This window comes from Mycobacterium sp. NGS68 (assembly GCF_059812195.1).
On the sequence record NZ_JCALCE010000001.1, the window covers coordinates 512247 to 627589 of the forward strand.

Here is a 115343-nt window from a genome sequence, read left to right on the forward strand (position 1 = left end):
GCACCAGGAACCCGTCGTACACCTGCGCCACCGGGTCGACGGCGTTGACGTAACTCGTCATGAACAGTGCCGATTGGGACTCGCCCATGGCCAGGACGTGCTCGACGCGCAGCCCGCGCAGCAGATCGTCGCTGCGGATCAGCCGACCGACCTGAGAGAAGATGTCGTACGAGAAGGCGTCGCCGGGGTGGGTCAGGGGCGCATAGCGCTCCGGATTCTGGCTCTTGAGCGACATGTCGATGCCCATCAGGCTGGTCCCGCCCTGGATGCCGACCTGCTGGGCCGAGACCCCGACGTACGCGTAACCGGCGCGCACGATTTCGCGATGCGCCATGAACCAGACCGCCGGTGCGTCGATGCCACCGCTCACGTTGAGCCACTCGACGAGCACGGTGCCGTTGAACCGGGCGGGGTCCGTCGGCGTGACCGCGACCAGCCGGGTGGTGAAATCGGCGGTGCCCGAAGGCGTTACCGGCCACCGACCGTCCGGGCCGAGCTCTGCCGTCGGCGCATAACGCGAGGCGGTTCCGGCGACGAAGAACTCCTCGGCGCCGTAGCCGAGCGCGCCGACGTCGAAGGCACCCAGCAGCAGGGCCGGCTTTCCGGGTACGGGCGTGACAACCGGGTGGTCCATTACAGCGTCCTGTCGATATGTAAAGGAGAGACTGTTACTTCGTACACCACCGCTCACGGCGTCGGAACGGTGCGTCGGAATCGGACGCCGTTCAAGCTATCCTGGGCCGATGGCCGAGGGGCCGACACGGACAGGCCGGTGGGCCGCGTGTCGCAATGCGTTGTCCAACGCGAATATCGCGCGTGCAGAAGCATCGATCGCGGCAGGCGTCATCTCGCAGGTGGCCTGGCTCTCGACGATGTTGGTCGTCACGTTCGATCGACTGGGCCCGGTAGGTCCGGGCTGGTTCATCGTCATTCGGCAAATTGCCGGTGCAGCGAGCGCTCCCGTCTACGCCGCGATGGCGGGCCGATTCCGGCGCGAGCGCGTCCTGGCCTGCACCATCGTCGTTCGTGGAGTCGCAGTGGCGCTTGTCATTCCGCTGCTGGAACTTCGATCGGCCAACGCGCTGCTGTTCCTGCTGATTGCCGTCGAAGGGTTGACGCAGTCGGCCCCCAAGGCCCTGCACGACGCGCTGCTCCCGTGGCTGGCCGACTCGCCGGCGCAGTTGGTGGCGGCGAATGCGATCACCTCTCTGCTGGAGACGGCCGGGGTGTTGGTGGGTGCGGGTGTGGCCGCGGTGGCCCTCGGATTCTCCGGGCCGTCCGCCGCGCTGACCACCATCGCGATACTTTGCGCATTCGGAGCTTGGCCGCTCTTCGCTATCCGCGGGATAGATACCCGCATCGCCGACGGCGGTTCCCGGGTCGTCCGCGAACTGGCTGGCGGATTCGGTGTGCTGCGGAAGTTGCCGGGCGCTCGGGTGGTGGTCGTCGTCATGGCGGTCTCGGCTGCCCTGGTCGGCGTCGAGGAAGGCATGGTTACCAGCATCGCAAGCGATCTCCTGCACATGGGTGCGGCGGGAACACCGGTGCTGATCGGCGCCGTCGGGGTGGGCGGGCTGGTCGGGGGCCTCGCCAGCCTGTCGCTCGGTCGGGGCTCGATATCGCGGCCGTTCATCGTCGGTCTGCTCGGTTGCGCGCTGGCGTTGTTCGCGCTGGCGGCGACCTCGGCGCGTGCCGTTGCCCTGCCCCTGCTGAGCGTGTCCGGCATCGGCATCACCTACCAGTTGGTGTGCGGCCGGACGCTGTTGCAGAGGAGCGCCTCAGCGCGATCGCTCGATCTGCTGGTGGGGATCAACGCCGTGATCGCGGTGACCGTCACGGGGGTGTCCGGTCTGTGCGCCGCACAGCTCAACGCTGCGATCGGCGTCCGCGGGACGCTGCGGGCAGCCGCAGGCTTGGCGGTGCTGGGTGCGCTGTTCGCCCTGTGGCGGCTGACGCGCGTCGATCGCCAATCGGCCGTGGATCGCGAAGAATTCAACGCCATCAAGAACGTGGAAGCGTTCAGAGCGCTGTCGGTGGCGGCCGCCAATCAGCTTGCCGCAGCTCTCGCCGTTCAGCAGGTCTCCGACGGTGATGTCGTCATCCGGCAAGGTGAGTCGGGAGAGGACATGTTCCTCATCGACTCGGGTGTCTTCGACGCCACTGTCGACGGCCGGCGGGTGCGAACGATGCAGCAGGGCGACTACTTCGGCGAGATCTCCCTGCTGTTCGACTCGCCGCGCACGGCGACCGTTCGGTGCGTGCGCGCAGGCATGCTCTGGCGCCTGCGCCGCCAGGATTTCCTGAGGGCCGTCACGGGAAACTCGACCACCAAGCAAGCGATCAGTGCCATCGCCGAGCAGCGTCTCTCCGACAACGCCGAGATCGACTTCCCGGTTTGAGCGGCCCTACGCCGTCGGCAGGCGCAGGCCGGTCGGCGCGCCGTGCGGCGGCGGCAGCGCGAGCGGCGCGTTGCCTGGACAGATGCGTCCCAGCACGTACGGCCCGGTGAGCAGCGGCACCTGATGCCAGGTCAGGAAGCCGATCAACGCCATCAGGTAGGCCTCCTTGGCCTGCGCGGGCAGGCCGTGCTCGTCGCTGATGGTGAGCGGGAGGCGCCGCCGCAGCGCCGTGAGCAGCGCTGGGTTGCGAACGCCGCCCCCGGACGCGACGACCTCGACGGGAGCGTACGGCGCGAGCGCCTGCGCGACGGTGATCGCGGTCAGCTCCGTCAGCGTTGCGAGCAGGTCTTCGGTGGCGACATCCGGCAGATCGCCGAGCCGAAAGTGTTCGCGGCCGGTCGATTTCGGCGGCTCTAGCGCGTAATAGGGGTCATCGAGCAGGCGTTGCAGTAGCGCCGCGTCCGGCGTACCGCGGCCGGCGAGCCCGCCGTCCTGGTCGCTGGATCGGCCGGTCAAGCGGCGCGCGGCCTCGTCGAGCAGGCAGTTCGCCGGGCCGGTGTCGAAGGCGAGCGGCGGCCGGCCGGCGCGGACGATCGTCACGTTCGCGATCCCGCCGAGGTTGAGCGCCGCGCGCGTGTGCCCGCCCCGCAGCCAGAGGTCGTCGAGGATCCCGGCGAGCGGGGCGCCGTGGCCGCCGGCCGCGACGTCGCGCGCGCGGACGTCGGAGACGACGGGCAGGCCGGTCGCTTCGACGATCCACGCGGGCTGTCCGAGTTGCAGCGTGCCCTTCGCCTCGCCACCCTGCACCCAGTGGTAGACCGTCTGGCCGTGGCTGACGACGAGGTCAGCGGGCAGCAGCTCGGCGGCGAGCGCGGCCGACGCCTGCCCGATCAGCTGATCGAGCCGGCACAGCTCGCCCGCCGTCGTCGGGCCGAGTGCGCCATGCAGCCGCCCGCGGACCTCCTCCGGCCACGGCCGCTCGATATGGCTGAGCGGCGCCATCGCGACCACGTCGCCGTCCCACTCGAACTCCGCCACCGCCGCGTCCAGGCCATCCATCGACGTCCCCGACATCAAGCCGACTACCCTCATGTCCGGGTGCGCATCAGACGTAGCCGATTCCGATATCTACCGAGATCTGGGTTGCGGTAACGAATTTGGATTGGTCCGACGCCAGCCACGCGACGGCGTCCGCGATGTCTTCCGGTTGGGCGATGCCTTCGGGCAGTAGCGGCTTGTTCAGGTCGGCCAGGTGTGGATAGCTGTCGGCGGCCGACTGCATCGCTTCGCGCATCCGGCCGGTGCCCATCGGGGTGGAGACGGCGCCGGGGTTGAGGCTGTTGACCCGGATGTTGTGCCGACCCAGTTCGGCGGCGAACGCGCGGGCCATCCCGACGACGGCGTGTTTGCTTGCGGTGTAGTGGATCATGAACGACTGCATCTTGATGCCGGCCGCCGAGCCGATCAGAATGATCGACCCGCCGCGCCCGCCGTCGATGATGTGACGAGCGCCGGCCATGACGGTGTTCCAGGTGCCGACGACGTTCGTGTCGATCGTGTCGCGGAACGCTTCGGGGGTGATCTGGTCCCACGGGGCGGGACTGCAGATTCCGGCGTTGGCGACGATGACGTCGAGCCGGCCCAGCTCACGCACCGCGTCGTCGACGGCCGCGTTGAGCGCGTCGAAGTCTCGGACGTCGACCGCCGCGGTGCTGACCCGTCTTCCGTTGGCACACACCAGGCGCGCCGTCTCCGCGAGGTCGTCCGGAGTCGGCGAATCGTAGGGAACGCTGGCCGGAAGTGGCCCGGCAAGATCGAGCGCAATCACGTCGGCGCCGTCGGCGCTCAGCCGCACCGCATGGGCCCGGCCCTGCCCCCGCGCGGCGCCGGTGATCAGCGCGACCCTGCCGGCGAGTGGTTGATTCATGATTTTTCGGGTTCCCTTCTGGCGACAGGCGAAGCGTAGCGTCGGGTTGACGCCGCCGGACGAGAGGAGAGTCATGACTGTCAACGTTGTCGACGCGGGGCCCCGCCGGGTGTCTCGATCGGTCGAGGTGGCTGCGCCGGCCGCCGAGCTGTTTGCAGTGGCCGCCGACCCCCGGCGGCACAGCGAACTGGACGGCTCGGGGACGGTACGCGACAACATCGAGGCACCGGCGAAACTTGAAGAGGGGTCCAAGTTTTCAACGAAAATGAAGATGTTCGGCCTGCCGTACCGGATCACCAGCACCGTCACCGCGCTGGAGCCGGACAAGCTAGTGGAATGGCGCCACCCGTTGGGTCATCGCTGGCGCTGGGAGTTCGAGTCGCTCGGACCCACGTCGACCCGGGTGACCGAAACGTTCGACTATCACGACGCCGGTGCGCTGAAGAACACACTGAAGTATTACGAGCTGCTGGGTTTCGCAAAGGCCAACGCGTCGGGTATCGAGGCGACGCTGGCGAAGCTGCGCGACCGCTACCCCGCGTAGCTCAGGACGGGTCGACGGCGTCCCACGGGACGACCCCGCCCACCCAGTGGCTGAGCTCTTGCACCTGGTCGTTGCGGTGCAGGTGGCGCGGCGGCGTGGCGAACGTGGAGTACGGGCGACACCGGAGCACGATCCGGTTCTCCCGCTCGCACATCGCTTCCACGGCGGGCCGCGCGTCGGCGTCGAGCGGTTGCCCAGACATCCGGCCGGCGACGGCCATCATCACGTCGACGGCCAGGGAACGGTCCGCATCGATGGTCGCGTCGGCGTAGACCTGCAGATAGGTGAACGGCCAGCGTTCGTCGAGCACACACAGGCCGACCTTCCCGTCGCGTTCGACGATGCGGGCCTTGCCGCGGCCGGCCATGGTGGACACCAGCAGTTCGTCGTCGTCGGTGGGGATGTAGTAGACGATCGACATGGCTGGGCCGTCCTTGCGGCGGCGGTAGCCGTACACGGCGGTGCGATGGGTGCGCACGAATTGGCGCCGCTCCGACGGCAGCATGTCGCGGTCGGTGGGTGCCGTGAACGGTTCGGGAGCGAGGGGTAGCAGCATGGCGGAATGTCCTTGATATCACGGGGATTGACTCGGTTGGATATTTATGGATACAGTGTGTCCATAAATAGTGAGGATGTCAAGTGAGCGTCGACCCGCCGTCCAGCCGTTCCCGCGGGCGCCCGGCCCTGCCGGTGGACCGGATCGTCGCCGCGGCCCTCGAACTCGTCGACGAGCAAGGCGGCGACGCGCTGTCGATGCGGGCGCTGGCCCAGCGGCTGGGATCGGGCACCGCCACGCTGTACCGCCACTTCGCCGGGCGCTCGGAGCTCGTGGCGATGGTGGTGGACCGCATGATCGGTGAGGCGCACGTGGGCGCGGTCGCGGGACTACCGTGGCAGCAGGCGTGTACATCGTTCGCGCAGAGCATGTTCGACGCACTATCCCGCCACGCCAACGTCGCGTCCCTGTTGATCGGACATGTCCCGATGGGGCCGAATGCCCTGGCGCAGCGCGAGGCCATTCTTTCGGTGTTGCTCGACAACGGCTTTGCGCCGGCGGTCGCCGCCCAGGCCTACGCGACCCTGTCTCGGTATGTGCTGGGCTTCGCCATCCAGGCGTCCGGGTCGCTGGGCGACGGTCCGGCGGATGCCGAACTGTCTTTGCGGTTTCATTCGCTTGACGTGCAGCGCTATCCGGCCACGGTCGCCGTCGCCGACCACCTGCCGGTTCCGTTGCGGGACGAGTTCGCCTTCGGGCTGCGGCTCGTGGTCGCCGGGCTGGCGGGAGTGGACGCCGGTGGCGGGTGATGAAGGAAAAATGCACGGACTGGTCGGAATCTCGCCACACGCGTCACAGCGGTACCTCGCCGGGGGGTGCGGGATGTTCTGGAATGCGCTGGCACTGGCGCTATCACACCGCCCGCACGCCGCAGCCCAACCGGAACATGGCCAGGGTCCTCGCACCGTGCTATCGCGGGCGCTAGCGCAATTCAAAAGAACTCATGCCCTGCGCCGAGGTGCGAAAGTTACACCTGGGACTCGCTCCCGCTGCATCAACGACACCACATAGAGCACCGGACGCGCGGCCGCCGCCGCCGTCAGACGTGTGGCAGCACCTGCTCGGTCAGCAACCGCAAGCTGGCCCAGCCGTCGTCGATCGGCAGGCCACCCATCAGGGGGTTCATCACGACTTCCTTTCTGCCGCAACGGATCTGGCCGATCAATTGCTCCGGAGTGAGGATCTCGACGTTGTCGAGTCGCCGCAACTCCTCGATCGTGGCGGCGGCGGTTTCGTTGGGCCGAGGCACACCGGCGCGTTTCCAGCCGCTGTATTCGGCCGCCTCGTTCATGATGAATTCGCCGTGCCGTGCCCAGGCTTCGTCGGGGTCGGGGTGCAGCAGGGTGACCTTGCTACCGCTTTCAGGGCTGTAGACGAAGCCCGTCGTACCGTGCCTGGCCAATTCCTGTTCGTAGAGGGCGGCCAGTTCAGGCATGGCCATCGGTGGCGAGAACGGCAGGCCGAAGCGGGCCGCCCGTCGGGCCGCCGCGGGCGTCATACCGCCCACGAAGAGGATGGGGTGCGGCCGCGTGAACGGTTTGGGCGTGACGTTGATGATCGCGCCGTCGTACTCGAAGGGCTGGTCGCCCCATGCCTTGAGCAACATCGCGAGGCACTGATCCAGCAGCGCGCCGCGCCGCGACCAGTCCTTGCCCGCGGCGTGGTATTCCTGCGGGCGGTAGCCCATCCCGGCCACAAAGCTGAACCGCCCCTGGGCGAGGTTGTCCAGCACGGCGATGTCCTCGGCGAGCCGAATCGGATCGTAGAGAGGGACGATGAGGGCGTTGACGCTCAGCCGCGCCCGTCGGGTCCGTCCGGCGAGGGCGGCGGCCAGGATCAGCGGTGACGGCAGCCAACCCGTCGCTGCCAGATGATGTTCCTCGCCGCTGATCGCGGTGAAGCCGTGGGCATCGGCGTATTCGGCCATGTCCAGCGCGGCCCGGTAGCGGTCGCCGTGACGTGCCGTCGGATCGGCGATGTTGGTCATGTTCAGCCGCAGCGCGGTGAGCAGACTCATGCCGGGTTAGACCGCGTGAACAGCGTTCCCCTGATCATTCGCTTGGCCGAGTCCAGTGTGGCGTCGTAGGCCTGGGGCGACAGACTCGCCGCCCGCTCCGACAGTCCGCGCGTCAGCACGCAGATGGCTTCCACCGCGGCGTTCACGGTCGTGTCGGCGCAGAGCACTCCCCGCGCCCGGGCGGATTCGACGATCTCGGTGACGACATCCCGCAGCGCCCTGGACCCCGGGTAGTTCAGGCCGCCGCGGCGAATCTCGGCCGCGCGCTCGGCCCGCACGGCCCGCAGGAACGCGGCGAGGTAGGGAAAGTCGCGGATCAGCAGCTTCGACTCGTCGAGCACCGCGTCGAGTTGGTCGACGACGTGGTCGAACTGCGCCGCGGCGGCGCGCAACCGCGGGAGGACGATTTCCTCGATCTCCTCGGCGGTCGCCTTGAGCAGTTCGGACTTGTTCGGAAAGTAGTGGTAGAGGCTGCCGCTGGTCATGTCGGCCGCCTTGGCGATCTCCCGGATCGACGCTTGTGCCGACCCCACCTCTGCCACGCAACGCATGGCGGCGAGGATGATCCGGCGGCGGGTTCGCTCACCGCTGGCGCCAACCGGCCGGCCGAGATGCGAGGATGCGACGGTCACGCCGTACACCTCCGCGGACGACGAAAGTAAATGATCAGTCGAATATATTCGACCATGTCGCCTCCCGTGTCCAACGGGTGGACACACGGACCAGTGAGGACACGATCACGATGACCCGGACGCAGCTGGGCCGACCCGTCGGCGCCAGCGGCGAGGAGACCCGCCAGCGGATCATCCTCGCCACCATGCGGTGTGTGGCCAAGGTGGGCTACGCGCGCGCAACGATCCGCGAGATCGCGCGCATGGCTGATGTGACCAGCGCCAGCCTCTACAACTACTTTCCGAACAAATCCGAACTGATCAAGGCCACGATCGCGGCTCGGGCCGACGCCGCGATGCCACGGCTGCGCAGGGTGGCGCAAGGCCCCGGCGACGCCGCCGACCGGATCGGCGCGGTCCTTGACGAGTGCGGCCGGCTGATCGGGGAGTATCCGGACCTGGCCGCTTTCGAGTGGGCGATCCGGGCGGAGCGCGACATCGCCGCCGAAGCGGAGCCGGGCCACTCGCGGCGCGGCGCCGGATTCGACACGTTCCGCGAGATCATCGAGAACGTCGTCGCGGATGCGGAGCAGCGCGGACAGCTCGGTGACGAGCCTGATCCGCGGGGCGCCGTCGAGGCCCTCTATGCCCTGATCTTCGGCCTGACCGAGCTGGCGGCGACGTTGCCGCCGGACGATTTCCAGGCCGCGATCGGTTCGGCCAAGGAACTGGTGAGGGGCACGCTGTTCGCCTAGGGCGGGCCGCGGCTCTTGATATGATCAAGCGATTATTTATAGAGTCTACGGCGTGACGTTCGACGTCGATGCGTTGCGCCAGAAGTACGCCGAGGAGCGGGCGCGACGACTGCGCCCCGACGGCATCGGCCAGTACGTCGAGATCGCCGGCGACTTCGGCAGGTTCGCCGAGGATCCCTGGGCCGACGACGATTTCACCCGCGAGCCGCTGGCCGACGAAGTCGACGTGGCGATCATCGGGGCGGGCTTCGGTGGGCTGCTGACCGGCGTGCGGCTGCGTCAGCTCGGCGTCGACAGCGTGCGGCTGATCGATCGCGCCGCCGACGTGGGCGGCACCTGGTACTGGAACCGCTACCCCGGGATTGCCTGCGACGTCGAGTCGTACGTGTACATACCGCTGCTGGAAGAACTCGGCTACATGCCGACAGAAAAGTACGCCAAGGGCGCCGAGATCCTTGCCCATTGCCGTCGCATCGCCGAACACTACGACCTGTACCGTGATGCGTGCCTGCACACCGATGTGCATGAGATCCGCTGGGACGCGGCGGCTTCCCGCTGGATCATCCGAACCAACCGCGGCGACGAGATGCGGGCCAAGTTCGTATCCATGGCCAACGGTTACCAGGCCAAGCCGAAGCTGCCCGGCATCCCGGGTATCAACGACTTTCACGGCCACACGTTCCACACCAGCCGCTGGGACTACCGGTACACCGGCGCCGAACTGCAGAACCTCGCGGACAAGCGCGTCGGCATCATCGGCACGGGAGCGACCGCCGTCCAGTGCGTACCCCACCTGGGCGCCGCGGCCCGGCAGCTCTACGTCTTCCAGCGCACGCCGTCTTCGGTCGACGTGCGCGCCAACGGGCCCACGGATACCCAGTGGGCCAACACGTTACGGCCCGGCTGGCAGAGCGAACGGATCCAGAACTTCCAGATCCTCACTGCCGGCGGACAGGCGGAGCAGGACCTGGTCGCCGACGCCTGGACCAGCATCACCCGCAAGCTGCCCGTCATGCGCCACGACACCGACGGCTCGGTGGACCCCGCGCAGCGCGGTCGCGACATCGAGCTGGCGGACTTCGCCAAGATGGAGGAGATCCGCGCCCGCGTCGACGGGATAGTCAGCGACCGCGCGACGGCCGAGGCGCTCAAGCCCTGGTACGGCTACTTCTGTAAACGGCCGTGTTTCCACGACGACTACTTGCAGACCTTCAACCGCGCCAACGTGACGCTGGTCGACACCCGCGGCCGCGGGGTGGAGCGCATCACCGAGTCCGGTGTCGTCGTCGACGGAGTGGGCTACGACCTCGACTGTCTCATTTTTGCAACGGGTTTCGAGGTCGGCACCGACTACTGCCGGCGCACGGGCTTCGAGCTGATCGGCCGCGACGGTGTGACTCTGACCGAACAGTGGCGCGACGGCGTCCGCACCTTTCAGGGGCTGTGTGCGCACGGGTTTCCCAACTGCTTCATCGAAAGCATCGCGCAGGCGGGCCTGACGGTGAACTTCCCCTATCTGCTCGACGTGCAGGCGACGCACGCCGCGTGGATCATCGCGTGGGCCCTGCAACGCGGCGTCACCGAGGTCGAAGCGTCGCGGAATGCCGAATCTGGTTGGGTGGAAACGGTTCTCGCCCGATCCTCGATGACTGCCGAACGTGCCAAGACGTGCACGCCCGGTTACTACAACCGGGAGGGCAAGGCGGACAACAAGACCCGGCAGGGGAGCTTCTTCTTCGGTGGTCCCACCGAATACGCCGACATCCTGGAGAAGTGGCGCGCGGCCGGTGAACTGCAGGGCTTCGACGTCCGCGGCGGGGATGTCGTTCGGTGAAGGCGCGCTACCTGATCGGTCGGCTCAGGGCGGCAACCCGCCGCCGTCGTCCACCGACGGTGGCGATCATCGGCGCCGGCTTCGGCGGGCTCGGCACGGCGGTCGCGCTGCGCAGCGCCGGCATCGACGACCTGACGATCATCGACGGCGCGGACGGCGTCGGAGGAACCTGGCGGCGCAACACCTACCCCGGCGCGGCCTGCGACATCCAAAGCCACCTGTACTCGTTTTCGTTCGCGCCCAACAGGTCCTGGACCCGCACGTATGCTCGGCAGCCCGAGATCCTGACCTACCTCGAGTCGGTGGCCGACGAATTCGACCTGCGCCGCCACCTCATGCTGGGCACCCGGGTGCACACCGTCGCGTGGAACGCGGACACCCGCCGCTGGGACCTGCGGACCGACCGCGCCTGGCTGAGCGCGGACGTGGTCGTCTGTGCGACCGGGTTGTTCGGGTCGCTGAAATTCCCTGACATCGCGGGCCTGAGCGACTTCGGCGGCACGCTGATGCACACCGCGCAGTGGGATCACGGCGTCGACCTGACCGGCAAGAAGGTGGCGGTGATCGGCACCGGGGCCAGCGGGGTACAGGTGGTGCCCGAACTCGCGAAGATCGTCGGGGACTTGACGGTGTTTCAGCGCACCCCGCCGTGGATGGTCCCCAAGGATGACCGCCCCTATACCGCAACCGAATTGGCGAGGTTTCGCCGCGACCCGCTGGCCGCGCGACGTACCCGCTGGCAGATCTGGAAGTTACAGCACGACAACACCGCGACGATGGCCGACGACCCTGTGGTGGCGGACCGCAGCCACATCGCGACGTCGTTCCTCGAACGGACGGTGGCCGACGAGGATTTGCGCGCCGCGCTGACGCCGGACTATCCGTTCCGCTGCAAGCGGGTGCTGCTGGGCAAGGACTACTACCGAGCGCTGCAGCGCGAAAACGTCGAACTGGTCGACGATCCGATCGGCCGCATCACCGCGACGTCGGTAATCACCGCGTCGGGCCGCGTCGTGGACGTCGATGCGATCGTGCTGGCCACCGGGTTCGAAACCTCGCGCTATCTGTCGGGCATCGACGTCGTGGGGATCGACGGGCAGCGCCTGCACGACCGCTGGGGCGAGGACCCGAGCGCCTACCTGGGGGTGGCGGTCAGCGGCTTTCCGAATTTCTTCATGCTCTACGGGCCCAACACCAACCAGGGCGGGAACTCGATCGTCTACATCCTCGAGGCCGGTGCGCGGCTGGTGGCTAGCGCGGTCAGTCGGGTGGCGCGCCGCGGTGGATACCTCGACGTGCGTCCCGAGGCCGAAAAGCGGTACAACGACTTGCTTTCCGCTGACCTCGAGCGCAGCATCTGGACCCGGTGCGACAGCTACTTCCGGTCGCCGACGGGCCGCATCGTCACGCAATGGCCGTACACCGAACTGGAGTACGCGCGCCGCACCTGGCGGCTGCGGCCGCGAGACTGGTCGCTCGCCGAAGGGGGGCGCGACTGAGCCTGGCGAGCATACGCAAGAGCCCCCAAAAATGGCCTGAGACGGTGACTTTTGCGTCTGCTCGCGGGTAAGCCGTGGGGCTAACCGCGGATGCGGCGCAGCGTGTTGTCGAACATTGCGTCGAAGGCCTGCTGGTGGCCGGTGCTCGCCGAACCGCTGAGAATCAGGTCCGATACGCGAGCGTAGGAGTAGTAGTCCGTGCGCGACACCTCCGCCGGTTCGCTGCCCAGCGTGGTGGTGAGCGAGTAGCGGAACCGTTGCGGCCCGGCGTCGGGGCGCGAATCTTCGAGCACCTGCACGGTATAGCCGCCGACCGCGGCGCTGGCGAAGCGTGAGCACCGCGACACCAGGCTGATCAGCGCGTCGAACCCGGCCGGGTCGAATTCGCGGCCGACCATCAACCGCACGTCCTCGCGGTCGGACACATCCGCCGCGTCGGCGGGGTCATGCCCGGAGACCTCGGCGACCTGGAAGGCGCCGGTCGAGGCGACGCCGATCACCGGGAAGCATTCGGGCGGAGTGAAGCCCAGGCCGTCGTCGTGCACGTGATACTTGAAGTACCCGAACGTGTCTGAGACTTCGCGAGTGTCTTTGACGGTCCAGGCGACCGGGAAGTCGTTCTGCTTGGGCAGTAGTCCGGCCAGTTGCTGGTCGCTGAGCGCGGCCAGTCCCGGGGCGAGCCGCTCGGCGGCGGTGGCTGTGCGGCGGCCGTCGAGCAGGGTGGGCACCGTGATCAGCACCGCGGCGACCGCCAGCACGCAGATAGCGGCGGCAATCGGCCAGGGTCCGCGCGGGCTCCTCACAGCGCACGCAGCCTCTCCAGCGTCTGAGCCGCGGCACGCTTCACCACGTCGACGTCGGAACCCTCCATATAGATGGTGCATTCGACCAGCACGCCGCGCACCGCGTAGTACACGACGTGGTACGTCGACGACGGGTCGCGGCTGCCGAGGGTGGTAAACGTCCGGGTGACCGTGGCGGCGGCATCCGCGCCACTGGCCGCACGCGTCTCGACGTCCGTGCGGACCGTGCGCTGGTTCTTCACCCGGCCGCCGTTGTCGTAGTTGGTGACGTGGTAGGCGCCGCATCGACCAAGCCAGTCAAGGTAATTCGTGATCCGGGCGGGACCGTCGGGAACGGCCCAGATGGCCAGGCGGGAATTGGGGCCGTGCTCGTGGGTTTCCCCGGTCGCCGGACCGTCGGGTGGATCCGGTTCCTGGACGAACAGTTGCGTGTAACGGTCCACCTGGAGGTAGGCGGCCAAAGCGGCGCCGGAATGGTCCAGGAGTTTCGGCACGCTGCCGCATGCGGCCGGGGTGTAGGCCGGCGCTGGGCCCGGATGCGACGGGCTGCTCGCGACCGCGTCCGGTTTCGTGGCGCGCCGCAACGGCCCGGACAGTCCGTATCCCCAGTCGGCGGGGAAGTCGCTGCTCTTCGGTAACGCGGAGGCCAGGGCCCAGTTCGACAGCGCCGCCACATTCGTCGCCGAGTTCGAGCGGGGCGGGGCCACCAGTACGGCGCCTCCACACGCGCCGATGGCGGCGAGTGCCACGGCGCCCAGCGCTCGCGGTCCCGGCCGGCCGCGGGGGATCGGGGGCTTTCGCGTGGCCTGCACGTGCATATCGTGGCAGCGCAACGGACCGGATCGCCGCACCGACATGCGCGGTGACGCCTTTGACGGCCGTTGACGGCTGTTGACGCTGCGCTGGCTGCGCAGAAGTTCGAGTGGACACCACGCTGGGCGCAGATTCAACGCCCGGCGGGCTCGCGGTGTTGGGGGCTGTTGACTCTGCGCTGGCTGCGCAAGAGTTCGAGTAGACACCACGCTGAGCGCAGACTCAACGCGCGCGGGCGGGCTCGCGGTGTTGAGGGCCGTTGACTCTGCGCTGGCTGCGCAAGAGTTCGAGTGGACACCACGCTGAGCGCAGACTCAACGCCCGGCAACGCGCGTGGGGCCAATTCGTTCAATCGCCCGTCAGATCCAAATGGCGAAGATACTATCAACCGATTGATTATTTGACTGGCGGGGGGCCGGGGTGGAAGGACAGCGATGTCGTACCTGTTCACGGTTCCCGAATTGGTGTCGGCGGCGGCATCCGATCTCGCGGGCATCGGCGGGACGCTGAGTGAGGCCAGCGCGGCCGCGTCGGCTCCGACGACGGGCCTGCTCGCCGCCGGTGCGGACGAGGTGTCCACGGCGTTAGCGACGCTGTTCTCCGGCCATGGTCTGGCATTTCAGCAGGTCAGCGCCCAGGCCGCGGCTTTTCACGAGCGGTTCGTGCAGCTGCTGACTTCGGGCGCCGGCCTCTACGCCGACGCGGAGGCGGCAAATGCTTCGCCGCTGCAGAGCGTGGAGCAGGAGATCCTCGGGGCGATCAACGCGCCCACCAAGCTGCTGCTGGACCGCCCGCTGATCGGCAACGGCGCGGACGCCGCGGCGGGCAGTGGGCTGGCCGGCGGGGACGGCGGTCTGCTGTACGGCAACGGCGGCAAAGGCGGGTCCGGGGCGGCCGGACAGGCCGGTGGCGCCGGGGGAGACGCGGGGCTGATCGGCAACGGCGGGGCCGGCGGCAAGGGCGGGGCCGCGGTCGATGCCGCGAAGTCCGCACCCGCTGGTGGTGCCGGCGGCAAAGGCGGGCTGCTGGTCGGCAACGGCGGCGACGGCGGGCAGGGCGGGTCGGGCGCCATCCCCGGCGCCGGGGGAGCCGGTGGCTCGGGTGGGCGGTTATACGGCCACGACGGCGCTACCGGGGCGACGGGTACGCACGTCACCGGCCCGACCGATCCGGGGAATCCCGGCACCCCCTCCGGCTCCAACGCGGTCGACGCCGCAGCCGCCGGAAAGATCGTCTCGTCGAACGGCGGCACCATCACGAATAGCGCGCTCAAGGAGATCTCCGGCGTCGATGCCGGCATCAACAATCCGAATGTCGTATGGGTGCACAACGATTCCGGGGATTCGGCGCGAATTTTCGCAGTCGACGCGAAGACCGGCCAGACGCTGGCGACCTACCAACTCAAGGGCGCGACGGCAACCGACTGGGAGGACATCGAGGTCGCCAGGGGCGCCGACGGCAAGTCCTACATCTATGTGGCCGACACCGGCGACAACGGCCATGACCGCAGCAACGTCACCATCTACCGGGTCCCCGAGCCGACGGTGACGGGCACCGCGAGCAGCCCGACCAACGGCACGCTGACCGGCGTCGAAAGCATGAAACTCACCTATCCGGGTGGCGAGAAGATCAACTCCGAGGCGCTTGCCGTCGACCCGCAGACGCACAATCTGGTCGTCATCGAGAAGACCAACGGCGATGTCTCCCGGGTCTATTCGACCCCGGACAGCGGGTGGGGCACCACCAAGCAGTTGACCGAGGTAGCGACGTTGGACACGTCGCACGACGGATCGCACCTGGTCACCAGCGCCGACTTCTCACCCGACGGCTCGGAATTGGCGGTCCGGACCTACGACGACGTCCTGCTGTGGAACCGCGCTGCGGGCAGCAGCGCCTGGGCGCCGTTCAGCCAGCAGCCCGTCGTGGGACCGACGGTGCACGGGGAGTCCCAAGGCGAGGCCATCGGCTTCCATCCCGACGGCGACGGCTACGTGACCGTCAGCGAGGGATCGAACCAGACGCTGCACAACTTCGACGCGCCCTGACCTATCGGGGTGGGGGCCTATCGGGCGGGGTCGTCGGCGACGTCGATCTCGCCCCTGCCTGCGGCCGCCCTCAGCTGGTGGAAGTCGTCGAGCGACTTGTCCGCGTAGGCGTAGGACCACTCGATCACCGCGTCGTGCACGGTGGTGTTGGTGCCCACATAGCCGCGCAGTATCGACGCGTTCGCGCTCTGCGAGTGGGCCCGCGCCAGCAGCACCGCACATGCACTGACGTACTCGCCGAACGTCTCGGCCGACATGCCCTCGGTGTCGACGGTGCCCTTCATGTCGTGGAACTGACGCACGTAGTAGTCGCGGCCGTCCTTGCGGGTGGTGCCGAGGAAGACGTCCGACATCGCCTGCAGGATCCGCTGACCGTCGACGACGCGCACGCCCTGGCCCTTCTCCGTGACGACCGCGGTCATCGTGGCCGGCTGCGGCCAGCGGCCGTATTCCTCCAGCACCGACCGGGTGGCCTCCTTGATCTGCAGGATCATCGGCAATCCGTTGGGCCCGACCAAGATGACCAGGTAACACCGGGTGCCGACGCTGCCGACACCGACCACCCGCAGCGCCATGTCGGTGACGCGGAAGTGCGACAGCAGCAGCGCGACGTCGACGGGGACGGCGGCCAGGTACTCGTGGATCGAGTCCATCAGTGGGGCCTCGATGTCCTCGTCGACGTGCTGCAGGACGGGCGGCGCCTCGCGCAGGCGCGGAGTCCCGTCCGGCCCGGTTTCCATGATCTGCTTGAAGACCCGCGCCGACGTGCGGGTGCGCGCCCGCGCTGTGGTTTGCCGGATCACCGTGCGCATCTCCTTCGAGACCCGGTCGGTGTAGCGCTCCGGTTCCATGCGCAGGTAGTAGCGGCTCAGCACGTCCATTTCCAGCGTCGTTTCCAGCGCGGTCTGGTAGGCGGCCAGCGACTGTTCGACGCAGCGGCGGACGGCCTTGGCCGGGTAACCCGCGTGGCGGCCTCCCACGATCGCGCTGGTGACCAGGCGCTTGACGTCCCACTCGGCGGGCGCGATGGCGGCCTCGTCAAAGTCGTTCAGGTCAAACACTATCGATCGGTGTGGCGCGGCGTACATGCCGAAGTTGGATACATGGGCGTCGCCGCAGCACATGACCTCGATGCCGCTCGACGGGCTCGCGGCGAGGTCGGCGGCCATCACGGCGGCCGAACCCCGGTAGAACGAGAAGGGGTCGGCGAGCATCCGGGCAAAGCGCAGCGGAACGAGTTCGGGAAGCCGGTCGGCGTTTTGGGAGACCAGTATTTCGGCCGCCGACCGCGGTGAGGGCGTCAGCCGGGCCAGGGAGCGCCGCGGCGCGGTCTTGCGTAGTGCCCGCCCACGGGCCTCGTCCTGGCCCGGGACCTCCACCTCGATCAGGCGTTCGCGCAACACCCGCTGCGACATCCGCTCAGCATATGCGCTGCGAGCGTTCATGCCCGACGTGAATGTCAGGGTTAACCAGGGGCTGAGGCGTCACTGCCAGGGTTCCTGCGGGCTCGCCTGGCAAATTGACTCGCCGGTTTGCGCGGACGAAGCGCCCTCAGGCCCGGCGGAATTGCACGGTGTAGTCGACGCAATCTAAGGGGAACCTCTTGCGCTTGGACTTCACGATTTGGTAGCTGGCGTAGCCGAGCTCAGCCTGGTGTTGGGCGAACTCGTGCGCGGCGCGGTTATCGGCGGCCGATCGGTTCGCGATCTTACTGAGAAAGATCCGCAGCACGAATTGATCATCAACTCCGGCTGGTTTAAGGCCACGACCGTATGTCGCCGTCCGGCCGAACCCGATTGACCTGAATATGGCGCAGATGATGGCACCGATGACCCCAATGAGGGCTAAGAGCATCCCACCTGCGTACAGAACATTGCTGGGGATGATCAACAACCCTGCAGCGATCATCAGTAATCCAAAGCCCGCCAGGCAAAGAAAGACGACCAAGACCGCGCGCGAAGCGTTCGACTGCCGCCGCGGATAGGGTGAAGGACTAGCCATGCGCCAGTTATTAACCCTCACTTAGCCGCGATAAACATCACTGCGAATGATGTCTGCTGAAGGGCACCCGGAGCCTGCAACATCCGCGCGGATGGAGTGGCGCGCTCGGCTAGAACCAATTATCTTCAGGGCGATTCTCACCGCTGCCGGGCGCTGGCCAGATCGCTAGGCTTGCCGAATTGCCGGACGAGCCGGACGACACTGGGTGGGAGATCGCTGTGACGGGACGCCTGCGTTCGCTTGGCCGGCGCATCTCCCGGAGCGTCTCCTGGCTTAACGTCCTGGGCGTCGTCGCCGTCATCGTGGCGGCCGGCGCGATCGTGCTGAAGAACCTGCCCGACGACCGGCCCAACCAGATCCTCAATGTCTCCTACGACCCGACGCGGGAGCTGTACACCGCGCTCGACCGGACGTTCGCCGCGCAGTACCAGTCGCACACCGGCACCAGGGTCGAGATCAGGCAGTCTCATGGCGGCTCGGGACGGCAGGCGCGCAGCGTCATCGACGGCTCGCAACGGGCCGACGTGGTATCGCTGGCGTTGATCAGCGACATCGACGCCCTGCGTAAGCGGGGGCTGATCGCGCCGAATTGGCAGACGCGGCTGCCGAACAACTCGGTGCCCTATACCTCGACCATCGTGTTCCTGGTCCGCAAGGGCAATCCGAAGGGGATCCACGACTGGCCGGACCTGGTCAAGCCCGACGTCGCCGTGGTCACGCCCAGCCCCCGCACGTCGGGCAACGGCCAACTGAGCGTGCTCGCCGCGTGGGGGTCGGTCACCACCCGCGGCGGCAGCCAGGCGCAGGCGGCCGACTACGTCCGGGCGCTGGTGCAGCATGTCGCCGTCGCCGACGCCGGCGCGCGCAGCGCGAGCGTCAGCTTCGCCCTGCAGCGGATCGGCGACGTGCAGCTGACGTGGGAGAACGAGGCGTTGCGCGAGGCGGCCGCCAACAAGGACGAACTCGAAATCGTCTATCCGCCGGTGAGTATTCGCGCCGAGCCCGCGGTGGCGTGGGTGGACGCCAACGTCACCGATCCCAAGGTGGCGGCCTACGCCAAGGACTACCTGCGCTACCTGTTCACCGACGCCGCCCAGGAGGTGATGGCGCAACACGGTTATCGGCCGTACAAGGCCGAGATCCTGGCCAGGCATGCCGACCGGTTGCCGCCGCTTGCGCTGTTCGGTGTCACCGCCGTCGCCAACGACTGGGTCGACGCGCGGCAGAAGTTCTTCGGCGACAACGGAATCTACGACACCCTGTCGGCGCCGCGGGTCACCACGGCCCTGTCGGACTAGCGGAAAGACCGGGCATCTCGTGGTTTTGAAAGTGGCCAACTACAGCTGGCTGAAGGGTCGAAGCGATGTCGTTGCCGGCCTGACCGTCGCCGCCATCTCCTTCCCGCAGGCCATCGCCTATGCCCTGATCGCGGGCGTGGACCCCAAATTCGGCGTGTATTCGGCGATCGTGGTGACCACGATCGCGTCGGTCTTCGGGTCGTCGTCGCACCTGATCAACGGACCGACCAGTGCCATCTCGCTGCTCGTGTTCACGGCGCTGGCATTCATCGACTCGGAGAACACCGGGCAGCTCTTCGAGGCGCTGTTCCTGTTGGGCGTGCTGGTCGGCGCGTTTCAGATCGTCATCGCGATCTTCAAGCTTGGCAACCTGACGCGCTACATCTCCGAGTCCGTGATCATCGGCTTCATGGCGGCCGCGGCCCTGCTGCTCGCGGTGGGCCAACTCGGCAATGCGCTGGGCGTCAAGGACAAAGGCAACGGTCACATGCAGGTGCTGCGGCGCGTGTGGCTCACCCTGTTCCACGGCGACCGGATCAACTATCGCGCGGTGATCCTCAGTGTTTCCGCCGTGGTGCTGGCGGTGGTGCTGCGAAAACTGGTGCAACGCTTCGGGCTGCCGCAGATCGACATGCTCGCCGTGCTGATCGTCACCTCGCTGATCGCCTACGCCGCGGGCTGGTCGATCCCGGGGGCCGGCGGCCACACGGCGGTGTCGGTGGCGGCGAAGGTGCCCCGCAGCCTGCCGAGCCCGCACATCCCCGAGGTGCACACCGACTGGCTGCCCGAGCTCTCGACCGGGGCCCTGGCGATCGCGTTCGTCGGCATCATCGAGGCCCTGTCGATCGCCAAAGCCATTGCCCACCAGACCCACCAGAAGATCGACTACAACCGCCAGATCATGGCCGAAGGCCTGGCGAACCTCGGCGGTGGCTTCTTCCAGAGTCTGCCGGGTTCCGGCTCGCTGTCCCGGTCGGCGATCAACTTCCAGTCCGGCGCGGCGACCCGGTTCTCCGGAATCGTCTCGGCCGCAACGGTTGCCGTCGCGCTGCTGCTGTTCGCGCCGTTGCTGCACTACGTTCCGCAGCCGGCGCTGGCCGGGTTGCTGCTGGTCACCGCGGCACGTCTGGTGGACTTCAAGCGACTGGCCTACACGCTGAAGGCGTCGCGCTACGACGCGGGTCTGGTGCTGGTGACGGCGTTCACCGGGGTGGCGATCGACCTGGACAAGGCGGTGCTGCTCGGGGTGATCCTGTCGATCGTGCTGTTCGTTCCGCGGGCGGCGAAACTGCGGGCGTCCGAGCTGATCATCACGCCCGAACGCGTGGTCCGAGAACGCATTCCCAGCGATCCCGCCGACCCGCAGATCGTCATCTACGACCTGGAAGGCGAGCTGTTCTTCGGGGCCGCACCGGAATTGGACCGTCACCTCGCGGTGCTGTCGGAGCGGATCGAGGCCGATCACAACCAGTTCGTCGTGCTGCGGCTCAAACGCGTCCGCCATCCCGACGTCGTCTGCATCGAACGCATCGAGCACTTCCTGCGCGATCTGACCGACCGCGGCGTGACCGTCCTGCTGGCCGGGGTGCGCCCGGACACGCTTGCGGTGCTGCGCAACGTCGGGTTCGAGAGCTGGTTCCCCGCTGAACACGTCTTCCCGGAGGAAGACAAGGAATACTCGGCGACGCTCAAAGCGGTCCGCTACGCCCACGGCCAGCTGGCGACCCTTAACCACCATGCGCCGCCCAAGGCGGCGGGCGAGCGCGCCGACGACCTGTACTACCTGGTGTGACCCGCTAGGGTTTGCCCGCCTTGACCGCGGCGATGACGCCGCCGTCGACCAGCAGGTCGGTGCCGGTGATGAAGGTGGAGTCCGGACCGAGCAGGAACGCGGCCGCCGCGGCGATGTCGTCGGGCGTCCCGATGCGGCCGGTGGCGGACATGGCGATCATCGCCCGCATGCCGTCGCCGACCGGGGAGGCCAGCTCCTGCTGCCCCATGGCAGTGGAGATGATGCCGGGGCTGATCGAGTTGATCCGCGCACCCCGACGGCCCCACTGCGCGCTGGCGGCGCGGACCCGAATGTGGTTGGCCTGCTTGGCTATCGGGTAGGCGAGCGTGGATTCGGTGATGGCGGCGAGGAAGTCCAGGCCCAGCAACTGGTCGGGCGGGTTGTGCGCCAGCGCCCTCTCCTGCTCGGCGCTCAGCGGCGGAAACATGTGGCCGGCCATGCTGGCGATCACCAACCCTGCGCCGCCGGGCGCCACGACCTCGCCGAATTCCTGCAGCACCAGCGCGGTGCCGAGCAGGTCGACGGCGAGGACGGCTTGGGCCGACGCCTGCACCGGGGAGAGTCCGGCGGTATGGGCGACCTGCGAGACGTTGCCGAGCGAGGCCGCGAACTCCGCCAGTTCGTGGACCGACTCCGGCGAAGAGACGTCCACGCGCCGGCTCTCGACGTGGTGGCCGTCGGCGGCCAGCGCCTCGGAGACCGACGCCAGCGTCTGTTCGCTGTTGTCCGCGAGCAGCACCGTCTTGGACGACCCCAGGCGTCTTGCGATGGCCTGACCCATGCCGCCCACACCGATCACCGCCAGCACTTCCCGATACGCCGTCACGCGCTCACTCCATTTCCGCAGCCCAGGCGATATGCCCTTCGAAACCAAGCGAATTGGCCATTTTCCGGTAGTCGTCACGGTAGCGGCGGTAGCCCGCCTCGTCGCCGCCGGCCCGCGCGAGGAGCGCCCGCATGCGTAGCAGCCAGACGTCGTTCATGACGAATCCAGGTTCCACCGGCACCGCCGCCAGCCGCTCGATCGCCGCCTGCGCTTCCTCGCGGTCGGTCTGTCCACCCCTGCGCAGCAACACGCTGACCAAACTGGCGGCTGCCCTGCCGCAAACGATCATGTCGCCACATGCGTACACCTGCGCAACGGCGCGGCGCAACATGTCGACCGCTCCGTCCAGATCGCCGTTGCGCGCCTTTTCGTCCGCCCACCAGGTGTCCACAACCGCGGCGATGACTAGCGCGAAGCGTTCCTGTACGGCGGCTTCGCGCGCCGCGGCGAGCATCTCCAAGGCTTCGTGGTGTCGGGGTCCGCCGTACGCCACCAGCGCGAGGCCGCGCACGTAGCGGGCGCAGGCCAGCGTGAAATCGTCGCCGGTGCGCTCGGCGAGTTCGAGCAGCTCGGCCGTCTCATTCAGCGCCGCCTCGTCCGGCAGCCACACGCCGTTGGACAGCAGCATGTACTTGTACAGCAGAGCCAGCACGCGCAACGTCGGGTCGAACGCGCGGACCATCGTCACCGCCCGGTCGACGTCGTCCCGCCAGCCCTGGTCGCCGAGGAAACACCGGGCGACGCCCCGCAGTATGGTCGCCGCCACCAACGGGGAGCCCAGGATGAAATTGCCCCGGGTCGCATCGCCCTCGGTCAACTCGAGCATCCGCTGCGCCAACTCGACGGCAACGCTCACCTGGCCACCCTCGAACTTGGCGGCGACCGCGCTGTAGAGGAGGCCGAGGGTCAGCGTCGGGTCACCGATGGACTCGAGCAGGTGGGCGAGTTCGGAAGCCAATTCCGTCGCTTCGTCGAATCGGGAGTGCGTGACCAGCGCACTCAGCCAGCCGGCCATCCCCATAGCGAGCGAGACCTTGTCGCCGCTCGCACCGGCCAGGTCGCGCAGTTCGTCGAATCCGGTGTCGGCCAGGCTTCCGCCGGTGAGCCAGGCGCTGGCACACAACAACGTCCGCGGAGCGATCCGCAGGGCGGCGCAGTCGGGTTCCGTGTCGGGGATCTGGTCGGCGATGCCCCGGGCGTGCTGCCAACTCGTGCGCGCGCCGGTGACGTTGCGGTGCAGCAGCCAGCCGCCGGCGCGCATGTGCCACTCGAACGCGCCGCGCAGATCCCCTGCGGCTTTCAGGTGCTCGGCGATGAGGAAGGCGTTCTCGTCGGCGGACTCCGGCTCGCGTCGTTCGATGGCGACGGCCAGTCGCCGGTGCAGTTCCGCGCGGTCGGCTTTAAGTTGCGACTCGTAGGCGACGGCGCGAATCAGCTGATGCCGGAACGCGTATTCGACCCGAGGGGTGGACGCGACCTGGTCGATGAGCTCGCCGGCGATGAGCTCCTCGACGACGGGTTCGCAGCCCAGGGCGCTGATCAGCTCGGGGCTGAATCGGGATCCGATGACCGCCGCGGCGCTCAAGGTGCGTTTGGCGGCCTTGCTGAGCCGGTCCACCCTGGCCGCGATCGCCGCTTGCAGGGTGGCCGGGACCGTGAGGTCGGTGAGCTCACCGTCGAGCTGGTAGGAGCCTTGCGCGCCGCGGATTTCGCCGCGCTCGGCCAGGTCGCGGACGATCTCCTCGGCGAAAAACGGGTTGCCGTCAGCCCGTTCGGCGATGACGTGGGTGAGCTCGCGCACCGAGTCGTCGGTCCCGAGCAGCTCCACGAGCAGCGTCTCGGTTTGCGCGGTGTTCAGCGGTCGCAACGCGATCGTCTGCGCGCCGGGGAACCGCGCCAGCACGCCGCGGTATTCGGGGCGGTAGGTGATCAGCACCAGCGCCCGGGTCTGCGGGACCACGGCGAGGAAGTCGGCCAGCATCGACTCGCTCACCTCGTCGATCCAGTGCGCGTCCTCGATGACGTACAGCGCGGGCCCGCTGCGGGCCCGCGTCGCGATGTTGACCAGCGTCGTCAGGCGTCGCCGCCGGGCGTCGGCCTCGACATTGGGAAGCGCGACGGCGGGGTCGGCGATGCCGAGTAGGTCGTCGAGCAGCAGGAGGTCCTCGGGGTCGGCGTTGGACAGCCGGGCGCGGAGCTGCGCCCGGGCGTCGGCGTCGTCGAGGTCGTCGATCGCCAGCCCGACGCGCAGCAGGCCGGTGACCGCGCTGAAAGGGACGTCGCTGGTGTGGGACTCGCAGTAGGTGGCGAATATCTGCGCGCCGCGGCTGGCCGCCAGTTCCGCGGCCTCACGCACGATGCGGCTCTTGCCGATGCCCGGCGGTCCCAGCAGGCCGACGACGCAGCCGGCGCCGCCGATGACCTCGTTGAGGATGCCGTTGATGGTGCTCAGTTCCCAAGTGCGGCCGACCAACTGGGGGTCGTTGCGCCGGCGGTGCTCGCGCGTCGTCGAGATCAGGCGGCGTGCGGGCACCGGCCCGGCCGCGCCCTTGATCTGCACCAGCTCCGCATCGGCAAGCACCGCGGTGTCCTCGACCAGCCGCGCGGTGGACGCGCTGAGCATGACTCCGCCGGGGGGCGCGACCGACTCCATCCGCTGCGCCATGCCCACCTGCTCGCCGATCGCGGTGTACACCCCCAGGGCCCCGGATCCGATTTCACCGGCGATCACCTGACCCGAATTCAGGCCCACCCGCAACTGCAGGTCGAGGCCGTCGCGGGCGGCGACCTCGGTAGCCAGCCGCTTTGCCTCGTCCTGAATGCCCAACGCCGCCAGGCAGGCGCGAAACGCGTGGTCTTCCAGAGCAACTGGCGCGCCGAACACCGCCATCAGGCCGTCGCCGGTGAACTTGTCCACCGTGCCGCCGAACCGCTGCACCACGGTGGACGCGGCCCCTACCAGCGCGGTCATGATCTCGCGCCATCGTTCCGCGCCCGCCGCCGCGGCCAGATCCATCGACTGGACCACGTCGGTGAAGAGCACCGTGACCTGCTTGTACTCCGCCGGCGCCACCGACGCGTTGACGGGCGAACCGCACTCGTCGCAGAACTTCGCGGTGGCGCGCAGTGCGGTGCCGCAGGTCGGGCACGTCGAGTGCGCCTCGGAGCCCACCCCAGTCAATGCAGCACCGCCGATCCTGCGTCGCCCAATACCCTTGCCAAGGATAGGGTTCGGACCTGCCTGACGGCCTTGCTTTGTGGGTTCTAGGCCTTGCCGCCGGGGCCTCCCGTACCGCCCGTGCCGCCGGGGCCGCCGGCGGATCCGGTGTGCGGAGTGCCCGGTTGACCGTTCTGACCCCCGACTCCGCCGCCGCCGTGACCTGGGCCGCCGGTACCGCCGTTACCGCCGTTACCGCCGTTGCCGCCGGCATTGGTGCCGCTGCCGTCGGAGCCGGCCGCGCCGTTGCCGCCGTTGCCGCCGTTGCCGCCGGTTCCGGCGGTTCCGGTGCCGCCTTTTCCGCCGTTGCCTCCGGCCCCCCCGGAGGTGCCGGTGCCGGTGACCGGACCCCCGGCACCGCCGTTGCCGCCGTTACCCCCCGCGCCGCCGGCCTTGCCGGTGCCGCCGAGGCCGCCGAGGCCGCCGGTGCCGCCGGTAGAGCTTAGGCCGCCAATGCCGCCCACGCCTCCGGTGCCGCCGACGCCTCCCGTGCTGCCAGTGCCGCCGGTGCCGCCGACGCCGCCGGTTCCGCCGACGCCTCCGGCGGGCCCGCCGGTGCCGCCAGCGCCTCCGTCGCCGCCACCGCCGCCGACTCCATTTCCGCCGGCGGCGATGCCGCCAGTACCGCCGGCACCGCCGGTGCCGCCTTTGCCGGCCGTGCCACCAAGAGAGGAGCCCGTGCCGCCCATGCCGCCGGTGCCGCCGTCACCCGCTACTGCGGTTCCGTTGCCGCCGGTACCGCCGGCCCCGCCGCGGCCAGCCGCGCTGCTGCCGGGACTGCTACCACCCTGGCCGCCGGTGCCGCCATCGCCGCCGATGCCGGTCGCACCCTTCCCGGCGCCGCCCGCACCACCCGTGCCCCCGTCGCCGGAAGCGCCGGTGGTGGTGAAGCCCCCGACGCCGCCGGTGCCTCCCATGCCGCCGGTTGCGCCATCGCCACCGTCGCCGCCGGTACCGCCGGTGCCGCCCGGACCCGTGATGCTGGCGCCGCCCACACCCCCGGTACCGCCGCCGCCGCCCGTGCCATTGGTGCCGGTCGCGGAGCCGCCGTCGCCACCTCCGCCGCCGGTGCCGCCGACGGTCTGCAGCGACCGACCGCCCACGCCGCCCGTGCCGCCGGTGCCGCCGGTCCCGTTCGCGCCGGTCGCGGTGCCGCCACCCCCGCCGTCGCCGCCGGCGCCACCGCCGAAGCCCGTGCTTCCCGTACCCATGCCGCCGTTGCCGCCCGTGCCACCGCCGCCTCCGGTCGTCACACCGCTGCCCCCGGCGCCGCCGGCACCGCCGTTGCCGCCCGCGCCACCGATGTTGTTGGTACCACCGTCACCGCCGGTACCGCCGCCGCCGCCCGTCCCGTTCGTACCGGTCGCGGCGCCGCCGCCGCCACCGTCGCCGCCCTGGCCGCCGGTGCCGAGGCCATTGCCGGCGCCTCCGTTACCGCCGGTGCCGCCGACACCGCCGGTCCCGTTCGCGCCGGTCGCGGCGCCGCCGCCCCCGCCGTCGCCGCCAGCGCCACCGCCAAAGCCGGCGCCACCCGTCCCCGCGCCGCCATTGCCGCCCGGGGCGCCGGTGCCCCCGGTCGTCACGCCGCTGCCGCCGGTCCCACCGGTGCCGCCCTGGCCGCCCGCGCCACCGGAATTGTTGTCGCCGCCGTTACCGCCGGCGCCGCCGGCGCCGCCGACGGTTCCGCCATCGCCGCCCTGGCCGCCCGCGCCGCCGTCCTGGCCGGGAAGGACCTGCGAACCACCCGCGCCGCCGTCGCCGCCGTTGCCGCCCTGTCCGCCGGGGCCGTTCGGGCTGTTGCCACCTTTTCCGCCGTCGCCGCCGACCCCGGCCGGGACGGTTCCGTCGCTATCAAATCCGTCGCCGCCGTCGCCGCCCTTGCCGCCGGTGGGACTTCCGCCCGTTGCGCCGTGCGCGCCGGGGGTGGAGCCCGTGCCGCCGGTGCCGCCGGTGCCGCCGCCGCCGGCGTTACCGCCCGGGCCTCCATCGCCGCCGGGAGATGCCGGAGCGACGGCGTCGCCACCATTACCGCCTTTACCCGGGGTCCCACCGAAACCACCGTCGCCGCCGGCCCCGCCGGCGCCGGCGGTACCCACCTGGCCGTTCGGCGCCTGCCCACCGACGCCTCCGTTGCCGCCATTGCCACCGTGCCCGCCCAGGCCGCCGCTGCCGCCGGGCAAGCCGGGGGCGCTCGGGCCGGTCGTGGTGCCGTCGCGGCCGCTCCCGCCGGTGCCACCGGTGGCGCCGTTGCCGCCCGTGCCGCCGTTGCCGCCGTTGCCGCCGTTGGCTCCGGCGGTTCCGCCTGCGCCGCCGTCACCGCCGTCGCCGCCTGCCTGCCCGGGCATACCGGGGGCGATCGGTCCGCCCGCGTTGGCGCCGGGCGCGCCGGCCATGCCGTTGCCGCCGATGCCGCCGGTGCCGCCGTTGCCGACGAGTCCGCCCGCTCCGCCGGCTCCGCCGGTCCCACCGTCCTGGCCGGCGGTAAGGGCATCGGCGCCGCCGCCGCCGGTGCCGCCGTTACCGCCGCTGGTGGGCGTGGCGCCAGCCGCCCCGCCGGTGCCGGTCGTGGAGCCGCTGCCGCCGTTGCCGCCCGCCCCGCCGAGCCCGGGATCCCCGCCCTTTCCACCTGCGCCACCAACCCCGCTGCCGCCGTTGGCGAACGTGCCGGTGGCTCCGGACCCGCCGTCGCCGGCGATCCCGCCGGCCCCGCCCGTGCCTCCAGCCCCGCCCGCGCCCTGGGCGGCGTGCTGGCCTGCTGCGTCGACGCCGCCGGCGCCGCCGTCGCCGCCGGCGCCGCCCTGTCCGCCGACTGCGCCGCTGCCGCCGAGGCCGCCGGCCGCACCCCGGACGGTCGCGTCGGCGCCCGTGGTGCCGTTGCCGCCCGCGCCGCCGGTGGCCCCGCTGCCGCCGGCTCCGCCGACGCCGCCCGCGCCGGACCTGCTGCCGCCGGCCCCGCCCGCGCCGCCCGTGCCGCCGGCTCCGCCGACTTGACCGGCCGTACCGCTGGCGCCTGGGACGTTCGTCGTGGTTCCCGCCTTGCCCGCCATGCCGTCGCCGCCGCGCCCGCCCGTCCCGCCGTTGCCGACCGCGCCGCCGGCCCCACCGGCGCCGCCGGTCCCGCCGGCCTGACCCGGGTTGACGCCGTCGGCGCCCGCCCCGCCGGCCCCGCCGTCGCCGCCGCTGACCGGGGTGTATCCGGTGGCGCCGGTGGCCCCGACGCTGGATCCGGATCCGCCTTTGCCGCCGGTCCCGCCGGTGCCCGGGTCGCCACCGGCTCCGCCGGCTCCGCCGACCCCCGTCCCGGTGCCCGAGTAGGTGCCGGTCGCGCCGCGTCCGCCGTCGCCGGCGCTGCCGCCGGCACCGCCCGCTCCGCCGGCCCCGCCGGCACCCTGGGCGGCGTGCAGACCGGCGGCGTTGGCGCCCCCGGCCCCGCCGTCGCCGCCCGCCCCGCCGGCCCCACCGCCGCCGCCGGATCCGCCGGCTGTGCCGGCGGTGCCCGCGGTGGTGGCCGCGACGCCGTCGGACCCGTTGCCGCCGCCTCCGCCGGTGGCGCCCGTGCCGCCGGCGCCGCCGACCCCGCCGTGCCCGGAGGTGCTGCCGCCGGCTCCGCCCGCGCCGCCGGTGCCGCCGGCGCCGCCGTCCTGGCCCTGGGTGCCGGCCCCGTTGACGGTGGATCCCGCGCCGCCGGCCATGCCGTCACCGCCACGCCCGCCGGTGCCGCCGTTGCCGACCGCGCCGCCGGCCCCGCCCGCGCCCCCGGTTCCACCGGCCTGACCCGGGTTGACGCCGTTGGCGCCGGCGCCACCGGCGCCACCGTTCCCGCCGCTGGTCGGCGTATATCCGGCCGCACCCGTCGCACCGGTACTGATCCCCGCGCCGCCGTGGCCGCCGGCGCCGCCGGTGCCCGGGTCCCCGCCGGCTCCGCCGGCTCCGCCGATTCCGGTCCCCGTACCGGCGTAGGTGCCCGCCGCGCCGGCGCCGCCGTCACCCGCCGAGCCACCGGCTCCGCCGGAACCCCCGGCCCCACCCGCGCCTTGCGCGCCGCCCGTGCCGATCAGGCCGTGCGCGCCGGCAGCGCCGCCGTTGCCGCCGGCCCCGCCGGATCCGCCGCTGCCCCCGGATCCGCCGCCGTCGCCGGCCGCTCCGAGAACCGTCGCGTCGGCGCCGTTCACCCCAGCGGCGCCGCCGCCGCCGACGCCGCCGGCCCCGCCGGAGCCACCGGATCCGCCAGCCCCGATCAACGTGCCGCCGGCTCCGCCGGCTCCGCCATTTCCGCCATTTCCGCCCGAGCCACCGGAAGTCGAATTGGTATCTCCGGGAACGCCGCCTGCGCCCGCCCCGCCCACGCCGCCGATCCCCCCGGCCCCGATCAGCCCCGCATGGCCGCCGGACCCGCCGGTCCCGCCGTTTGCCCCGGCGTTGGTGCCGATACCGCCGGCGCCGCCGCTGCCGCCGTTTCCGAACAGCCATCCGCCGTTGCCGCCGGCCCCGCCCACCGCGCCGGCACCACCCGCACCGCCGCTTCCCCCATCGCCCAACAGTCCCGCGGAACCACCGGCCCCGCCGGCCACGCCGGACGCGGTCTGGGAGAAGCCGTTGCCGCCGTTGCCGAATAGCAGCCCGCCCGCGCCGCCGTTGGGGTTCGCCGCGGTCCCGTTGGCGCCGTTGCCGATCAGCGGCCGCCCGAAGAGGGCCTGCGCGGGAGCGCGCATCACCGCGGAGACGTCCTGCCCGAGGCTTTGCAGCGGTGACGCGTTCGCCGCTTCGGTGCCTTGATAGGCCGCGCTCGCGGCGCTGAGCGCGCGGGTGAACTGATCGTGAAACGCGCCCACCCGTGCGCTCAGCGCCTGGTACTGCCGGCCGTAATCGCCGAACAGCGCCGCAATGGCCGCCGATACCTCGTCTTGCGCGGCGGCGAGCACCGTGGTCGTGGGTAGGGTGGCCGCCGCATTGGCTGCGCTGATCGCCGTGCCGATCCCGGCGACATTCGTCGCCGTGTCTGACACGATCACCGGGGCTACGAGTAGATACGACATCGGTCACCTTTTCACCGAGAGCGTCCGCGCCCCGCTGCTGCCGAGGCGGGTGAGCAGCAATTTAGCTCCGTGCCAGACCCGCCGGGGTCGAATCGACGAGAAGCCAGCAACTTGGCAGCTAATTCGCCGAAACCCGCCCTCAGGCCCCGCCTCAGGGCCCACCCTGCCGACTCCGGCGCCGCGCGGCGTCGAAGACACCTAATCCGCCCAGAAGCCTTCCAGCAGCCGTGCGACCTGCTGCGGCACACCGCGATTGTCAGCCGCGATGTGCCCGACCCTTTCGAGTTCGACGCGCTTGGCATCGGGCAGACGCCGGCAGAGCGCATCGAGTCCGAGATGGAGTTGGTAAGCGCTCTTCTCGCCGCCGAGCAGAAGCACCCGCGAGCGCAGTTCCTCGATGCGCGGGTTCACCAGCGCCACGGACTCCTGCGTGACGATGCCGTCGAGTCGCATGGTGGGGACGAGGTCGCGAAGGGCGATGTCCTCCGGGGCGTGTGATTTCGCGTCGACCCAGAGAGCTAGTCGCGCCAGGCTGGTCAACGCCCAGTCCGGTAGCCGCATCAGCGGCGAACGGTCACCTGTCCCTTTCAACACCGCGGCAACCCCGGCCGCGGGACCCGACGTGACGAGCGCGTGTTCGAATTTCGGTAACCAGGCCGCAGGCGTGGCATCGTCGATGGTCAGCGGGGGCTCGTAGAGCGCGAGCCGGTCGATTCCGTCGTATTGAATGGCGGTGTAGAGCGCGATGACCGCGCCCGAACTCAAACCGAAGACGCGACGAGCCTCGACCGCGCGCAACAGCGCTTCGAGATCTTCACCCTCGCGCGCGAGCCCGTAGTTTTCACCGGCCGGCACGTCGGGCCGGCGACCGCGCCGGTCGGGAATGTAGACGGTGAAGCGGGAGCTCAGCATCTCGGCCAGCCGCCGAAAGCTCTGTGCGGCCTGTATTCCCCCATGCACGAGAACGACCGGCGGACCGTTTTCGCCGACTATCCGGTGGCTGACGACCGTGCCGTCGGCGGACCGCACCGTACCTGTCCGAAAGTTCACGAACGCCTCCTGTCCGGACGACTCGATCAGATACGTAACAGCGCTTCGACGTTTCTGTGCGCGATGGCTTCCACCTGCTGGTCGGAAAGGCCCGAACCGGTGAGGAATTCGGCGACGTTGTCGCGCTTGACGTACGGGAAGTCCTCGGAGTGGATGATCCGCTCGGCGCCCAGTTCGGCGACCACGTGCTCGAGCTGATGCTGATTGAACATTCCCGACGGCGTCACCCAGATTTGTGTCCGGTAGTAGTCGCTGACGTTGCGGTCGCTTCCCGGACGGACGAGTGCGAAGGTCTCGTCGAGCCGTTCGAGCCAGAACGCCAGCACTTCCCCCCAGTGCCCACTGAGCAGTTTGAGGCCCGGATGGCGGTCCAACGCGCCGGACAAGATCAGCCGGACGACGTGGATGCCCGCCTCGGCGTGCCAGCCGAACGCGGGTCCGGAGAACATCACCCCGACGGCGGCAGACCAGTCGCCGAAGTAGTACGGCCGTGAGACCTGGGGGTGGGGCAGTCCCGGATGCACGTAGATCGGCAGATCGACCGCCTCGGCGACGGCAAGTATCGGATCGAAGCGAACGTCGTCGAGGAAGAGCCCTTCAAACGTGCCCGCGATCAGAGCGCCGACGAACCCGAGGTCACCGACGCAGCGGCGCAGCTCCTCGGCCGCCTGCGCGGGATCGTAGAGAGGGAGTGTGGCAAAGCCGCGGAATCGGTCGGGGTGTTCGGAAATCTGCTGCGCGAGGTCGTCGTTGACCTGACGGCACAGCTGCACCGACTCGGGCGCGGCCAGTGAACTCGGGCTGCCGTTACCGTGTGAGACGACCTGAATGTCGACGCCGACGGCGTCCATATGGGCCAACCGGTGTCCACCCAGGCGAGTCGCCGCGTCGACGTCGTCGTTGAAGATCGAACCGAACTCGGCGAGCGCTTCCGCCGGAAGTCCAATGGGCGGGCCGCCCAGCTCTAACACTCGCCGACTCACCTCGCGGTGCTCGAAGTGTTCCTCGACGGTGATGACGCGCATCCGGTGAGCTCCTCCGACCTTCCCCGCCCGTGCAGCTGAGTCCAATCTAACGCGGCTACGGGCCGTGGAATTCGGGCGTGCGCCGGCCGTCATGACGGCGCGGCCCGTTGGCGGGACGCGGACTCAGTCCTGCTGGGGGTGGCCCGACGGTGCCTCCGGGTGACCGCCATGCCGCACCGTCGTGCCGACGAACGGCGCCCGCACGGTAGCGGGCAGATCCCGGCGGTTGACGATCAACCCGGCCGCCGCGATGGCCAGATAGATTCCGCAGAGCAGCAGCCGCCCGTGCGTCGAGTTGATGGGGAACTGGACCGCGAACAACACCAGCAGCGCCCAGGCGCTATAGCGATGGAAGCGCAGCGCCAGGATCAGGGCCACGCCCATCAGCGTTTGGCTCGCCGTGAGCAGCATCTCCTCGATCTGCCGGGAGTCCAGCGCCAGTGTGAACCCGCCGCCACCGAGCAGGTGCGCGACCGGCAGCGAGCCGATGAGCAGCGTCCACTGGTTGACCTTGGCCGAGATCAGCGTGGCGACGGCGGCGGTGCCTTTACCCCGGGCCGCGAAGATCGTCGCGATGATGAACTCGGGGGCCTCCGACGCCAGCGGCGCCAGCCACTGCACCAGCAGGAACCGGTCGATGCCCAGCTCCGTGCCCGCGGCGACCAGGTTGTCGGCGAACGGCTTGGCGCACAGCAGGATCACCACACCCGACGTCGCGAACAGGCCGAACACCGCGAAGCGCCGGGCGCGGGCGGGCAGCATCGCCAGGGCCGCGGCGGTACCGATCAGGTCGGGCTCCTCCACCTCGCCGTGGCTGACCTTGTACAGGTAGAACCCGAACCACGCCAACAGCGCCAACCCCAGCGTCAGGTGGATCTGACCGTTCGCCGGTATCACGAACGCGACGACACCGGCGACCAACAGGAACCCGAGTTCGACGCGGTTGGCGGGCTCGAGCGCCAAGCCGGCCTTTGCGGCGGCGCCGACGCGGCGTGCCGCCAGCATGCCGACGAGAACCACCACCGGCCAGCCCAGACCCATCAGCAGCCGGTTGGACCCGGTCATGTTGGCCGCGGCGTATTGCGTGTAGTCCGGATTGTGGCCGGACGCGTAGGCGTAGTAGAGGTCGACCGCATATTCCGGCAGCACCGCCACCAGCGCGAGCACCGCGATCGCGAGCCCGCCCGACACGTCGATCTGTGCGGCTTCGGCGGCCCAGGCCAGCAGGAAGCTCGCGGCGACGACGGCAGCCCCGAAGATCAGCAGCGCGAGCACCGGCTGTGGATGCAGGCCGAGGATGCGGATCACCACCGCCGGGGTGATGAACGCACCGGTGAGCAGTCCCGAACGCGCAAGGACGCGCCACCGCGGCCGCGAGGCCGTCGTCGTCAGTGCGACGGGCCTGTCTGTGGTCACCAAGGGAGATCCTTTTGATTCGGGGGCGGTCCTGTCGAACGTACCCGCTCGGTCGTACTCCAGCAACGTTATGGTTGGACCCGGCGTTCGCCTCCGTAGAGCTATATTTGCTGGTAGCAGCGCACAATCTTAAAAGTTAGTCTTTCCTAACTTCAAGTTATGGCAAACCTCTTTATGTGAGTCGGATATGTCTTGTCGAGTGCAACCAACAAACCGGCCAACACTCGGCGACGGGCGGTGGAACATCAACATCCACTACGACGCGTTGTTGGAGGCCAGGGTTCCGCCCGGTGTGCGCCGCGTCCTGGACGCCAGACGCCCCGCCGTTGAGACTGCGGTGAGGGCGTCGATTCGGCCCGCGGACACGCGCTACGCGCAGTCTGGATGCCACCGCAGACTCGACTCCTCGCAGGCGGAGGCCTTAGACCGTTAGCCGGACGAGCCCATGGCGGCGGCCGCCGCCTGGGCGAAGAGTTCGACGGTCTGCTTGCGGGTCATCGAACTCGTCAGTTGCTCGGCGGCGCGCATGACCTCACCCACAAACCAGGTCGGGCCGTTGGTCAGGTTCTCGAAGGCCTCCGCGATCACGTCGTCGACCGGGACGGCGCCGGGTGGCACCTCGTCGAGCGAACCGATCTGGCCCCGGCTGTGTTCGAGCCGGCGCAGGGCGGGGGTGTCGGTCTTGCCGAGGATGAGGCCGACGACGTCGACGCCCTTGTCGTGCAACTCGGCCCACAGCGCCTCGGCGAAGACCATGTCGAAAGCCTTGGAGGCGCCGTAGGCAACCATGTTGGATCCGCCGGCCAATCCGGCGCCGGAGCCGAATATGACGATCCCGCCGCTGCCCCGCTCGACCATCGCCGGGGCGAAGTGGTGGCACAACCGCATGGGCGCCACGCAGTTGCGCTGCACCATCGCCTCGGCGGCCTCGATCGAATTGGCAAGAAAGGGACGGTAGTCCGGGTCGGCGCCGGCGCAGTACACCAGAAGGCCGATCTCCAGGTCGCCGGTCGCCGCCGCGATGTCGGCGGGCGCGCCCGGCCGGGCGAGATCGACCGCGAGCGTGCGGGTTTGCGCACCCGTCGTCGAATTGATCTCAGCCGCAACCCGGTCCAGCCCCTCCTGCCGGCGGGCGAGCAGGACCACATTGACGCCGCGCTCCGCAAGTCCCTTGGCGAACGCGGCGCCAAGGCCGTCCGAGGCCCCGGCGACCACGGCCCACGGGCCGTATTTCGCTGCGAAAGTCACTGGCATAACTCCTCAATGGACCTCGGTGATCCGCACTTGAGTGAACTGACGCCGGGCGATGCGCCAGCCCTCGTCGGTCCGGACCAGCTCGTCGTCGTAGAAACCGACCGCGTTCACGCCATTTGTGTTGTCGCCGGCCATGATCAGCCCGTCGATGTAGGTCCGGGCCGTCGCGTGATCACCTTCGAGGGTGACGGCGATATTGCTCAGTCGATGCAGCGTGTACCCGGCCATCGCGTGCACCTGATCCATGAACTCGACGACGGCGTCGGCGGTCTTCCACCTGCCGATCACGCCGTAGTCCACGTCGCACCGGTCGGTGAAAACCGTCCCCAGCAACGAATATTCGCGTCGGTCGATGGCGGTGGCGTAGCGCACCAGCAACTCGGCAATATCCTGGCGGTCTTCGCGTTCGGTCATCGGATGTCTCCGTTCGGATGGACCACGATCCGGGGCGGGCCCTGCGACCGTCGGGCGAGATCGAGGGCGTCCGGGACGTCGTCGAGGGTGATGATGCTGCCGACGCTTGGCAGCGGGTCCAGGCGCCCCGACGCGATGGCGTCCAGCGTTCCGTACCAGTCCTGCGGGTGTGGGCCGCCGCCGAATTGGATCGTGACGCCTTGCCGGGTGGCGGTGGTGATATCGAGGGTGTCGCCGGTGTACCAGCCGCCCGCGCAGTAGATGCGGGTGCCCATCTCGGCGGATTCGACGATGTTCTGGATCAGTCCGGCGGCCCCCACACACTCGAAAACGACCGCCGGGCCGGGCAACCCATGCTGCGCGCGGGCCTGGTTGAAGGCGTCGAAGGGCGTCTGCTCGGCGGGGTCGACGACGACGTGCGCGCCGAAGCGATCACGGGCCAGGTCGCGGCGGTCGGCCTTGAAGTCCGTCACGATGATCGGCGCGATGCCGCGCTGGGTCAGGGCGGCGACGGCCGAGAGCCCGATCGCTCCCGCGCCGATCACGATCGGGACCTCGCCCGGCTGAAGGTTCGCCGAGCGGACGTAGAACTCGCCGACGGCGAACGCGTCGGTCAGCGCGGCGGCGTCCACGGAGACCCCGTCCGGAACCGGTTTGGCGGCCGCCTCCGAAATCACCAGCAGCTCAGCGAAACTCCCCGGCGCCTCAGGGTGCTGGCCGATGATCCGCAGGCCGCCGGCGCCGCCGTCGACCAGGCGCACCGGCATGGCCGTCACCCGCGAGCCGACCGCGAACTGGTCGCTACAGCCGGGCCCGTGGTCGACGACTTCGCCGACGAACTCATGGCCGAGCACGATGTCCCGGTCGGCGTCATACAGCGAGCGGCCCGTCGGGTCGTCGATGCTGAGGTCCGGATGGTCCATGAAGTGCACATCCGAGGCGCAGATTGCGGTGCTCAGCGTGCGCAGCAGCAATTCCCCCGGCCCGGGCGTGGGATCGGGCGTCTCGCGGACCTGGAGTCGACCGTCTCGGAGTACCACCGCGCGCAACCCAACAACCTTCCCAAATTCTCGAATAATCGATATATACTCTCGAATGTTCGGAATTACTGTATGAACCCCGCTCCGAAGGAGTCAAGCCATTCGCGGATCGTCGTCGGCGCCGACCGCCCGGGTTCTCGACGTCGTGGAGCTGCTCGCACGCTCGGGAAACAGGCAGCTGCGCTTTTCCGACGTCGTGCGGGAGCTCGGACTCACCCAGGCGACCGCGCACGCGATCCTCAAGACGCTGTGTGACCGCGGCTGGGCCAGCCGCGATCCGGTGGCCAAGACCTTCACGCTGGGACCCGCGCTGGCCGTGGTGGCCGCGCGGACCGACACCGCTCGGCCGCTCGCGCACGCGGCTCGCGCTGCGGCCGTGCGCCTTTCCGCCGACTTCGGCTACGCCGGTTCGGTGGTCGAGCGGTTCGGCGATTCGCTGGTCGTCACCGCCTTCGAGGGGGAACCCGTCACCGAGCCGTCGGGCATACCGGGGGATCGGATCCCGTACGCCCCGCCGTTCGGCGTGGCCCTGGCCGCCTGGGATACCGACGAGGAACGGCGCGCATGGATCCGCCGCGGCGCGGGCACGAGCGAGGATCGCACCCGGCGCCTGGAAGCCGTGCTGGCCCGCACGCGGGAACGCGGATTCGACGTCGACTGGACGACTCCCGCGCTGGCGCAGGCCGCCCAGCTCGTCGTTACGTTGGACAGCGACGAGATGCCCACTCCGGTGCGCCACATCATGGACCAGCTGCTGGTCGAGTTCACCACGATCGGCTTCCTCTCCGACGACAACCCCGGACGCAGAAAGCAGCCCGTAGTCACCATCGCCGCACCGGTTTTCGACCATCGCCAGCGCGTGGCCCTCATGGTGGCCGTGCATCCGCTGTGCACCCTGAGCGCAAAGCAGATCCGGACCATCGGAAAACGGCTCACCGAGGAAACCGAGGCGATTACGAAAGCTCAGCAGCGACGGGAAGCGATCGGTCCAGCCGGCTAGATGGCCCTAGGCTCGCTGCTATGGAACTGCGGCAGTTGCGCTACTTCGTGGCCGTCGCCGAGGAATTGCACTTCGGACGCGCGGCCCGGCGGGTACACATCAGCGGACCGGCCCTGTCGCAGCAGATCATCGCGCTGGAGCGCGAATTGGGCAGTGAACTGTTCGTGCGGGACCGGCGCAGCGTGCGCCTCAGCGAGGCCGGGCGATTGTTGCTGGACGATGCCCGCAGGCTGCTTGCGCTGGCCGACGACGCCAAGCGGCGGGTTCAGCGGGCCGGCGCACAGAGCACGCCCGTCCGGCTGGGATACGTCAGCTGGTTGCCCGACGACCTGAAGGCCGCGGTGGCGCCCACGGTGACGCTGCGCGTCGACGAATGGGTGCTGCCGTCGCACGTGCAGGCCGACCGCGTCTCCGAAGGCACGCTGGATGTGGCGCTGGCGTGGATTACCGACGAGCACGCCAGGGAACGCGGGCTGACCGCACACCTGCTGGGTGTCGAGCCACTGCGCGCGGTCCTCCCTGGCGCTAGTTCGGCGGAACCCCTTGCAGCGCAGCAGGTGCGGGTGCTTATCGACGCCGACGAATCGGCGTGGTCGTCGTGGAATCGGTTCGCGGGTGCCTTCGCCGCCGACACCGGCGCGCGCGTCGTCGACATCGACGACGGCGGTATTACCGGCGACGCGTTCTACGTGCACGTGCGCAGGATCGGCGCCGCGGTGCTCGCCTCGCCCAAGCGGCACAACGCGGTGGTCCCACCCAGCCTGGGACAACGCCCGGTCGCCGATCCGGTCCCCCTATGGACCTGGTCGTTGCTGCACCGGGCCGACGACGACCGGGACGCCGTGCGCGGGGTCGTAGAGGCGTTGTTGAGCGCCGCCCGCAGCCGCGGGTGGCTGGCCCCACCCGCGGAGCGGTGGTGGGTGCCGCGCGACGACCCGCACCGCGGAGTCCTCGACCGCGCGGCTGGACTGCGATAGGAACTTCGGCCAAGCACAGGTAGGAGATAGGACCTGGACGCCGACCCGTTGACGCACTTGAGTCGAAGGCAGCGACAACGGAAGGGGCGAAAAGCCATGGCACAGAGGTACATTGTCGACGATCTCGCCGACTTCGTCGTCGGCGCCGCGCAGGCGGATCTGAGCACACGTTCCCGCGCCATGCTGAAGCGCAACGTGCTCGACAGCATCGCGTGTGCCGTCGGCGCGCTGGACGGTGAGCTGGTCGCCGCCGTCCGCGAGCACACCGAGCAGTTCGGCGGCAGACCCACCGCGACGCTGGTCGGTGGCGGCAAAGCGTCGGTGGACCGGGCCGCGTTCTTCAACGCGGTGCTGGTGCGTTATCCCGATCTCCTCGACACGTACCTGACGGTGGGCGGGCTGTGCCATCCCGCGGACAATTTCGGCGCTGTGTTGGCCGTGGCCGAGCACGTCGACGCGGGCGGGGCCGACTTCCTGCTCGCCCTGGCCACCGCCTACGAGGTCCAGTGCCGGTTCAGCGAACAGGTCCCCGTCATGGCGCAGGGCCTCAATCATGCTCTGCAACTGGCGATGTCGGCGGCGGCCGGCACGGCGAAGCTGCTCGGCCTTTACGCCGCGCACACCGCCGATGCGATCGCGGCCGCCGCCGTCGACAACGTGTCCCTGGCCGCCGTGCACGCCGAACCGGTGTCGAACTGGAAAGGCATCTCGCCGGCCAGCACCGGAATGTGCGCCGTCGACACCACTATGCTGGCTGCCCGCGGCGTCACGGGTCCCAAGGCGCTGTTCGACGGCCCCCACGGGTTGGTGCAGCTGTTCGGCCGGCCGATCGACTTCCGCACGGCCGACAGGGAATTGAACGCCGTCGAGCGGACGTACCTCAAGCGGTACTGCGCGCTCATCCATGGGCAGGTCGTCATCGACGCCGTCCTGGCGATCCGCACCGAAAATCGGCTCAGAGCCGACGACGTCGCGCAGGTGAGCCTCGAGGTGTTCGAGGGTGCTTATGACTTCGCGGGCGGTGGCACCTACGGCGACAAGGAGCACCCGTCGACCAAAGAGCAGGCCGACTACAGCCTCAAGTACTTGTGCGCGGTGGCCCTTCTCGACGGAGGCGTGGGACCCGAACAGCTGGAGACCGAGCGGGTGCGGCGCGGCGACGTCCAGGATCTGCTGGCGCGGGTGGAGGTCAAACCAGCGGCCGACCTGACGGCGGACTATCCGCAGCGCACGGCGGCGCGGGTGCTGGTGACCACCCGAGACGGGCGGGAACTCGGTCGCGAGCAGTCCGATTACGAGGGCTCGCCCACGCGGCCGCTGTCCTGGGAGCGCGTCGTCGACAAGTTCCACTGGCTCGCAGAACCTTTCTGCGACGCCGGGCTGCGTGCCGACATCGTCGCCGCGGTCGAGCACCTCGACGACATCCCGGTCGCCGATCTCGCCCGCCTGCTTGGCGCCGCGAGCCGCACCGCGCAACGCCCGCGCGGCAGGCCGCGGTTTTGAAGCCCGCCCCGCAAACGGCCCCTTGCGCGCTCCGCTCGTCGCATTGAATGATCGGCGCAGCCTGGCAGCAGAGGAGCGCACGTGGCCAAGAACAACAACCGCACCGGCAACCACTGGGAGCTACTGACGTGCGGGCTGGCCGGCCACGTCACCTATGTGCCCGACGAAGAGGAGCTGGCACAGCGGCTGCGCGGCAGCACCGGGCTTGGCGAGGTGTGGCGCTGCCTGCGTTGCGGCGACTTCGCGCTCGGTGAGCCACACGGACGCGGCCACGCCGACGAGGCGCCGCTGATCATGCGCGGCAAGGCTTTGCGCCAGGCCATCATCCTTCGGACGCTCGGGGTCGAGCGCCTCTTTCGGGCGGTGGTGCTGGCGCTCGCGGCGTGGGCGGTCTGGAAGTTCCGCGGCGCGCGCGGCGCCATCCAGGCCACGCTGGACCGTGACCTGCCGATCTTTCGCGCCGCCGGATTCAAAGTCGACCAACTGTCGGCCATCCATGAGCTGGAAAAGGCGCTGGCGGCCAAGCCGTCCACGTTGGCGCTGATCACGGCGCTGCTGGCCGGCTACGCGGTATTGCAGGTGGTCGAGGGTGTCGGCCTCTGGCTGCTCAAACGCTGGGGCGAGTATTTCGCGGTGGTCGCGACTTCGGTCTTTCTGCCGCTGGAGATCTACGACCTGACCAAGGGCATTACCACGACCCGCGTGGTGACGTTGGCCATCAATGTGGCCGCGGTGATCTATCTCTTGATCTCCAAGCGGCTCTTCGGCCTGCGGGGTGGCCGCAAGGCCTACGACGAGGAACGGCGTGGCGAGCAGCTTCTCGACGTCGAGCGCGCGGCGATGGTGGACCGGTCGAGCTAACTTGACTCTAGTTTAGTCAGATGTGACCATGGGTCAAAGTGCATCGCGCAGGCCCTGACCGGAAGGTGGTCGTCTGATTGACTGAAACAGTATGCAACGCAAGCGATATCAAGCGAAGTCGGACGTTCGATTGGGGCGATCCGCTGGTCTCCGCGCAGGCCGCCCGCGACCGTCCCGGCATCGAGTTCCTGCAGGCGATGATCGACGGGGAACTGCCGGCGCCGCCGATCATGCGGACGCTTGGCGCCCGGCTGGAATCGGTCGCCGAGGGGCGGGCGGTGTTCACGATGACGCCGTTGGAGTGTCACTACAACCCGATCGGCTCGGTGCACGGTGGTGTGTACTGCACGCTGTTGGACTCGGCCGCGGCCTGTGCCGTCCACAGCTTGCTGCCCGCCGGGGTCGGCTACACCAGCCTCGATCTGTCGGTCCGCTTCATCGGCCGCATCGGCGTCGAGACCGGACTGGTCCGATGCACCGGAACGGTCACCCACCTGGGCCGGCGCACCGCGCTCGCCGAGGCGGTGCTGACCACCCAGGACGGCAAGTTGCTGGGTACCGCCACGAGCAACTGCCTCATTCTCAGGTGACGGACGTGGACGGTGCCGGGGTGATGAAACTGTCGGGTCCGCTGGCCGATCGGGACAGCTGGACGGTTGCCGACCTGTGCCCGATGGAGCGGGCGCTGGACCTGATCGGCACCCATTCGGCCATGGTGTTGATCCGCGAGGCACTCTGGGGCGGAACGCGTTTCGACGAACTGGCGCGTCGTGCCGGGGTGACCGAACAGATTGCGGCGAAGCGGCTGCGGCAGCTCGTCGACGCGGGCCTGCTGGCCAAGCAGCCCTATCAGGAGCCTGGTCAGCGCACGCGCTACGAATACGTGCTCACCGAGCAGGGCCGGGAGCTGTTTCCGGTGCTGCTGAGCCTGATCGAGTTCGGCAGGTTGCTGCAGGGCGAGACGGCCACTTCGTTGGAGTTCGTCCATGAGGGGTGCGGCGCCCCGCTCGTTCCGCAAATCCGTTGCACCGCAGGCCACAACGTGTCACTGCCGGACGCGTCCGCGCGCATCGCCACACGCTCGAGGATGTGACGGACCCGGCATGAAGCGCGCGGTGTGTCGCGCGTCACGCCACGACTTTGCGTGCCGTTTACCCCAGTGCGGCGCGCTCGTAAAGCCGTCGCGGTGAAATTGCTGTACGGCCACCCCTAGCCGAAACTGAAAAGGACCACAGCTGTGCAGGCACTACCGGACCGGATCGACCAGAGCCCGGGCGACCACCTCGACGGCCCGGCCCCGCTCAAGGAGCGCGCGTGCGACGCGCTGCACTCGGTAATCAGAAGCAGGCATCGCCCATCGCCCGAGCCGCGGGTGATGCGCAAAGGTGACGAGCGCTGCTGACCCGGCGTTAGCTAAGCCGGCGCTGCGGCCGCCCGCCGGCGCGCCCGCGACGCACGCAGATTCGCGGCGTTGCCGCATGTCTTGACGTCGTGCCAGACCCCGCTGTTGTTCTTCGAGCGGTCGTAGAACGTCGAGCCGCACCGGTGATTGTGGCACCGCTTGACCCGTCGCCAGGTGTCGTTCTGCTGCCCCAGCAGGATCTCGCCCCACAGCGCCGAAGCCAGCCAGCGCCAGCCGCTGCCCGACGGCCGCAGCCGCACCTCGCCGCCTTCGGCGAGCGTGAATGACGTGTTGATGGCGCCGATCCCGCTCGGGTCCGGCGCGGCGCCGTCGACCAGCCGTGCGATCGCGGCGCGCAGGCTGCGCAGCTTCGGCAGATCCGCATCGTCCAGCGCGGGCGGTTCCGCATCGACGCCGCGCAGTTCCGACCAGGCGCCCACGGCGCCGTCGACCCAGGTGCGCGCCCGCGTGACGTTGCCGAGCAGGTCCGGGCCGTAATCGCCGATGCCGATTGTGTTGAGGAAATCCTGGACCAGGCCGAGGCCGCCGGGGGCCGGCGCGAGCCCGTACCGCTGTGACGCAGACCATACGGCTGACATAGCCAAACACTACTTGACTATGTCAATCCGGTCAATTAGCTTGACAGAATCAAAAGCATTTCACCTAAGTCAAGGAGATCGGGTCATGGTCAATATCAAAGGTGCGACGGTCGTGGTCACCGGCGGGCAGCGCGGGCTCGGAAAGGCGATCGTGGACGAGTTTCTCCGACGCGGAGCTGCCAAGGTGTACGCCACCGCGCGGGTCCCTCAGCCCAGCGCGGATCCGCGGGTGGTGAGCGCCGCCCTCGACGTCACCGACCCGGAATCCGTTGCCGCGCTGGCCCGTATCGCAACCGATGCGGACGTCGTCGTCAACAACGCCGGCGCCCTGGGCGCGGTGAGGCTGCTCGGTAGCGACATCGCGGAGATCCGCGCGGTATTCGAGACCAACTACTTCGGCGCTCTGCGGGTCGCGCAGGCGTTCGCGCCGATCCTTGCCGCCAACGGCGGCGGAGCCCTGGTGGACATCAGCTCGGTGCTGTCCTGGTTGGGCGGTTTCGGTGCCTACGGCGACTCCAAGGCGGCGATCTGGTCGGCCACCAATTCGCTGCGCATCGAACTCGAACCGCAGGGCACGCTGGTCACCTCGGTGCACCTGGGCTACACCGACACCGACATGGTCTCGGACTTCGACGTGCCGAAGAACGACCCGCGGGACGTGGCGCGGCAGGTCGTGGACGCCGTCGAGCATGGCGAGGCGGAGGTGCTGGCGGACGACCTGACCCGCGGCGTCAAGGCGTCGCTGTCCGGGCCCGCCGAGGCGCTGCGCGCGAGCTAGCGGCGCCGTGCCGGTCCCGCCGCCGCGTGTTTGGATTGCGCCATGGAACCCGAAGAACGAATCGTGAGCGTCACCCGGATCATCGCGGCCAATGCGCAACAGATTTTCGACCTGATCGCCGACCCGTCCCTGCAGCCGAGCTGGGACGGGAACGGCAATCTGGCGTCGGCCGCGCCGGGGCAGCGGGTCCATCAGGCGGGTGACGTCTTCAAGATGACGCTGACCCAGGGCGGCGTGCGCGAGAACCACGTCGTCGAGTTCATCGAAGGTAGCCAGATCGCTTGGCGCCCGGCGGAACCCGGCAAGCAGCCGCCCGGCCACCTGTGGCGCTGGCTGCTCGAGCCGATACGGCCAGACCTGACCAGCGTGACCCACACCTACGACTGGACGCAGCTGACCGACCCGGTCCGCATCACCCGCGCCCGGGCCACGACGCGGGATATGTTGCGCGCGTCGCTGGACCGGCTGGCGGTGCGCGCCCAGGCATCCGGCTAAGCCGTTTGCGGGGAAATCGCGGCTGTTACGCGAGTACGGTCAAGCGTATGGCTCTCCCACCCCCAGGAAACGACCGCGCCGCCATCGTCACCGGCGCGTCGTCAGGCATCGGCGAGGAACTCGCCAAGACCCTCGTCGAGCGCGGCTATCAGGTCGTGCTGGTTGCCCGCAGCGCGGACAAGCTCGAGGAGCTCGCCGCAAAATTGGGCGCCCAGGCGCACCCGCTGCCGGCCGACCTGTCCGACAGGAGTGCCCGTGCCGACCTGCCGGACCGGGTCGCCGCGCTGGGTCTGACTCCGGACATCCTGGTCAACAACGCCGGGCTGTCGACATCCGGAGTGGTCGCGAAATCCGTTCCTGAGAAAGAGCTCAACCTCGTCGAGGTCGACGTCGCCGCGGTGGTGGACCTGTGTAGCCGCTTGCTGCCGGGGATGGTCGAACGCCGCCGCGGCGCGGTGCTGAACGTGGCGTCCACCGCCGCGTTTCAGCCCCTGCCCGGCCAGGCCGCCTACGGCGCCGCCAAGGCGTTCGTCCTGTCCTACACCCACAGCCTGCGCGGTGAGCTGCGCGGCACCGGCGTCAGCGCCACCGCGCTGTGCCCGGGACCGGTGGACACCGGCTTCGGCGAGGCGGCGGGGTTCTCCAAGGAGGAGGCGGAATCGGCGCTGCCGCAGGTGATGTGGCTGCCCGCGGCCAAGGTCGCGCGGGCCGGCATCGACGGGCTGGCGGCCGGCAAGGCCGTCGTCGTGCCGGGGCGAGTCAACCGGATCGCGTCGTCGGTGTCCCGGGTCACGCCGCCCGAGCTGCTGTTGCCGTTGCTGCGGAGCCACCCCGCGCTGAAGCGGGACTAGCTCGTCGGCTGCTGCGGACCGCGAGCGTAACCCGGCTGCGCTGGGCGCCTTCTAGCGCTTGGCGCGCACCCACTGAAACACGCCGAAGTTCTTGACCCGCACGCTGAGGAAGCCGTTCTCCTCCAGGATGTCGCCGATTTCGTCGTCGTCGAACGCGTGCGCGCCGGCGTTGGGCAGCATCCGCCAGAACCGTGCGGCGCGCCCCGCGGTGGGCACCATCACGGCCAGCCGGCCGCCCGGTCGCAGCACCCGTCCCATCTCCGCCAGCGCGGCCGCCGGATTCGGGATCAGCTGCAGCACCGCGATCGACACCACCGCGTCGACGGTGTCGTCGCGCAACGGAAGTCGCTGCGCGTCGGCCCGCAGGAAGCCGACCTGCGGGCCCGCTTCGGCGCGGGTGGCGCGGGCCAGCATCGCCTCGGAGATGTCGACGCCCAGCGCCAGTCCGCCCGGCCCGGCGGCCCGGGCCAGCGAGGCGGTGACGTTGCCCGGACCCGAGCCGACGTCCAGGGCGGTCCCGCCCGGCGGGATGTTCAGCCACTCGACCGGGAGCTGCCACGCGCTGAGCACACGCCGCGACAGGGCCTGCGCATTGTCGTAGAGCAGCGACCCGATCGGCGATGCCCACGCCGCCTGGACCGCGCCGGTGTTCTTCGGGATGTCCTCGGTTCCGCTGCCCAGCAGGTCCAGGTAGCCCTTGCTGACGTCGGGGTTCGCGGGCGGATCGGTCAGCAGGTCCAGGGCCCTGCGTAACGCGGCGGGTTCCGGCATGGTCACATCCTCGCAGCGACGACGGCGTGCTCGCGCTCCAGGGCGTACATCCGCCACATGCCCGGCACGCCCTTGAGCACGCTCTCGCCGCGGTCGGCGAATCGGTGCCGCGACCCGGTGACGATGTCGCGGACCGTCGAGGACACCCGCACCTCGCTCGGCCCGGCCAGGGCCGCCACCCGCGCCCCGATGTGCACCGCCATGCCCGCGACGTCGTCCTTCACCCCGCCGTCTTTCACGCCGCCGCGGACCTCGACCTCGCCCGCGTGGATGCCCACCCGCACCTCGATGCCGAGCACCCGAACCGCATCGACGATCTCGTCGGCGCAGCCGAGCGCGGCGCTGGGGCTGCTGAAGGTCGCGACGAATCCGTCGCCGGCGGTGTTGACCTCACGCCCGCCGAACCGCTGCAGCTCGTGCCGCACGATGGTGTCGTGGTTGTCCAGCAGGTCGCGCCACCGGCCGTCGCCGAGCAGGGCGGCGCGCTCGGTGGAGCCGACGATGTCGGTGAACATGATCGTGGTGAGCAGGCGCTCGGTGTCCGAGCCGCCGCGCATGCCGGTGATGAACTCCTCGATCTCGTCGAGCAGCGGCGCGGTGTTGCCGACCCAGTAGAGCGTGTCCGCGCCGGGTAGTTCGACGAGCCGCGATCCGGCGACATTGTCGGCGAGGTACCGGCCGTGCTCGCGTGGTGTGAAGGTCGAGTCGGTCCGATGCAGGATCAGCGTCGGCGCGGTGATGCGCGGCAGGGTGTGGCGCACGTCGCCGTTGCGGATGGTCTTGATCATCCGCAACGCCATGCTCGGTGAGGCGGCGCGGTTACCGGCCATGTCCCACCACGCGCGGAACGCGTTGTCGTGGGCGATGCTCGGAGCGATGATGCCGAGCATGTCGAAGCCCTGGTCGACGGCGTCGGGGTCGATTGCGAGCGTGGTGAAGGGGTCGACCTCGTCGACGGTGGAGCCGATCGGGAAGTCGGGCGCATACAGCGTCCGGGCTGCGCCGTTGATGATCACTAGGCTCCTGACGCGGTCGGGATAGTCGGCGGCTAGCACCAGGCCGGTCATCGAGGTGAAGCCCGGGGCCACGATGGTGGCGCGCTCGCAGCCGACCGTGTTCATGACTCCGATGACGTCCCTTGCCCAGACCTCAGGCCCGATCCTGTCAGCCGACGAGACCCGCGACGACAGGCCGATTCCGCGCTGGTCGAGCCGGATCACCCGGGCGAACGACGACAGCCGCCGGTGGAAGCGGTACATGGACGGTTCGGCGTCGATGCAGTCGATGGGGATGGACGGCCCGGGCAGGAGCACCACGTCGACCGGGCCGTCGCCGACCACTTGGTAGGCGATGTCGGTCTCGCCACAACTGGCGTACCGGGTTCGCGGGGCGGCAGATGATCCGGCCACCGTTTCAGGCTAGTTCAGCATGCCGACAGGTTGCAGCGCAGCGGGTGGGACCCCGTCCTCGAGACCCCGCGACATTCGCGGCCTCGTACCCTCGCCGAGCGTGAAGCCACTGCGAAAAGCGGGCCCTCTTTTCGCAGCCAGCTCACGCTCGCCGCGAGCTAATCCCGTTGACCCGGCCGCCCGATGATCGGGACCAGGTAGCGCGCGGCGTACTCGCGGACGGCCGCGGGATCCGACGTGTCGAGCCGGTCGGTGGGGAACACGATGATGCCCAGGGCCACCCGCAGCAGGATGTCGGCGATGTCGGCCAGTTCCGCCTCGGGCATGTCGGCGCCGCATCGGCGCAGGGTGTGGGCGATCCCGTCGGCGAACTGCCCGATCGGAAAGACGTCGGACCGGGAGAACATGCCCAGCAGTTCCGGCTCGCTTTCGGCGATGCGCGAGTACAGCGGCGAGTCCTGCACCAGGCGCACACCGAGGGCAAACGCTTCGATCACCGCCTGCTGCGGCGTGCATCCGGTGGTGGCCTGGTCCAGCGTGGTGAAGAAGATCTGCCCCTCGCGCCGCACTACGTGCTCGAACAGCACGTCCTTGGTCGGAAACCGCCGGTAGATGGTGCTGCGGCTGACGCCGGCGCGGGCGGCGACGTCCTCGATGTTGGCGCGCCGCACGCCGTAGGTCTCGAAGACCGCCCGCGCGGTGTCCAGGATGGTGTGCTCGAGCTCGGTGCCCGACTCGGCTGCGGCGCGGTTGATCCTGATGCCCATCTCAGACTGCATGATGGCTCACTGGCTTTGCCGAGGTCCTAACCGGTTGGTACTGTGAAACAAATATATCATTTTGTGTCTCTGTTTCATGATCACGTCTGAGCTAAGAGGAGGACGGTGTGACCAGCTTCGATACCGGCGTGCGTGAAGCGGAGCCGGTGCTGGCCGAGGCGGCCGACGGTGGGCCGCGACTGGGCGCGGACTCGCTGATCTGGAAGTTCTACGGGGACCACCGCACGCAGTTCTTCGGGTTCCAGCGCGTCGCGGGCGTCGAGAACTGCATCGAGCAGCTCGCGCAGGGCGTGCTCGACCACTCGGTGGTGTTCAGCGACACGCTGGGCCGGGCCAAGCGCACCGCGCCGCCGCTGATGAAGACGGTCTACTCCGAGGCCCCGCACGAGTGGGGCCGCAAGGTGCGCGACTTCCACAAGCCGATCAAGGGCACCATCAGCGACGGCTCCAGGTACCACGCGCTGAATCCGGAATTGTTCTACTGGGCCCACGCCACGTTCGTCGACCAGGTCATCTACAACACCGACACGTTCATCCGGCGGCTGTCCTACGCCGAGAAGGAGCGGATCTTCAACGAGGGCAAGGTCTGGTACAGCTTCTACGGCGTCAGCGACCGTGGCCAGCCGCAGACCTACGACGACTTCGTCGACTATTGGGACGGGATGCTGGCGCGGTTCGTCCCGCACAAGACCGTGCTGTACGGCACCGGGTACATCCGCAAGGGCCTTCCCGGCCCGCGCTGGATCCCCCGGCCGGTGTGGAAGGTGTTGTCCGCCCCGCTGAACGCCTACACCCGGCTGGTCCTGGTCGGGACGCTGCCGCCGCAGATGCGTGCGGTCTGCGAGCTGCCCTGGGATGACAAGAAGGAGAAGCGGTTTCAGCGCTTCGCGGCCGTGATGCGCGCACTGAACCCGATCGTCAACCGGCTGCCGCTGGCGGTCGTCTACGCGCCGTGGGCGGTCTCGGGATGGCGCCGCGAAGGCGTCGACCCCCGCGGGCTGCACAACAGTCCCGCGGTGTAAGCGCCCTACAGGTCGCGGCCCGCGCTGAAAGCGGACACCACGCTCCAGCTGACCACGGTCCCCAGCGCGATGGAGAAGATGGCGGCGACCGCGGTGATCAGCGTGGGCAGGTCACCGTGGCCCCCGGTGGCGGCTTGCGACAGCGACTCGAAGCTCATCGCGCCGGGCACCAGCGCCCAGAACGCCGCCAGCACCATGACGAGCGGCGTCGGCGCGCCTTTGAGGCGCGACGCCATCAGCGCGAACGGCAGGACCAGCGCGGCCCCGAGCGCACCGGAATGCGCCGGAGACAGGAACAGCGTCCCGACCTTCTGCCCGATCAGCGCGACCCCGACCGCCAGAGTCAGCCAGACCAGCGATCCGGCGGGCGCCGACAGGTAGATGTACAGGCCGACCCCGATGACCAGTGTCGCCACGTAGAACGACCACGCCCCCATCTGGGGAGAGGGTTCCTGCGGCGCCACCTTGCCCGCGAGCGCCGTGCCGAGCGCCACCCCGAACACCATCAGCATCAGCTGGACGATCCCGTAGATGAGACGACTGGCGCCCGCGATGATCGCCGAGCCGGCCAGCTCCATCGCGCCGACCGTGAGGGACAGGCCGGGCAGGATCGCCACCAGCGAGGGAGCGATGACCCGCATCAGTCCGTCGTTGGCGGCGTCGGCGACGAACCAGGTGGCCAGCACCGTCACGGCCATCGCCGCCAGGGTGGGGACGATCGCGCCCAGCGCCGGAACCCGTAGTGCTGCGATCACGATCAGCCCGACGACCAGGCCCAGAAAGGCGTGCCCCCACAACGATGCCCAAGTCGGGTTGATGATCATGCCGAAGCCGAGGGTGGTCACGACGTAGCCCAGCACGGTCAGGGCGGGGTGAAACCGCAACGGCATCGCGCGTGCCTCGACGAGGTTCGCCACCGCCTCCGCGGGCGTGATGGCCCCCGCGGCGGCCAAGCGCGCGATGTCGTCGACGCGATCGGCGAGGTCCAGCTGCGCGGTGGCGCGGCTGGTCACGTCAATCTCGTACGCCACGGCCCCCACTTGGACCAGCAGGACCGTCGGCAGCACGACCACCCGCACATGCTGTGTGGTGTAACGCCGAGCGATGCGCAGCAGTCGGGTGCGCACCAGGTTCGTCGGCTGCACGACCTCGACCAGCGCCATGCCCAGCTCGCGCAGCATCGCCGCGACCTCGGCCTCGTCGAACGTGTCCGGTTCGGCGATCGGCGCGGGCGCTTCTTCACGTAGTGCCAGCCACATTCGGCCGACCAGGTTTTTCGGCATGACGGTCTGATTGTGACGCAGCGCGGTGTCTCTCGTGACGAGTGGACGCCCGGTGTTTACCCGGGGCCGGGCCTACCGTCGGGCTCGGGGTGTTGGACCAGGGTGGGCGTTTCCAGTTGCCCGGGCTGCGGCCAGTTGCCGAACGCCTCGGCATAGCTGTGGCTCATTATCTCGAGCACCGTGCCCCACGGGTCGGCGGTGTATGCCAGCGTCCAGGGACGGCCGGGCACGAATTGTTGCGGCGCCGTCAGCGCGGTGCCCCCGTGCTTGACGATGCGGTCGACCATCTGCGCGACGTCGGGATGGGTGATGCAGAGGTGCCAGATCCCTCCGTCTCGCCACGGCACCGGGTCCCGCGGTGGGCCGACGGCCCGGGTCGGCGGCTCGATGAACTGGAAGAGCTCGATGCCCACGGAATTCCCCGTGAGCAGGTGTGCCTGCAAGGCGCGGCGAAAGTGGCCGCCGAAGACCGACGCGGCCTCCGCGTGGCCGTCGCTCTCGAGCACGCGCGGACCCATGATGATGCGAAAGCCGAAAACTTCCCCGTACCAGTCGATCGCGGCATGAATGTCCGGGACGGTGATCCCGACGTGGTTGACGACGAGGGCGGGTTGGGTGGTGAACGACATCGTTGCTCCTGGCTACTCGTGATATCTCGGCAGGGCGGCCGCGCGCGCGGTCTCCTCGTACAGCGCGGCGTAGTCGGCGCTACGGTGCCCGTGGCCGATCGCGGTCTGGACGAGCTGGTATGTGGCCGCGGCCACCGGCATCGGCACCTCCAGGGCCCGGGCTTGCGCGAGCCCCAGGTCGAAGTCCTTGCGCAGGTTCTCGGTGGTGAAGGTGGGCTCGTAGTTGCGGTCGCGGATCGCGCGGCCCTTGGACTCGATGAATGCCGAGCCCAGCACCGATCCGTCGATGAAGTCCAGGAAGGCCGTCGCAGCCACCCCGCCCTTCTCGGCGAGCGTGGTCACTTCGGCCAGTGACTGGGTGATCATGCCCAACAACAGGTTGTGTGCCAGTTTCACCAGCCGTGCCTCTTCGGCCGCGCCGGCATAAGTCACGTTGGGCGCGATGGCCCGCAGATACGGCAGGACGGTGTCGAAGATCGGTTCCGGCCCGGATGCGACGATCGCCGCGCGGCCGTCGGCGACCATACCGGTGTTGCCGCTCACCGGCGCCGACAGGAACCCGACGCCATGCGCGGCCGCCTCGGCCCTGACCTGTGCGGCCGTCTCGGCGGAAACCGTCGAGGTATCCACCACGATGCTGGGCGCGGTCTCCGCGCCGAGCAGGCCGTCCCGACCCGACATCACCTCGACGAGGTCCGGCGACGAGGTGACCGAGGTGAACACGACGTCGCAACGCCCCAGGTCGTGCAGAGCGTCCGCCTGGGTGGCGCCGCGTTCGACCAGCGGCGCCGCTTTCGACGCGGTGCGGTTCCAGACCGTCAGCGCGGCACCCGATTCCAGCAGGCGCGCGGCCATCGCGGTTCCGATGCGACCGGTTCCCAACCAGCCGATTCGCCGGTCATCAGGCATGCTCGGCTCCCTTCGTGCCGTCCGCGGCCAGGCGAAACTGATCCGGGTGCGCTTCGTAGCCGATGTCGTCGATCGCGCCCACCCCGCTGAAGAAGTGCAGCGCCCGGGTCTCGGAGTCGCTGACGTTGCGGAACTCGTGCCAGTTGTGCCGCGGGACGACCAGCACCTGGCCGGACGTCAGATCGATCGGGTCGGCGGATTCGCCGAGGAATCTCAGGGTTCCGGACAGCGGCACCACGATCATGTCCGCGCTGGGGTGTCGGTGCATGTGGTGAATGAATCCCGGTGGGAATGTCAGCAGGTCGGCCACGACGGCCGGTGTTCCGGTCAGCTCGCTACTCACCAGATGCTGGTTCACCTGGTGTTCGGTGATGTCCCAGCGTGTGAAGACCTCTTTGTCGATAGCGTCGAATGCCAGTAGTTGTACGTCGGCCATGTGCTCGGCTCCTCCTCGTCAATCGGCAGCGTTCTATGTACAGGATAACATACAGCGATGTGCAGTCGAATCCGGAATTTAGCATGACGCGGGCTGTTCAGCGGTAATAGTGTACAGTTGACCGTATATTCGTGCGCAATAATGAACATTGGGGAGACGCTTGTGGCGAAGGGTCAAGTCTCGCAGTCTCCACGGGGCGGAGGCCTCGGAGGACGGGTGCGGGAGATCCGGACGGCGCGTGGACTGTCGGTCCGCGAACTCGCGCGGCGGGCCGGTTGCTCGGCCAGCCTGGTCTCCCAGGTTGAGCGTGGCGTGACGGCCCCTTCGGCGGCGGTGGCGTACGCGATTGCGAACGAGTTGGGTATTTCCCTGGATTACCTCTTCAGTGCCGACGGAGCCGACCCGCCGCAACCGCCCGAGCCCCTCGACGCATCGGCGGCCGAACCTGCGCGGCCCCCGTGGGGACGGACCACCGGCCCCGGCGGCGCCGGCGTAGTGCAGCGCGCCCGTGACCGCGGCACCATCGAGCTCTCGACGGGTGTCCGGTGGGAACGTCTCACCCCGACACACGACAGCCGGGTCGACTTCATCGAGGTGGTGTACGAACCCGGCGGCCAGTCCTCGGAGAATGGCCGGGCCGTGCGACATGACGGCCGGGAATACCTGTACGTCCTGCAGGGCGAGTTGGAAGCGTCGATCGGCTTCGACACCCTGCGACTGGCCGAAGGGGATTCGCTGGCCTTCGACCCCGCGACACCGCACCACTACTGCAACCGCACGTCCGAGACGGTGCGGGTGCTGTCCGTCGTCGTGCACGACCCCGGTCCGTGAGGTGCCGCCTCGCTCGCCCGCCTCGAAGAACATCGCCCAAACCCCGGAAGGCTTCTCGCTGAACCCGATTGCCCGGCGGGTCCGCGCTGCGACAGGATCGCTGGCATGGTCGATGCCGACTTTTCCCTGCTCGACGTCCCGCGGGCGGCGCCGGTCGAGGACCCGGAGGCCTACCTGCGCGCCGCAATCGCCTGGCACTTCGGTGCGGACACCGGCTCCCCGTTCTGGCTGCGCAAGGCAGAGACGCTGGCGTTCGACCCGTTTACCGAGATCCGGACATTCGCGGATCTGCGCCGGTTTCCCAACCTGGTCAACGAGCTGCGGGAGGCGCCGACGGAGGATCTCATCCCGCGCGGCTACAGTGCGCCGGGATGCCCGCCGCCGGTACCCCTGGTCTTCGAGTCCGGCGGCACCACCGGCGCCCCCAAGCGGACCGCTCAGTTGCCGGATTGGGTTGCGCAGGTGCTGGATTGGCAGACCGAGGACTTCGCGGGGGGCGGCTTCGTCGCGGGCCGGGGCCTGTTGTGCGTGATGCCGGCCGGTCCGCACGGGGTGGGCTACTTCTCGCGGCGGGTCGCCGAGCGGCTGGGCTCGACGTTCTACACCGTCGACCTGGACCCGCGCTGGGTCAAGAAGCTCGCAGCCCGCCAGGCCGGGGCGGAGGTGGCGGCGTACGTCGACCACGTCGTTGAGCAGGCGACGTCCGTGCTGGCGACGCAGACCGTCGCGAACCTGCACACCTCCCCGCCGCTGCTGGATGCGTTCGCGCGCAACGACCGGGTGGTGGACCTGATCAACGAGAAGATCCGCTACCTGCTGCTCAGCGGCGCGCACGTGGACGCCGACACGCTGGACCTGCTGCGCGGCATCTTTCCCGCCACCACCATCACGATGGCCTTCGGCAGCACCATGGTCCTGTCCCAGGCGGTGACGCGAATCGCCGACGACGGGTCGTTCGTGTTCGACCCGCGCACCCCCTACGTCGTCTTCTGGGTCATCGATCCGGGTACCGGAGCCCCGGTGCCCTACGGGCAGCGCGGCCAGGTGGTGATGCACCACATCAGCAAGGGCATGTTCATTCCGAACAACCTGGAACGCGACCTGGCGATTCGGATGCCCGGGCCCGCGGGCCAGGTCGGCGATTCGGTCAGCGCGGTGCACCCGGTGACCACCTTCGAGGGCGAGACCGTGATCGAAGGCGTGTACTAGTGGGCGACGAACGCGCAAGCGCCACAGCGGATCTGTTGAGCATCGACGCGCTGGGTCCCGACGGCGGATACCGGACGCGCAACCGCGAGGTGCTCACCACGACGGCCGGGATGCCGGTCGCCGAACTGAGCCTGGCGCCGCCGCTGTACGTGGCGCGCGCCCTCGCGGCGCAGCGCAAGGCCACGCCGTTGCCGCGCGCACAGCGTGAAGCGGCGCTGGCCGACGCTGCCGCAGTGTTCGCCACCGGCGTCGTCGCGGGCCTGGATTTCGCCGCCTACGTCGGGTTGGCCAGCCGCATCTCGGGGGTCCCGATCTCGGTGACCCGCGCCGCGGCGCAGGGCGTGGCCGACGCCGTCGCCTCCGCGTTCGACGCGGTGCGCCCCGCCCGGCCCACCGGCGCCGCGTGGGACTGGCGCGAGGCCGACGGCGCGGTGTGGACCCGGTCCGGCGACGTGTTCGGGGTGCTCGCGGCCGGGAACGGTCCGGGCGTCCACGGCCTGTGGCCCCAGGCGCTCGCGCTCGGCTACCGGGTCGCGATAAGGCCGTCGCGCCGTGAGCCGCTGACTGCGCATCGGCTGGTGAATGCGCTGCGCCAGGCCGGGTTTCGGCCGGCGGACGCGGTCTACCTGCCCACCGACCACGCCGGGGCGGACGAGCTGGTGCGGTCGGCCGACCTCGCGCTGGTCTACGGCGGCCAGGGGATCGTCGACAAATACGCGGGTGACCCGAAGGTGCGGGTGAACGGACCCGGCCGCGCGAAGATCCTGATCACCGCGGACCGGGATTGGCGGGAATACGTCGACGTCGTCATCGACTCGATCGCCAACTTGGGCGGAATGGCGTGCGTCAACACCACCGCCGTGCTCTACGAGGGCGATCCCGGGCCGTTGGCCGAGGCGATCGCGCAACGGCTGGCATCCATCGAGCCGCTGCCCTCCGACGACGAGCGCGCGCTCCTGCCGACCCAGCCCGTCGACTCCGCCCGCGCCCTGGCCGGCTACCTGGCGGCCAAAGCCGCCGGGACGAAGCCGCTGCTGGGCGCCGACCAGGTCGTCGCCGTGCTGGGGGAGGGCTGCGCGGCGCTCCGCCCGGCCGTGCACGTGCTGGCCGACCCCGATCCCGCGCGACTCGGCATCGAGTTGCCGTTCCCCTGCGTGTGGGTGGCGCCGTGGTCGCGGGCGGCCGGCCTGGGCCCGCTGCGGGGGTCGCTGGTGGTCACCGCGATCACCGGTGACGACGCGCTGATCGATGGCCTGCTGGCCGAACCGACGGTGGGCAACGTCTACCGCGGCCGTCGTCCGACCTATCACGCTGCACCCCACATCCCGCATGACGGATTTCTGGCGGATGTGCTGATGCGCAGCAAGGGTTATATCGGTGATTGAGGTTTACAGCCGCGGGCACAGGTGTTATATGCGGCTGCGTCAATTGTGTCTTAAGTCACCGACGGGCGGGTATCTCGATTCGGATTGCGATGTGGTCTCCTACCGGTAGGTTACGAATCGAGGAGCAGGGTCAAGCAGTGGCCGCTCTCGCCGGGCGATGCGAAATGCGACAGTGAAGATGAATGTGATAGCAGCGGTCCTCGACGCGGCACTCGACAGGGTGGCCAACCCGGGTCAGGTCGCGGATCCAGACAGGCTGCGCAGCGCCGTTTCGGGCAAGACCGTCCTGGTGACCGGGGCGTCCTACGGCATCGGCGAGGCGACGGCGCGCAAGCTGGCCGCGGCCGGCGCGACCGTGCTGGTGGTGGCGCGCTCCGCGGAGCGGCTCGACGACCTCGCGGCGGCGATCAATGCCGGTGGCGGGACGGCGATCGCCTATCCCACCGACCTCACCGACGAGACCGCCGTCAACGTGCTGACCAAGCAGATCACCGAGCATCATGGCCCGCTGGACATCGTGGTCAGCAACGCCGGCAAGTCGTTGCGCCGCTCGTTGCACCAGCAGTACGACCGCCCGCACGACTTTCAGCGCACCATCGACGTCAACTACCTGGGCCCCATCTGGCTGCTGCTCGGGTTGCTGCCGGCCATGCGGGAAAACGGCCGCGGCCACATCGTGAACGTCTCCAGCGTCGGCGTGCGCGTGGTGCCCGGTCCGCAGTGGGGCGCCTACCAGGCGTCCAAGGGGGCGTTCGATCGCTGGCTGCGCAGCGTGGCGCCCGAACTGCACGGCGACGGGGTGGACGTGACGTCCGTCTACTTCGCGCTGGTCCGGACCCGAATGATCGAGCCGACGCCGCTGCTGGGCAGGCTGCCGGGCCTATACCCGGACGAGGCCGCCGACGCGATCGCCAAGGCGATCATCGAGCGGCCGCGCAGCAACGAACCGCCGTGGGTGTGGCCGGCCGAGATCGCCTCGGTGCTGCTGGCCGGGCCGGCCGACCTCGCGGCCCGGCTCTGGTACAGCCGGTTCTTCGCCGAACCCGCCGGCGGGCTGGGGGAACTCGCATGACGACCGGCAGCGTGGCCGCCACTGCCGCGCGGGCACTCGTGTCGTCCGGATTGCTCAGCCCGCCCGCGCCGGTCGGGCTGTTGCGGCTGGTCCGCGAGGTGTATCGGGGCGGGACGAACGTGTACACGCTGCTCGCCGTCGCGGCCGCGCGCTGGCCGGACCGCACGGCGATCATCGACGACGACGGCGCCCTCAGTTACCGCGAGCTGCAGGCTAAGACCGAGGCGCTGGCCCGGGAGCTCGCCCGCGCCGGCGTCGGGTCGGGCCAGGCGGTCGGGGTCATGTGCCGCAACGGGCGCGGGTTCGTCGCGTCGGCGTTCGCGGCCGGCCTGGTCGGCGCCGATGTCGTGCTGGTGAACACGGAGTTCCGGCGCAACGCGTTGGCGGGCGCGCTGGCGACGCATCAAATCAAGACGATGTTCGCCGACGACGAGTTCGCCGGCCAGATTCGCGAGGCGGACGGGTCCGTCGCCGTGATCGATCCCGAGATGATCGAGCCCCGGGCGGGCGATGCGCGGCCCAAGGTCGCGGAGTCGGGCCGCATCGTGCTGCTCACGTCGGGCACCACCGGCGTGCCCAAGGGGGTCCCGCGCGCGCCGCGAATCAGCTCGGGCGTCGGCGTCGGCGTGACGATCCTCGAGCGCACCGGTCTGCGCATCGGATCGCGAATCGCGGTGGCGGTACCGATGTTTCACGGCCTGGGCCTGGGCATGCTGATGCTCGCCATAAGCCTGGGCGGCACCGTGCTGACGCATCGGCGCTTCGACGCGGAGACCACGCTCGCGCAGGCCTCGCTGCAGCGTGCCGACGCGATGAGCGTGGTCCCCATCATGCTGGCGCGCATCCTGGACCTGCCGCAGCGGGTGCGGTCCCGAAACGCGCTGCCGTGCCTGCGGGTGGTGATCTCCAGCGGCGACCGCCTCGACCCTAGCCTGGGGCGGCGGTTCATGGACGCCTACGGCGACGTCCTCTACAACGCCTACGGCTCCACCGAGGTCGGCATCGGTGCGCTGGCCACCCCGACGGAGGTCCGCAACGCCCCGGAGACGGTGGGCAAGCCGGTTGCCGGTTGCCCGGTGCGCATCTTCGACCGATCCGGCAGGCCGGTCGGTCCGCGCGTCACCGGACGCATCTTCGTCGGCGGCGAACTGGGCGCCGACGGCTACACCGGCGGTGGCGGCAAAACCGTGATCGATCGCATGACCAGCACCGGGGACATGGGCTACCTGGACAATTCGGGCCGGCTCTACATCGTGGGCCGGGAGGACGACATGATCGTCTCCGGTGGCGAAAACGTGTATCCCCGCGCGCTGGAGAACGCGCTCGCCGAACACCCCGACGTCGCCGAGATCGCCGTGATCGGGGTGCCCGACGAGAAGTTCGGCCGCCGACTGGCCGCGTTCGTCGTCGTCCGCCCCGGCAGCGTCGTCGACGTACCGGGACTGCGAGAGTACTTGAAGGGCAAGGTGTCTCGGTTCGAGCAGCCCAGGGACATCAACCTCGTCAGCGACATCCCGCGCAACCCCGCCGGCAAGGTGCTGCGCAAGGAGCTCGTTACCTAAACGCCTCCCCGGCGTCTTCGCCGTGACCAAAGCTTGACCGAGACTTGACCGAAATGCTGGCGCGCGCATGGCCGTTCACCCGTCGGCGCCCCATAGCATCGACGAATTACAACGGTGATGTTCATTCCAGGCAGGTGATGGGAAGCGATGCGCACGGCAGTTCTGTCTGTTCTGGTGTTGCTAGGGATCGCTGCTACGACGCTCACGGCGCCGGTCCGCGTGACGCTGGCGGTGGCGACCCGCCCGCACGACCTCACCGTCGCATCCGTCCTGCCGGCGCCGGGCCAGGTCGTCGGCGTCGCGCACCCCGTCGTCGTGAAATTCGTTGGGCCGGTGGCCAACCGGGCGGCGGCCGAACGCACCCTAGGCGTGCAGTCGGTGCCCCCGATGACCGGCCGGTTCGAGTGGCTCGACGACGACGTCGTGCAGTGGGTACCCGACCGATTCTGGCCGGCGCACAGCACCGTATCGGTGTCCGTGCACGGCCTGGCCACCGACTTCAAGACGGGCCCCGCCGTCGTCGGCGTCGCCAAGATCTCCGAGCACACCTTCCGGGTGAGCATCGACGGGGCGCCGGACGGGCCGCCGATCCCCCTGCCGGCGCCCCATCACGGACCCCACTACGGCGAAGAAGGGGTGATGCCGGCGACGATGGGCAAGGCCGAATTCCCAACGCCCGTCGGCACCTACGCCGTGATGGCGAAGAACCGCTCGGTGATCATGGACTCGAGCAGCGTCGGCATCCCCGTCGACGACCCCGAGGGCTACCGGCTCAACGTCGACTACGCCGTCCGTATCACCAGCCGCGGTCTCTACGTCCATTCGGCCCCCTGGGCGGTCCAAGCGATGGGCGCCGAGAACGTCAGCCACGGCTGCATCAGCCTGCGTCCCGCCGATGCCGAGTGGTACTACAACACCGTCAACATCGGAGACCCGGTGATCGTGCAGGAATAGGTTGGTGTCACTGCGGTTTCGCGCACACCGCGGGCGTGGCATCCGGGGCCACGACACCGACCAGGACCGACTCGATCGGCGGGGCCGCCGGGGCAGGAATCGGGCCCGGCAGGACGACCGGAGCCGAAACCGGCGCGGCCGGGATCACCGGGGCACCCTTGCCGGTGCCCGCCATGGTTTCCAGCGGCGCGGCGGCCGGCAGGGCGGCGACGGGCCCGGCGACTACCGGTGCGGCGGGCACGATCGGCACGGGCACAGGAGGCACGACGGGGACAGGAGGCACGACCGGTGCGACCGGAACGACCGGCGCGAGCGGGCCGGGCAGGACCAGCGGCACGGGTGCGGCCGGGACGATCGGCAGCGCGGCGCCCGCCATCTGGTCGATGCAGGTGGGTCCGCCCATCGGCAGCGGCGCCGCCGACGCACCCGGACTCAGCGCCATCGCGGCTCCGCACAACCCCGCGCCGACGACTAGCGCGATGTTGAAACGATTGAAGGTATTCAACTTTCTTCCTTTACCCGTGCCCCGTGTTTCCCTTTGACCCCCTGCAGCGGAACGGTATCGCCATCTGGAAACCCTGCCTAGATGGATGACTGAATTGGTTGCCCAACCGATATGAGGCACGAACCAGGTCGTGACGGAGTCTTCTTCAAATGGTGACCTCCGGCCTTGCCGGGACGCAGGGAGCCCTGGTTCGCTGCGTCTAAAATAGCTGTACTGCAATGGTTTTCATGTTCGATCTGCCGGCCGGCTGGTTTAAACATCGAGTTGTCGGAAGCCGTCGTCGGCTTTGTTTCCGGCAGAAAACAATTCGATTGAATGGCCGTGATAGTTGCTATTAATTACATGCATGTAATTAGTGCTGGTTGTCCACTGGGGCCGGGTCATTGTCGCGGGCTCCTGCGCGGCGGGCGGGCCCTGCTGCGTTGAGTCTGCGCTGAGCGTGCCGGCTACTCGGACTCCTGCGCGGTAGGCGCAGAGTCATCGAGGAGGGCCGCAGCCCAAAGTTCACTTCTTCGGATCGGGTACCAGGGAGCCGACGGTCTTGTTCAACCATTTCGGCGCCAGCACCGAGACGGCGGTGGCCCCGCCGGTGGCACCCAGCACACCCGTCCAAGCGACGGGACCCAGCGGTGTGCACCCGAAGAAGTTGCTCAGCACCGGCGTCTGGATGATGCCGATCAGCACGCCGGCGCTGCCCAGGGCCGTGGCCACGACCAACGGGCTGTGCCGCCGGGTCAGCAGCGTCTGAGCCAGCTGGGTGGTCACCACCGCCGTCAATCCCATTGTCGCCGTGCGGCGTTCAGTTCCCGGCGTCCAGCGTCCGATGGCCCAGGCGGCCGTCGCGCCCGCCGCGGTGACGACGCCGCGGTTGACGATCTGGCGCATCAGCGGCGCATCGAGTGACGGCGTCGGGGACATCAGCACCGCGCGCTGGTAGGCGCGGCGGGCCGCCTCGTGGTCCTCGTCGGAGGAGAAGTCGGCCTCGTCGGGCTCTTCGAATTGTGAGGTCACCGCGACGGCGAGGGCCGGGAACATGTCGGTGAGCAGGTTCACCAGCAGCAGCTGACGGGTGCCCACCGGCGCCCGCCCGGAGCCCAGCGCCGTCCCGATGATGGTGAACAGCACCTCGCCGACGTTGCCGCCGACCAGGATCGTCACCGCGTCCCGCACGCCCGCCCACATGGTGCGGCCCTCGACCAGCGCGTCGAGCAGCACACCGAGGTCTTCGTCGGTCAGCACGATGTCGGCGGCCCCGCGCGCGGCCGAGGAACCGCGACCGCTGACCCCGATGCCCACGTCGGCCATCCGGATGGCGGCGGCGTCGTTGGCGCCGTCGCCGACCATCGCGGTCACTCGCCCGCGGCGCTGCAGCGCCGCCACGATCTGCACCTTCTGTTCGGGGCTCACCCGGGCGAAGACCTGCACGTCGGCGACCAGCTTCGCACGTCCGTCGTCGTCCAGTCCGACGAGTTCGGCGCCGGTCACCACCCGGGCATCCTCCGGCAGTCCCAGCTGCCGCGCGATGGCGCGCGCCGTGACCGGGTGGTCGCCGGTGATCAGCACGACGTTGCGCCGGGCGTCCACCAGCGCCTCGATCAGCGGACGCGACGACGGCCGTGCGGTGTCCGCGAGCCCGACGTAGCCGATCAGCTCCAATCCGTGCGCCGCCTCGTCGACGGCGTCGGCGTCGGTGTCGTCGTCGTCCTCGGTGTCGTGAATCCACGGGCGCTGCGCCACCGCAAGCACCCGCAGGCCCTGCTCGGCGAGGCTGTGCACCACCGATTCGGCGTGCGCAAGTTCGGCGTCGGACTCGGCTTCGTCGAACCGGCAGCGCGGCAGAACGACCTCGGGAGCGCCCTTGAGCATCAGCATCGGCGTACCGGGGTCGCTGCTCATCGTTCCGATCGACGCGGCGAAGCCACGACTCGACTCGAAGGGCACCTCCGCAAGCACGGTCCAGCCCGACGCGGCCTGCCCGTTGAGCGAGCTCGCCGCGGTGAGGATCGCCTCGTCGGTGGCGTGCGCGTGGCCCTGTCCGTCGTGCGGCTGGGTGGATGCCCACGCGGCCTTGCGCAGCACCGTCGCGGATTGCGGATCGCTGGCAAACGGTGCATACGGGCCCTCGGCCTTGCCCTTTGCGGGCACGGCGCACACCACGCGCAACCGGTTCTCGGTCAGCGTGCCGGTCTTGTCGAAGCAGACGGTGTCGACGCGGCCCAGCGCCTCGATGGTGCGCGGCGCGCGGACCAGCGCGCCCTGTGCCGTGAGCCGCTGCGCGGCCGCGAGCTGAGACAGCGTGGCCACCAACGGCAGGCCCTCGGGCACGGCGGCCACCGCGATCGCGACACCGTCGGCCACGGCCTGCCGCAGCGGGGCGCGACGCAGCAGCGCCAGCCCCGTCACCGCGGCCCCACCGGCCAGGGTCAGCGGCAGCACCTTGCTGGTGAGCTCGCGCAGCCGGGCCTGCACGCCGGCCGACGTTTCGACGTCGGCGACCGCGGAGATGGCGCGTTGGGCGGCGGTGCCGACGCCGGTGGCGACGACGATCGCGCGGGCGCGCCCCGCGACGATCGTGCTGCCCTCGAACAGCATGCTGGCCCGGTCGGCGTCGTTGACCGCGACGGCATCCACCTGCTTGTCCACCGGCAGCGACTCGCCGGTGAGCAGGGACTCGTCGACCTCAAGGTCCTCGGCCACCAGCAGGCGGCAGTCGGCGGGGACCACCTCCGGTGCCGCCAGGTCGATGACGTCGCCGACCCGCAGCGACTTCGCGGAAACCGTCGCGGTGCGGGTGGTGTGCTGGGCGGCCTCCAGCCGACGACGCGTGGTCGCCACGGCCGGGACGACGACACGGCGCACCAGCTGGTCTTGTTCGGCGAACAGTTCGGCGGCCGCAGCCTCGGCCCGCAACCGTTGCACCCCACCGGTTATCGCGTTGACCGTCATGACGCCGGCCACCAGCAGCGCGTCGACGTTGCTGCCCACGATCGCCGACGCCGCCGCACCTACCGCCAGGATCGGGGTCAGCGGATCGGCGAGCTCATGCCGGGTGGCGATCGCCAGCCGGCCCAGGGCCTGCAGCGGGCCGCGCAGCGGCGCGGCCACCGGCTCGTAGGACAGGTCGTCCAGAATGCGCCGCCAGGCCGGTGTTCCGGCCTCGACGGCCAGCGGCCTGGCGCCGCCGGCCAGCCGTGAGTAGACGATCTCGGGGTCCAGCGCGTGCCAGGCGGTCAGCGGCTGCGGCGTGGGATCGGCCAGCCGCAGCACCTTGCTGGCCGACCACGTCCCCGACACCAAAGCCGTTGCGGCGGCGGCGTTCACGGGGTTGAGCCAGCGTCGGAAGCCGACGTTGGATCGGCCTTCGGTGCCGGTGACCAACAGCAGGCCGGCCAGCGTGGTGCCGCCCTGGGCGAGGTGCACCGCGGATTCGCTGGCCGAGCGGGCGACCGGAATCGCCGACAGGATCCGGACCGCCGCCGCCAGATCGGTGCCGGTGATGATGTCGGCGGTCCAGGGTGTGGCGGCACGCGGATCGTCAAGTGCCACACCGACGTCGGCGATGGCCAGCGCGGCCAGCGTGTCGGTCGATGCGAAGTCGCGGTGCAGCGCGGTGATCAGCAGCACCGGCCCGCGGTCGGTCCGCAGGTCGCGCACCAGCTTCAGCAGCGGCGTGCCCGGGGGGTGCGACGCGCCGACACTGGCGTTCAGGTCCTCGGTGCCCGCGACGTGCCGCAGCACCACCCGGGCCCCGGTGCGGTGCGCGGTCTGGAACAGCGGGATTGCGTACGGGTCGACCTCCCACCCGACGGCGACGCTGCCGACCCGCTGGCCGTCGACCACCAAATCGGCACGTTCGAGGCCCTGCGCGGGTGCGGCCGAAGGCCCTTGCGGCCGAATCCATCTCAGCCGCGCGCCAGTCGCCGGCAGCTCGTCGGGGTCCGGCTCGGGCGCCTCCTCGCCGTGCAGCAGCGCGTCGGCGACCTCGTAGACCCGGTCGTCGTCCCAGCCGGGTTCGTCCCCTTCCGCATGCAGGACGGCGCGGTGATCGCCGCGCAGCGCGGCGCCGTCGATGACGACCACTTGCACGCGGTCCAGGCGGCGCAGCGCACCCGGGTCGAGCACCAGTTGACCCGCGTTGGCCAGGCCGCGGCCCAGCACCGCCGCGAACGACTGACGGCCCATGTGCGCCGCCCTGGGGACCCCGGCCAGGATCGCGCCGGCCGCGTCTTCGGTGCCGCCGCCGGCCAGCAGCGCGCTGGCCGCCGCGATCAGCGACCCGTTCGCCGCCGAATCGGCGTAGCTCTCCACCGGCCCCTTCATCGAGCCCTTGGCGGTGTCGATCGCGGCGTCGATGGCCCCGCCGACGACGACGTGGGCTTCGTCACCCGCCGCCGCCGCGGCCCAGTTGTGCCGGGGCGCCTGCGTTTTGGCGCCCGCCGACGAAATGATCGGCACCACCGGCGCCTGCGGCCGCGCGGGCGACGCCAACTGCGGTTCGCGGTCGCGCCAGACGCGCCGGTGCGCCGCGGCCTCGGAGAGCTGCAGGGTTCGTTGCGCCAGATCCAGCATCGGGGTGCCGAACGCCTGGGTCAGCCCGTTCGACGCCGCCGTCGCGGCGCTGAGCGCGATGTCGGTGCCCACCCGGCCCAGTCGCGATTCCACCAGCGAGACCATGCGGGGTTGGTGATTGATCAGGGCGACGATGGCCCGGGTGGTCCGGGGTGCCGCGGGCAGTTGGGCGACCGACCCGGTGATGGCGGCGGTCATCGCGACCAGATCCATCGCGGCGGCCGTCAGCGGCACCAGAATCGCCAAGGGGTTGCCCGGATCGGCGAACGCCGCGGCCGGTGCCGGCGAACCCGACCCCACGAACGTCAGATCGGCTGCGACGTCGCCCACCACGTCACGCACCTCGTCGAGGACGGCGTCGGCGTCGGCACCAGTGCGGTCCTCGTCGATCTCGACGACCAGCCGGCCCAGCGCGGCCTCGACGTGCGCCTTGGCCACACCCGGGATCCGGCGCACGGGCTCCTCCACCACCGCCGCATGCTCGTCCCACCGCGGGAACGGCAGCAGCGGGTCGAGGTCCAGGTGCACGCGGTTGCCGCTCTGCCAGCGCACCGGCGGGTTGGGGTGGGCTTTCGCGCGGTCCGAGCCGTTGGTGGCCCCGAGCGCACGACCGGTCGATTGCGCCGCCGACTGCACCACCGGGACGACGAGCTCCACGACCGGGCTGGCCAGCATCTGCAGCGTGTCCGCGGCCCCCGACGCGGCGCGCACTAGCTGTGTTGCCCCACCGGTTACGCCGTCGGCCAAACTCCCCACCAGGCCGATACCCGGAATCTTCACTCAGTCACCCTTCAACTGGACCCGCGCTCAATACTTCCGGTGTCTTTCCACGCTGTCCACATCGGAGGCGCATGTGAACACGAGCGTAGGCGCAGCGCGGCGCGGCGGCTCGATGGCAAGACTGCTAGGCGACTTCTAGGCGACGTAATCGCTGCCGTCCCAGTGCAGCACCTTGCTCGTCACCGTCCCTCCGGCGCAGCTCGGCACGCAGTCGTTGCGAGACTGCAGAATCGTGTACCGGCCGTCGGGGCCGGGACCCTGCAGCTTGGCGTCGTAATAGGCGCGCTTGCCCTGGTAGTGGATGTCCGGCTTAGACCATCCTGGGTCCTGGAAGCCGGTAGGCGTCGGCACCAGGACGAGCACCCCGTTGTACCGGCCCGGGTTGTAGGTGACGAAGGAGTTCCCCGTGGCGTCGGTCACCGGGCTGGCGAACGCGAGCGAATTGCCCGAGACATCAAGCGGAATGGCGGTGATCGCCTTGCCGGTGCCCGCGACCGCGACGACACACCCACGGGAGTCCACCTGGTTCGACGGGTTGAGCAGCAGGAACAGCCGGACCGTGCCCAGCTTCGGATGGGTGATGTCCTGGTGGGCGGTGACATCGCCCTGACAGCCGGCATCCGGCGGCGGGGCGTCGGGGAGCGCGGCGGGCCTCGGCGTCGCCGATGAGCCGTGGCCGCCGCCGCAGCCCGTCAGGACCACGGCGAATACGGTGAAGGCCAGCCAGATCCGGTGCCTCATCGCCGTCCCTTCGTCAGCCGTCGTCGTCCGCCTCAGCCGAGTCTGCACCCCAGGTGCCCGGCATCATCGGCATCCGGGGACCGCCGCCCAGCGTGTCGTCGGCCAGGGTGATCAGCCCGGCCGCCTGACCGCCGCCCTTGGCGGCGGTTCCGGTGAAGCCCTGGGTCCCGGCGCCGGCGACCGAGGCCGCCCAGCTGCCGTCGTCCTCCAGATCCATGTACTCGTAGCCGCGCCCGAGCATCTGCGCCTTCGCCCGACGCCGCCGCTGCCTTGGCTCCTGCTCCTTGGGCGCCGCGGCGACGGCCGGAACCTCGGCCTCGTCGGGTTCCGGCGCCTTCTTGCGCGCGGCGGCGGCCGCGGCCCGCCGAGCCGCCGCGCCCACGTCGCCGACCAGGTAGCCGAAGTTCTCCATGCCGGCGCCCAGGGTCGCATTGACGCCGGAACCGCTGAACGTCGGCGGAGCGGCGGTCGGCGGCGGTGCCGGCGCCGACGGCGTGGCCTGCGCGAGCGCCTCCGCCGGAACGGGCGCCGGGGACGAGGACGTCGGGATGTTCGGGGCGAGCGCCGCCAGCGGCGGCATGCCGGGCGGCGGGATGGGCGGCGTCGCCGGCACGGCGGCCAGCGCGGCCAGCCCGGTCAGCCCGACGGGGGCCAGCGCGGCACCGGTGGCCAGCGTCACCAACGGGGCCGTGATCAGCGGCACGAAGACGAAGAGCAGCACGGCGGTCTGCTCCAGCAGGGTCTTCAGCAGCGCGATCGTGTCCGTGATCACCGTGCCGATCACCTCGACGGAGGCGAAGATGATGGTCAAACCGATGGTCGCCGGATTGCCCGACGCGAACGCCGCGGTGAGGTCCGCCGCGACGAACGCGAACATCTGCGACAGATAGGCGACATACGAGCCGATGTCCATCGGGTAGCCGAGGGCGAACGCGATGTTGTACGGGCTGAGGTAGATCAGGGGATTGCCGAGGATGGGCAGGTACGGATCGAACCCGGAGAACAGCGACGAGATGAAGGGGTTGTTGTACAGCGCGTTGGCCAGCGGGTCGAGGACGTCGTTGTAGAACTTGGTGAAGCCGATCTGTTCCAACCACTGACTCCACGTGGTCTGCTGGTCGTCCGGCAGCGGGAACAGCTGGTAGAAGAGGTCTTCCAACGAGGTGACGATCGGCGGGGCCGCGGCGCTCTGCGGTGCGGCGGCCACCGCGGCCGTCGAGACCCCCTGATACGTGGTCATCACCGTGGCGGCCTGGATCCACATCCGCACATAGTCGGCTTCGTTGAGCGCGATCGGGATGGTGTTGATGCCGAAGAAGTTGGTCGCCAGCAGCACCGCGTGGGTGGCGTGGTTGGCGGCCAGTTCGGCCAGGGTCGGCATCGCGGCCAGGGCGGTGGTGTAGGCGGTGGCCGCGGATTCCTGACGCGCGGCGGTCGCCGCGCTGTCGACGGCGGCCTGCGTCAGCCACGCCAGGTACGGGACATGGGCGGCCGCGTAGGCCGCCGCGGTCGGCCCTTCCCACGCGCCGGCCTGTGCCGCCGCCACCAGCGCGGCCAGCTCCTGGGCCGTCTCGGCGTACACCGTGCTCAGCGACGTCCACGATTCGGCCGAGGCCAGCAACGGGCCCGGTCCCGGCCCCGAACTCAGCAAAGTCGAATGCACCTCTGGCGGTGCCGCCATCCAGATGGGGGCGGTCATTGCCGCTCACTCAGGAGAGTCATGAGGGGGTCAGCTCTCTCCGGGGTGCTCCGCCCCGGGTTAGCAGGACGCAATGACGCGAGTCTCCTGGCTCTCGGATCGCCGCTCGCCTCGCCTTCCAGCCGAAGATGGCCGTGGCATGTGAGGTTCGCTCCCCGATTACAGTGGCGGGACCGCGCCGGTTTCGCACCGGCTTCCTACGTCGTCATTGCCTTACGGGCGACATTGTCTCATCCCGGCCGCGGCGCGGCGGTGCGGTTGCCCGAATCTGGAAACGGAATTCGGCGGGAGTTGCCATCCCGGCGGTGCCCACCGGACCGTCGGCCGACATCACGACGCGGTAGCCGTCGAACGGCTACGTGTCGCGATATTCAGCCGAGAAATTGCGCCTAAAGGTACCGGTGGTGTGCCCGTCCAACGTGGTACCCGGTGGGAAAGGACTTCTCGATGACCTGCAGATGGTGGTCCACCCTGGACTCGAGTTCGAGGACTACGCAGCTGTCGCCGACGCACTTCGATTCGAGAACTATGTAGCGTTGCCCACCATCTGTGATCGGGTCACCTGAGTGCAATTTTTCGACTGCCACCAACTCCGGTGTTCCGTCTACCTCCACCCAAGACACAGTAGGTCAACACGCCGGACGAGGGAATAGACCGGCACACGCCAGAATGGTGCGATGAGCTTCCCCGACGTCCCGCAATCGCCCGCCGCGGCGCCGACGTGTTATCGACACCCCGGCCGAGCGACGTACGTGAGCTGCACCCGCTGCGAGCGGCCGATCTGCTCGGACTGCATGCGCAGCGCCGCCGTCGGGCACCAGTGTGTGGACTGCGTCCAGGAGGGCGCCCGGACCGTTCGCCAGCCGCGGACGCGGTTCGGTGGCCGCGAACGATCGGGCGCCCCGGTGGTCACGTATGCGTTGATCGCGGTCAACGTTGCGGTCTTCGTCCTGCAGATCTCGGTGGGGGATCTGGAGCGCAAACTGGCCCTGTGGCCGCCGGCGGTCGCCGTGTACGGGCAGTTCTATCGCCTGGTGACCTCGGCGTTCCTGCACTACGGCGCGGCACACCTGCTGTTCAACATGTGGGCGCTGTACGTGGTGGGCGCGCCGCTGGAGCAGTGGCTGGGCCGGCTGCGTTACGGCGCGCTGTACGGGTTGAGCGCGCTGGGCGGCGCGGTGCTGGTCTACCTGCTCGCACCGCTCAACTCGGCGACCGCGGGTGCTTCCGGCGCGGTGTACGGCCTGTTCGGCGCGATCTTCGTGGTGGCGCGACGACTGGACCTCGACATCCGCGGGATCGTCGCAGTCATCCTCATCAACTTGGCTTTCACCTTCGTCGCGCCGCTGATGGGTTCTCAACAGATCAGCTGGCAGGGGCACGTCGGCGGGCTGATCACCGGCGCCCTGGTGGCCGCGGCCTACGTTTATGCGCCCCGGGCCAGCCGCAACGCGGTCCAGATCGGCGTGACGGTCGTCCTGTTGGCCGTGTTCGCCGGGCTCATCTGGTGGCGCACCGGCGTGCTGCTGGCCCACGTCTAGGTGCCGGCATGAGCTGGTGGATCGCCGAGGCGGAGCGGACGTTGTCGGAACTGGTGCCCGCGCCGCCGGAGTTGGTGCGCGACTTTTACGTCGACCTCGACAACATCAAGATCGTGCACCCGCTCATCGTGTCGGTGGAGGTGCTGTCCCGCACCGACCTTCCGGACGGCGGCTACGCCCAGGCCTATCGGGTGGTGGATCGGATTCCGTTGGGGCCGTTGACCATCAAGACCGCCTACCGGGCGCGGCTGCGAGTGCCGTCGGTAGGCGACGTGCTGACCGAGGCCGACCAGTCGCCCGGCGTCCGGCTGCGCGGCACGGTGAGTTTCGACCCGGTTGACGGCGGCACCCGCGTCACCGAGCGCATTCACTTCGCCGCACCGCGGCCGTTGGCGCGTTTCACCGTCCGCGAGGGCGTCAAAGCCCACATCGCAATGCTGGCCGGCATCCGAAGCCACTTCGAAGCATCGTGACTAGGCCTCGCTGGGTCGCCACTCCGACGTCAGGGCGAAGTCGGACAAGTACTTCGTGGAGCTCCAGCCGCCGTCGACGACGATCGTCTGCCCGTTGATGAAGGCCCCGCCCGCGGAGCAGAGGAACGCCACCGTGCTCGCGACGTCGTCGACGGTGCCCAGCCGCTGATGCGGCGTCATCTCGGTGTTGATCCGCCGAAACCGCGGGTCGGCCAACCGGTGTTCGGTCATCGGTGTCTGGATGACGCCGGGAGCCACAGCGTTGCAACGGATTCCCTGTGCGCCGTACTGACAGGCGATGTGCGTGGTCAGCGCGGTCAACCCGCCCTTGGCCGCGGAGTAGGCGCCGCCGCGCAGCCCGCCGACCACGGCGAAGGTCGAGGTGACGTTGATGATCGCCGAGCCGGGGCGCAGGTGCGGCAGCACTTCGCGAATCAGGCGGAACGGCGCGCGCAGCATCAAACCGAGGAAGTGGTCCAGGGATTCGTCGTCGGTCTCGTGAACGGGCTTGGGGCTGCCCACCCCGGCGGCGTTGACCAGAAAGTCGATGCGCCCCCACCTCTGCACGACGTGTCGTGTGATCCGCGCGGGCGCGTCGTCGTCGGTGAGGTCGACGGCGAGCGTCACCACTCGGTCGCCGAGACCCCGCGTCAGCTCCGCGAGCGCGTCCTCATTGCGGCCCGTCGCCAGCACCGCCATGCCCATTTCGGCGAGCTTTGTCGCGCAACCGGATCCGATCCCGCCGCTAGCCCCGGTCACTATCGCTACCTGCATCTCACTCCGCCTCCATGAGGGCCGCCTTGATCCGGTGCTTGAGGATCTTGCCCGCATCGTTCTTCGGCAGCACGTCCCAGATGACCACCTGCTCGGGCACTTTGAACAGCGCCACTCCCGCGTCTTCGAGGAAGGCGCGCAGGCTCGCCACGTCGGGCGCCGGAGCGGACGCCGGGACGACGACGGCGCAGGCGCGTTCGCCGGTGCGCGCGTCGGGCACGCCGACGACGGCGATCTCGGCGATGCCGGGGTGCCCGGCCAGGATGTCCTCGACCTCCTTGGGCGAGATGTTCTCTCCGTTGCGGATGATGATGTCCTTGGCGCGTCCGGTGACGACGAGGTACTCGCCGTCGACCCAGCGCGCGAGGTCGCCGGTGCGGAAGTAGCCGTCGGCATCGAATGATTCGGCGTCGTCCTCGGGATGCTGATACCCGGCCAGCATCTGCGGGCCCCGCGCGCGGAGCTCGCCGTCGACCAGCTTGACGTCGGCGAACCCGACGCGGCCGTCGGTGTCAGCGGCGCGCTCGCGGTGCCTCGGCGCCCCGATGGTGGTGACCGGAACCTCCGTCGAGCCGTAGACGCGGGTGACGAGCGCCGAATCGAAATACGCTGCCGCTCTGCGTATCAGCGACGGCGATACGGAGGCGCCGCCGCAGATGAACACCTTCAGGTCCGGCAGCCGGGTGCCGGCGCGCTGCGCGGCGGCCAGCAGCTGTTCCAGGAACGGCGTCGCGCCGGCCATGTGGGTGCATCGTTGCGCCGTCATCAGGCGCACCGCCTCGTCGGCGTCCCAGCGCTCCATCACCACCGCCGTCGTGCCCAGCAGTAGCGGGCACTCGAACGCGTAGATGGAACCGCCGATGTGCGCGATCGGAGACGCCACCAGGAACGTGTCACCCGGTTCGATCAGCCAGTGCTCACGCAGCTGGCAGATCAGCGCGTGGATCGAGTTGTGCGTGTGCAATACACCTTTCGGCCGGCCGGTCGTCCCGGAGGTGTAGAGCACCATACGGACGGCGTCGGGGTTCAGCGTGGGCAGGCCCCGGGTCACGGGCCGGGGCGCCAGCAGGGACTCAAACCCCCCGGGGCTAAGAGGGTCCCCGCGCACTGCGACGACGTCGGGCGCCGACTCGATCTGCGCGCACACCCGGGAAAGCATCGCGGGATAGTCATGGCGGCCGAAACGCGCTGGGATGAAGACCATCCGGCTGTCGGCGTCTTCGAGGATGAAGCGCAGCTCCCGGTCGCGCATGGACGGCAGGATCGGGTTGGCGATCATGCCGGCCAGCGTCGCGGCGAGGTAGATGACCGCGGCCTCATGCCAGTTGGGCAGCACGAACGACACCACGCTGCCCGGGGGGATGCGCGCATGCAGCGCATGCGCCAGCGTCGTCGCCTGCCGATACAGCTCCGCGCAGTCCAGCCGCCGGTCGCCGTCGACCAGCGCGACCCGCCGCGGGGTGTCGCGCGCGGCCCCGCCCAGCGCGTCCGCCAGCGTCCCACGTACCCACCACCCGCGCGCGTAGGCGTCGGCGGCGCGTTCCTCGTCGAAGCGAATCCACCTGCCTTCGACCAGTTTTCGCGGTGACGACATGTCAGGCCTTGATCCGGCGCATCGTCATCGAGTGCCGGAAGCGGGACGCGGGATGGGTGTTGATGGTGACCTGGGCGACCTGCCCGTCCGACGTCGTATAGGTGCGGCGCACGTGCAGCGCCGGCGTCCCGGCCTCGACGTCGAGGCCCTCGGCCAGCGCCGCCGAGATGAGCACCGCGGCGATTTCCTGATGGACCTCGACGATACTCAGGCCGTAGAGGTCCTCGATCAGCGGGAAGACCGCGCCCTCATGCTTGTGCAGTAACCGGCCGACCGCGGCGAACGCGCGGTTGATGAAGTACTCGGTGCGGCACAGCGCCGGTCCGGCGGACTCGTCGGCCCGACGGAAGCCGCGCACGGTCAGCCACTGCTCGCCGCTGGTGAGGCCGGTGCGGTCCGCCGCCTCGTCGTCGATGGTCACCATCGCGATCGATTCGATCGCGAACCGTGCACCCGTCGCGAACGCCACCAGGTCGTTGATCGACATGACGTGCTGCGCATAGGAATCCGACGACGGCCGGGGAACGACGAGGGTGCCCGTGCGCGGCCGCGACGACACCAGGTTGTCCTCCCGCAACCGGCGCAGCGCCTCCCGAACGGTGTAGCGGCTCACCGCAAACCGCTCACACAGCTCGTGTTCGGTCGGCAATTGGGATCCCACCGGATAGACGCCGTCGACTATCTCCTTACGCAGCGTGCGCGCCACCTGCAGGTAGCGGTGATCAGAGACTTTGGGTTCCGGCATCGCCTGTGGCCGTTCAGGGTTGCCGGCGCAGGGCCAGCACGCTGCCGTCGGCGTCCGCGGAGACGTATAGCGTGCCGTCCGATCCGGCCGCGATGCCGGCGAACGGCCCCTGCGGGCCGGAGAACGGCGGCATGCCGAGCAGCGGCTTGGGGACCACGCCGGGAGGTGCGCCGACCGGCAGGCCCGACGCGATGGTGCGCCGGGCACCGGTGTCCGGGTCGAACGCGACGAGTTCCTTGGCGCCGGCGTCGACGACGTACACCTGGCCGCCGTGCACCAGGATGCCCTGTGGCCGTTGCAAACCGTCCAGCACCGGGCCCGTCCCGTCGAGCTTCACCACGCGGCCGGCGCCCGATTCGCAGACCAGGCAGGCCCCGTCGGGGGCCACCGCCACGCCGACGGGCTCGTTCAGTCCCGATGCCAGCACTTCGACCCCACCAGCGCGAACGGACAGCACCCGCCCCGCGCCGAGTTCGGCCACCACGATCGTTTCGCCGGAGCCGGCCCCCGAAACTGCGATGCCGTACAACTGATCGAAACCCTCCGCCAGCACCTCGCTTTCGTTGCGGTCCGGCCAGTAGCGCGCCACCTGCCCGTTGGACGTGGTCACGACGAACTCTCCGGCCGTGGTCGGCGCGATCCCCCGCAGAAACCCCGGATAGCCCGGACTGAACAGCATTCCGGCGGTCCGTCGACGGCCGTCGTGCCCCAGCGCGTAAAGGTACGTGCCGTCGGCGATGTAGAGCTCGCCGTCGCCGCCGACGGCGAGGTCAAGCGGCCAGTTCAACCCGCCGGGCAGCACGGTGCGGGTATCGCCGCCGCCGAGGATCTCGGTGATCTCGCCGGTGAAATTCGAGACGAACAGCCGATCCCCCACGAAGGCCAGGTTGTCCAGGCCGGGATTGAGGCTGGCCAGCACGGTCCGCTCGCCGCTGCGCGGATCGATGCGCAGCACCTGCCCGCTGTGCACCTGGGTGGAGACGATGCGGCCGGCGGAATCGAACTTCACCGCGTCGGGAACACCGAGATCGCCGGCAACGAGCTGCGGCTCACCGCCTTCGGGGTCGATGCGCCAGATCTCGTTGGCCCCCATGACCGGGAAGTACAACAAGCCGTCCGGCCCGACCTCCATCGCGTTGGGCGACGGCACGTTCTCCAGCAGCACCCGCGGCGGCCCGCCGGCCAGGTCGAACTCGAGCAGGCGGCCGCCTTCGCGGCATTCGCCGATGAACAGCCGGCCCTGGTGGAAGGTGATGCCGTTGGCGGACGGTACGTCGTCGCGAAGCACCCGGGTGCGCCCGGCGGTGTCGCGCACGCTGACCCGCCCGTCCATGACCTCGGTCGCGTACAGGTTCCCGCGCGGGTCGAACGCGACGTCGTCGGGCGCGGTGATGTCGCCGCCCTTGGCGCTGATGGTGTCGAGCGAGCCGGTCGCCACGTCGAGCGCGCTGATCTGGCTGCCGGTGACCTGCGCGATGTACACGCGGCCGTCCGGGCCCGTGCGCAGGCCGTTGGCGCCGAAGAGTCGGCTGGGTGGCGTGAGGCGCTGCAGCGTCCAGCCCTCGGCGACGCTGGGTTCCTGCGGGGCCAGATAGCGGCCCGACAATCTGGCTGTCACCGCTCGCACGTTAGCAACCGACCAATAGTCCAGACAATAGCCCGGTCCGCGTTTCGCAAAGGCCCTTGACGTGCTGGCTATGCTCAGAGAATCATGCTCTCTAATGGATGCACGTCATTATCTTGTCCGGACAATTAGCTGAATGGGCGCTGATCTGCTGCGCCTCGACGGGCGCATTGTCCTAGTGGCGGGTGCCGCGGGCGGCGGCATCGGGACCACCGTCACGCGCGCGGTGGCCGAGGCCGGGGCGACCGTGGTCGCGGTCAGCCGTAGCCGGGAAAACCTGGATCAGCATGTCGGTCCACTGGTGGACGAGGGCCTGCCGGTGGTGCCGGTGGCGGCCGACGTTTCCACCGACGACGGGGTGGGCGCCGCGCTGGCGGCCGCGCTGGGCGCCGACGGCGACCTGTACGGGTTGGTCAACGTCGCCGGCGGTGCGGACCCGTCGACGTGGATGCCGTCCACACGGGTGACGCGCGGCGATTGGCGCGAGCTGTTCACCCGGAACCTGGAGACGATGTTCTTCATGAGCCAGGCCGTGGCGGCGGAGCTGAAAAGGCGCGGCCGTCGCGGCTCGATCGTGTCGATCTCGTCGATCAGCGGGATGAACACCGCCCCGTTCCACATCGCTTACGGCACGGCCAAAGCCGCGATCGCGGCGGTGACCCGTACCATGGCGGCCGAACTGGCCCCGTCCGAGATCCGCGTCAACGCGGTGGCACCCGGGGTCACCGAGACACCGGCGTCGCGCATGTACGTCGACGAGGACACCGAGCGGGACCGCCGTGCCATCGCCATGGGACGACGCGGCCGTCCCGACGAAATCGCCGGCGCGATCCTGTTTTTGCTGTCCGACCTGGCGAGCTACATCACCGGGCAGACCCTGCTGGTGGACGGCGGCGTGAACCTGCGCTGGACGCACCTGGGCGGGGACAACACCTCGCTGTTCCTCAAGGACGAGACTTTCCGGGCAGCGATAAAGCGTTGGGAGGCATAAGCGTGACGGAGACAGACACCACTGAAGAAGACGCACTGACGACACCCGTGACGATCGGCGTCGACGCCTACGTCTCCGTGGAATACCTGCGCGCCGAGCGGGACAAGTTGTGGCGCAAGGTGTGGCAGCAGGTCGGGCGCGTCGAAGACCTGGCCAAGGTGGGCAGCTTCCTCACCTATGACATCCTCGACGACTCCATCGTGGTGGTGCGTACCGGTCCGGACACGCTCAAGGCGCACCACAATGTCTGCATGCACCGCGGCCGCCGGCTGATCGACGTGCCGGCCGGTGCGAAAAGCGCTTGTGGGCATAGGAAGTCGTTCGTGTGCGGGTTTCACGGCTGGACCTACGACCAGGACGGCAACTGCATCCACATCCCCGAGCAGGCGGACTGGCAGGGCGCGCTGACCCCGGAGAACACGCACCTGTCGACGGTCAACGTCGATACCTGGGGCGGCTGGATCTGGATCAACATGGACCCCGCCGCGCAGCCGCTGCGCGAGTACCTCGAGCCGGCCGCCACCATGCTCGACCCGTTCAATTTGCAAGACATGCGCTGCAAATGGCGCAAATGGCTGAATTTCGACTGCAACTGGAAGGTCGCGATGGAGGCCTTCAACGAGACCTACCACGTCGCCACCACCCATCCGCAGTTCAACAAGTTCGGCAACTTCCGTGGCTGGGCGATGGCGCAGGGCAGGCACAGCAACATCGGCTACGACGCGCCCAAGGACCTGGAAGAAACCAAGTCGAAGATCCGGCTCGGCACCGGCGCGGACCCCCGCGTCTCGACGGCCGAGATGCAGCTCTACACGTTGGAGGAGACCAACGCCACCACCACCAGGACGCTGGTGGACGCCGCGCTGCGGCTCGTGGAGGAACTGCCGGAGGACGCGCCCGCCGACCGGGTGCTCAGCCACTGGCTGACCTCGGCGCGTGCGGACGACGCGGCGCGGGGCGTGATCTGGCCGACCATCGATCCGCAGCACCTGGCCGAGAGCGGCACCGCGTGGCAGATCTTCCCGAACTTCCAGATCGGCCAGGGACTGACCACCGCCCTGTGCTACAGCGCCCGGCCGTACGGCTACGACCCGGACAAATGCATCTTCGAAGCGTCCTGCTATGAGCTGTATCCGAAAGGCGAAGAGCCGCAGACCGAATGGGTATACGCGCCGCCGGATGACCCCAATTGGCGCAGCGTGCTGCCGCAGGACTTCTCGAACATGGCCGCCGTCCAGCAGGGCATGAAATCGCTGGGCTTCCGCGGCCCCAAGCCCAACCCCTACATGGAACGGGCAACCGCAAATCTGCACCGCAACCTCGCCGAATACATGGGCACCGGCGCCCCGCAGGAACTCGCTATGGAACTAGGAAGAGAGCCGAAACGATGAAAGTCAATCTTGGGTTCGGAGCACACAACTCGCACGACTGGGACCGGGTGTTGGCCCAGGACTTCAGCCAACCGCCCGCGACCGCCGACTGGGAGTGCGTGCAGGCCACGCTCGCGATTGCCGATCTGGCCGAGCCCCTCGGGTTCGACGGCATCTGGATGCCCGAGCACTGCGGCACACCGTACGGCATGACGCCCAACCCGATTCAGGCGCTGAGCTATTTCGCCGGGCGCACCGAGCGGGTGGGCCTGGGCACCTTCGTCGTCGTCGCCCCCTGGTGGCATCCGGTACGGTTGGCGCACCAGATCGCCTACCTCGACATCCTCTCCAACGGCCGATACACGACGATCGGAATCGGCCGCGGCGTCTCGAAGGGGGAGTTCGACGCCGTCGGCGTGCCCCGCGAGGAAAGCCGGCAGCGGTTCAACGAGACCCTCGACATCCTGCAGTTGGCGCTCTCGGGCAAACGGTTCTCCTACGAGGGCGAGATCTTCACCGTGCCGGAGATGTCGCTGCGCCCCGAACCGCAGACCCCCGACCTTTTTTCGCGAATCTACAGCTCATCCTCGACGGCCGAGTCCCTCGAGATCCTGGCGCGCCGCGGGATGGTCCCCCTGTTCGTCGGGAACAAGCCGATCGAGGACGCCGGGCGGGAAGTGCAGAAGGTCAACACGTTCCGCAAGGAAGAGGGCCTGCCGCCCTGTCAGCCCAAGAACGTCATGTTCATGTACTGCACCCCCAACGCGGAGGACGCCGCCAAGTCCGAGGAATGGATCTGGACCGCCAACCGGGACGTCACCGTGCATTACGGCTTCGCCGACGCCTCGAATTTCAAAGGCGTCAAGGGATATGAGGCCTATGCCGCCAGGGAAGCCACCGCCACCGCGGTGCTGGCCTCGTCGGTGACCGGGGACCAGGGCGCCCCCAAGGGCCCACCCAAGACGCCCGGCTACCACGCGTCCAACCTGCTGATCGGAACGCCGGAGGAGATCGTCAAGCGGATCGCCGCCGCCCAGGAGGCGTGCTCGTTCTGCGAGCTGACCATCGTCCCGCAGTTCGGCACCATGCCGTACCAGGAGGCCATGGCCTCTACGCAGCTGTTCGCCAAGGAGGTGCTGCCCGCGGTGCATCAGATGGCCGCGCCACTGCACCCCGCGGCGCTGCCGGAGAACGCCCTGGCATGACTGGGACTTCCGGACCGGCGCCCTGCCCCCCGACCGACACCCCCGACGACATCGATATCGATGCGTTGCGCGAAAAGTACCGTCAAGAGCGCGAAAAGCGGCTGCGGCCGGAGGGGTCCAAGCAGTACATCGAGCTGGTCGATGACTTCGCGGGCTACTACGAAACCGACCCGCATTCGCCGCCGCTGGTCCGCGACCCGATCTCGGCGGACATCGACGTGGCGGTGCTCGGCGGCGGATTCGGTGGCCTGTTGTGCGGCGCGTACCTGAAGAAGGCCGGCGTGCAGGACGTCCGCATCATCGAGCTGGGTGGCGACTTCGGTGGCGTCTGGTACTGGAACCGGTACCCGGGCCTACAGTGCGACAACGAATCCTACTGCTACATACCGCTGCTCGAAGAGCTGAACTTCATCCCGAGCAAGAAATTCGCCGACGGCAGCGAAATCTACGAGCATTGCCGGCGCATCGGAAAGCATTTCGGGCTTTACGATTCTGCGATTTTCTCCACCCAGGTGCGGGCACTGCGCTGGGACGACGAGATCAGCCGCTGGCGCGTGCGCACCGACCGCGACGACGACATCCGGGCGCGTTTCGTGGTGATGGCCTCCGGCCCGTTCCACCGCCCCAAGCTGCCCGGCATCCCCGGCATCAAGGACTTCAAGGGCCACAGCTTCCACTCGTCGCGGTGGGACTACGCCTACACCGGCGGCGACAGCAACGGCGGGCTGACCGGGCTGGCCGACAAGCGCGTCGCCGTGGTGGGCACCGGCGCGACCGCCGTCCAGATCGTGCCCTTTCTGGGCCGGGATGCCAAGCATCTCTATGTCTTTCAGCGCACGCCGTCGTCGGTGGGGCCGCGAAACAACACCCCGACCGATCCCGAATGGGTGAAGTCGCTGAAGCCGGGCTGGCAGAAGGAGCGGCAGCGCAATTTCCATGCCTGGACGTTCGAGGGCATGGCGCCGGGCCAACCCGACTACGTCTGCGACTTCTGGACGGAGTTGGGCCGCAACACCGCCGCGCGGGTGCTCGCGCTGCCGGACCCCGCCGCGATGACGCCGGAGCAGTTCATGGACATCCGCGAGGAGGAAGATTACAAGGTCATGGAGCGGCTGCGGCGACGCGTCGAGGCGATCGTCGAGGACCCCGATACCGCCGAGGCGCTCAAGCCCTACTACCGCTTCCTATGCAAGCGGCCGTGCACCAATGACGACTACCTGCAGACGTTCAACCGCCCGAACGTGACGCTGGTCGACGTGTCGTCGTCGAAAGGCGTTGAGCGGGCCACCGAGAAGGGCTTGGTCGCGGACGGGGTCGAGTACGAGGTCGACTGCATCATCTATGCCAGCGGATTCGAGATCACGACGGAAATCAGCCGCCGCTACTCCATCGACGCGATCGAGGGCCGCGATGGGTTGTCGCTGTATGACCACTGGCGCAACGGATACAAGACCCTGCACGGGTTCACCAGCCGCGGCTTCCCCAATCAGTTCTTCACCGGCTTCACGCAGGTGGGCATCTCGGCGAACATCGCGGCCAACTACGAACTGCAGGGCGAACACATCGCCTACATCATCGCCGAGGCCTTGGCGCGTGGCGCGCAGACGGTCGAGCCCAGCCAGGAAGCGCAGGACGAGTGGTGTAAGACGGTGCGGGAGACGGCGATCGACAACTCCGCGTTCGACCTGGAATGCACGCCGGGCTATTACAACAACGAGGGCGGCGGCACCGGCGCGGCCGACGGGGAGGGTATCCGCTCGCACCTCGGCGAACCCTATGCTCCCGGTTTCTATGTCTTCGGCGACCTGCTCGCGGCGTGGCGCGACAAGGGCGACCTGGACGGCCTCGTGTTGGGATCGTGATGGCAGAGCTGCGATTCGACGATCGCGTCGCCGTGGTGACCGGCGGCGGCCGGGGGCTGGGCCGCGCCTACGCGCTGCTGCTGGCGTCCCGGGGAGCCAGGGTCGTGGTCAACGACACCGGCGGCACCCTGACCGGTGACGGCGCCGACGCCGGTCCGGCGCACGAGGTGGTCGCCGAAATCACCGCTGCGGGTGGTCAAGCGGTGGCATCGGTCGACTCGGTGGCCACGGCCGCCGGCGGGCAGGCGATCGTCCGGGCGGCGCTGGACCGATTCGGCCGCGTCGACATCCTGATCCACAATGCCGGCACCGTGCGCCGGGGGTCGTTGAAAGAGTTGAGTTACGAGGACTTCGACGCCGTCATCGACGTGCATCTGCGCGGCGCGTTCCACGTGGTGCGGCCCGCGTTTCCCGTCATGTGTGACGCCGGATATGGCCGGATTGTGCTGACCTCGTCGATCGGCGGCCTCTACGGCAACCACGGCGTCGCGAACTACGCGGCGGCCAAGGCGGGACTGGTGGGGCTGGCCAACGTCGCCGCGCTCGAAGGCGCGTCCGACAACGTGCTCTGCAACGTCATCGTTCCCTCGGCGGTGACGAGAATGGCCGACGGGCTGGACATTTCGGCGTACCCGCCGATGGGACCCGAGCTGGTCGCGCCGGTGGTGGGTCTGCTGGCGCACGAATCCTGTCCCGTCAACGGCGAGATGCTGGTGGCCATCGCCGGCCGGGTGGCCAGGGCGGTCGTCGCCGAAACACCCGGTGTGCATCGCGATTCGTGGTCGATCGAGGACGTGGCGGCGGAGATCGACGCGATCCGCCGGTTCGACGCGCCGCTGGTTTTTCCGGTGGTGCCCGAGGGCCACGCCGACCACATCCGGTACAGCTTCGAAAGGGCTACCCAGAATGCCTAGCTCGGGTCCGCTGTCGGGTGTGCGCGTCGTCGACCTGACGGCGATGGTGATGGGCCCCTACTGCACGCAGATCATGGCCGACATGGGCGCCGACGTCGTCAAAGTTGAACCGCCACAAGGCGATGACACCCGCTACGTCTCGGTCGGGCCCGCGCGCGGCATGAGCGGCGTGTTCGTCAATGTCAATCGCGGAAAGCGGGCGATCACGCTCGACCTGCGTTCCGACTTCGGCAAGGCCGCCATCCGGGCGCTGATAGAGCAGGCCGATATCTTCATCCACTCGATGCGTGCCAAGGCGATCGCGCGGCTCGGGCTCGGCTACGAGGACGTCGCCGCCATCAATCCGGCGATCGTCTACACCAACTGCTACGGCTACAGCCGCCGCGGACCCAACGCCGACCTGCCCGCGTACGACGACACGATCCAGGCGGCGTGCGGGCTGCCGGCCGTGCAGGAGCAGCTGACCGGCGAGGCCAACTACGTCGGCACCATCCTGGCCGACAAGGTCGCCGGCCTGACCGCGCTCTACGCGACGACGATGGCGTTGTTCCACCGCGAGCGCACCGGCGAGGGCCAGGAGGTGGAGATCGGCATGTTCGAGACGATGGCGTCGTTCATGCTGGTCGAGCACGCTAACGGCGCCGTCTTCGATCCGCCGCTCAGCCCCGCGGTCTACCCGCGCGCGGTGGCACCGAACCGACGGCCCTACCGGACCAGCGACGGCTACATCTCTGCGCTGATCTACAACGACAAGCATTGGGCCGCTTTCGTCGACGCGGTCCGCCCGCCCTGGGCCAGCGAGCTGTACGCCACCCTCGAGCGGCGGGCCCGCCAGATCGACACCGTCTACGCGCTGCTGGCCGAAACGCTGGCTCAGCGAACCACGCAGGAATGGCTCGACCTGTTCCGTGCGCTGCAGATCCCCGCTGCGCCGTTGTCAAGTCCCGCAACGTTGTTCGACGACGAGCACCTCAACGCCGTCGGTTTCTTCGAGACGGTGGACACACCGCACGGCCCGGTGCGCTTTCCGGGTGTGCCGACCTGGTTTTCGCGCACCCCGGGGCGGGTCGCCGGTCCCGCGCCGGAGCTGGGCGCCGACACCGCCGACGTGCTCGACGAACTCGGTCTCGGCGCAGGTGATATGACGGTCGCGGTCGAGCCGCACTGATCCACCTCTCACCCTCTCCGCCTTCCTGCCGCCGAGAGTGAAACGACCGCGACTTCGAGGCCACCTTTTCGCAGCCATTTCACGTTCGGCGAGGCACCTACGGTTGTCGAGCAGAAGCCGGGTCAAGTCCCATCTTTCGCTCGGGACGCCGGGGCCTTCACGACGCCTGAGAACCCGGGCCCCGCGGGTCTAATCGCCTCTGCGTTCGTATTTCTGATTCGTGTCGAAAACGGAAGCGACGCAACTGGCTCCCGTCACTTTGCCGTGGCCATACCCGACCAGCAGGGTTATCGGATCCTTTTGCGGCGCGGGCAGCGAAAACTCACGAGTCAACTGATACTTCGCGCGCGCGTCGGGTGGGCAACTTCCCCCCGGGGTGTAATCCTGATTTTTCTCCAACAACCACGACCCGTTGGAGAAGACCAGCGGATCGGATTCACCGCCGCTCGGCTGATAGAAGTAGCTCATGCATCGGTCACCGGTGCGCAGGCAGAATGTGCGCACGACAAAGTCCGCTTCGAATACCCGCGACGCCGTCGTCAACGTCGCCGTCGAGTGATACGAGCCGTGTAATGCGTTGGCCGGCGATACTATTCGCGACGGCAGATGGGCCGGGTCCGGCAGCTGAGCGACATCGGTATCTCCCGTCCTGGTAAATGTGACATTGCCCTTCGCATAGCACTCCATCGAATTCTGGAGAAAGAAGTCACCCGACAGGGTGCCGTCGGGCTGCGGTTGGACGGAGATGATGCTCCACGCCTGGCCGTCGTGGTCGTTGCATTTGGCTGGTGCGGTCGTGACCATCAGCCAGCGCCCGTCGACGTAGTCGAATACCCGGTTGCCTTGCGGGTCATTGTCGTTGAGCGCGTTGGCCACACACCCGTTCGGCCCGCATGCCGACCGCAGATGCCAGGTTTCCTTTGACGGCATTCCACCTTGCGGAATTCCGGCGGCGTTCAACTGGGGCCCGAAATCGACTGCGAACGTTCCGGCGAACGCCGCCGGGTTGGCATGCGCGCCTCCGGTTTGGCCACCTGAGGCCGTGTCGCTGTGGCCGCCATGGCTGCGCAGAACGATCACGGCGACGACGGCCAGAACAGCCGCCATGGCACCGGCGGCGGCGAGAGCGGGGAGACGATTCTTCCGAGGCTTGGTCGGACCGGTTGCAACCGGCTCAGCGCGCACGCGCGGGGGCTGCATCGGTGGTCCGACTTGCGTGGCGGCGGCCTGCGGCTCGAAACGCTGTGCCTGCGCGGTGGGCAGCATCGAGTGCGGGCTGGTCATGGGGGTCGTGATGGCCGCCCGCGCCGCCTTACTCAGCTGATCGGCGTCCGCATACCGCTCGTTGGGATCCTTGGCCATGCCCTTGGCGATGACGTGGTCCAACGCCTCTGGCACGCCGTGCCGCAACGTCGACGGCCGCGGTGGCGGGGTCCACATATGCGCGGAGGCCAGGTGCTCGAAAGTGTCGCCCGGATAAGGTGCTCGGCCGGTCAGGCACTCGTGGAGTACGCACGTCAGGGCGTATACGTCCGAACGCGGGTCGACTGTTCCGCTGGTGATTCGCTCAGGCGCCATGTATGCCCAGGTGCCGATGGTGGTGCCGGTACTGGTCAGGCGCGACTCGCCGGCCGCGCGGGCGATACCGAAGTCGATCAGGTACGCGAAGTCGTTTTCGGCGATCAATATGTTGGACGGTTTGACGTCCCGGTGCACCAGCCCGATTCGGTGTGCCGCATTTAAAGCCGACGCAATCTGCTCGATGATCAGCACCGCCCGTGCCGGATCCAGCGGCCCTTCGGCGAGGATGCTCTGCAGATCCCGACCCTCGATCAGCCGCATGTCCACGTACAGTCGGCCGTCAATCTCGCCGAAGTAGTGAATCGGCACCACGTGTGGCTCGTTCAGCCCCGCCGCTGCGTGTGCCTCGCGGCGGAACCGTTGCTGAAAAACCTGATCATCCACCAGATGTGCCGGCAGCACCTTCACCGCCACGACCCGGTCAGTGTCGGTGTCATAGGCGCGCCAGACCTCGCCCATGCCGCCGCGGCCCAGCAGCTCGATCAACCGATAGCGGCCGAACGGCGTCCCCTCCACAACACCAACCTCCGCCAGCGGTCGTTCACGATGCCCCGAGGACCTAGAGTAAGCGCCGCCTCCCATGCGGCGCAGCAAATCCGGCCACCTCCGCGGCGGTCCGGTGCGAGGTTAATCCGGGCGCGGGTTCCCGGCGGTGAAGATCCGGTAGAAGTAGGTCAGATTGTCGGGTTCGCCGTAGTTGACGCGCTTGAACGCTTTGCTGATCGGGTTGGCGTGGCTGTCGGTGCCGGAATGGTAGACGGTGAGGGTGCCCAAATGCTGCGCGAGGCCGTCCGGGGTGTCCACCCACTCATAGCCCGCGTTGCGGACCATCACTTCGCCCAGATAGCAGCCGAACACGAAAATCGTCTCGGCCATCAGATCGGATCCGGGTTCGCGGAACGCGTCCAAAATCGCGTCCACGACCAGCAGCGAATCGGGGCTGTAGTCGAGTTCGACGCCGGACACGTCGCGGGCGGCATCGGCGGCGCGGCGCGCCAGGTCGGGGGCGGTGGCGGGAGAGGGCGTCGCCGGCAGCGCCAGCGCGCGCCCGGCGTAGGGAGGTCCGGCACCGGCCGGCGAGACGACCGGTGCGGGATCGCTTGTCGCGCGGGGGATCGGCTCGAGCGCGGCGGGTTCACTCTCCGGGCCGGACTTGTCACGTCGGGAGAACCAGCCCATCTCGATGCCTTCTGCCTGTGTCGTCGGTCGCCTGGGGTTCAGGATACGGGCGAGGCGATCGGTCTCACGCAAGGGACTGCGGCGGAAGGGGATGACCGCCGCCGTGCCCGTGGCGGTCGTGGTGCCCGCCGAAATCGCCGCGGCCCGCGCGGCCGTGTGCGCTGGCCCATGGGCCTCTATGCGGTACCCCCTACCGTATAGCGCCGAGACGGGTCGGGCAAGCCCCCGCCCGTATTAATACCGTGTGGGGTATGCATTTATTAATACGGCACAGGGCATTTCGTCCTCTTCTGACCTGCTGAGGTGTGTGATCGGGCGGTCGATGTTGCGATGGGCGCGCAGCGGGGTGTACGGTGCGAATACCTATACCCCTACCGGTATATTCCGACGGCGGCGAGCGCGATCCTCCGCCGGCCGTGCGGGTGTGGGCGCAATCGGGGCGCTGAAATGCGGCGTCCCGCAGCTACCGCGAGATGCGAGTGAGGAAATGCCGACTTTGACCCTTCTCAAGAGGACCTGGGTGCCGTTGGTTGTCGTGGTCGCAGTTCTCTTCGGTGGCATCGCGGTCGATCGACTGCGTGGCGTGTTCGGCTCCGAACCGATCTTCACCGCTACCGGCAGCGGTGCCGAACCGCTGGTGCAGTTCAATCGCAAGCGCGTGGTGTACGAGGTTTTCGGTCCCGCCGATACCGCAGGAAACGTGAGCTACCTCGACCAGAACGCGCACCCGGAGCAATCAGAATTCACCTCCTTGCCTTGGACTTTCGCGATATCCACCACTGTCTCTTCGGTGATCGCCAGCGTGGTGGTCCAAGGCGACAGCGACAGCATTGGCTGTCGCATCGTGGTCAATGGCGAGGTGCGGGAGCAGCGGTTCGCGACTGGGCACCACGCCCAAACATCTTGTTTGGTGAAAGCGGCATGAGTACCGATCAAGATTCCCGGCCGAAGTTCATGCGATTCGTCCGCCGTTTCGCCATACCGATCATCGTGGCGTGGCTGCTTGTCACCGTCGCCGTCAATCTGCTTGTGCCACCGATCGAATCGGTCGCCAGAACTCACGCCGTCACGATGTCACCGCAGGATGCGCCGGCAATGATCGCCGCCAAACGCATCGGCGCGACGTATCACGAGTCCGACTCCGACAGTCTGGCCATGGTTGTGCTGGAGGGCGATGGGCCGCTCGACGAGCGGGCGCGCCACTATTACGACGGCCTCGTTGACGCGCTTCGGAAAGATCCCGAACATGTGCAGCACGTCCATGACGTGTGGGCAGACCCGTTGACGGCCGCGGGTGTCCAAAGTCGGGACGGGAAAGCCGCGTACGTGCAACTGAACCTCGCGGGTAACCAGGGCAGCACGCTGGGCAACGAATCCGTCAAGGCGGTGCGCGACATCGTCCGCGGTTCGTCGCCGCCTAAGGGGCTCAAGGTGTACATCACCGGCCCCGCGGCGCTCACGACAGACATGAACGAGGCCGCCGACAAGAGCATGCTCACGATGATGGGGGTGACGGGGCTGGTCATCATGATCATGCTGTTCATCACCTATCGTTCCGTCAGCACGATGCTGCTGGTTCTCGCCATGGTCGGTTTGGAGATGGGCACAGCCAGAGGCGTCATCGCGCTGCTCGGAAATTACAACCTGTTGGGGTTCTCGACATTCGTCGTGGCCATGGTGTCTTCGCTGGCCATCGCGGCGGGAACCGATTACGCGATATTCCTCATCGGGCGCTATCAGGAGGCGCGAGCGGCCGGAGAAGACCCGGAAGCCGCGTACTACACAATGTTTCGCGGCACGCTGCACATCATTTTGGGCTCCGGCCTGACGATCGCCGGCGCCACATTCTGCCTGCACCTGGCACGGCTGTCGTACTTCAAAGCGCTGGGCATTCCCTCCGCCCTCGGATTGCTCGTCGTCGTCGCGGGTGCGCTCACCGCCGCTCCCGCAATCGTCGCTGTCGCAAGCCGGTTCGGCCTGCTTGACTCCAAGCGCGCGGTCAAGGTTCGTGGCTGGCGACGTATCGGCACCGCTACCGTCCGCTGGCCGGGTGCGGTGTTGGCGGCTTCGTTGGCGATCGCGCTCCTGGGCATACTCGTGATGCCCAGCATGAAGATCAGTTTCAACGATCGCTTCTACATTCCCGCCGATCTGCCGTCGAACGTCGGGTATGCCGCCGCCGAGCGCCACTTCACCGCCGCCGCGATGAACCCGGACATCCTCATGGTCGAAAGCGACCACGATATGCGGAATCCCGGCGACATGATCGTGCTCGACAGAATTGCCAAAGACATCTTCCGCACCCCGGGCATCGCCATGGTGCAAAGCATCACGAGGCCCCTGGGCGGCCCGGTGGAACACACATCAATCCCGTTCCAGATCAGCGCGCAGTCGATTCCCATTAGGGAGAACCTGCAATTCATGAGGGATCGGTCTGCCGACTTGCTCAAAATGAGCGACGACCTCGGTGCCATGATCGGCTCGATGGAACGGATGCAGAGCCTGTTGAGTCAGATGAGCAGGTCGACCCATCGCACGCTCGCCGACATGAACGAAATGAAAGGCTCGCTCGACCAGATCAGAGACCACCTGGCGGACTTCGACGATTTCGCCAGACCGGTTCGGAATTATCTCTACTGGGAGCAACATTGCTTCGACATACCCGTCTGTTCGGCGACACGCTCGCTGTTCGAATCGATCGACGGCATCGACAAGTTCAGCACGGACATGACGGCGCTTCTGAAAGATATGCAAGATATCGATGCCGTGCTGCCCCAGATGCTGCAGCAGTTCCCTCCCATCATCGCGGTCTCCAAGTCCATGCGGGGCAGCTTGCTCACCATGCACAGCACCTTCTCGGGTCTTGTCGATCAGATTGCCCGCATGACAGACACGGCAAGCGCCATGGGGGAGGCGTTCGACTCCGCCAAGAGTGGGGACTACTTCTATCTGCCGCCGGAAGCGTTTGAGAACCCCGACTTTCAACGCGGCCTGAAATTGTTCCTGTCGCCCGACGGCAAAGCCGCTCGCTTCATCGTCACCCACGACGCAGACCCCGCAACTCCCGCAGGCATAGCCTCGGTCATACCGGCGCTGAACGCAGCCCATCAGGCCGTCAAAGGCACCAGCCTGACCGGTGCAAAGTTCTACCTTGCCGGTACGGCCGCGATTTACCGCGACATACAGGCAGGGTCGAAGTACGACCTGCTGATCGTCGGAACCGCGGCTCTCACATTGATTTTCATCGTCATGGTCATCATCACCCGGGCTGTGGTCGCCTCCTTCGCGATCGTCGGCACGGTGCTGCTGAGCCTCGGCGCGGCGTTCGGGCTGTCCGTGCTGGTCTGGCAGCATATATTCGGACTCGAGTTGAACTGGATCGCACCGGTTTTCGGATTGATCATCCTGCTGGCCGTCGGGTCCGATTACAACCTGCTGCTGGTGTCCCGGTTCCAAGAGGAAAAGGGCGCGGGCTTGAAGACCGGCATCATCCGCTCGATGGGAAGCACGGGCGGCGTCGTCACCGCGGCCGGCCTGGTGTTCGCCTTCACCATGATGTCCATGGTCGCCAGCGATCTCCGCTCGATCGGCCAAGCCGGCAGCACGATTGGTCTGGGCCTGCTGTTCGACACCCTGATCGTGCGTTCACTCATGACACCGTCGATCGCCGCCCTGCTCGGCCGCTGGTTCTGGTGGCCGCAACGGCTGCGGCCACGGCCCGCCCGCCGCCGGGAAGGGGTCAATGTGACCGCGCCGAACTGCACAGAATTTGCAGTCAGCGCGCCACAGGTGACGCGGGTGCAGCACCGAGTGGACGCACTGCAATACCCCCGGGGGTAGGATAGCGATCAACAACACTCAGGAGGACCGATGATCGACGACACCGACCGCATGAATGCGGTGCTCGCCAGATTGCGGCGGGCCCAAGGCCAACTGGCCGGCGTCATCGCGATGATCGAGCAAGGCCGTGACTGCAAGGACGTAGTCACTCAGCTGGCGGCGGTATCGCGGGCGCTCGATCGTGCCGGGTTCAAGATCGTCGCGGCCGGAATGCGGAACTGCATCACGGACGCCGGTTCCGGCGCCACATCCAGCCTGACCGAGGACGAGCTGGAGAAGCTGTTTCTGTCGTTGGCGTGAGCCCGCGTGTCTCCCGTAAATCCGGCTGCGTCGCAACTAAGCTCCCTGGGATCACGAGGAGGGGCAGCGACGTATCGGCAGCAAATTTGGCGCCGGACGACACGGTGGCGCGCTAACAGCGAGCACTGAGCCGGGCGGGACGGACACCGCGCCGGCGCCTTCTGCTAGGCGGCGATGGGTGGCTCCGGTGCGCCGCGTCGGCCGGTTCGCGCGTTGGGACCGCCCCACGCGGCGCGACGGCATTCCCGCGCTGGACGGCATCCGCGCGATTGCTGTCGCGCTCGTGCTCGTCGGGCACGGCGGCATCCCCGGCGTCAGCGGCGGCTTTATCGGCGTCGACATCTTCTTCGTCCTCAGCGGATTTCTGATCACCTCACTGCTGCTCGACGAGCTGGGCCGGGCCGGTCGCATCGAACTGACCGGTTTCTGGATTCGCCGGGCCCGACGGCTGCTGCCCGCGCTGGTGCTGATGGTCCTCACCGTGGGCGCGGCCCGCGAACTGCTTCCGCAGCAATCCCTGAACGGACTGCGCGGCGACGCGCTCGCGGCCTTCATGTGGATGGCGAATTGGCGGTTCGTGGCGCAGAAGACGGACTACTTCACCCAGGGCGCCCCGCCCTCGCCGCTGCAGCACACCTGGTCGCTCGGGGTGGAAGAGCAGTACTACTTCATCTGGCCCGTCCTGCTGATCGGGGTGACCCTGCTGCTCGCGGCGCGGGCCAAACGCTACTTCCAAAAAGCCACCGTCGGCGGGGTCCGGCTCGCCACCTTCCTGATCGCCACGGCTGGCGCGCTGGGGTCGGCCGCGGCCGCGATCGTCCTCACCTCCGACGCCACCCGCGACCGCATCTACTTCGGCACCGACACCCGCGCGCAGGCATTGCTGACGGGCTCAGCGGCGGCCGCGCTGTTGGTTCGGGACTGGCAGGCGCTGAACCGCGGCTGGTGTCTGATCCGCACCCGCTGGGGACGCCGGGTCGCCCGTATCCTGCCGGTGTTCGGCCTGGCGGGACTCGCGGCGGCGGTGCACTTCGCCACGGGCAGCGCTCGGGAGTTCCGCCACGGCCTGCTGATCGGGGTGGCGGTCGCGGCCGTGCTGGTCATCGCGCCGGTGGCCATCGAGCAGCGCGGCCTGGTGGCCCGCGTCCTGGCGTGGCGCCCGCTGGTGGCGCTGGGCACCATTTCCTACGGCGTCTACCTGTGGCACTGGCCGATCTTCCTGGCGCTCAACGGCGAACGCACCGGCTGGTCCGGGCTCAGCCTGTTCGCGGCGCGCTGCGCCGTGACGGTGGCACTGGCCACCGCGTCGTGGTGGCTGATCGAGCAACCCATTCGGCGTTGGCGGCCCGCCCGGGTGCAGCTGCTGCCGCTGGCCGCGGCCACCGTGGCGTCGGCCGCCGCGGTCACCATCCTGGTTGTTCCGGTCGGCACCGGGACCGGCCTGCGCGAGGTCGGCCTGCCGCCCGGAGTGTCGGCCGTCGCGGCCGTCTCGCCGTCGCGCGTGCAGCCGGTGCCCCGACCCCGAGACCCCAACCGGCCCTTCACCGTGTCGGTATTCGGCGATTCCATCGGGTGGACGTGGATGCACTACCTACCGCCGACACCGGGATTCGCGTTCCTCGACCACACCGTCATCGGCTGCAGCCTGGTGCGCGGCACGCCGTACCGCTACATCGGCCAGACGCTGGAGCAGCGCGCCGAATGCGACACCTGGCCGGGCAGATGGTCGACGCAGATCAACCAGGACCAACCGGACGTCGCGCTGCTGATCATCGGCCGCTGGGAGACCGTGGACCGGGTGAATGAGGGCAAGTGGACCCACATCGGCGATCCGACGTTCGACGGCTACCTCAACGCCGAGCTGGAGCGGGCGCTGGACATCGTGAGCTCCACCGGCGTCCGCGTTGTCGTCGCCACCGTCCCCTACAGCCGCGGCGGCGAAAAGCCGGACGGGCGCCTGTATCCGGAGGACCAGCCGGACCGCGTCAATCAGTGGAACAGCATGCTGCGCAACACGATCAGCCACCATCCGAATGCCCAGGTTCTCGACCTGAACAAGAAGCTGTGCCCGGACGGCGTCTACACCGCCAAGGTGGACGGCATCAAGGTGCGCAGCGACGGCGTCCACCTCACGGCGGAAGGCGTGAAGTGGCTGACGCCGTGGCTCGAAGAGTCGCTGAGGTAGCGGTTAATCGCTTGTGCGGCAGCTGAGTTCCATGCTGTCGCTGTCCCGGACCAGGAAGTTGAAGCTGGCGTAGCCGTTGCCCGGGTCCCGGACGTGGTCCAGGTAGGGCTTCATGTCCGGCGCGCTGGCGTTGTCCGCGATCACCAGCACGCCCGCCGACAGCCGCGGTTCGAGCAGCTTGATCACCTGCAGGTACAGGTCTTTCCAGCCGTCGAGCAGCACGAAGTCGACCGGCCCGTCCAGGTCTGCCAGCGTGGACAGTGCGTCGCCCTCGAGGACGGTGATCACGTCGTCCAGTCCGACCTTGGCGAACGTCTGCTTCGCCGCCGCGATCTTGGTCTCGCTGAGCTCGGTGGTGACCACCCGGCCGGTCCCGTTGTCGCGGACCGCCGCCGCCAGATGGATCGCGGAGATGCCGAACGACATGCCGAATTCCACAATTGTCGCCGGGCGTGTCGCCCGCACCAACGAATAGAGCAGCTGACCGGACTCGGGGGTCACCGGGATGTAGAACTCGCTCATCGCCTCGGTGCGTTCCTGCGTGGTCATCGGCCGATTGAGCTGGCCGCCCTTGTCGCGCAACCGCGACATCTGGTCCTTCGATTCGGCGTACATCCGGTCGAGCTCGGTCGCAACCCTGGGTTCCTGCAGTGTGTTGGCCATGCCTGAAAGCGTAGGCCTCGCCGAAACACGTTTGACGCGCAACAGGTCGCGGTGCCACCATGGGGAACTGCAAGCACCTCGGTAGGTGAGGCGTCTGCATGGACACAGGCCACTGACCCCGAACGTCGAGAGACGCCCCGGGTCAGGACAGCTCTTCCCGGACCCAAGGGTTGAGCCCAAGTGGCTTCCGGAGTTACGGACCCCGGATACGCCGTGCAGTGCCGAAGCTCCGACGAGAGGGGTGCGGCGCCGGCGGATTTGCCGCGGCGCTCTACCCTTTTCGCCCAGGTGAATGTGGTGACACCCGCGTGTGTCCTGGCCGAGAGGAGGTGAGGGCGAGATGAGCGATATCAGTCCGGGCGATAGTCCCTATCCGAAATCCATCTTGTTCCGATCCGGTTCCGGCATTCCCGCATTCACCTGAACTTTCTTTCGAAACTTCCGGTTACACGCGCGCAATATGCGGGTGCTATTCAATGCTGAATGCCACGAGCCGATCGCCTTCAGACAGGAAAAGATCATGGCTTTTGTTGTTACGCATCGAGTTAGCACAACGGGTCGGCGGCTGGCCACCAGGCTGCGCGGTCGGCGCCCGACGACTCCGCAGGAGCGGGCAAACCTGTACGTCTCGCGGATGCCGATCGCGGTGATCACCGCCTCGCTGGGCGGGCACCCGTCCGACTCCGGCAGCCGTCACCGCTAAGCCGACTGCCCAGGCAGCGAGAATTCGATGGCTTCGATATCCACGCAGTTCCGCGGGGGCCGTCGCAATGCGCTGGGCGGTCGGGGCGCGGACGCCCCGACGGTGACCGCCGACGTTTCCGAAAAGGCGGATCCGGTCACCGGCGACATCGTCGGGGCGTTCGGGCGCATCGGGCGGCATGGCGCAGGCGCCGTCAGCGGTCGCTGGCGCCGGCTGCGCACCCTGCTGGTCATAACGGGCCCAGGCCTGATCGTGATGGTCGGTGACAACGACGCCGGTGGCGTCGCCACCTACGCGCAGGCCGGGCAGAACTACGGGATGACGCTGCTGTGGACGCTGGCGCTGATGATCCCGGTGTTGTACGTCAACCAGGAGATGGTGCTGCGGCTCGGTGCGGTTGCCCGCGTCGGGCATGCGCGGCTGATATTCGAGCGCTTCGGCAAGTTCTGGGGAACCTTCAGCATCGCCGATCTGCTGCTGCTCAACGCGCTGACGATCGTCACCGAATTCATCGGCGTGGCAATGGCACTCGGATTCCTGGGCTGCCCCAAGGTGGTCGCGATCCCGGCCGCCGCGGTGTTGTTGTTCGCCGTGGTGGCCGGCGGCTCGTTCCGGCGCTGGGAAGCGTTGATGTTCGTGCTGATCGCGGTGAACGTGCTACTGATCCCGTTGGTGTTCCTGGTGCACCCGACCTTCAAGGGCATCGCGAGCGGACTGATTCCGCAGTCGCCCGGCGGGTTGGATTCCACTGTGCTGCTGCTGATTGTCGCGCTGGTGGGCACCACGGTGGCACCGTGGCAATTGTTCTTCCAGCAGTCCAATGTCGTGGACAAGCGCATCACCACGCGTTGGATCCCCTATGCGCGAGCCGATTTGATCATCGGGATCGTCGCCGTCATCGCCGGCGCCACCGCGCTGATGGCCGTGACCGCCTTCGGACTGGCCGGCACCGAGGACGTCGGCAACTTCGTCGACGCGGGGGCGGTCGCGTCCGCGTTGTCGACGCACCTGGGCAGCACGGGGGGCGTGCTGTTCGCGATCATCCTGCTGGATGCGTCGCTGATCGGCGCCAACGCCATCGGGCTGGCCACCAGTTACGCCGTCGGCGACGCGATCGGCAAGCGGCATTCGCTGCACTGGAAGGTCAGCGAGGCCCCCATGTTCTATGGCGGCTATGCCCTGCTGCTCGCGGTGTCGGCCGCGATCGCGTTCAGCCCGGACCACGTCCTGGGCCTGGTCACCCAGGGCGTCCAGGTGCTCGCCGGCATCCTGCTGCCGTCGGCGACGGTGTTCCTGGTCCTGCTCTGCAACGACCGTGCGGTGCTGGGCCCCTGGGCAAACACGGTGCGGCAGAACCTCATCGCGTGGACGACGGTGTGGTCACTGCTGCTGGTGTCGCTGGCGCTGACGGTGACGACGCTGTTCCAGCACCTGTCCACCGCGGCGATCGAACGCGGGCTTGCGATCGGTGCGGTAGTCGGCCTCGTCGTCGGCGTCGTTGCGATCGCCGCGGGCCGACGGCACAGCGACATCCGCGACGCGGAAGCGATCGTGCAGGCGCTGGGCGGCAACCTGGATCCCGAAGAGATCGACGAACTCGACGACACCCCGCTGCTCACGCGTGCCGAACGGCGTGCCGTCCGCGCGCAGGACCGGGAGAACTGGCGCACTCCCGACCTGGGGACCCTGACCCGTCCGGCCATGTCGACCGCCCGCCGGGTGGGGCTGGTGACCTTGCGCGGCTACCTCCTGGTCGCCGTCGTGCTGGTCGTCGTCAAGATGGTCGAGAGCGGCCTGGGTTAGCGCGAGGGTATGGGCAACTTCAATGTTGCGCGAAAGCGCTGGCACACAGCCGGTTCGGCGGGTTCGGCGGCGGCCCTTGCCTTGCAAAAGGTGCGCATCGGTGACGTGTCGCTCTACGAAAGGGACGGTAACCCGCGGCGCACCCGGGCTGGTTGACCCTGGGGCCGACGGCGATGACCGCGCTGCAAAGCGTGGAGGTCGCGGAATCATTCGTCGAATTGCGACGGCCGTGGGCGTTGCACACGTTTCGCCGCGATCAATATCCGGCGCCGCCTCCGCAGACACCGGAACAGTTCTGCTTGGCGGCCCGCGCGCCGCGCTGACGCGAAACCGGCTCGTTTCGTGTATCCGGCGGTCGGCCGCTCACCCTTGAGGTAGCAGCACGATCTTGCCGTGCGTGTGGCGTCGCTCGAGTTCTTCGAAGGCGTCGGCGACCCGGTCGAGCGGATAGGTGGCGGCGACGTCGAAGTCGACGGCGCCGTCGGCCACCAGGTTGGCGACCTCGGTCAGCACTTCCGGGGTCGAGGCCTCGGCGCTGCCTTCGGTCTTGGCGCCGACCTCGACGGCCTTCTGGAACGAGATGATCGTGTCGATGCGGTCGGGGGGCACCCCGAGGTCGACGGCCAGTTGCACGTACTCCGGGCCGAACAGGTCGATGAACGCGTCGATCCCGTCCGGTGCCGCCGCGCGCAGCCGGTCGGCCAGCCCGTCGCCGTGGGCGACCGGGGTGACGCCGTGGGCGCGCAGCCAGTCGGCGTTGCCGGGCCCGGCGATGCCCAGCACCACCGCCTTGCGCAGGACCAACAGCTGCACGGCGATGCTGCCGACGCCGCCCGCGGCCGCCGACACGGCGACCGTCTCGCCCGGCTGGGGCGCCACCGCACGGACCGCCGCGTACGCCGTCGCACCTACCACGTACAGCGAGCCCGCCACCTCCCAGCTCAATTGCGGCGGTTTGCGAATCAGTTGGTTCACCGCGACGGCCGTGTGGGTGGCGTGGCTGGAACGCCGGAAGCTGAAGCCCAGAACCTCGTCGCCGACGGCGAACTCGGTGACACCGGGCCCCACCGCAGTGACAACGCCGGCGAGGTCGCTGCCTTCGCCGGACGGGAACGTGGCGGGGAAGATGTCATGCAACGCTCCGCTTCGGATGCCGGCCTCGCCGGGGTTGATTCCGGCGGCGCGGACCTCCACCACCACCTCGCCCGCCGCCGGTGTCGGCATCTCGATGTCGGCCACATACAACACCTCGCGCCCCCCGTAGTGGTCGAACCGTACAGCGCGTGCTCCAGCGGCCGTCATAGTGAACTCCCCTCCCCGGGACCCCGGTTTTCTTGCTGTGTCGAGGCTATGAAAGTGCCCAACACCTGGAGCGTTGCCCTTGTTCCCGCTCGGCATTGCCAGTAGCGTCAGGCGCCGCGGCACACTGGTGTACGGGGTGGAAGGAATGCCCATGGAGCTGTCTGGCAGAACTATCGCGGGCTGGGCCGTGATCGGCTTGGTGGTGGGCGCCGCGACCACGGGTTGTGGCCCCGGCGAGAGCAGGGGAACGCTGCCGCCCGCCGGCCCGAGCACGTCGGTGGGCCCGCCGTACCCACCGGTCGGCGACTACCGGAATTTGCTGATCCAGGCCAGCGACATCGGTGAGGACTTCACCGGCTCCGAGCCGACGCAGAATCCCAATGGCGCCCCGGGCGTCGCGCAACTGTTCACCAACGCGGACAACAGCCGCCGCATCGGCGACACCATCCTTCTGGTCAACGAGCCGAAGACGGCTGCGGAGGGCCTCAAGAATACCCAGAACAACTACGGCGCCAAGGTCACCGGCACGTGGCAGCCCGTCGACGTCGGCACTGCCGGCGCGATCATTACCGGTATGGCGCCGGACAATTCGCAGGCGGTGACGGTGCTGTTGTTCACGGAGGGCAAGGCGCTGGTGAACCTGGAATTCGACACCGCGCCGGACGCTCCGACGGACCCCGAGTTCGCAAAGGATGTCGGCCGCAAGCAGGACGCGGTGATCAAGGCCAATCTGCCCAACTAGCGGCGATCACGTTCGGCGTAGCGGAGGAAGCCGGGCCCCTGCAGGCCGCGAGACTTAAACTGCTGCACCATTACTCGGCGTGTCGTCGCCGACGTTTAAGTGTCGCGGGTCCATTCGAGCTGAAGGAGTTCATCGCGCTCGACCTGCCCTTGCTAGATCAGGCCCAGCAACCGCAGGTCCGCGACGTACTTGTCGATCAGGGTCGCTGAAAGCTGCGGAATGTCATTGTCCGCACCGATTTTCGCTTCCCGCACAGCGGAGCGGAACACCTCGGTGGGAGCCGGAGCGCCATCCAGCGGCTGCTGTGGTTTCCGGTAGAAGTCCAGCAGCGGCAGCACCGAGTGCGCACGTTGCCCTTCCGGCAGCGCGCGCAGCGCGGTCTCGAAACGCCCCACCCATTCGTCGTAGTCGTCGATCCGTCGGATGCCATGGCCAGCGTCGATCAGCCAGTCCACGAACACATCCAGCGATACGCCATCGTGGTGCGGATTCATCACGTCGAAGGAATGATAGCCGCCCGAGAGCTCGGAATTGCCTGCGGCCATTGCCGATTGCTCACCCAGCGTGGTGATCGATTCGGCCACGAAGTCGGCGGGCAGGCCGTCGTAGTGCGCCCGTGCCCGAACGCCCCCGGGGCTTTCGTAGAAGGACCACGGCGCCAGCCCGGTCACCAACAGGCTGAACAGCAGGCGGGTGAACGCGTCGGGCACGTTCAGCTGCCCCGCGTAGCGGCTGTGGGCCAGGATCATGTCGGACCGGAAGACCGCGACCGGCAGCGCGCACAGGTCGTGCGCCTCGCGCAGCAGCACTTCACCGGCCCATTTGCTGTTCGCGTAACCGTTGGCGTAGCCGTCGTCGACGGCGCGGACCGGGCTGACCACGCGGATGTCGCCATCTTCGGCGAAGGCGCCGGCTTGGACGGACATGGCCACCGCCACCGTGGACAGATAGGTGACGGGCTTGATGCGGGTGGTGATGGCCAGTCGGATCACCTCCGCGGTACCCACCACGTTAGGTCCGAACAGCTGGTCGTAGGGCAGGACGTGGTTGACCAGCGCGGCGGGGTGCACGATCAGGTCCACGCTGTCGGCCAATCGTTCCCACGTCGCTTGATCCAGGCCAAGATTCGGGTCGGCGATATCGCCGGCGAGGACCTCGAGGTGGCCCGCGGACAGCGTCCGGAACCGCTCCAGCAACTCGGGGTCGCCGCTGCGGAAAGCGTCCTCAAGCCGGCGTGAAGCCGCGCCGGCATCCGTCCCGCGCACGATGCAGACGAGGCGGCCGCCCGTTTCGGACAGGCGCTGCAGCCATTCCAGGCACAGGAAGCGTCCGAGGTAGCCGTTGGCGCCGGTCAGCAGGACCGTCCGCGGCGTGCCGGTGGCGTGCGGCAGCGCCCCCGCAGTGGTCAGGGTGGCGGCGTCGACGAACTTGTCCAGCGTCAGGTCGGCGGCGCGCGCCTCGGTCGCGCCGGGCCCGTGCACCCTCGAGAAGGTGGGCCGCTGGGAGCCCGACGAACGTTCCACCTCAACGTATTTCGCGATCTGCCGTAAATTCGCGGCCGGGCCGATGATCTGCCCCACCGGCACCTCGACGTCGAAGATGTCGCGAAGCAGGTTGGAGAAGCTCAACGCGGACAGCGAGTCGCCGCCGAGGTCGAGGAAATGTTGATCCGGCTGGGGCGGGCCGCCGGCCAGGCCCAGCAGCGCTTCGGCCGCACGGGACAGGGTGTCGATGACCGGCCGGTCCGCCACCCCCTCCCGCAGCGTCCGCAATTCGGTGACCCGGTTGGCCGCCAGCTCGGTGTACAGCTGCTCGAGCCGTTCGCCGTAGTGCTCCTTGAGCTTTGGCCGCAGCAGCTTGCCCACCCCCGACAGCAGGCCGTTGTCCTCGCTGAACGGCACCGACTCGATGAGGAACTCGGCCGGCACCTCGTAGGTCTGCAGCTCGGCGAGTTTGGCTGTCTGGCGCAGGGATTCGCGCAGGGCGACCTTCAGCTGGTCCGAATCGGCGAACCGGCGCAGCGCGTCGGCGGTCGGCACAACGACGGCCAGCAGATTGGGGCGTTCGCTGTTGCCGTAGACGAAGATCTGCCGCACCAGCGCCGCGCTGGCGAACACGGCCTCCAGCCGGGCGACGGCGACGAACTCGCCCTGCGACAGCTTCAGCACGTTGTTGCGTCGGTCGACGTAGACGAGCCGGTCCGGCCCCAGTTCGGCCATCACGTCGCCGGTCCGGTAGTAGCCGTCGGCGTCAAAGGCGGCGGCGGTGACGTCGGCTCGCTTGAAATATCCTGGCGTCGCCGTCTGCGACCTCACCAGCAGCTCACCCCGCGGGTAGGGCTTGTCGGTGCGGTAGTAGCCCAGCTCCGGGACGTCGACCAGCTTGTAGTCGATCACCGGGGGCTTGGTCACCACGCCGTCCTTGGTCACCATGCCGACCTCGGTCAGGCCGTAGCCGTCCAGCACGTGTACGTCCAGACACGTTTCGACGAAAGCCTTCATCTCGCCCGCGAGCGGCGCGGTGCCGCAGAAGCTGGTCAGGATGCGACCGCCAAGGACCTGATCGCGCAACTCGGTGCGCGCGTCCACCTCGGCGTCCGCGCTATCGCGACCCTGGGCGACCAGCCGGTCAACGGCGCTCTGGTAGCGCTGGTACAGCATCTCGGCCACCCGCGGCACCAGGCCCATCTCGGTGGGGCGCACCAGGTTCCAGTCCTCGAACAACGTCGACAGGTCGCTCTCGGGCACGAAGTAACTGGTGCCGCCGGCCTGGAACGCCGTCGCCAGCGGTATGCGGCCACCGAGGTGGTTGAGCGGCATGAAGTTCACGTTGAGCACCGGGATGTGTTCCCAGGCGGGCCACAGCTGGTTGGTCCAGATCCGGGTCACCATCCGCTCGGTGTACATGGCGCCCTTCGGCAAACCCGTGCTGCCGGAGGTGTACATGATCATGGCCAGCCGCTCGTCGGTGTCGCCGGTGTAGGCCGGCTCGGGCGGTAACGCGCGCCCGCGCTCGATGACGTCGTCGAGGACCTCGATCGTCACCGACAGGCCGGCTTCCGCCAGCCTGGTCCGCGCCCGCGCCAGGCTCTCCCGATGGTCGTCGACCCGTGGCTGGTAGTCGAAAACCACCAGGCGTCGCAGCGAAGTGCTGCCCAGAGCGGCCTCGACGGCCAGGTCGAGATACCCGGCGCCCGCGGCGAGGATCCGCGGCTCGACCTCCTCGACGATGGGCGCCAGCCGCGACGCCGTGGCGTTGTGTTGCAGCGGCACCGCGACCAGGCCCAGATACCCGCACACCAGATCGAGGGTCAGGTAATCGGCGCTGGCGAATCCGACCGTGGCCAGGAAGTCGCCGGCCGCCACGGGGTTCTGCGCGTCCTGCCGCCACGCGGCCGCGACCGCGCGCACGTTGTCCCACAGGTCGCGGTAGGTGATGGTATCGAAGCTGGGCCGTAGCTGCGCGGTGGTGCGTCCGGTCGCCGGGTCGGCCGTCAGGGTGCGGGCTCGCCAGCCCAGCGCGGGGCGGTCGGCGTAGCCCTGCACCAGGGCCTCAAGGACCTGCGGCAGCCGCAGGCCGGGCCGGCGCGCCGCCTCTCGGATCGCGGGGTCGGGCGTCGCGTCGCGGAACTGCTCATCGTCGGCCTGTAGCTGCTGGACATCCGCCATGGTCTGGCCTCCCGCTAGAGATCACTCCCTAGCGCCAACCCGCCGCCCGCCGCGACTCTTCCGTCCCGGGGTGTGACCGTCGCCACACGCGGCGAGCTACGGCGTCAGGCCACCACGTCGATGGGGTCGCCGAGGCTCACCGTGTTGAAGTACCAGGCGGCGTTGTCCGGGCTGAGATTGATGCAGCCGTGGCTGACGTTCGCGTAGCCCTGCGAGTCCACCGACCACGGCGCCGAATGCACGTAGACGCCGCTCCAGGTGACGCGGACCGCGTACTGGGCGGTGATCTTGTACCCGTCGGGTGAATTCAGCGGTATGCCGATAGTCCGCGAGTCCATCACCACGGTGCGCTCCTTGGACAACGCGGTGAAGTTGCCGATCGGCGTCGGGCGGCTGGGCTTGCCCAGCGACGCCGGCATGGTCTTCAGGATCTCGCCGTTTCGGCTGACAGTGAAGGTGTGCGCGGAGACGCTGGCGACTCCCAGCAGCTCATCGCCGGTTTCGAACCCCGTCCCCAGGCCCTGGACCTCGACCGAGACCCGGGTATGGGCGGGCCAGTAGTGGCTCGGAACCCACTGCACGACGTTGTTCTCGACCCAGTCGAAATGTCCGGTCATGTGGCCCGGGGAGAGGACGCGGATGGAACGCTCGGCGGCCGCGCGGTCCGCGACCGGCGCGTCGAATGTGACGACGACGGGATGTGCGACACCCACCACCGCGCCGTTGGCTGGCAAAACCGACGCGACGCCGGGGACCGGCGCGGGCTGCGGAACCGCGGCCACGCCGCGGGTGACCGATCCCGCCAGGCACGTTGCGGAGATTGCGACCATAACGAATAGATAACGAACCGCTCGACGCATGGCGTCCACCCTCCGCGATGGTGCGATCAACACAACGGCATTCTAGTCGGCTCTATCGGGTCGGTGTCTGCAGCAAACTTTGGTGTTGTCGCCCAGCCGCCATGTTAGCGGCCCTTTGCGGCCGGGCGATAGCCCTGCCGACCGGCCCGAAAGCGGCCGATCCGGGACACGTTCGCACGCAGCACGGCCGCCCGACGGATCCGCGAGAAGGACGTCGAGGCCGCAGCTTTGGTGCAGTATTGAGCTACTCAAGGCCTTGATCCGTGGAGGTGGGGTGCTCTTTCGTCAACTGGAGTACTTCGTCGCGGTGGCCCAGGAACGCCACTTCGCCCGCGCGGCGGAGAAATGCTACGTATCGCAGCCCGCGCTGTCGGCGGCGATCGCCAAGCTCGAGCGCGAACTGAACGTCACGCTGATCAATCGCGGACACAGCTTCGAGGGGCTCACGCCCGAGGGCGAGCGGCTGGTGGTGTGGGCCAAGCGGATTCTCGCCGAGCACGATGCGTTCAAGGCCGAGGTGCACGCCGTGCGGTCCGGGATCACCGGGACGCTTCGGCTGGGGACGGTTCCGACCGCATCGACGACGGCGTCGCTGGTGCTCTCGGCCTTCTGCTCGGAGCACCCGCTGGTGAAGGTGCAGCTCCGGTCCCGGCTGGCCGCCACCGAGCTGTACCGGCGCCTGCGCGAATTCGAGCTGGACGCGGCGATCGTGCACCATGCGCCCGACGACGCCCACGACGTCGACCTGGTGCCGCTCTATGACGAGCACTACGTGCTGCTGTCACCGGCGGACATGCTGGCTCCCGGCGCCACGACGATCGGGTGGTCGGACGCCGCGCAGCTGCCGCTGGCGCTGCTCACCGCCGACATGCGCGACCGTCAGATCATCGACGAGGCCTTCGCCGGACACGACATCACGGTCACTCCGCAGGTCGAGACCGATTCCGTAGCTTCGCTGTTCGCCCAGGTGGCCACCGGAAACTGGGCCTGCATCGTGCCGCACACCTGGTTGTGGACGACGCCCGTGGGCGGCGACGTCCGCGCGGTCCAGTTGGTCGATCCCGCGCTGAACGCCGCAATCGGCCTGGCCACCAACGCCGGCGGGCCGGGATCTCCCGTCGCCCGCGCGTTGAAGGAGTGTGCGCAGCAGCTGACGCTCAACGAGTTCTTCGACGCCGCGCTGGTGGGCCTCACCCGCCGACGCTAACCGGTGCGGGCCGCGCTGGTCGGGTTCAGGCTCGCCAGGTGACCGCTTTCCACCCCGGCGGCCGGGTCCAGCGCGCAGTCGATGATCGACGGGCCGTTCGATGCCAGCGCCGCCGTCAGTGCCGCCCGCAGTTCGGAGGGTGTCGCGACGTGGTATCCCTTGCCGCCGAACGCCTCTGCGATCAGCTCGTGTCGCGCGTGCGCGTTCAGCACGGTGGGCGCCGGGTCGGCACCGGCGACCGTTTCGTCGCCGCGGTAGACGCCGCCGTTGTTGAGGATGACGACGGTGACGGGCAGCCGGTACCGGCAGATGGTCTCGATCTCCATGCCGCTGAAGCCAAATGCGCTGTCGCCCTCGATTGCAACCACCGGCCTGCCGGTCTCGACCGCCGCGCCGATCGCGTAGCCCATGCCGATGCCCATCACGCCCCACGTGCCGGTGTCCAGGCGGTGCCGAGGCAGCTCCATGTCGATGACGTTGCGGGCCAGGTCCAGCGAGTTGGCGCCCTCGTTCACCACGTAGACGTCCGGATTATCCTGCAGCACAGAGCGAATGGCGCCCAGCGCGTTGTAGAACCGCATCGGGTGTGGATCCTCGGCCAGCCGGTCCCGCATCTTGGCGTCGTTGGCGGCCCTGCGCTCGGCGAGCTCCTGAGACCAGTCCGCCCAGGCCGCCTGAGCGGCGACGGGCCGCTCGGTCACGCCGTCGAGCAGCGCCGCCAGTACCGACCCGATGTCGCCGGCCAGTGGAGCGGCGATCGGCCGGTTGCTGTCGAACTCCGAGGCGGCGACGTCGATTTGGATGAACTCGGCTGAAGCCGACCACTGCGGCGGCTCGCCGTGCCCCAGCAACCAGTTGAGCCGGGCGCCGACCAGCAGCACCGCGTCCGCGCGGGAAATCGCCAGCGAGCGGGCCGCGGCCGCGGACTGCGGATGCGAGTCGGGCAGTAGGCCTTTGGCCATCGACATCGGCAGGAACGGAATCCCGGTGGTCTCCACGAACGCGCGGACGGCTTCGTCGGCCTGCGCGTACGCCGCGCCCTTGCCCAGCACGATCAGCGGTCGCCGGGCCCGCGCGAGCACGTCCAGCGCGCGATCGACGGCTTCCGGTGCCGGCAGCTGGCGGGGCGCCGGATCCACCACGCGCCACACGGACTCGGCCGCCGCCGTGGCATCCATCGCCTGGCCCAGGACCTCGCCGGGGATGTCGAGATACACCCCGCCGGGGCGCCCGGAGATCGCGGTCCGAATGGCGCGCGCGACCCCGCGGCCGACGTCCTGAACCCGGCCGATCCGATACGCCGCCTTAGTGAACGGCCTTGCGGCATTGAGCTGGTCGAGGTCCTGGTAATCACCGCGTTGCAGGTCCACGATCGCTCGGCTGCTCGATCCGGAGATCTGGATCATCGGGAAGCAGTTGGTGGTGGCGTTCGCCAGCGCGGGCAGCCCGTTGAGAAACCCGGGTCCCGATGTCGTCAGGCAGACGCCCGGGCGGCGGGTGAGGAATCCGGCGGCGGCCGCGGCGTTGCCGGCCGACGTCTCGTGCCGGAAGCCGATGTAGCGGATGCCGGCCGCCTGGGCCGTGCGGGCCAGGTCGGTGATCGGGATGCCGACCACGCCGTAGATGGTGTCGACGTCGTTGGCCTGCAGCGCGTCGACGACGAGGTGAAAGCCGTCGGTCAGCGCGCCGGCGGGTTCCGAATCTTTGGTCATGCGAACCAATGTTGTCCGGCGGCCGCGCGGCGTCCAAGACCGGCCCGCTATGCAGTGATCAACGTCGTGTATCGATTCGGCATCGGCGCAGGTCGGAGCAACTGGCACCTGTTTAATAGGGCTTGGTTATCAATGGTGAGCGAATGGGTATTAGACGACCCAGGACTATGTCCGGCATGGTGCGAAGGACAGTGCTTTTCTATCTCACCCATCGGAGAACCAGGAGCACGGCCGATGACGATCACCAGCAGCGAGATCATCCGCACCGACGAATTGGCCCCCGCGAAGGAGACCAGCACCATGCCCAGCTCGCGCATCGCCGATCTCGTCCAGGTGGCGGCGACCCGTCGCCCGGACGCCGCCGCGCTCGTCGTCACCCCCGATCGCACGGCCATCAGCTACCGCGACTTGACTCGCCTGGCCGTCGACCTGGCCGGCCAGCTCAAGCGGCACGGCCTGGCGACGGGTGACCGCGTCGGGTTGCGCGCCGGCAGCAACGCCGAATTCGTCGTCAGCCTGCTGGCGGCCTCCCGGGCCGACCTGGTCGTCGTCCCCCTGGACCCGGCGCTGCCCGTCGGTGAGCAGCGCGCCCGCTGCGAGGCGGCGGGTGTGCGGGTGGTGCTGGTCGACGGCCAGGGTCCCGAGGTGGCCGGCGACCCCGAGCCGGCGCTGCGGTGGTGGCGCGTGGCGGTGGACGCCAACCCGGGGGGCCCCTCGGTGCGGCTGGATGCGGCGACGGCGCCCACCCGGGTGGACTCGGGCCCCGCCGGGCTGCGGCGCGACGACGCGATGATCATGTTCACCGGCGGGACGACGGGCGTGCCGAAGATGGTGCCCTGGACCCGCAGCAACATCGCCGGGTCCGTGCGGTCGATCATCGCCGGATACCGGCTGGGCCCGCAGGATGCGACCGTGGCCGTGATGCCCCTGTACCACGGCCACGGGCTGATCGCGGCGCTGCTGTCCACCCTGGCGTCGGGTGGGGCGGTGCTGCTGCCCGCCCGCGGCCGATTCTCGGCGCACACGTTCTGGGACGACATCGAGGCGGTCGGGGCCACCTGGTACACGGCGGTGCCCACCATCCACCAGATCCTGCTGGAGCGTGCCAAGGGCGAGGCGCGGACCGGGCGGGCCACGCTGCGCTTCATCCGCAGCTGCAGCGCGCCGCTCACCCCGGAGACCGCGCAGGCGCTGCACGACGAGTTCTCCGCGCCGGTGGTGTGCGCCTTCGGCATGACCGAGGCCACCCACCAGGTGTGCACCACGAGCATCGACGGAGACGAAAGCCCGGCGGGGACTACCGGTTTGGTCGGCCGTTCGACCGGTCCGCAGATCCGCATCGCGGGGCCGGACGGGCGACCGCTGCCCGCGGGTACGGTCGGCGAGGTCTGGCTGCAGGGGCCGACGGTGGTCCGGGGCTACCTCGGCGACCCGGCGATCACCGCCGCCAACTTCACCGACGGCTGGCTGCGTACCGGAGACCTCGGGTCGCTGTCGCCGAGCGGCGACCTGAGCATCCGCGGCCGGATCAAGGAACTCATCAACCGCGGGGGCGAAAAGATATCGCCGGAGCGCGTCGAGGGCGTGCTGGCCACCCACCCCAACATCCTGGAAGTGGCCGTGTTCGGGGTGCCGGACAAGATGTACGGCGAGACGGTGGCCGCGGTGGTGGTGCCCCGGGTGTCACCCGCGCCGACGCCCGCGGAACTGGCGGTGTTCGGCCGCGAGCGACTGGCGGCCTTCGAGGTGCCCGCCAGCTTCCGCGAGGTCAGCGAGTTGCCCCACACCGCCAAAGGATCACTGGACCGGCGTGCCGTGAGCGAGCAATTCGGCCGCGGCGCCTGACGCCGAGATGTTGCCCCATGCCGCCCGCGCACCCGAATCGCCGATGCGGTAGGTCTGCACCAGCACCGTGACCGCGGCGACGACCACCAGCGCCGAGACCGCCGCGTACACAGGGGTTTTCACCGCGCGCCCGCGGGCCTGGCGAACGTGGACCGCGGTGAGCAGTGCCAGCGCGGCCACCAACGCGGCCACCATGTAGATCAGCGTCTCCCCGAGCGAGGCGTGGTTGTTGAGCACCGGCGACGACGGCCCGACCTTGCCCAGCAGCCACTCGCCCGAGCTGGCGGTCAACGGGGTCAGCACGACGGTGGCCGCGGCGAGCGCCAGCACCAGCCAGATCAGGCGCCGGCGCGCGGCCGGCCACAGCGCGCAGGCGATCGCCAGCAGCGCCGTCAGCGGGCCCAGGACGACGACGAAGTGGTTCAGCAATATGTGGGCGGGCAGCCCGTTGACCACAGAGATCCCAGACATGGCTCCCGGTTTACACGGTCAGGCACTCGTTTTCACCTTGGCGGCCGCGGATTCCGGCATCGGCTCATAGCGGGCGAAGGACCGCGTGAACGACGCGGCCCCGTGCGCCAGCGAGCGCAGGTCGATCGCGTACCGGGTCAGCTCGACCTGGGGCACCTCGGCCTTGACCACCGTACGATCGTGGCCCGCGGTATCGGTGCCGAGCACCCGGCCGCGACGGCTGGACAAGTCGCCCATCACCGCGCCGACGAAGTCGTCAGGCACCAGCACCGAGATCTCGTCGATCGGCTCCAGCAGGACCACCCTGGTCGCGGCCGCCGCTTCGCGCAGCGCCAGCGAGCCGGCCATCTGGAACGCGAAGTCCGAGGAGTCCACGCTGTGGGCCTTGCCGTCGAACAGGGTGACGCGCAGGTCGACCACCGGGTAGCCGGCGTGCACCCCCTTCTCCATCTGCGCGCGGACGCCCTTTTCCACGCTGGGGATGTAGTTGCGCGGGACCGCGCCGCCGACCACCTTGTCGACGAACTCGAACCCGGAACCCTCTGGCAGCGGCTCGACCTCGATGTCGCACACCGCGTACTGGCCGTGACCGCCGGACTGCTTCACATGGCGGCCGTGGCCTTTCGCCTTGCCGGCCAACGTTTCTCGCAGCGGAACCCGCAGCTCCACGGTGTCCACGGTCACGCCGTACCGGTTAGCCAGCGCGTCGAGGACCACCCCCGCGTGTGCCTCACCCATGCACCACAGCACGATCTGGTGCGTCTCCTGGTTCTGCTCGATGCGCAGCGTCGGGTCCTCCGCGGCCAGCCGGCCCAACCCGACCGACAGCTTGTCCTCGTCGGCCTTGGCGTGCGCCGCAATGGCAATGGGCAGCAGCGGCTCGGGCATGGTCCACGGCTTGAGCACCAGCGGCTCGGACTTGTCGGACAGCGTGTCACCCGTCTCGGCGCGACTGAGCTTGCCGATCGCGCAGATGTCGCCGGCCACGGCGGCCGGCGCGGGCCGCTGCTGCTTGCCCAGCGGGAAGGACAGCACGCCGATGCGTTCGTCCTCGTCGTGGTCGGGGTGGGTATTACCGGCCCCGCCGCCATTCCCGTCCGCGCCCCCGAAGAACGACGAAAAATGGCCCGACACGTGCACGGTCGCGTCGGGCTTGATGGTCCCGGAGAATACCCGGACCAGGCTGACCCTGCCGACGTACGGGTCCGACGTCGTCTTGACCACCTCGGCCAGCAACGGCGCGCCGGCCTCGCAGGCGAGTTCGGCGTGCGGGGCCCCCGCGGGCGTAAACACTTCCGGCAGTGGGTGTTCCATCGGCGACGGGAACCCCCGGGTGGCCACCTCGAGCAGCTCCAGGGTGCCGACGCCGGTGCCGCTGCACACCGGGATCACCGGGAAGAACGAACCCCGCGCCACGGCCCGCTCCAGGTCCTCGATCAGCACCGACTCGTCGATCGTCTCGCCACCGAGGTAGCGCTCCATCAGGGACTCGTCCTCGGACTCCTCGATGATCCCTTCGATCAGGCTGCCGCGCGCCTCCTCGATGCGGTCGGCGTCCGCCGAGTCCGTCGGGCCGACGGTCCGGGCGCCGTCGGAGTAGGTGTACCGGTTCTGCGACAGCAGCCCGATCAGGCCGTCGGAGGCCGGGAGATAAAGGGGTAAAACCTTGTCGCCGAACGCATTCTGCGCGGCGTCCAGTGCCTCGGCGTAGTTGGCCCGGGCGTGGTCGAGCTTGGTAATCACCACTGCGCGGGGCATGCCGACCTGGCTGCACTCCTGCCACAGGGATTTGGTCGGCTCGTCGACGCCCTCGTTGGCGGCGATGACGAACAGCGCGCAGTCGGCGGCGCGCAGCCCGGCCCGCAGCTCGCCGACGAAGTCGGCGTATCCGGGGGTGTCGACGAGGTTGATCTTGGTGCCGTCGTAGGACAGCGAGGCCACCGCGAGGCCCACCGATCGCTGCTGGCGGATCTCGGCGTCGTCGAAGTCACAGACAGTGGTTCCCTCGGTGACCGAACCCGGCCGCGATAGCACACCGCCCGCGACGAGCAGGGCGTCGACGAGGGTGGTCTTGCCACCGCCGGACGGCCCCACCAGGACTACGTTGCGGACGCCGCCCGGGCTGTCCGCGGTGGGAGCGGCGCCCGCTCCCTGGGAGGTATTCGCTCTGTCCGCCATGGTGATCCTCCAGTTCTCCCGGGTAGCCCGCCCCGCCCGCGAGCGGGCAGGTTCCCTCCCGGGTGTGTCCCAGACCACAGGAGGCCTAAGCAACTTTTCCCCCAACGGACGTCCAGCACAAGAGTCGGTCCTGCCGACGTGGCGGGCCCTTTCAGCCGTGCCAGCCGGACCAGCGCCGCACCACGACCGCGATCACCGGGCCGTCCAGCGGAACCGATTGGTACTGCGTGTATTTCGCGCGCAGCAGCCGGTATCCGGCGTCCATCTGCGCGTCGTCGGAATGAATCGTGGCGATGCCGTCGGCCCGCGCCCACCACAAGCGCGTCCAGTCGTCGGCGTAGTGGTCGACCAGCAGGCTGACCCGCGGATTGCATTCGATGTTGGCCAGGCGCCGCAGCCGTCGGGTGGATTTCGGCTTGCCGTCGACGGCGGTGTAGACCATGTCGTTGTCGACCGCGAACACCACCGGAACCAGGTGCGGCGCGCCGTCGGGGCCGACGGTGGCCAGTCGCGCCACGGGGGACTGGGCAAACCTGGCCGCCGGGTCGGTCCCGCTCACCGAACCAGCTTATGCGGGCTTCAGGCGCAGATCGCGCCCGCGAGGGTTAAAACCCTGTGAGTTGGCTACGGTGATCTAGAAAAAGCCGTGCAGTCCAGACCCCGGGACTGAAACAATTCTGGTTCTTCCCCCGACGCAGGAGGTTACGGGATGAGCAAAGCGCACCACCGCTGGATCAGGTGGTCATGGTTGGTCGGCGTGCTGGCCGCGTTCGGGCTGGGCCTGGGCCTGGTGTCGCCGCCGGTTCATGCCGCTCCTGCCCATCCGGCCGCCCCGGCGCTCGGCGGCCTGGCCGAACGGCCCCCGGTGCCGCTTGACCCCGCGGCCATGGTCGCGCCGCAGGTGGTCAACATCAGCACCAGGTTCGGCTACAACAACGCCGTCGGCGCCGGAACGGGCATCGTCATCGATTCCAACGGCGTCGTGCTCACCAATAATCACGTGATCTCGGGCGCCACCGACATCAACGCGTTCAGCGTCGGCGACGGCCGCACGTACGGCGTCGACGTCGTTGGTTACGACCGCACCCAGGACATCGCGGTGCTGCAGCTGCGCGGCGCCGGCGGCCTGCCCGCCGCGGCTATCGGCGGTGGCGTCTCGATCGGTGAGCACCTGACCGCGCTCGGCAACGCCGGCGGCGCGGGCGGAGCACCGAGCGTGGTGTCCGGCCGCGTCGTCGCCCTCAACCAGTCCGTCTCGGCCACCGACACCCTGACCGGCGCCGTGGAGAATCTCGGCGGCCTGATCCAGGTCGACGCGCCGATCAAGCCCGGTGACTCGGGGGGACCCCTGGTCAACCAGGGCGGGCAGGTCGTCGGAGTCAACACCGCCGCCACCGACAGCTTCAAGATGTCCGGGGGACAGGGCTTCGCCATTCCGATCGGCCAGGCGATGGGAGTCGCCAACGCCATCCGCGGCGGCGCCTCCTCCAACACCGTGCACATCGGCCCGACGGCCTTCCTCGGGCTCGGTGTCGTGGACGCCGGCGGCGGTGCCCGCGTCGAACGCGTGGTCGGCAGCGGCCCCGCGGCGGGCGCCGGCATCTCCGCCGGAGACGTCATCACCCAGGTCGACGGCACGCCGATCAACTCGGCCACCGCGATGACCGATGTGCTGGTCCCGCACCACCCGGGCGACACCATCCTGATCACCCTGCGCACCAAGTCGGGTGATGTCCGCACGGTCAACGTCACGCTCGCCGACGGCCCCCCGGCCTAGCGTCGCGTATACTGCCCCCTCGCCAATTCATTTGTGGCCCGCCATGATTCCGGACGCGGCGCCTCGGGTACACGTGGCATCGTGGATTTGATGAACGACGCAGACCGCGCTGTTGACGTTGTCGAGCACCACTCCCACCGCGCGGGGGAGGGCAGTCACGTCGAGGCGGGGGTGGTCGAGCATCCGACCGCCGACGACTTCGGTCACGCCGCCAAACTGCCCGCCGATCCGACCTGGTTCAAACACGCGGTGTTCTACGAGGTGCTGGTCCGGGCGTTCTTCGACGCCAGCGCCGACGGCTCCGGTGACCTGCGGGGGCTGATCGACCGCCTCGACTACCTGCAGTGGCTGGGGATCGACTGCATCTGGCTGCCGCCGTTCTACGATTCGCCGCTGCGCGACGGCGGGTATGACATCCGGGATTTCTACAAGGTGCTGCCCGAATTCGGCACGGTCGACGATTTCGTGGCGCTGCTCGACGCGGCGCACCAGCGCGGAATCCGGGTGATCACCGATTTGGTGATGAACCACACATCGGAGTCGCACCCGTGGTTCCAGGAATCACGCCACGACCCGGACGGCCCGTACGGCGACTTTTATGTCTGGAGCGACACCAGCGACAAATACACCGACGCGCGGATCATCTTCGTCGACACCGAGGAGTCGAACTGGACCTTCGACCCCGTCCGGCGACAGTTCTACTGGCATCGGTTCTTCTCCCACCAGCCCGACCTGAACTACGACAACCCGGCCGTGCAGGAAGCGATGATCGACGTCCTGCGGTTCTGGCTCGGCCTCGGCATCGACGGGTTCCGGCTGGACGCAGTGCCGTACCTGTTTGAGCGCGAGGGCACCAACTGCGAAAACCTGCCCGAGACGCACGCCTTCCTGAAGCGGGTGCGCAAGGTGGTCGACGACGAGTTCCCGGGCCGGGTGCTGCTGGCCGAGGCCAATCAGTGGCCCGCCGACGTCGTCGAATACTTCGGTGACGCGACCACCGGCGGCGACGAATGCCACATGGCGTTCCACTTTCCGCTGATGCCGCGCATCTTCATGGCGGTGCGCCGCGAGTCACGCTTTCCCATCTCGGAGATCCTGGGCCAGACGCCGCCGATCCCGGACATGGCCCAGTGGGGGATCTTCCTGCGCAACCACGACGAGCTGACGCTGGAAATGGTCAGCGACGAAGAACGCGACTACATGTACTCCGAGTACGCCAAGGATCCGCGGATGAAGGCGAACGTCGGGATCCGCCGGCGGCTCGCGCCGCTGCTGGAGAACGACCGCAACCAGATCGAGCTGTTCACGGCGTTGCTGCTGTCGCTGCCGGGGTCGCCGGTGCTCTACTACGGCGATGAGATCGGCATGGGCGACGTCATCTGGCTGGGGGACCGCGACGGCGTCCGCACCCCGATGCAGTGGACGCCGGACCGCAACGCCGGGTTCTCTACCGCCAACCCCGGCCGCCTGTACCTGCCGCCCAGCCAGGACCCGGTCTACGGCTACCAGGCCGTCAACGTCGAGGCGCAGCGCGACACATCGACGTCGCTGCTCAACTTCACCCGCATGATGCTGGCGGTGCGCCGCCGGCATGAGGCGTTCGCCGTGGGCGGATTCCAGGAACTCGGCGGGTCCAACCCGTCGGTGCTGGCCTTCGTTCGCCAAGCGCCCGGGGAGCACGGCGACACGGTGCTCTGCGTGAACAACCTGTCGCGGTTTCCCCAGCCGATCGAACTCAACCTGCAGCATTGGAACAACTACACGCCGGTCGAGCTGACCGGACAGGTGAACTTTCCGCACATCGGCCACCTGCCGTATCTGCTCACCCTGCCCGGGCACGGGTTCTACTGGTTCCAGCTGTGTGCATCTCAGGAGGAGCAGCACCCATGACGACCCCAGCCCAGCTGGCGGCCAGGCTGCCATGGTCGGAGTGGCTTCCGCAGCAACGTTGGTACGCCGGACGCAGTCGCGAGCTCGTGAGCGCCGAACCGGGCGTCGTGGTGCCGTTGCGTGACGACCTCGACCTGGTCCTGATCGACGTCGCCTACGCCGACGGCTCTTCGGAGCGCTACCAGGTGATCGTGCGGTGGGATTCCGCGCCGGTCTCCGAATTCAGCACGGTGGCCACCATCGGGGCCGCCGACGACCGCACCGGCTTCGACGCGCTGTACGACGCCAGCGCCCCGCAGTACCTGCTGTCGCTGATCGACTCGTCGGCCGTGCGCGAGGCGTCGGGCACCGAGGTGGCGTTCGCCGCGGAACCCGGCGCCGGGCTGCCCCTGGACGCGTATCCGCGCGTCCTGGACGGCGAGCAGAGCAACACCAGCGTGATCTTCGACCCGTCGGCGATCTTCAAGGTGTTCCGCCGGGTCAGCACCGGCATCAACCCCGACATCGAGCTGAACAGGGTGCTGGCCCGCGCCGGCAATCCGCACGTGGCGCGCCTGCTCGGCGTCTACGAGATCGCCGCGCCGGACCAGTCGGACGATGCGGCATGCCCGCTGGGCATGGTGACCGCATACGAGGCCAACGCCGCCGAGGGTTGGGCGATGGCCACGGCCAGCGTCCGCGACCTGTTCGCCGAGGGCGACCTGTACGCCCACGAGGTCGGCGGCGACTTCGCCGGCGAGTCCTACCGGCTCGGCGAAGCCGTCGCTTCCGTGCACGCCACCCTCGCCGACCGGCTCGGCACCGCCCAGGTGCCCTTCCCGGTGGACCACATGCTGGACCGGCTCTCGGCGACCGTGGCGGCGGTGCCCGACCTGGAGCCCTACGCGGCCACCATCGAGCAGAGATTCCACAAGCTCGCGGAGCAGACGATCACCGTCCAGCGGGTGCACGGCGATCTGCACCTTGGACAGGTGCTGCGCACCCCGGAGAGCTGGTTGCTGATCGACTTCGAGGGCGAACCGGGACAGCCGCTGGACGAGCGGCGGGCCCCCGATTCGCCGCTACGCGACGTGGCCGGCGTGTTGCGCTCCTACGAGTACGCCGCGTACGGGCCGCTGGTGGACCACACCGCGAACAACGAGGACAAGCAGCGGGCCGCCCGCGCCCGGGAATGGGTCGAGCGCAACCACGCCGCGTTCTGCGACGGCTACAGCGCAGCTTCAGGCACTGACCCACGGGACTCGGCGTTGTTGCTGGCGGCCTACGAACTCGACAAGGCCGTCTACGAGACAGGCTATGAGGCGCGGCACCGCCCGGGATGGCTGCCGATACCGCTCCGGTCGATAGTCCGGCTCACTGCTGCGTAGGGTAGGCAAATGGCCGGCGAGATCAACAACAGCGAAACGCGGCTGTCATGGGTACTGGCGGGTCTGGCGGGGGTGCTGGGAGCAACGGCGTTCGCCCACTCCGCCGGCTACTTCGTGACCTTCATGACCGGCAACGCGCAGCGCGCCGTGCTCGGCTACTTCCGCGGCGATGTCGTGCTGTCGGTGACGGCCGGCCTGTTGTTGCTGTGCTTCGTCAGCGGCGTGGTGGTTGCCTCGGTGTGCCGGCGGCATTTCTGGGTGGCGCACCCGCACGGCCCTACCGTGCTGACCACCTTCAGCCTGGTGCTGGCCACCACGATCGACATCATCGTGGGCAGCTGGAGCCAGTCCCAGCTCGACTTCATCCCGATCATGGTCGTCGTGTTCGGCGTCGGCGCCCTGAACACGTCGTTCGTCAAGGGCGGCGAGGTCTCGATCCCACTCAGCTATGTGACCGGCACGCTGGTCAAGATGGGCCAGGGCATCGAGCGCCACATCGCCGGCGGACAGGCGGCCGACTGGCTCGGTTATTTTCTGCTGCTGTTCAGCTTCATCTTCGGAGCCACGGCCGGGGGTCTCATCAGCACGTTCGTCAGCGGCACCCAGATGCTGGGGATCGCCTCCGTCATCTGCGCCGTGACGACCGCCTACACCTATTTCCACCAGGACCGCCAGGCGTTGTTAAACAAGGAAGACGAAGACGAAAACGAGGCGGAGCCCAGAGCGGAAACCCTCGACTAGGGCACGGCGCCCCGCCCAAAAAAGCATCGGCAGCAGCGCTGGCCGTTGCACTGCTGCCGATGCCGGCTTGGGTTATCTCGTTGAGCGCCTTACGTGCGGTTGGTGCCGGCGCTGAGCACCTGCAGGATGTCGGGCTTCATGGCGACCAGCTGCTGGTTCCAGTAGTTCCACGAGTGCGTGCCGTTGCTGGGGAAGTTGAACACCCCGTTGCGTCCGCCCGAGGCCGTGTAGGTCTGCTGGAACGTCTGGTTGGTACGCAGCGTCAGGCCTTCCAGGAACTTCGCCGGCATGTTGTCGCCGCCGAGGTCGCTGGGCGTGCCGTTGCCGCAGTACACCCAGATCCGCGTGTTGTTGGCGACGAGCCGGGGAATCTGGACCATCGGGTCGTTGCGCTTCCACGCCGGGTCGCTGGACGCGCCCCACATGCTGTTGGCGTTGTAGCCGCCCGAGTCGTTCATCGCGAGCCCGATCAGCGTCGGCCACCAACCCTCGGACGGGTTCAGGAAGCCCGACAGCGAGGCCGCGTAGGGGAACTGCTGCGGGTAGTAGGCGGCCAGGACCAGCGCCGCGCCGCCCGACATCGAAAGGCCCACTGCCGCATTGCCGGCCGGCGACACCTGCTTGTTGGCCTGCAGCCAGGCGGGCATCTCCTGGGTCAGGAACGTCTCCCACTTGTAGGTGTAGTTCTGGCCGTTGCCCTGCGACGGCTGATACCAGTTGCTGTAGAAGCTGGACGTGCCGCCGACGGGCATGATCACCGACAGACCGGACTGGTAGAACTCCTCGAAGGCCGGGGTGTTGATGTCCCAGCCGTTGTAATCGTCCTGTGCCCGTAGGCCGTCGAGCAGATAGACGGCGTGAGCCCCGCCCCCCTGAAACTGCACTTTGATGTTGCGGCCCATCGACGCTGACGGGATCTCGAGGTACTCCACTGGCAGACCGGGCTTGGAGAACGCCCCCGCGGTCGCCGTGCCGCCGACAGCGCCGACGAGACCCGACAACAGGGCAGCGCCCGTCGTCGCGATCGCCAGCTTGCGCAGCATCTTTTCCAAGAACGACATGTGTCCTGCCCATCCCAACTCGGTGGAATCTGTTCTGGGCGAGTCAAACACAGGGGCAGTGCGCATCTCGCGCGTCGCGGCCGGAGCGCGACGTCGCGGTTGGCTAACGATTGGGCGTCGGCCCGGACTCGTGGCCCCGGGGTCAGGACACCAGGCGGCGCAGCAGCGTCGACGACGTCGCGATTCCGATCACCGCCGCCGCCACCAACACCACGATGTCCAGAGGGCGGAACGGCGCGCCGATCAGCAGCGCGCGCAACGCGTCCACCTCGTAGCTGAGCGGGTTGACCTTGCTCAGCACGTGCAGCCAGGCCGGCATCACGTCGACGGGATACAGGGCGTTGGACGCGAAGAACAGCGGCATGGTGATCGCCTGCCCGATCCCCATCAGGCGATCGCGGCTGCGCACCAGCCCGGCCAGGGTCATCGACAGGCACGCGAAGAACGCGGCGCCGAGCATGACCACGCCCATCGCCGCCAGGATGCGCAGCGGGTTGAGGGTGAGGCCGACTTTCATCAGATAGGCCAGCGCCATCACGCCGACGACCTGGGCCACCGATCGCACGCCCGCCGCGAAGGCCTTGCCGGTGATCAGCGCCGACGCCGGCGACGGCGTCACCATCAGCTTGGCGAGGATGCCGGCGTCGCGGTCCCAAATGATCTGAATGCCATAGAAGATCGAGATGAACAGCGCCGATTGCGCGATGATCCCCGGCGCCAGAAACGCCAGATAGGACACCGACCCGGTGTTGATGACGTGCAGGTGGCTGAACGTCGTGCCGAAGATCAACAGCCACAGCGCCGGCTGCACCATCCGGGTGACG

At 68.9% G+C, this 115343-nt stretch carries 95 protein-coding genes and 2 riboswitches (2 of these 97 cut by a window edge); of the genes, 47 read left to right on the forward strand and 48 right to left on the reverse strand.

From position 1 onward, the window contains the following. Positions 1–634 carry the 5' end (the start) of an alpha/beta hydrolase domain-containing protein gene (locus AC5Y5V_RS02330; RefSeq protein WP_499930972.1) on the reverse strand. 773 nt of this gene lie to the left of the window's left edge, so only the first 634 of its 1407 coding nucleotides appear in the window; its start codon is at positions 632–634; its stop codon lies beyond the left edge, outside the window. A gap of 109 nt (positions 635–743) precedes the next feature. Here AC5Y5V_RS02330 and AC5Y5V_RS02335 point away from each other — a divergent pair, with 109 nt between their 5' ends. Continuing rightward, positions 744–2399, forward strand: coding sequence for a cyclic nucleotide-binding domain-containing protein (locus AC5Y5V_RS02335; protein WP_499930973.1), 1656 nt, complete (start codon positions 744–746; stop codon positions 2397–2399). 6 nt (positions 2400–2405) lie between these two features. Here the strand turns inward: AC5Y5V_RS02335 and AC5Y5V_RS02340 are convergent, their stop codons facing one another. Next, positions 2406–3491 carry an anhydro-N-acetylmuramic acid kinase gene (locus AC5Y5V_RS02340; RefSeq protein ID WP_499930974.1) on the reverse strand — a complete coding sequence of 362 codons (1086 nt, stop codon included), beginning with the start codon at positions 3489–3491 and terminating at the stop codon, positions 2406–2408. A gap of 13 nt (positions 3492–3504) precedes the next feature. Beyond that, complete coding sequence (locus AC5Y5V_RS02345) at positions 3505–4326, reverse strand: mycofactocin-coupled SDR family oxidoreductase (protein ID WP_499930975.1); 822 nt, start codon at positions 4324–4326, stop codon at positions 3505–3507. A 73-nt stretch (positions 4327–4399) separates the two neighbouring features. Here AC5Y5V_RS02345 and AC5Y5V_RS02350 point away from each other — a divergent pair, with 73 nt between their 5' ends. Further along, positions 4400–4870, forward strand: coding sequence for an SRPBCC family protein (locus AC5Y5V_RS02350; protein ID WP_499930976.1), 471 nt, complete (start codon positions 4400–4402; stop codon positions 4868–4870). Between the two features lies 1 nt (position 4871). On the opposite strand, the gene AC5Y5V_RS02355 is transcribed toward AC5Y5V_RS02350, so the two are convergent. Then, positions 4872–5426: a pyridoxamine 5'-phosphate oxidase family protein gene (locus AC5Y5V_RS02355; protein WP_499930977.1), complete on the reverse strand. Its 555-nt coding sequence runs from the start codon at positions 5424–5426 to the stop codon at positions 4872–4874. Positions 5427–5560: 134 nt separating this feature from the next. Here AC5Y5V_RS02355 and AC5Y5V_RS02360 point away from each other — a divergent pair, with 134 nt between their 5' ends. After that, positions 5561–6175 carry a TetR/AcrR family transcriptional regulator gene (locus AC5Y5V_RS02360; RefSeq protein WP_499931099.1) on the forward strand — a complete coding sequence of 205 codons (615 nt, stop codon included), beginning with the start codon at positions 5561–5563 and terminating at the stop codon, positions 6173–6175. 290 nt (positions 6176–6465) lie between these two features. Here AC5Y5V_RS02360 and AC5Y5V_RS02365 read toward each other — a convergent pair whose 3' ends face one another. Continuing rightward, positions 6466–7443 carry an LLM class flavin-dependent oxidoreductase gene (locus AC5Y5V_RS02365; protein ID WP_499930978.1) on the reverse strand — a complete coding sequence of 326 codons (978 nt, stop codon included), beginning with the start codon at positions 7441–7443 and terminating at the stop codon, positions 6466–6468. Further along, a complete protein-coding gene (locus AC5Y5V_RS02370) occupies positions 7440–8075 on the reverse strand; it encodes a TetR/AcrR family transcriptional regulator (protein ID WP_499930979.1) in 636 nt (211 codons plus the stop codon). The genes AC5Y5V_RS02365 and AC5Y5V_RS02370 overlap by 4 nt, the downstream gene beginning before the upstream one ends. A gap of 110 nt (positions 8076–8185) precedes the next feature. Between AC5Y5V_RS02370 and AC5Y5V_RS02375 the strand changes: the two genes are divergently transcribed. The 3 genes from AC5Y5V_RS02375 to AC5Y5V_RS02385 are packed head-to-tail and all read left to right on the forward strand — an operon-like array spanning position 8186 to position 12142. Then, a complete protein-coding gene (locus AC5Y5V_RS02375; RefSeq protein ID WP_499930980.1) occupies positions 8186–8809 on the forward strand; it encodes a TetR/AcrR family transcriptional regulator in 624 nt (207 codons plus the stop codon). A gap of 52 nt (positions 8810–8861) precedes the next feature. Then, positions 8862–10643 (forward strand): flavin-containing monooxygenase, encoded by a 1782-nt coding sequence (locus AC5Y5V_RS02380; RefSeq protein WP_499930981.1) that lies wholly within the window; start codon positions 8862–8864, stop codon positions 10641–10643. A gap of 11 nt (positions 10644–10654) precedes the next feature. After that, positions 10655–12142 carry a flavin-containing monooxygenase gene (locus tag AC5Y5V_RS02385; protein WP_499931100.1) on the forward strand — a complete coding sequence of 496 codons (1488 nt, stop codon included), beginning with the start codon at positions 10655–10657 and terminating at the stop codon, positions 12140–12142. A gap of 80 nt (positions 12143–12222) precedes the next feature. Here AC5Y5V_RS02385 and AC5Y5V_RS02390 read toward each other — a convergent pair whose 3' ends face one another. After that, positions 12223–12945: a hypothetical protein gene (locus tag AC5Y5V_RS02390; RefSeq protein WP_499930982.1), complete on the reverse strand. Its 723-nt coding sequence runs from the start codon at positions 12943–12945 to the stop codon at positions 12223–12225. Next, positions 12942–13757 (reverse strand): hypothetical protein, encoded by an 816-nt coding sequence (locus AC5Y5V_RS02395; protein WP_499930983.1) that lies wholly within the window; start codon positions 13755–13757, stop codon positions 12942–12944. The genes AC5Y5V_RS02390 and AC5Y5V_RS02395 overlap by 4 nt, the downstream gene beginning before the upstream one ends. 435 nt (positions 13758–14192) lie before the next feature. Between AC5Y5V_RS02395 and AC5Y5V_RS02400 the strand changes: the two genes are divergently transcribed. Then, positions 14193–15803, forward strand: a complete 1611-nt coding sequence (locus AC5Y5V_RS02400; protein WP_499930984.1) for a PE domain-containing protein — start codon at positions 14193–14195, stop codon at positions 15801–15803. A gap of 17 nt (positions 15804–15820) precedes the next feature. On the opposite strand, the gene AC5Y5V_RS02405 is transcribed toward AC5Y5V_RS02400, so the two are convergent. Together AC5Y5V_RS02405 and AC5Y5V_RS02410 are read right to left on the reverse strand one after the other, a co-directional pair. Beyond that, entirely contained in the window at positions 15821–17218 is a 1398-nt protein-coding gene (locus tag AC5Y5V_RS02405; protein WP_499930985.1) for a DUF2252 domain-containing protein, read from the reverse strand. A 136-nt stretch (positions 17219–17354) separates the two neighbouring features. Next, the gene (locus AC5Y5V_RS02410) at positions 17355–17804 is read right to left on the reverse strand and encodes a hypothetical protein (RefSeq protein WP_499930986.1); all 450 of its coding nucleotides are present in this window, start codon (positions 17802–17804) and stop codon (positions 17355–17357) included. Positions 17805–18022: 218 nt separating this feature from the next. Here AC5Y5V_RS02410 and AC5Y5V_RS02415 point away from each other — a divergent pair, with 218 nt between their 5' ends. Then, a complete protein-coding gene (locus AC5Y5V_RS02415; RefSeq protein WP_499931101.1) occupies positions 18023–19102 on the forward strand; it encodes a sulfate ABC transporter substrate-binding protein in 1080 nt (359 codons plus the stop codon). Positions 19103–19133: 31 nt separating this feature from the next. After that, positions 19134–20894, forward strand: a complete 1761-nt coding sequence (locus AC5Y5V_RS02420; RefSeq protein ID WP_499930987.1) for a SulP family inorganic anion transporter — start codon at positions 19134–19136, stop codon at positions 20892–20894. A gap of 4 nt (positions 20895–20898) precedes the next feature. Here the strand turns inward: AC5Y5V_RS02420 and AC5Y5V_RS02425 are convergent, their stop codons facing one another. From AC5Y5V_RS02425 to AC5Y5V_RS02465, 9 genes are all read right to left on the reverse strand, one after another. After that, positions 20899–21720: an SDR family oxidoreductase gene (locus tag AC5Y5V_RS02425; RefSeq protein WP_499930988.1), complete on the reverse strand. Its 822-nt coding sequence runs from the start codon at positions 21718–21720 to the stop codon at positions 20899–20901. A gap of 4 nt (positions 21721–21724) precedes the next feature. Beyond that, on the reverse strand, positions 21725–24892 hold the full coding sequence (locus AC5Y5V_RS02430; RefSeq protein WP_499931102.1) for an AAA family ATPase: 3168 nt from the start codon (positions 24890–24892) through the stop codon (positions 21725–21727). A gap of 92 nt (positions 24893–24984) precedes the next feature. After that, on the reverse strand, positions 24985–29973 hold the full coding sequence (locus tag AC5Y5V_RS02435; protein ID WP_499930989.1) for a PE family protein: 4989 nt from the start codon (positions 29971–29973) through the stop codon (positions 24985–24987). Between the two features lie 198 nt (positions 29974–30171). Beyond that, positions 30172–31023 carry an alpha/beta fold hydrolase gene (locus AC5Y5V_RS02440; RefSeq protein WP_499930990.1) on the reverse strand — a complete coding sequence of 284 codons (852 nt, stop codon included), beginning with the start codon at positions 31021–31023 and terminating at the stop codon, positions 30172–30174. A 26-nt stretch (positions 31024–31049) separates the two neighbouring features. Continuing rightward, positions 31050–32048 (reverse strand): amidohydrolase family protein, encoded by a 999-nt coding sequence (locus AC5Y5V_RS02445; protein WP_499930991.1) that lies wholly within the window; start codon positions 32046–32048, stop codon positions 31050–31052. Between the two features lie 123 nt (positions 32049–32171). Beyond that, entirely contained in the window at positions 32172–33440 is a 1269-nt protein-coding gene (locus AC5Y5V_RS02450; protein ID WP_499931103.1) for a calcium:cation antiporter family protein, read from the reverse strand. A gap of 453 nt (positions 33441–33893) precedes the next feature. Next, positions 33894–34712, reverse strand: a complete 819-nt coding sequence (locus tag AC5Y5V_RS02455) for an SDR family NAD(P)-dependent oxidoreductase (RefSeq protein WP_499930992.1) — start codon at positions 34710–34712, stop codon at positions 33894–33896. Positions 34713–34724: 12 nt separating this feature from the next. Beyond that, entirely contained in the window at positions 34725–35132 is a 408-nt protein-coding gene (locus AC5Y5V_RS02460) for a nuclear transport factor 2 family protein (RefSeq protein WP_499930993.1), read from the reverse strand. Continuing rightward, the gene (locus AC5Y5V_RS02465; RefSeq protein WP_499931104.1) at positions 35129–36172 is read right to left on the reverse strand and encodes a zinc-binding dehydrogenase; all 1044 of its coding nucleotides are present in this window, start codon (positions 36170–36172) and stop codon (positions 35129–35131) included. Before AC5Y5V_RS02465 ends, AC5Y5V_RS02460 begins: the two co-directional genes overlap by 4 nt. A gap of 100 nt (positions 36173–36272) precedes the next feature. Between AC5Y5V_RS02465 and AC5Y5V_RS02470 the strand changes: the two genes are divergently transcribed. The 7 genes from AC5Y5V_RS02470 (at position 36273) to AC5Y5V_RS02500 (ending at position 41915) form a co-directional block, all read left to right on the forward strand. Further along, positions 36273–37172 (forward strand): helix-turn-helix domain-containing protein, encoded by a 900-nt coding sequence (locus AC5Y5V_RS02470; RefSeq protein WP_499931105.1) that lies wholly within the window; start codon positions 36273–36275, stop codon positions 37170–37172. A gap of 20 nt (positions 37173–37192) precedes the next feature. Beyond that, the gene (locus AC5Y5V_RS02475) at positions 37193–38149 is read left to right on the forward strand and encodes a LysR family transcriptional regulator (RefSeq protein WP_499930994.1); all 957 of its coding nucleotides are present in this window, start codon (positions 37193–37195) and stop codon (positions 38147–38149) included. Positions 38150–38245: 96 nt separating this feature from the next. Then, a complete protein-coding gene (locus AC5Y5V_RS02480; RefSeq protein ID WP_499930995.1) occupies positions 38246–39652 on the forward strand; it encodes an MmgE/PrpD family protein in 1407 nt (468 codons plus the stop codon). Positions 39653–39733: 81 nt separating this feature from the next. Continuing rightward, positions 39734–40513, forward strand: coding sequence for a DUF2127 domain-containing protein (locus AC5Y5V_RS02485; protein WP_499930996.1), 780 nt, complete (start codon positions 39734–39736; stop codon positions 40511–40513). Positions 40514–40590: 77 nt separating this feature from the next. Continuing rightward, complete coding sequence (locus AC5Y5V_RS02490) at positions 40591–41103, forward strand: PaaI family thioesterase (protein WP_499930997.1); 513 nt, start codon at positions 40591–40593, stop codon at positions 41101–41103. Beyond that, positions 41100–41606 (forward strand): winged helix-turn-helix transcriptional regulator, encoded by a 507-nt coding sequence (locus tag AC5Y5V_RS02495; protein WP_499930998.1) that lies wholly within the window; start codon positions 41100–41102, stop codon positions 41604–41606. The genes AC5Y5V_RS02490 and AC5Y5V_RS02495 overlap by 4 nt, the downstream gene beginning before the upstream one ends. A gap of 144 nt (positions 41607–41750) precedes the next feature. After that, positions 41751–41915, forward strand: a complete 165-nt coding sequence (locus AC5Y5V_RS02500; RefSeq protein WP_499930999.1) for a hypothetical protein — start codon at positions 41751–41753, stop codon at positions 41913–41915. A gap of 11 nt (positions 41916–41926) precedes the next feature. Here AC5Y5V_RS02500 and AC5Y5V_RS02505 read toward each other — a convergent pair whose 3' ends face one another. Then, positions 41927–42514 carry a CGNR zinc finger domain-containing protein gene (locus AC5Y5V_RS02505; protein WP_499931000.1) on the reverse strand — a complete coding sequence of 196 codons (588 nt, stop codon included), beginning with the start codon at positions 42512–42514 and terminating at the stop codon, positions 41927–41929. Positions 42515–42599: 85 nt separating this feature from the next. On the opposite strand from AC5Y5V_RS02505, the gene AC5Y5V_RS02510 reads away from it, so the two are divergent. Genes AC5Y5V_RS02510 through AC5Y5V_RS02520 form a run of 3 tightly spaced genes read left to right on the forward strand, consistent with a single transcriptional unit; the run spans position 42600 to position 44638 of the window. Beyond that, complete coding sequence (locus tag AC5Y5V_RS02510) at positions 42600–43292, forward strand: SDR family oxidoreductase (protein WP_499931001.1); 693 nt, start codon at positions 42600–42602, stop codon at positions 43290–43292. A 42-nt stretch (positions 43293–43334) separates the two neighbouring features. Then, positions 43335–43787 (forward strand): SRPBCC family protein, encoded by a 453-nt coding sequence (locus AC5Y5V_RS02515; protein WP_499931002.1) that lies wholly within the window; start codon positions 43335–43337, stop codon positions 43785–43787. 47 nt (positions 43788–43834) lie between these two features. Then, positions 43835–44638, forward strand: a complete 804-nt coding sequence (locus AC5Y5V_RS02520) for an SDR family NAD(P)-dependent oxidoreductase (protein WP_499931003.1) — start codon at positions 43835–43837, stop codon at positions 44636–44638. A gap of 51 nt (positions 44639–44689) precedes the next feature. On the opposite strand, the gene AC5Y5V_RS02525 is transcribed toward AC5Y5V_RS02520, so the two are convergent. The 3 genes from AC5Y5V_RS02525 to AC5Y5V_RS02535 form a co-directional block, all read right to left on the reverse strand. Then, the gene (locus tag AC5Y5V_RS02525) at positions 44690–45409 is read right to left on the reverse strand and encodes a methyltransferase domain-containing protein (protein ID WP_499931004.1); all 720 of its coding nucleotides are present in this window, start codon (positions 45407–45409) and stop codon (positions 44690–44692) included. A gap of 2 nt (positions 45410–45411) precedes the next feature. Beyond that, positions 45412–46818 carry a bifunctional lipase/adenylate cyclase LipJ gene (lipJ, locus tag AC5Y5V_RS02530; protein ID WP_499931005.1) on the reverse strand — a complete coding sequence of 469 codons (1407 nt, stop codon included), beginning with the start codon at positions 46816–46818 and terminating at the stop codon, positions 45412–45414. A 158-nt stretch (positions 46819–46976) separates the two neighbouring features. Further along, entirely contained in the window at positions 46977–47597 is a 621-nt protein-coding gene (locus tag AC5Y5V_RS02535) for a TetR/AcrR family transcriptional regulator (protein WP_499931006.1), read from the reverse strand. A 107-nt stretch (positions 47598–47704) separates the two neighbouring features. Between AC5Y5V_RS02535 and AC5Y5V_RS02540 the strand changes: the two genes are divergently transcribed. Next, entirely contained in the window at positions 47705–48619 is a 915-nt protein-coding gene (locus AC5Y5V_RS02540) for an oxygenase MpaB family protein (protein WP_499931007.1), read from the forward strand. 5 nt (positions 48620–48624) lie between these two features. Here AC5Y5V_RS02540 and AC5Y5V_RS02545 read toward each other — a convergent pair whose 3' ends face one another. From AC5Y5V_RS02545 to AC5Y5V_RS02560, 4 genes are read right to left on the reverse strand one after another with little or no spacing between them, the layout of a single operon-like run. Further along, positions 48625–49902, reverse strand: coding sequence for a threonine/serine exporter family protein (locus AC5Y5V_RS02545; RefSeq protein ID WP_499931008.1), 1278 nt, complete (start codon positions 49900–49902; stop codon positions 48625–48627). 56 nt (positions 49903–49958) lie between these two features. Then, positions 49959–50531, reverse strand: coding sequence for a VOC family protein (locus AC5Y5V_RS02550; protein ID WP_499931009.1), 573 nt, complete (start codon positions 50529–50531; stop codon positions 49959–49961). Positions 50532–50543: 12 nt separating this feature from the next. After that, positions 50544–51482: an NAD(P)-dependent oxidoreductase gene (locus AC5Y5V_RS02555; protein WP_499931106.1), complete on the reverse strand. Its 939-nt coding sequence runs from the start codon at positions 51480–51482 to the stop codon at positions 50544–50546. Continuing rightward, a complete protein-coding gene (locus AC5Y5V_RS02560) occupies positions 51433–51876 on the reverse strand; it encodes a cupin domain-containing protein (protein WP_499931010.1) in 444 nt (147 codons plus the stop codon). The genes AC5Y5V_RS02555 and AC5Y5V_RS02560 overlap by 50 nt, the downstream gene beginning before the upstream one ends. Positions 51877–52092: 216 nt before the next feature. On the opposite strand from AC5Y5V_RS02560, the gene AC5Y5V_RS02565 reads away from it, so the two are divergent. From AC5Y5V_RS02565 to AC5Y5V_RS02590, 6 genes are all read left to right on the forward strand, one after another. Then, positions 52093–52707 carry a helix-turn-helix domain-containing protein gene (locus tag AC5Y5V_RS02565; RefSeq protein WP_499931011.1) on the forward strand — a complete coding sequence of 205 codons (615 nt, stop codon included), beginning with the start codon at positions 52093–52095 and terminating at the stop codon, positions 52705–52707. Between the two features lie 105 nt (positions 52708–52812). Beyond that, positions 52813–53916, forward strand: coding sequence for a phenazine antibiotic biosynthesis protein (locus AC5Y5V_RS02570; RefSeq protein WP_499931012.1), 1104 nt, complete (start codon positions 52813–52815; stop codon positions 53914–53916). A gap of 32 nt (positions 53917–53948) precedes the next feature. Next, complete coding sequence (locus AC5Y5V_RS02575) at positions 53949–55301, forward strand: aldehyde dehydrogenase family protein (protein ID WP_499931107.1); 1353 nt, start codon at positions 53949–53951, stop codon at positions 55299–55301. A gap of 178 nt (positions 55302–55479) precedes the next feature. Continuing rightward, entirely contained in the window at positions 55480–56373 is an 894-nt protein-coding gene (locus AC5Y5V_RS02580) for an SDR family NAD(P)-dependent oxidoreductase (protein ID WP_499931013.1), read from the forward strand. Next, on the forward strand, positions 56370–57935 hold the full coding sequence (locus tag AC5Y5V_RS02585) for an AMP-binding protein (protein ID WP_499931014.1): 1566 nt from the start codon (positions 56370–56372) through the stop codon (positions 57933–57935). Before AC5Y5V_RS02580 ends, AC5Y5V_RS02585 begins: the two co-directional genes overlap by 4 nt. Positions 57936–58082: 147 nt before the next feature. After that, positions 58083–58889 carry a L,D-transpeptidase gene (locus tag AC5Y5V_RS02590; RefSeq protein ID WP_499931015.1) on the forward strand — a complete coding sequence of 269 codons (807 nt, stop codon included), beginning with the start codon at positions 58083–58085 and terminating at the stop codon, positions 58887–58889. Between the two features lie 7 nt (positions 58890–58896). Here AC5Y5V_RS02590 and AC5Y5V_RS02595 read toward each other — a convergent pair whose 3' ends face one another. From AC5Y5V_RS02595 to AC5Y5V_RS02615, 5 genes are all read right to left on the reverse strand, one after another. After that, the gene (locus tag AC5Y5V_RS02595) at positions 58897–59394 is read right to left on the reverse strand and encodes a hypothetical protein (RefSeq protein WP_499931016.1); all 498 of its coding nucleotides are present in this window, start codon (positions 59392–59394) and stop codon (positions 58897–58899) included. 504 nt (positions 59395–59898) lie between these two features. Next, entirely contained in the window at positions 59899–64743 is a 4845-nt protein-coding gene (locus AC5Y5V_RS02600; protein ID WP_499931017.1) for an HAD-IC family P-type ATPase, read from the reverse strand. Positions 64744–64878: 135 nt separating this feature from the next. After that, positions 64879–65484 carry a hypothetical protein gene (locus tag AC5Y5V_RS02605; protein WP_499931018.1) on the reverse strand — a complete coding sequence of 202 codons (606 nt, stop codon included), beginning with the start codon at positions 65482–65484 and terminating at the stop codon, positions 64879–64881. A gap of 13 nt (positions 65485–65497) precedes the next feature. After that, positions 65498–67183, reverse strand: a complete 1686-nt coding sequence (locus AC5Y5V_RS02610; RefSeq protein ID WP_499931019.1) for a PPE domain-containing protein — start codon at positions 67181–67183, stop codon at positions 65498–65500. A 60-nt stretch (positions 67184–67243) separates the two neighbouring features. After that, positions 67244–67423, reverse strand: a riboswitch (cobalamin riboswitch). Between the two features lie 149 nt (positions 67424–67572). Further along, complete coding sequence (locus AC5Y5V_RS02615) at positions 67573–67797, reverse strand: hypothetical protein (protein ID WP_499931020.1); 225 nt, start codon at positions 67795–67797, stop codon at positions 67573–67575. Between the two features lie 63 nt (positions 67798–67860). Here AC5Y5V_RS02615 and AC5Y5V_RS02620 point away from each other — a divergent pair, with 63 nt between their 5' ends. Both AC5Y5V_RS02620 and AC5Y5V_RS02625 read left to right on the forward strand, forming a co-directional pair. After that, entirely contained in the window at positions 67861–68724 is an 864-nt protein-coding gene (locus AC5Y5V_RS02620; protein WP_499931021.1) for a rhomboid family intramembrane serine protease, read from the forward strand. 8 nt (positions 68725–68732) lie between these two features. Next, entirely contained in the window at positions 68733–69197 is a 465-nt protein-coding gene (locus tag AC5Y5V_RS02625) for an SRPBCC family protein (RefSeq protein ID WP_499931022.1), read from the forward strand. Here the strand turns inward: AC5Y5V_RS02625 and AC5Y5V_RS02630 are convergent, their stop codons facing one another. The 4 genes from AC5Y5V_RS02630 to AC5Y5V_RS02645 are packed head-to-tail and all read right to left on the reverse strand — an operon-like array spanning position 69198 to position 73928. Then, entirely contained in the window at positions 69198–69971 is a 774-nt protein-coding gene (locus tag AC5Y5V_RS02630) for an SDR family NAD(P)-dependent oxidoreductase (RefSeq protein WP_499931023.1), read from the reverse strand. Position 69972: 1 nt separating this feature from the next. Continuing rightward, complete coding sequence (locus AC5Y5V_RS02635) at positions 69973–71565, reverse strand: AMP-binding protein (protein WP_499931024.1); 1593 nt, start codon at positions 71563–71565, stop codon at positions 69973–69975. Position 71566: 1 nt separating this feature from the next. Beyond that, positions 71567–72310, reverse strand: coding sequence for a GntR family transcriptional regulator (locus AC5Y5V_RS02640; RefSeq protein ID WP_499931025.1), 744 nt, complete (start codon positions 72308–72310; stop codon positions 71567–71569). Between the two features lie 13 nt (positions 72311–72323). Beyond that, the gene (locus AC5Y5V_RS02645) at positions 72324–73928 is read right to left on the reverse strand and encodes an SMP-30/gluconolactonase/LRE family protein (protein WP_499931026.1); all 1605 of its coding nucleotides are present in this window, start codon (positions 73926–73928) and stop codon (positions 72324–72326) included. A gap of 142 nt (positions 73929–74070) precedes the next feature. Here AC5Y5V_RS02645 and AC5Y5V_RS02650 point away from each other — a divergent pair, with 142 nt between their 5' ends. From AC5Y5V_RS02650 to AC5Y5V_RS02675, 6 genes are read left to right on the forward strand one after another with little or no spacing between them, the layout of a single operon-like run. After that, positions 74071–74925 carry an SDR family NAD(P)-dependent oxidoreductase gene (locus AC5Y5V_RS02650; RefSeq protein ID WP_499931027.1) on the forward strand — a complete coding sequence of 285 codons (855 nt, stop codon included), beginning with the start codon at positions 74071–74073 and terminating at the stop codon, positions 74923–74925. Between the two features lie 2 nt (positions 74926–74927). Further along, entirely contained in the window at positions 74928–76316 is a 1389-nt protein-coding gene (locus AC5Y5V_RS02655) for an aromatic ring-hydroxylating oxygenase subunit alpha (protein WP_499931028.1), read from the forward strand. Then, a complete protein-coding gene (locus AC5Y5V_RS02660; protein ID WP_499931029.1) occupies positions 76313–77500 on the forward strand; it encodes an LLM class flavin-dependent oxidoreductase in 1188 nt (395 codons plus the stop codon). The genes AC5Y5V_RS02655 and AC5Y5V_RS02660 overlap by 4 nt, the downstream gene beginning before the upstream one ends. Next, entirely contained in the window at positions 77497–79362 is a 1866-nt protein-coding gene (locus AC5Y5V_RS02665; RefSeq protein ID WP_499931030.1) for a flavin-containing monooxygenase, read from the forward strand. Before AC5Y5V_RS02660 ends, AC5Y5V_RS02665 begins: the two co-directional genes overlap by 4 nt. Beyond that, a complete protein-coding gene (locus tag AC5Y5V_RS02670; protein WP_499931031.1) occupies positions 79362–80276 on the forward strand; it encodes an SDR family NAD(P)-dependent oxidoreductase in 915 nt (304 codons plus the stop codon). Before AC5Y5V_RS02665 ends, AC5Y5V_RS02670 begins: the two co-directional genes overlap by 1 nt. After that, a complete protein-coding gene (locus AC5Y5V_RS02675) occupies positions 80269–81444 on the forward strand; it encodes a CaiB/BaiF CoA transferase family protein (protein ID WP_499931032.1) in 1176 nt (391 codons plus the stop codon). The genes AC5Y5V_RS02670 and AC5Y5V_RS02675 overlap by 8 nt, the downstream gene beginning before the upstream one ends. A 189-nt stretch (positions 81445–81633) precedes the next feature. On the opposite strand, the gene AC5Y5V_RS02680 is transcribed toward AC5Y5V_RS02675, so the two are convergent. Further along, positions 81634–83541: a serine/threonine-protein kinase gene (locus tag AC5Y5V_RS02680; protein WP_499931033.1), complete on the reverse strand. Its 1908-nt coding sequence runs from the start codon at positions 83539–83541 to the stop codon at positions 81634–81636. A 111-nt stretch (positions 83542–83652) separates the two neighbouring features. After that, positions 83653–84204, reverse strand: a complete 552-nt coding sequence (locus AC5Y5V_RS02685) for a hypothetical protein (RefSeq protein ID WP_499931034.1) — start codon at positions 84202–84204, stop codon at positions 83653–83655. A gap of 487 nt (positions 84205–84691) precedes the next feature. On the opposite strand from AC5Y5V_RS02685, the gene AC5Y5V_RS02690 reads away from it, so the two are divergent. The 4 genes from AC5Y5V_RS02690 (at position 84692) to AC5Y5V_RS02705 (ending at position 90529) form a co-directional block, all read left to right on the forward strand. Beyond that, the gene (locus AC5Y5V_RS02690) at positions 84692–85129 is read left to right on the forward strand and encodes an MmpS family transport accessory protein (RefSeq protein ID WP_499931035.1); all 438 of its coding nucleotides are present in this window, start codon (positions 84692–84694) and stop codon (positions 85127–85129) included. A 29-nt stretch (positions 85130–85158) separates the two neighbouring features. Then, a complete protein-coding gene (locus tag AC5Y5V_RS02695; RefSeq protein ID WP_499931108.1) occupies positions 85159–88044 on the forward strand; it encodes an MMPL/RND family transporter in 2886 nt (961 codons plus the stop codon). A 30-nt stretch (positions 88045–88074) separates the two neighbouring features. Continuing rightward, on the forward strand, positions 88075–88344 hold the full coding sequence (locus tag AC5Y5V_RS02700; RefSeq protein ID WP_499931036.1) for a metal-sensitive transcriptional regulator: 270 nt from the start codon (positions 88075–88077) through the stop codon (positions 88342–88344). 187 nt (positions 88345–88531) lie between these two features. Next, positions 88532–90529, forward strand: coding sequence for an SGNH/GDSL hydrolase family protein (locus tag AC5Y5V_RS02705; RefSeq protein ID WP_499931109.1), 1998 nt, complete (start codon positions 88532–88534; stop codon positions 90527–90529). A 3-nt stretch (positions 90530–90532) separates the two neighbouring features. On the opposite strand, the gene AC5Y5V_RS02710 is transcribed toward AC5Y5V_RS02705, so the two are convergent. Further along, positions 90533–91192: an O-methyltransferase gene (locus AC5Y5V_RS02710; RefSeq protein WP_499931037.1), complete on the reverse strand. Its 660-nt coding sequence runs from the start codon at positions 91190–91192 to the stop codon at positions 90533–90535. Between the two features lie 70 nt (positions 91193–91262). After that, positions 91263–91440: riboswitch (M-box (ykoK) riboswitch) on the forward strand. A gap of 272 nt (positions 91441–91712) precedes the next feature. On the opposite strand from AC5Y5V_RS02710, the gene AC5Y5V_RS02715 reads away from it, so the two are divergent. Both AC5Y5V_RS02715 and AC5Y5V_RS02720 read left to right on the forward strand, forming a co-directional pair. Beyond that, positions 91713–91895 carry a hypothetical protein gene (locus tag AC5Y5V_RS02715; protein ID WP_499931038.1) on the forward strand — a complete coding sequence of 61 codons (183 nt, stop codon included), beginning with the start codon at positions 91713–91715 and terminating at the stop codon, positions 91893–91895. A gap of 27 nt (positions 91896–91922) precedes the next feature. Beyond that, positions 91923–93698, forward strand: coding sequence for an NRAMP family divalent metal transporter (locus AC5Y5V_RS02720; protein ID WP_499931039.1), 1776 nt, complete (start codon positions 91923–91925; stop codon positions 93696–93698). A 363-nt stretch (positions 93699–94061) separates the two neighbouring features. On the opposite strand, the gene AC5Y5V_RS02725 is transcribed toward AC5Y5V_RS02720, so the two are convergent. Next, positions 94062–95000: an NADP-dependent oxidoreductase gene (locus AC5Y5V_RS02725; RefSeq protein WP_499931040.1), complete on the reverse strand. Its 939-nt coding sequence runs from the start codon at positions 94998–95000 to the stop codon at positions 94062–94064. A gap of 151 nt (positions 95001–95151) precedes the next feature. Here AC5Y5V_RS02725 and AC5Y5V_RS02730 point away from each other — a divergent pair, with 151 nt between their 5' ends. Beyond that, the gene (locus tag AC5Y5V_RS02730) at positions 95152–95742 is read left to right on the forward strand and encodes a hypothetical protein (protein WP_499931041.1); all 591 of its coding nucleotides are present in this window, start codon (positions 95152–95154) and stop codon (positions 95740–95742) included. Between the two features lie 152 nt (positions 95743–95894). Here the strand turns inward: AC5Y5V_RS02730 and car are convergent, their stop codons facing one another. Both car and AC5Y5V_RS02740 read right to left on the reverse strand, forming a co-directional pair. Next, entirely contained in the window at positions 95895–99410 is a 3516-nt protein-coding gene (gene car, locus AC5Y5V_RS02735) for a carboxylic acid reductase (protein ID WP_499931042.1), read from the reverse strand. A gap of 104 nt (positions 99411–99514) precedes the next feature. Next, positions 99515–100270, reverse strand: a complete 756-nt coding sequence (locus AC5Y5V_RS02740) for a L,D-transpeptidase (protein ID WP_499931043.1) — start codon at positions 100268–100270, stop codon at positions 99515–99517. Positions 100271–100544: 274 nt separating this feature from the next. Between AC5Y5V_RS02740 and AC5Y5V_RS02745 the strand changes: the two genes are divergently transcribed. Next, positions 100545–101477 carry a LysR family transcriptional regulator gene (locus AC5Y5V_RS02745; protein ID WP_499931044.1) on the forward strand — a complete coding sequence of 311 codons (933 nt, stop codon included), beginning with the start codon at positions 100545–100547 and terminating at the stop codon, positions 101475–101477. Here the strand turns inward: AC5Y5V_RS02745 and oxc are convergent. After that, complete coding sequence (oxc, locus tag AC5Y5V_RS02750; protein ID WP_499931045.1) at positions 101474–103189, reverse strand: oxalyl-CoA decarboxylase; 1716 nt, start codon at positions 103187–103189, stop codon at positions 101474–101476. The two genes, AC5Y5V_RS02745 and oxc, sit on opposite strands and share 4 nt — an antisense overlap. A 300-nt stretch (positions 103190–103489) precedes the next feature. On the opposite strand from oxc, the gene AC5Y5V_RS02755 reads away from it, so the two are divergent. Continuing rightward, positions 103490–105034, forward strand: a complete 1545-nt coding sequence (locus AC5Y5V_RS02755) for a FadD7 family fatty acid--CoA ligase (protein WP_499931110.1) — start codon at positions 103490–103492, stop codon at positions 105032–105034. Here the strand turns inward: AC5Y5V_RS02755 and AC5Y5V_RS02760 are convergent. The 3 genes from AC5Y5V_RS02760 to AC5Y5V_RS02770 all read right to left on the reverse strand — a co-directional run bounded on the left by AC5Y5V_RS02760 (position 104987) and on the right by AC5Y5V_RS02770 (position 108242). Then, positions 104987–105496 carry a DUF2231 domain-containing protein gene (locus tag AC5Y5V_RS02760; RefSeq protein ID WP_499931111.1) on the reverse strand — a complete coding sequence of 170 codons (510 nt, stop codon included), beginning with the start codon at positions 105494–105496 and terminating at the stop codon, positions 104987–104989. The genes AC5Y5V_RS02755 and AC5Y5V_RS02760 overlap by 48 nt on opposite strands. Positions 105497–105523: 27 nt before the next feature. Next, a complete protein-coding gene (locus AC5Y5V_RS02765) occupies positions 105524–107683 on the reverse strand; it encodes an elongation factor G-like protein EF-G2 (RefSeq protein WP_499931046.1) in 2160 nt (719 codons plus the stop codon). A gap of 151 nt (positions 107684–107834) precedes the next feature. Further along, positions 107835–108242, reverse strand: coding sequence for a TIGR03668 family PPOX class F420-dependent oxidoreductase (locus AC5Y5V_RS02770; RefSeq protein WP_499931047.1), 408 nt, complete (start codon positions 108240–108242; stop codon positions 107835–107837). Positions 108243–108392: 150 nt separating this feature from the next. Here AC5Y5V_RS02770 and AC5Y5V_RS02775 point away from each other — a divergent pair, with 150 nt between their 5' ends. The 4 genes from AC5Y5V_RS02775 to AC5Y5V_RS02790 all read left to right on the forward strand — a co-directional run bounded on the left by AC5Y5V_RS02775 (position 108393) and on the right by AC5Y5V_RS02790 (position 113458). After that, a complete protein-coding gene (locus AC5Y5V_RS02775) occupies positions 108393–109460 on the forward strand; it encodes a S1C family serine protease (protein ID WP_499931048.1) in 1068 nt (355 codons plus the stop codon). Positions 109461–109550: 90 nt separating this feature from the next. Then, the gene (gene treS / locus AC5Y5V_RS02780) at positions 109551–111350 is read left to right on the forward strand and encodes a maltose alpha-D-glucosyltransferase (RefSeq protein WP_499931049.1); all 1800 of its coding nucleotides are present in this window, start codon (positions 109551–109553) and stop codon (positions 111348–111350) included. Next, positions 111347–112717: a maltokinase N-terminal cap-like domain-containing protein gene (locus AC5Y5V_RS02785; protein ID WP_499931050.1), complete on the forward strand. Its 1371-nt coding sequence runs from the start codon at positions 111347–111349 to the stop codon at positions 112715–112717. Before treS ends, AC5Y5V_RS02785 begins: the two co-directional genes overlap by 4 nt. 9 nt (positions 112718–112726) lie before the next feature. Further along, positions 112727–113458, forward strand: a complete 732-nt coding sequence (locus AC5Y5V_RS02790) for a YoaK family protein (protein ID WP_499931051.1) — start codon at positions 112727–112729, stop codon at positions 113456–113458. An 89-nt stretch (positions 113459–113547) separates the two neighbouring features. On the opposite strand, the gene ag85C is transcribed toward AC5Y5V_RS02790, so the two are convergent. Together ag85C and AC5Y5V_RS02800 are read right to left on the reverse strand one after the other, a co-directional pair. Continuing rightward, positions 113548–114519, reverse strand: coding sequence for a diacylglycerol acyltransferase/mycolyltransferase Ag85C (ag85C, locus tag AC5Y5V_RS02795; RefSeq protein ID WP_499931052.1), 972 nt, complete (start codon positions 114517–114519; stop codon positions 113548–113550). Between the two features lie 142 nt (positions 114520–114661). Next, on the reverse strand, positions 114662–115343 hold the 3' portion of the coding sequence (locus AC5Y5V_RS02800) for an ABC transporter permease (RefSeq protein ID WP_499931053.1). 152 nt of this gene lie beyond the right edge of the window; only the last 682 of its 834 coding nucleotides appear in the window; the start codon falls outside the window, past its right edge; its stop codon occupies positions 114662–114664.

Bases quoted from the DNA above. Each gene is read 5' to 3' on its own strand.
- AC5Y5V_RS02405 (WP_499930985.1), bottom strand. From the start codon at position 17,218: ATGTCGCAGCGGGTGTTGCGCGAACGCCTGATCGAGGTGGAGGTCCCG.
- AC5Y5V_RS02725 (WP_499931040.1), bottom strand. From the start codon at position 95,000: ATGACGGCCGCTGGAGCACGCGCTGTACGGTTCGACCACTACGGGGGG.
- AC5Y5V_RS02665 (WP_499931030.1), top strand. From the start codon at position 77,497: ATGACTGGGACTTCCGGACCGGCGCCCTGCCCCCCGACCGACACCCCC.
- AC5Y5V_RS02620 (WP_499931021.1), top strand. From the start codon at position 67,861: ATGAGCTTCCCCGACGTCCCGCAATCGCCCGCCGCGGCGCCGACGTGT.
- treS (WP_499931049.1), top strand. From the start codon at position 109,551: ATGAACGACGCAGACCGCGCTGTTGACGTTGTCGAGCACCACTCCCAC.
- AC5Y5V_RS02650 (WP_499931027.1), top strand. From the start codon at position 74,071: ATGGGCGCTGATCTGCTGCGCCTCGACGGGCGCATTGTCCTAGTGGCG.
- AC5Y5V_RS02630 (WP_499931023.1), bottom strand. From the start codon at position 69,971: ATGCAGGTAGCGATAGTGACCGGGGCTAGCGGCGGGATCGGATCCGGT.
- AC5Y5V_RS02570 (WP_499931012.1), top strand. From the start codon at position 52,813: ATGGTCGATGCCGACTTTTCCCTGCTCGACGTCCCGCGGGCGGCGCCG.
- AC5Y5V_RS02545 (WP_499931008.1), bottom strand. From the start codon at position 49,902: ATGCCGAAAAACCTGGTCGGCCGAATGTGGCTGGCACTACGTGAAGAA.
- AC5Y5V_RS02560 (WP_499931010.1), bottom strand. From the start codon at position 51,876: ATGGCCGACGTACAACTACTGGCATTCGACGCTATCGACAAAGAGGTC.
- AC5Y5V_RS02525 (WP_499931004.1), bottom strand. From the start codon at position 45,409: ATGCCGGAACCCGCCGCGTTACGCAGGGCCCTGGACCTGCTGACCGAT.
- AC5Y5V_RS02460 (WP_499930993.1), bottom strand. From the start codon at position 35,132: ATGACCGAACGCGAAGACCGCCAGGATATTGCCGAGTTGCTGGTGCGC.
- AC5Y5V_RS02625 (WP_499931022.1), top strand. From the start codon at position 68,733: ATGAGCTGGTGGATCGCCGAGGCGGAGCGGACGTTGTCGGAACTGGTG.
- AC5Y5V_RS02685 (WP_499931034.1), bottom strand. From the start codon at position 84,204: ATGGGCTGGTTCTCCCGACGTGACAAGTCCGGCCCGGAGAGTGAACCC.
- AC5Y5V_RS02740 (WP_499931043.1), bottom strand. From the start codon at position 100,270: ATGCGTCGAGCGGTTCGTTATCTATTCGTTATGGTCGCAATCTCCGCA.
- AC5Y5V_RS02515 (WP_499931002.1), top strand. From the start codon at position 43,335: ATGGAACCCGAAGAACGAATCGTGAGCGTCACCCGGATCATCGCGGCC.
- AC5Y5V_RS02755 (WP_499931110.1), top strand. From the start codon at position 103,490: ATGCCCAGCTCGCGCATCGCCGATCTCGTCCAGGTGGCGGCGACCCGT.
- ag85C (WP_499931052.1), bottom strand. From the start codon at position 114,519: ATGTCGTTCTTGGAAAAGATGCTGCGCAAGCTGGCGATCGCGACGACG.
- AC5Y5V_RS02535 (WP_499931006.1), bottom strand. From the start codon at position 47,597: ATGCAGTCTGAGATGGGCATCAGGATCAACCGCGCCGCAGCCGAGTCG.
- oxc (WP_499931045.1), bottom strand. From the start codon at position 103,189: ATGACCAAAGATTCGGAACCCGCCGGCGCGCTGACCGACGGCTTTCAC.
- AC5Y5V_RS02505 (WP_499931000.1), bottom strand. From the start codon at position 42,514: ATGTCAGCCGTATGGTCTGCGTCACAGCGGTACGGGCTCGCGCCGGCC.
- AC5Y5V_RS02765 (WP_499931046.1), bottom strand. From the start codon at position 107,683: ATGGCGGACAGAGCGAATACCTCCCAGGGAGCGGGCGCCGCTCCCACC.
- AC5Y5V_RS02350 (WP_499930976.1), top strand. From the start codon at position 4,400: ATGACTGTCAACGTTGTCGACGCGGGGCCCCGCCGGGTGTCTCGATCG.
- AC5Y5V_RS02585 (WP_499931014.1), top strand. From the start codon at position 56,370: ATGACGACCGGCAGCGTGGCCGCCACTGCCGCGCGGGCACTCGTGTCG.
- AC5Y5V_RS02475 (WP_499930994.1), top strand. From the start codon at position 37,193: ATGGAACTGCGGCAGTTGCGCTACTTCGTGGCCGTCGCCGAGGAATTG.
- AC5Y5V_RS02550 (WP_499931009.1), bottom strand. From the start codon at position 50,531: ATGTCGTTCACCACCCAACCCGCCCTCGTCGTCAACCACGTCGGGATC.
- AC5Y5V_RS02590 (WP_499931015.1), top strand. From the start codon at position 58,083: ATGCGCACGGCAGTTCTGTCTGTTCTGGTGTTGCTAGGGATCGCTGCT.
- AC5Y5V_RS02635 (WP_499931024.1), bottom strand. From the start codon at position 71,565: ATGTCGTCACCGCGAAAACTGGTCGAAGGCAGGTGGATTCGCTTCGAC.
- AC5Y5V_RS02445 (WP_499930991.1), bottom strand. From the start codon at position 32,048: ATGCGCGTCATCACCGTCGAGGAACACTTCGAGCACCGCGAGGTGAGT.
- AC5Y5V_RS02610 (WP_499931019.1), bottom strand. From the start codon at position 67,183: ATGACCGCCCCCATCTGGATGGCGGCACCGCCAGAGGTGCATTCGACT.
- AC5Y5V_RS02520 (WP_499931003.1), top strand. From the start codon at position 43,835: ATGGCTCTCCCACCCCCAGGAAACGACCGCGCCGCCATCGTCACCGGC.
- AC5Y5V_RS02480 (WP_499930995.1), top strand. From the start codon at position 38,246: ATGGCACAGAGGTACATTGTCGACGATCTCGCCGACTTCGTCGTCGGC.
- AC5Y5V_RS02580 (WP_499931013.1), top strand. From the start codon at position 55,480: ATGAATGTGATAGCAGCGGTCCTCGACGCGGCACTCGACAGGGTGGCC.
- AC5Y5V_RS02675 (WP_499931032.1), top strand. From the start codon at position 80,269: ATGCCTAGCTCGGGTCCGCTGTCGGGTGTGCGCGTCGTCGACCTGACG.
- AC5Y5V_RS02435 (WP_499930989.1), bottom strand. From the start codon at position 29,973: ATGTCGTATCTACTCGTAGCCCCGGTGATCGTGTCAGACACGGCGACG.
- AC5Y5V_RS02345 (WP_499930975.1), bottom strand. From the start codon at position 4,326: ATGAATCAACCACTCGCCGGCAGGGTCGCGCTGATCACCGGCGCCGCG.
- AC5Y5V_RS02365 (WP_499930978.1), bottom strand. From the start codon at position 7,443: ATGAGTCTGCTCACCGCGCTGCGGCTGAACATGACCAACATCGCCGAT.
- AC5Y5V_RS02790 (WP_499931051.1), top strand. From the start codon at position 112,727: ATGGCCGGCGAGATCAACAACAGCGAAACGCGGCTGTCATGGGTACTG.
- AC5Y5V_RS02670 (WP_499931031.1), top strand. From the start codon at position 79,362: ATGGCAGAGCTGCGATTCGACGATCGCGTCGCCGTGGTGACCGGCGGC.
- AC5Y5V_RS02375 (WP_499930980.1), top strand. From the start codon at position 8,186: ATGACCCGGACGCAGCTGGGCCGACCCGTCGGCGCCAGCGGCGAGGAG.
- AC5Y5V_RS02695 (WP_499931108.1), top strand. From the start codon at position 85,159: ATGCGATTCGTCCGCCGTTTCGCCATACCGATCATCGTGGCGTGGCTG.
- AC5Y5V_RS02510 (WP_499931001.1), top strand. From the start codon at position 42,600: ATGGTCAATATCAAAGGTGCGACGGTCGTGGTCACCGGCGGGCAGCGC.
- AC5Y5V_RS02410 (WP_499930986.1), bottom strand. From the start codon at position 17,804: ATGGCTAGTCCTTCACCCTATCCGCGGCGGCAGTCGAACGCTTCGCGC.
- AC5Y5V_RS02335 (WP_499930973.1), top strand. From the start codon at position 744: ATGGCCGAGGGGCCGACACGGACAGGCCGGTGGGCCGCGTGTCGCAAT.
- AC5Y5V_RS02700 (WP_499931036.1), top strand. From the start codon at position 88,075: ATGATCGACGACACCGACCGCATGAATGCGGTGCTCGCCAGATTGCGG.
- AC5Y5V_RS02785 (WP_499931050.1), top strand. From the start codon at position 111,347: ATGACGACCCCAGCCCAGCTGGCGGCCAGGCTGCCATGGTCGGAGTGG.
- AC5Y5V_RS02340 (WP_499930974.1), bottom strand. From the start codon at position 3,491: ATGAGGGTAGTCGGCTTGATGTCGGGGACGTCGATGGATGGCCTGGAC.
- AC5Y5V_RS02605 (WP_499931018.1), bottom strand. From the start codon at position 65,484: ATGAGGCACCGGATCTGGCTGGCCTTCACCGTATTCGCCGTGGTCCTG.
- AC5Y5V_RS02355 (WP_499930977.1), bottom strand. From the start codon at position 5,426: ATGCTGCTACCCCTCGCTCCCGAACCGTTCACGGCACCCACCGACCGC.
- AC5Y5V_RS02710 (WP_499931037.1), bottom strand. From the start codon at position 91,192: ATGGCCAACACACTGCAGGAACCCAGGGTTGCGACCGAGCTCGACCGG.
- AC5Y5V_RS02730 (WP_499931041.1), top strand. From the start codon at position 95,152: ATGGAGCTGTCTGGCAGAACTATCGCGGGCTGGGCCGTGATCGGCTTG.
- AC5Y5V_RS02720 (WP_499931039.1), top strand. From the start codon at position 91,923: ATGGCTTCGATATCCACGCAGTTCCGCGGGGGCCGTCGCAATGCGCTG.
- AC5Y5V_RS02775 (WP_499931048.1), top strand. From the start codon at position 108,393: ATGAGCAAAGCGCACCACCGCTGGATCAGGTGGTCATGGTTGGTCGGC.
- AC5Y5V_RS02660 (WP_499931029.1), top strand. From the start codon at position 76,313: ATGAAAGTCAATCTTGGGTTCGGAGCACACAACTCGCACGACTGGGAC.
- AC5Y5V_RS02715 (WP_499931038.1), top strand. From the start codon at position 91,713: ATGGCTTTTGTTGTTACGCATCGAGTTAGCACAACGGGTCGGCGGCTG.
- car (WP_499931042.1), bottom strand. From the start codon at position 99,410: ATGGCGGATGTCCAGCAGCTACAGGCCGACGATGAGCAGTTCCGCGAC.
- AC5Y5V_RS02640 (WP_499931025.1), bottom strand. From the start codon at position 72,310: ATGCCGGAACCCAAAGTCTCTGATCACCGCTACCTGCAGGTGGCGCGC.
- AC5Y5V_RS02400 (WP_499930984.1), top strand. From the start codon at position 14,193: ATGTCGTACCTGTTCACGGTTCCCGAATTGGTGTCGGCGGCGGCATCC.
- AC5Y5V_RS02690 (WP_499931035.1), top strand. From the start codon at position 84,692: ATGCCGACTTTGACCCTTCTCAAGAGGACCTGGGTGCCGTTGGTTGTC.